Origin of the sequence: Gracilimonas mengyeensis (assembly GCF_900182705.1) — a bacterium.
Lineage (GTDB): Bacteria > Bacteroidota > Rhodothermia > Balneolales > Balneolaceae > Gracilimonas > Gracilimonas mengyeensis.
On record NZ_FXTP01000013.1, the window covers coordinates 1 to 115343 of the forward strand.

The following is a 115343-nucleotide window of genomic DNA, read 5'->3' on the forward strand; positions in this document are numbered from 1 at the left end:
GCTACAGCCGCAACAGCTGGTAGCCAGGGAACCCTGACCTTTACCGGAGCACAAGCTGCTGACTATCGTAACTTTATCGATGCGGTTGACACAGCCATCGGTTCTATGAACGACCGTGTAAACCAGATCGGTATGGCTCAGTCTTCATTGAGTACCCGTGAAGTAACCCTGTCACAATCCATCTCGGCCAACAGTTCTGCTGCCAGCCGTATCATGGATGCTGACTTTGCCAAGGAGCAATCTGAGTCTGTACGACTGCAGATTCTGCAGCAGACTTCAACTTCTGCGCTGGCTCAGGCTAACATGGGACCACAGTCAGTACTTGGTTTCCTCGGATAATTTTCTAAGAAACACCCAAGTTGATCCCAAATCCATGCCTCTGATAAGGAGGTATGGATTTTTTTGTTTGCGAAAATCAGATCCTTGAGATTAAAAAAGCTGAAGTTCTTAAACTGGAATATCGCTTATCATCGTGTATATTTAAGCTCATTTTAAGTTTTCAAAAAAGCTATGAGCTATACCCCCAAATTTATTCTTTTAGGCCTGATCATTTTTACTGCCTTAGGTTGCACTACTCCTGACAAACAAGCTCCTGATAATCAACCCAAAGAAGAATCATATTCCGGGATGCTACAACACACCGTCTATTTCTATCTAAATGAAGACGTAACGGATGAAGAAAAAGCTGCTTTCAAAGAAGGACTCGAAAAGCTGATGTCGATAGAAGAAATCCACCGCTATCATATTGGTGTTCCCGCATCTACTACGGAAAGGGAGGTTACCGATCATTCCTTTGGATACTCAATTTTTGTGTGGTTCAGCAGCATGGAAGATTACGATGTGTATGCCGACCATCCTATCCATCTTGAGTTTATTGATGACTACAGTAACCTCTGGGCTGATGTGAAGGTGTATGATTCAGAGCTGATAGTTGATTCAGAATAGTGTGCATTAAGAAAAAAAATTTAGATAGCCCCTTTATGTTGTTTGAGTAGTCTCTATCATGCTTTCATCTGGAGTATAGGCCGGTGCCCGGTAACTAAAATAGACGATCGTTACAATTAAAAGTCATTATACAGGCTGGTAAGTTAGAGAGAAGCTTTTCGTTGAATAGCTGTTACCTGATCGATAGCATATCCATTTAAAATCAAGGTATAGGTTTCTATAACAGAATTTCCTATACTTGAAAAGTATTTTACTACTCAAATAAATTTCAAGTAAATGGAAAATATTTCGGAATCGCTCAAATTTTTTTTAAACCTGACAATGACGCAGGCACTCATAGCCCGCAGGTTTGATGCAAGGTTAAGCATACACAGCCTTAGCCTTAATGACTTTATGATACTCTTTCATCTTAGTAAAGCGCCCGATGAAAAACTTCGGCGCATAGATCTTGCTGAAAAAGTGGGACTGTCCGCTTCCGCCATCACCAAAAAAATTACCCCGCTTGAGAAGATCGGCATGGTAACCAAAGAAGCAAATGCGCGTGATGCCCGTGTTAGTTTCGTAAAGCTTGCTGAAGGAGGAAATAGGGTACTGCACGAAGCTTTGCAGAGTGCAGAAATGGCTGCAAAGGAACTTTATCCCAAAGAAAAAGAGGAAAAGCTGGTGCAAAGCAACCAGGTGCTGATAGAATTAGGAGGCTCCGTTCAATAGGATGAATTTAAGGTCTCCATGCCGAGAAAGGGGCAGAAGGAGACCTTCGTCTTTTGATAAGAAGGAACTTCATCTAAAGCTATTTTTAACCTTGGGTTAACAGCACGATGCTATCTTCCAAAGCCGCCACAGAATGTGGAACTTCGGCTGGAATATCAATCTCTTCAAACTGCTTCAGGCGTTCATCTTTTTTATTTTGATGATAGATGATTTCCCCTTCCAGCACCAAGAGTTTGGTGGGGTGATGTGCGGTGTGATCTTCCAGCTTCATTTCTTTCTTAAAGCCGAATAAAAGCACTTTAAAATGATCACCGGTGTGAAAGGATTGCGCGATGGGTTTTTCCGAGCTTTTCAGCTGTTCTTTAATACTCTGTACAGTCATAGTATGATAGGTTTATGAGAAAGCTAATGAAGTATCGAAAACCGATAGATTTCCTGTACCTGGCTATAGGTCAGTCATCATGTTTGGCAATCACCCAAACGGCGTGAATAATACCAGGGATAAATCCAAGAATGGTAAGTAAAATATTGAGCCAGAAAGCCCCTTTGATTCCAACAGTCATAAAAACACCGAGGGGCGGCAGGATAATGGCAAGAATAATGCGAAGTATACTCATAGGTAATTGTTTAATTTATAGTATTTAATAAGCGTATTTAGTGGCTAAAATGCTAATCTAAATATGGGGTTAGGAAACGGTGGTTTCGATATCGTTGCCTGTTTTAAGGGTTTGATATACTACGCAAAAGCGTTCGGTAAGCTTGATCAGGGTATCAATTTTATCCTGTGGTTCTTCAGTCTGCAATTCAAAGTTTAGCCGGATGGCTTTAAAACCTACAGGCGCTTCTTTATCCACTGAGAGGGTGCCGCGGAAATCGAGGTCGCCTTCGGCATGGATTTTGGCATCTTCGAGTTTGAAATCGATGGCGGTAGCGACGGCTTTCAGCGTTACGCCGGCACAGGCTGTTAGAGCTTCCAAGAGCATATCCCCGGAACAAACAGAAAGTCCATCGCCGCCGGTAGCAGGATGGAGCCCGGCTTCAACCATCGCTTTGCCGGTTTCTACTTTACAAGTGATGCCTTCCCCCACACTGGAGGTCGCTTTCAGGGTAACTACTGCTTTTTCAGGATCTTCCTTGTATTGCTCTTTAAGTGGTGCTTGAATTTCTTTGAGTTCTTCTGCTTTCATGAGTAAATAAGTAAGTGTAAAACGGGTTTATTAAAATCTTTAAGTGTCGGAATAAAAGACAATGAATATAAAAAAAGACCCGCAGGGTATTTGAAATCCCGGCGGGTCTTTATCTTTGTATAAGATTCTGGTGTAAACTTATTGCTTGTACACTTTTCCGTCCTTCATTACGAAAGAAACGGATTCCAGTGTGGTTACATCTTCCAGTGGGTTTTTGTCGGTAGCAATAAGATCTGCATATTTTCCACTTTCAACTGAGCCAACCTGGTCTTCCATTCCTAAAACGGTAGCAGCAGTAACAGTGGCACTTTTGATAGCTTCCATAACCGGCATTCCTGCTTCGGTCATGTAGCGGAATTCCTTCCCATTCATGCCGTGAGGGAATACGCCTGCATCCGTACCAAAGGCGATGTTGACACCGTATTCGTAAGCCTGCTTAAAGGTATTCTGAATTTTTGGTCCGATTTCCAGGGCTTTGGGAACTACCAGCTCAGGATAGTAGCCATCGATTTTAGCTTTCTCCGCCACCCATTTTCCGGCTGAGATGGTAGGTACATAATAGGTGCCGTGTTCAATCATCAGGTCCATCACTTCCTCGGTCATGTGCGTGCCATGCTCAATAGTAAGTACGCCTGCTTCAACCGCTCTTTTCATTCCTTCTGCGCCGTGAGCATGAGCGGCTACATGCATCCCGTATTCGTTTGCCGTTTGTACGATGGCATCGAGTTCATCTTCAAAAAACTGTGGGGCATCACCTGACTTGGCTACACTTAACACTCCGCCGGTGGCTGTGATTTTGATGTGATCGGCACCATTTTTATAGCGCTGTCGTACGGCTTCCCGGGCTTCTGCCGTTCCATTTAGAACACCTACTTCAGGGCCGGGAGCTCCCATTAGATCATTTTTCCATCCGTTGGTAGGATCAGCGTGGCCGCCCGTTGTTGCTAGTGATTTCCCTACGGTGATAACCCGGGGGCCATCCACAAAGCCTTGGTTAATGGCATTTCGGAGCGAAATATTTACACCGGAACCACCAAGTTCACGGACGGTGGTAAAACCAGCCATTAGCGTTCGTTTGGCATAGGCTGTGGAGCGCAAGGCAAAATCTGCCTCATTAAAAGTGAATGCTTCCATGTATTTTTTGGGATTGGTTTCACTTTCAAGGTGTACATGAAGGTCGATTAGACCAGGGAGAACTGTTTTATCACTTAGATCGATTAGCTGATCGCTTCCTGATGTGTTGATGAACCCATCCTCAATAGCCGTAATTTTATTATCCTCGATAATGATGCTGACATCACTTTGAGCTTCATCAGAAACCCCGTCAATGAGGGTTCCGGCATGGATTACCGTCCGTTGAGCATAGGCATTAAACGCCAGTAGCAGCGTAAAGAAAAAAGAAAGGAGAAGAGCTTTAAATTTCATAGGTAGATATTTTTAATTAAAGAATAGACATGCAAAATGCATCGGGGCTAATATGCATCTTCCAACCAGAGAAATAAAATCTACTTTTGTTATAAAATGTTACTAGTAGCGATCATTTAATCCCTTGCCAGCCAGTATTATAGGAATGATTTTTTTCAAGCGGCGTTCTTTGGTTTCCTGTTTTTTGGCTTCGCGGATGTAGCCGGCGTATTCCCGCTGACGTCCCGGAGTCAAAGCCTTAAACTGCTGGTGTAATTCGGTGTTTTCTTCAAAAGCCTCTGACAGCATTTCCGGAATTTCAGGCTCCCTCTTGGTGTCAATATCGACCTCTTTGCCGTCTTTTTGGTTAGTTATGGCCTGTTCCAAAAAATCTTTTATAAGGGATTTGTCCATCTCCTCTTTAGATTGAAAACGAAGCTGACGCAGTGCTTTTGTCTTACCTTCCTGGGCGTTATGTAAATGATTTCCGGGATCATTCAGTAATGCTCCGTTAAAGAACCAAAGCCCGAAGTAACTCTTAAAAGCTCCGATGCCTACTACATTTTTGTCCTCGAGTGTATAAACCGGTTGCCCCCATTTGATGGTTTCTTCCAAGCCAGAAGCTAAAATTAGTTTACGTAATTCCTCCAGCCCGGCTTGCCATTTTTTGTTTTTGCTGATGAAGTCGTCTACCGTTTTTCCCATAATATTCTATCGTTTATTTAGCAGAAAGGACTTACAATATATAATTCCCCGCTCAAAAAAAGAGATTTAACGGGATAGGCAGTGCAAAAAAAAGAGCCGGAACAAATCCGGCTCTTAAACTAAAATGATATTGAAGAAGAAAGGCTATTTAACCTTCATAGCATCTTCCACCAGTTTATCCTGTTCGGCTTGGTGAATCTTCTTCTGTCCGGCGGCAGGAGAGGCAGACGCTTGTCGGCCGACGTAACTAAATTTTTGGCCTTTTTGTAACAGCTCCATAAAACGAGGGGCTACAAAATTCCAGGCGCCCATATTCTTAGGCTCTTCCTGGCACCAAACGATGTCTTTCACTGATTTGAAATCCTTGAGTTGATCCTGGATCTCATCATCAGCAAAAGGATAGAACTGCTCAAGTCGGGCAATGGCCACGTTCTCTATCTCATTTTCCTGACGGTACTTCAGCAGGTCGTAGTAGACCTTGCCGGAGCAAATGACCAATCGGTCAACCTTTTTGGCGTCCGTGAATTCTTCATCCATAATGAATGGCTGGAATTTGCCGTTTGCCAATTGTTCAGTGTTAGAAGTAGCCATGGGATGACGTAACAAACTCTTTGGAGTCATCAGGATGGCCGGCTTCTTATTTTCCTGCAGGGCCTGGCGGCGCAACATATGATAGTATTGAGCCGGAGTCGTCAGATTCATTACCTGCATGTTATCTTCGGCACAAAGTTGAAGAAAACGCTCCAGACGGGCAGAAGAGTGTTCCGGGCCTTGTCCTTCATAGCCATGCGGCAAGTTCATAACAAGCGCGGTTTTCTGTCCCCATTTTGCTTCACTTGAAGAAACAAATTGGTCGATGATCACCTGGGCTCCGTTAGCAAAGTCACCGAATTGGGCTTCCCAAATAACCAGGGCTTCCAGTTTTGAAGCGCTGTATCCAAATTCGAAACCAAGGGCTGCAAATTCACTTAACAAACTGTTATAGATGTAAAACTTGGCCTGGTCATCAGACAGGTTATTTAGCGGGGTGAATTTCTGGCTGGTTTCGGTACCGTGCAGTACGGCATGGCGGTGGGAGAAAGTCCCACGCTCTACATCCTGTCCGGTCATGCGGATCGTCGTTCCCGTTTTCAGCAGCGAGCCGAAGGCCAGTAACTCCGCAAATCCCCAGTCAATTTTCTTCTCATTGTTATTAACAATTTCAGCGCGCTTGGCCAGCTGCTTCAGCAACTTGGGATTGGCGTCAAAATCTTTGGGTACCGTGTTCAATTTAACGGCAATTTCTTTAAGCTCCTCGGCCGGATAGGTGGTATCCGGATACGCCTTCCATTCATCCTGGGGCGTTTCGGTACGGTCAATCAGGTTGTCAGTCACTTCCAGGTTTGGAGCCTTTTTGGCGTCTTCGAAAGCTTCCTGTAGCAGTTGATCGAATTCATCAAAAATCTGCTGGGTTTCTTCTTTGGTAAGCTCACCGTTTTTCACCAAATGCTCGGTGTAAAGATCTCTAACCGGGGAGTGATCGTTAATCTCTTTATACATACCCGGCTGGGTAAAGGCAGGTTCATCGCCTTCATTATGCCCGTGCTTACGGTAACCGATGAGGTCAATCACCACATCTTTGCCAAAGCGCTGACGGTAATCCATCGCAGTTTGGATGGCATGAACGGCAGCTTCCGGGGTATCTCCATTCACATGGAAGATAGGGGCCAAAATCATTTTAGCCAGATCGGAGGCATACTCAGTCGAACGACCATCCTTAGGCAGGGTAGTAAATCCAATTTGGTTGTTGATGATAATATGAACCGATCCGCCGGTTTTATAACCTTCCAGCTGTGACATGTTCAGGGTTTCTGCAACCACGCCTTGTCCGGCAAAAGCGGCATCACCGTGCATGAGAACGGGTACAATATGCTTGGATGCATCTTCATCTTCGCGATGATCCTGCATGGCACGTGCAGCTCCTTCCACTACCGGATTAACGGCTTCAAGGTGAGAAGGGTTAGGCATCAATTCCAGCTCAATTTCGGAACCGTTAGCGGCTTTATGCACGCCTTTTGCACCAAGGTGATATTTCACATCCCCGGAGCCTTGAATGGAATCAGGATCGATGTTGCCTTCAAACTCTGCAAACACACGGTGGTAAGGCTTGTTCATGATATTTACCAGCATATTCAACCTGCCGCGGTGTGCCATCCCCATAAATACTTTTTCAATTTCGTGGGTACCCGCTTTTTCCAGCATGAAGTGAATCATGGGAATTAAGGTATCAGCACCCTCAAGAGAGAATCGCTTATGACCGATGTACTTCTTGTGGAGAAACTCCTCAAAGGCCATAGCCTGATTCAGCTTGTGCAGAATTTCGCGCTTATCGTCTTTACTTAGCTGGGCATTGTTGCCTGTAGATTCCATTGCTTCACGCAGCCACTGACGTTCTTCCAGATCCAGCAGGTGCATGTATTCCACACCAATGTTTCCACAATAGGTATCACGCAGTAAGCTGATTATCTCGCGGAGCGGAGCACGTTCTTTGCCTCCAAGTCCGCCGCAATAAAATTCGCGGTCCAAATCCCAGAGAGAGAGTCCGTAATACTCGAGATCCAGTTCCGGGTTCTTGCCGGGCTCTTTGCCCAATGGATCCAGATCCGCGAGTACATGTCCTCGCATGCGGTACATGTTGATAAGGCGCCAAACACCCACCACGCGCTGGTCGTGTTCCAGCGTATTGGCTTTGCCTGAGAACGGACCAGTATATTGATCTTCGCCGTAGGGCAGAGGCTCATAAGGGATGTCAAGATCTGAGAAAATCTGATCGTAAAAGTCTTCCTGACCACTGAGCAGGTCATCAATTTTCTTAAGGAACATGCCCGATTCGGCCCCCTGAATGATGCGATGATCATAGGTGGAAGTGATGGTCATCACTTTGCTAACGCCAAGCTGGTTGAGCACTTCTTTACTCATGGCGCGATATTCCGCGGGATAGTCAATGGCACCCGTTGCAATAATCGCTCCCTGACCTTGCATGAGTCGGGGCACGGAAGAAACGGTGCCAATGGTTCCAGGGTTGGTAATACTGATCGTGGTACCCTGGAAGTCTTCAATCTGCAAGTTACCGTTCCGTGCTTTGTCAATTAGTTCGGCATAAGCATGGAGAAACTCCTTAAAGTTCATTTTATCCACACCCTTAATATTCGGCACAACAAGGTTTCTTGAACCGTCCTTACTCTTCAGGTCAACAGCCACACCTAAATTCACCGAATCAGGCTTAACGCGGTAATGATTACCGTCTTTGTGGAGGTAGGAACTGTTGAGGTTGGGGAAATCGCGCATGGCGCAGATAATAGCCCAGGCAATAAAATGCGTAAAGGAGGCTTTGGGCTCGTTACGGCGCAGCAAATGGCGGTTAATAATGGTGCGGTCTTCCACCATCATCTTAACTGGGAGTACACGCAGAGAGGTAGCCGTTGGCACCTCAATACTTTCGTCCATGTTTTCTACAATCTTGGTAGCAACGCCTTTAATTTTTTCCAGGGAAGCATTTTTGGGAGCGGCTTCTTCCTGTTTTTTGGCTTTTGGTTTTTTATCGACCGCTTTTTCTTTGGTGGTTTTTTGATCACCATTTACAGGGGCTTTAAGAACGGGTGTGCCGCCGTCTGGCTGTAATTCTTCGGGTTCGGTCTCATCAACCGGTTTCCCTTCCAATTCATCGAAATAACGTTTCCAATGGGAAGGAACAGAATCCGGTTCGTTTTGATACTGTTCGTAAAGTTCTTCTACTAATGCTGAATTTGGGCCAAATACGGCTTCAAGTGATTTCAATGGTCTGTTAACCTCGTGCGGAATTTAGGCAGCGATTAAAAAAGATTTAAAGTAGTAATGGTTTTTGCTTGGAAATAATTCAAGAGCAACCGACTAAAGGACTAAAGGATGATATTAAGTCACCTGCAAAATTAAGGATTCATTGTTTAAAAAACGATAAAAACTGTAAGTATGTAAGCCCTTCTGATTTTATTTTACAAAGCCTTATACATGAGACTCATGCAGCTCAAAATCCTGCATTGCTTATTTCCTGTTTAATATGTTTTCGGCACATAATGGGTAAGCTTAAAGCCAGAGGCTACATGTTTTCTCAATTAGAAAATATTATTCCGTAAAGTGCGCCATTCACTTGCAAGTATAATACAAAAGCAGGTAATTAGGGCTTGCTAGAAATCTAAAGGGGATTTGGTATGGACAATTCTACAGAATCAGAGAAAGAGAAAAGTACGACTACAAAACATCCGGGCTTTTTTGAAGATATTCTAAGTGGGGTGCTAAATCTTGATCGCGGGCTCCCCGCCACCATTTGGGCTATGATCAAAGCTCCTAAAGCGGTTATTGACGACTATTTCCATGAGAGAGAAAAATTTACCAATCCGTTCCGCTATACTATCATTTTAACCACCGTTGCCACTTTCGTAGCAACTTACTTTATGGATTATTCAGAAATGTACCATAATGCCATGGAGATGGGAGCGGGCGAGGAGATGGATGTTTTGATTACTGATCTTTCAGAGAAAATCCCCTCTTTCGAGTGGCAGTTATTTTTTGACCGGATGATCCTGATTTCGGTAGCCATCACAGAGAAATTCATCCAAATAACCTACCTGTTCATGTATGCGCCCATTTTAGCATTATACTCCTATCTCTTTTTTAAAAAGAAGCATCCCCGATTCCTGCATCACTTTGTAATGGTGGTGTACATGATATCTACCTACTCCCTGGCTACCATCATTTATATGCCTTTTGTTGATGTCGAAAACTTTTTTAATTGGGTCGTGTACCTCTTTGGGATCCCCTTACAAATGGCCTATATCTATTGGGTGATGTATAATTATTTGGATGTCTCAGGTTGGGGGGAACATATTAAGGTAATCTTAACCGGCATATTGGGATATGTCACCTTTTCCATCTTAATGACCCTACTTATGTATGGCGGAGCTTTTATTTGGACACTTTACGGCTGATTAATCCACCGAAGTATTCATAACTAATTCAGAAGGGATCTCCTCTTCAAGTACTCCCAATCCAAAAAGGGCAAAGTCGTATTTAGCGGGATCTTCAGGATCAAGCACTTTCAACTTATTATTCAACTCAAGCACTGCTTTCCAGTCGTTTTGTTTGCGGGAAAGTAATCCCAGCTTTCGGGCTTGCCGGGCTACGTGCACGTCCAATGGAATTTTCAGTTCTGCCGGACTCATAAACTGCATAATGCCCAAATCAACCGGACTATTTTGCCGTATGCACCATCTCAAATACATATAAAGGCGTTTTGCAGAGCTATTTTTTTCAGTATTGGAAACGTGCTTGCGGGTGCGGCGGGGCATCTCAGGATGAAAAGTGAAAAACTGCTGATGAAATACCGCAATCAACTGCCTGTTTTCACGCTTGGCCGTATTGTAGCAGTGTTTCCAAAAACCTTCAAAATGCCCAAATTTCTGGAGGATAGATTGCAGGCTCTTGATCAGCCAGTACATGTCTACCGGTTTAAACGTACGGTGCTTGAACCCCTCTAAACGGCGGGCATCCTTTTCAGAGAATTGCGTAATGAATGCTGCCGGGCGGTAATCCATACGCTTTAGCAAATCTTCTACTTTAGCATTTACTATATCCCGGCGACCCCAGGCCATGGTAGCTGCAAAAAAACCAGCTAATTCCTGATCGTCCTTGCCTTCAAAGGCATGCATAAATTGAATAGGATCGTCGTGGATGTAATCTGATGTCTCCGTTTCTTTCACCAGATTATCCAGAAAAGGCTTTAGCTGCAGTAGTTTCTTCTTTGAAAGTATGCGTAATTTCTTTCTTCGCGGCAATACGGTTTGGTTTTAATTATGATGTATTCACTCACCCAAACAAATTACATCATAATTGGTTCAGTTTTGTTTCATAAGAAGAGTCATAGCCCTAAGGTACCTGTAAGATAACAAGGGAGATCCAGCTATTTTATCAATGTCATTTTTTTGGTGATGACGGTTTGATTGGTCATAAACCGGTAAATGTAGATGCCGCTGGAGACCTGTGAAGCATCCCACTGGAAGGTGTGCTGGCCGGCAGGTATTTCGTCCTGAACCAGGGTAGCTACGCGTCGCCCAAGCATGTCATATATGGAAAGCTCAGCATAAGATTGTACAGGTAACTCAAAAGCTATGTTGGTAGTGGGGTTGAAAGGGTTGGGGTAATTCTGAGACAAATCAAAATTTTGGGGCAGGTTGTTGGCATCGGAACCAGGATCTATGACCAACATAAACCGAGCGTTATTATTCCTTTTAGCTGCTACTTTGGGCTTCCCATCACCATCTGCATTGGGGGCTTTTTTCTGAGCAATTCCATCCAGGTTGAAGCTGTAAGAGAAGGCTGACCCAACATTTATTTCCGAATTTGTCTCACGATCTACCAGGCTGACTTTCCATCCTGAGGGGATATTCTTAAGCTCATCTATTGATAATTCCACTTGTGAGGAAGAAGAGTAGCCTGCTTCAAAAGCTTCCGCGTAAATGGGTATTTCAATGGGCCGCCCAAACTTTCGCGGCAGGTTATTGATGGTAAAATGTTCGCCTTCTTCTGAAACAGAACTTATAGCCAGATAAGTGCCTATATCTGGGGGAGGTAGCAATCGGTAGGCATCCATAACATCTTTATTGATACTTGCTTCATCCGAAAACATAAAATGAGTAGATGCTTCCTTGTCGCCATCTGAAATGCGAAGAGAGATAATGGGTTCAGTGTGGGTTTTAGATTGGGTTTTACCTACAAAGTCGCCCCCAAAGGTCTTGGCACTTTCATCCACTTCAAGGGTAGGGGAGGCACCGTTGGCTTTCACCCAAAAACCCTGGAAAGGAGAAATGAGTCCCTGGCTTGGGAGATTGCCCGTGGTGCCGTTCCAGGTTTTAAAACTGCTGCTTCCCGGATCCCATATATAAATGGTGTTATCCACATTGGTCTTGGTCCAGGAGCCGGAATCATCCCAATCGATACTGGCCGCATATGGGTTGCCTACCAGGTTCCAGCCGGAGTCGGCAGCCGTAGTGTATGTGATGCCAAAATTGGTGGATCCTGAATTTTCTTGTCCGGTAACACCCAGTGTGATCGGAAAATCAAATAAGTTATCATAAAGCGGATCCCCGTCAATATCCCCGAAAAAGAAGACGTAATGCCCGCGTCCATCAGGGACATTCGATGAAGCCGAAGAGGGAGCCCGCCAGCGTTGATTGTCGGTAGCCGGACCGCCATTGCTATTGGTAGCATAGCTTTCATCATAGTACATCACATTGGGCTGCAGAGTATCACCCGGATTAGAGCCGGTGGAATAATACGCACCGCTAAATCCCTGTGTAATCGTATTGTCCAGTAAGTCTCCGTAAGAGGATGAGATGGGGGATGAAAGCAGCCGCCATCCGGTAGAGCCAGTAATTCTGTGCTGCATGGTAAGATTACCGCCGGAAATGCTCTTGGTGTTTGCTATAAGCTCGTCACCGGTTCCCATAGTGAGGGTTCCATCGGTGAGGTAAAGGGTCCCTGTTACTTCGAGATTACTATTATGGGAAACCCCGGATGCGTTGTCAATGCGCAGATTGTTAGCCTGGCCTGGAAGACCGGAACCTGTACTTTGTGAAGAACTGCCGTTGTAGGTATAACTGCCTGAGCTGCTAAAAATACGGGTTGAGGTTTGAATATTACCGGATGAACCCGATGAAGTGATACCCGCAGTAGAGCCAATTTCGATCGTACCGCTGCCCACCTGGAAGGTGCCGCCGCCCGTAATTACATCGGTTCCAAGAGTAAGTGTACCGCCGCTGCCCACAAGCAAGGTGCCAGAATTAACGGTAACGGATTGTTGATCGGTGATGGTGGCTGAAGAATTGACGGTTACGGTATGGCTATTGCCAATAATGATTTCAGCATCATTTTCTGTGGAAGGATTAGAACTGGCGGCTGCCCCGGTATGGCTCACGGTAGACCAGGTACTATTGGAGTTCCAGTTTCCGTTTTGGCGGCTGTAGAACACCGTTTGGGTAACTACGGTAAAGCGTTTTAAATGATTGGTGGAGATTACACCGCCGTCTGTAGATTCTACATTGTTAATCGTTAGCTCATATTCTACTCCTTCTGTAAGGGTAGATACCACCAGCGTCACTTGCTTGTTGTTGGATGGATTCAATGTGGCACTTGAAACAGAGATGCCGTTGTTAATAGAATAATTAGAGACCGTTTCGGAAGTGGTTTCGTCCATAGCCTTGTTATAAGTTACAACCACTTCGGTAAGAGAAGGAGTTGAAATGGAATACACAAACGGCCTGCTACTGACAACCCCTCCGCCATCATCGTCGAGTTCACCTTGTATATCGATGGTATCATTGTCCTGAACAACCACATTTCCGCCATTTTCTACCGTAAGCGAATTTTCAATGATGATGGTATTCTCAGAACTCCCGTCGGTTTCTAATGTAGTATTAGAGCCCACTGTTACATCATAAAATTCAATGTCGTTACCATTGGTGTTAATGGTTTGAGTGCCATTGCCGCTAAAAGTGACATTACTGGTTCCGGCGTCAAAATTAGCACCGCTCTGTACGGTCAGGTTTCCTTGTAAATCAACATCAGAATCCCCAAGGTTTACGTCTCCGCCCCCGGTAAAGCTGGCATCACCACCTACAGAAAATGAGCCGGAAGTAAAAGACATTTCACCGCCGCTTGAAAGGCTGGCATTTCCGGTCACATTTACCGAACCGTCATCAACATACAAGTTCCCGTTATTGGAGAAATTGGCATCTCCGGAAACATTCATTTCTCCAGATTCTACGTATAGGTATCCACCGCTTTGCACATTTACGTCATCAGCAAAATTAGCGGTACCCGTGCCAAGGTAAGCTGTACCATTATTACTGATGCTCGAAAAGGCATTAAAATTCAATGTACCGGAATCAAGGTCCAGCACCCCACCACTGCCCACCTGAACTTCATCGTTAAAGGTAGTAATACCGTCATCGCCGTTGTATATGCCGTTGATGTTGGTTTCCCCATTAATTTCCACGGTCCCATTTTGTACATCAAATCGTTTATTGGAATTTACGGTTAGGTCTCCGTTAAAAGTTGCTGAACCGTTGCCGGCAGAAAAAGCGGGCTGAGTTCCATCGCCGCCGGTCGTACTTACATTGGCATTGGTGGTAAAACTTCCGCTGGTCATTTCGATGTATTGGGAAGCATTGTAACCCATAGAATAACTTGTGCCGGTGTGATTGACTGCTCCTCCATCGATGTGCAGTGATCCTCCCGAGATAAAAGACAGGGAGTTGGTGATAGTGAGGTTGCTCCCGTTGGCGATGGTAAGGGTGGTGACGCCGGAACCTGGCCAGTTGCTTCCAACTTGTACCGACGCTACCGTTGTGGTGTTACTGAGCACCGGTTTATTGGTCATATTGGTGATCTTTACACTTGAAGAAGACCCGGGAATAGTGCCGGCATCCCAGTTAGCGGCGTCGTTCCAGTCAGTACTTACGGTACCGGTCCAGGTGTGGGTCTGAGAAAAGGCAATGCCAGAGCCGATACTGAGTATCACAGCGGCTAAAAACGAGATAACTAAAATTCGGTTGGCTGAAACCATAATTTAGAGAGTCCTTACCCTCTAAAAATAAGGTTTTTAACACCCTTGACGGAGTTAAAACTCTCTAATATAGGAGGTAGAATATTCGGTTCGGAGAAGTAAAAAAACTTTCTTTATTTTGATGAAAAATTAAACACATACTTATGAAAGGAATTATACTTGCAGGCGGTACCGGATCACGGTTATTTCCGCTTACCAAAGTTACCAATAAGCACTTATTGCCGGTAGGTGATAAACCGATGATCTATCACCCCATTGAAAAACTGATAGAAGTGGGTATCAGCGAGATTTTAATTGTAACTGGTACCGAACACATGGGGGCTGTTGTAAACCTGCTGGGTTCTGGAAAGGATTTTGGATGCCGCTTCACTTACAAAGTGCAGGATGAAGCCGGTGGAATTGCCCAGGCACTTGGATTAGCCGAGAATTTTGCAGGCGATGAACCGGTAGTGGTGATACTTGGGGATAACATTTTCGAGACCTCCTTGCAGAAAGCCGTAGATAACTACGATGGAAGCGGCTCTCAGATCCTGATTAAGGAAGTACCTGATCCCAAGCGTTATGGCGTTGCTGAACTGGACGGGGAAAAGGTTATCTCGATTGAAGAGAAACCGGACCAACCCAAATCTAATTATGCAGTTACCGGCATTTATTTCTACGATTCCAAAGTTTTTGAATGCATCAAAACGCTGAAGCCAAGTGGCCGCGGCGAGCTGGAAATTACCGACGTGAATAACTTTTATATCCAAAACGGGGAGATGAAAAGCTCAGTGATGGATGGATGGTGGACCGATGCCGGTACCCCGGAATCCTATCGCACGGCAAATGAGTTGGTGCGGAGCTAACATGAGAATATTGGTTACCGGTGGCAGCGGACAATTAGGCAGTGAATGGGTGCAGTATCTGAACCGGCAGGAAGTGGAGTTTATATCACTATCGTCCTACGATTTTGATCTGACTGATCATGCCGACACCCGTCGCGTTATGGGGAACCTGAAGCCTGATGTACTCATCAATTGTGCAGCTTATACCAAGGTAGACCAAGCGGAAGAGGAACCGGAAAAAGCCTTTGCCATCAATGGAGAAGGGGTCGCTAATCTGGCCGGTTATTGCGCGGAGCATGATATAAAACTGGTGCACTTTTCTACGGATTACGTATTTCCGGGCACAAAAGAAGATGGCGAGAAATTACCAGGTGGTTACCCCGAAGACCATCCCACCAATCCAATAAATGTGTATGGAGAAAGTAAGCTTGCGGGCGAAAAAGCCCTGAAAGAATCCGGTTGCTCCTACCTGTTGTGCCGTGTTTCCTGGCTTTGCGGTAGATATGGAAATAATTTTGTTAAGACTATGCTAAAGTTGGGGCATGAAAGAGATTTGCTTAAAGTGGTGAATGATCAGCACGGTTGTCCCACTTTTACCAAGAATGCAGTGGATCTTTGTTGGAAGCTTATCCTGCAGGAAGAAGAAGGGACTTTTCACCTTTCTTCGAAAGGGAAAATAAGTTGGTATGATTTTGCAAATGAGATATTTAAGCAGGCTGATGTGAAAGTTCATGTAGAACCTGTGGACAGCAGTGAATTTGCCTCCGCAGCTAAGCGTCCTGCATTTTCGCTGTTAAGTACCCAAAAAATTGCTAACATCTCCGGCGCCGAAGTAATCGGCTGGAAAGAAGGATTAAAAAATTTGTTGTCAGAGTTAAATACATGAAGGTAAAAGAAACACGTATTGCAGACGTAAAGCTGATTGAACCCCGGGTTTTTGAAGATGACCGCGGATATTTTTTTGAAGCATATCGTGAATCGGTTTTAGCCGATGCGGGAATTACTGCAGAGTTTGTGCAAGACAATGTCTCTAAATCATACAAAAACACCATTCGAGGCTTGCACTACCAAATCGAGAAACCACAGGCCAAACTGGTGCAGTGTCTGTCGGGCACCATTTTGGATGTAGCGGTTGATATCCGGCAGAATTCGCCATCATTTGGACAGTATGTAGCTTACAAATTATCTGATGAAAACAAGCACCAGTTGTACATTCCCGTTGGATTTGCTCATGGCTTTTCGGTGCTTTCGGATGAGGCGGTAGTTTCCTACAAGTGTTCAGATTATTATCATAAGCCAGGCGAGCGGGGCATCCGTTGGGATGATCCCAAAATACGGGTAAACTGGGACGTGGAACGGCCTTTGCTTTCTGACAAAGACCGTACACAACCCTTATTTTCATCCATCAATAAAGAAGATCTGTTTTAATTATGCGCATTATTGTAACTGGCGGAGCTGGATTTATAGGATCAAACCTGATTTTAAGACTGCACAAGCAGCATCCTGACTGGGAAATTTTTAATCTCGACAAGCTTACCTACGCTTCCGATCAGACCTTTTTGAAACCGCTGAAGGATTCAGGTCGCTATTATTTTAAGAAGGTAGACCTGGTGAACCGAAACGAAGTTCACGACGTGGTGCACTCTTTTAAACCACAAGGGGTATTCCATTTGGCGGCAGAGTCGCACGTAGATAATTCCATACAGGGACCGGAGCCATTTATCCAATCCAATATTGTTGGCACGTTTAACATTTTGGAAGAATGCAGACTGCTTTGGAAGGAAAGTGAAGATTCCTGGGCTAATAATCGTTTTCTTCATGTTTCAACGGATGAGGTGTATGGAGAACTGGAAGATGACGGACTCTTTACCGAACAGACTCCCTACGCTCCAAGCTCTCCCTATTCAGCTTCCAAGGCGGGCAGCGATATGATTGTACGTTCGTACAGCCGTACGTTTGGGATGAATGTGGTAGTTACCAACTGTTCCAATAACTATGGGCCGCATCAGCACGATGAAAAACTGATACCTACGGTGATCAGAAATGCGGTGAAGCACAACGACATTCCTGTGTACGGGAAAGGCGAAAATGTACGCGATTGGTTATTTGTGCACGAGCATAATGATGCGTTGGATGTGGCCTTCCATAAAGGTAAAGCCGGGGAAACCTACAACATCGGCGGAAACAATGAGTGGAAAAACCTGGATCTTGTGCATAAGATTTGTGACATCCTGAATGAAGAAGTAGGCAAAGGTCCAGATGGAGATTACAAGAACCTGATTACCTTTGTTACTGACCGTCCCGGCCACGATTTCCGTTATGCCATTGATGCTTCAAAGATTAAAAATGAACTGGGCTGGGAACCCTCTCAGGATTTCGACGGAATGTTGCGCCAGACAATTTTGTGGTACGTAGATAAATACAACGCGAAATAACGATTGAAAATTGAAGATTGAAAATGGAAAGGTTTAATCTCTTCCATAATTTAGATAGTCTTCAATGGCGGCAAATAGAGTTTGAAAGTCCTGATTTTTAATCTTCAATTTTTAATCTTGAATTAAATCAGACACAATGAGTGACAGACAGTATTGGTTAATGAAATCGGAACCGGATGATTACAGTATTGATGATCTTGAAAAAGATGGTGAGACCGCCTGGACGGGTGTAAGAAATTATGGAGCCAGAAATTTCATGCGCGATGACATGAATGAGGGAGATGGCGTGCTGTTTTATCATTCCAATATCTCCAAACCCGTTATTGTGGGTACTATGGAAGTCTCAAGCGAAGCTTATCCTGATCCGCTGCAATTTGATCCCAACTCCAAATATTTTGACGAAAAAAGCAGCGAAAGCGAACCCCGCTGGCAACTGGTAGATGTTAAGTTTGTTCAGAAATTTGACAATCCGGTGACCCGCGAGGCCATGAAAGAAGAGGCTGCTCTCGACGAGATGGAGCTGTTCCGGCTTGGCCGCTATTCCATCACCCCGGTAAGAGAAAGTGAATGGAAGAAAATCCATGAAATGGCTGAAGCTGAAGCTAAATAACGTGAGTTCGACATAAGAATAACACTAAAAACAGGCCGGTCATCGCGAGGAGCCCATTAATGTTATAAGATATTATGCGTACCGACGAAGCGATCTTTCTATCAACGCTCAGAGGCATTATACGGGAGATTGCCACGGTATTTGCTCCCATACGGTCGCTGAATACCTCGCAATGACCGGTTTTATATCGAACTCAGGTTTTTTAAGATGCTGAGATCATTTCTCGATCTCAGCATTACTTTCTTCAGGAAAGGATTCGGAATTGCGCTCATCTTTTAATTCCTGAAATTCTTTAATCGTGTAACCATAGCCTACCAAAAAAAGAATGGTTGCTACAATGCCTGCAAAAAATATAAACGGATCATTCATGGCGTCCTCCGTAAATCGTTTTGATGTATACGCCAAAACCCAAGAGAGAAGGTACCCATAGGCCTACGAAAAGTCCGGCATCCTTATCCACGCTGAACCATAAATAAATGGACAGTAACATAGAAATAAGAGCAGACGCTAAAATATATATGTCTGATTTTTTCATAATTTAGATTTGTTTTGAATTTATTCATTGAATGAAAAGCCTACTTAAATAATTCCCTTTTAATCAGTAGATAGAGCGGAACTTTCAAATTGAATTGAAAGTTATGGTAATCGACTATTCATCATAAGAGATCTACTTGGGCTGCAATTATTGTTGATGCATTTAACAGTGAATCATTCAGCTTTGCAGCGTGGGTATGCTATAATTTCAAATCAAATCTAACACGCTATGAATGATCTGATACGCATGCTGGGTAATTCAACTTTTGAAAATTACGTGGCTCTAAACTTTGGCTACACCGAGATGGCTTACCAAATGTCATCTCACGTATTAACGCTCGGGTTTGCCGTGATGCTGGCAGGCCTGTTGTATTTTGTACTTACCATCAAGACCGTAAAACCAAAATTTCGCATTTCGTCTGTACTTTCAGTTGTGGTCATGGTTTCAGCCTTTTTGCTGTTATATGTACAACAACAAAACTGGACATCATCACTTGTTTATGATGCTGAGACAGCCCGGTATGTTTTGGCCCCCGGAGCTGATTTGTTTAATAACGGCTACCGGTACTTAAACTGGCTTATTGACGTACCAATGCTGCTATTTCAAATCCTGTTTGTAGTAACGCTGACAAAAAGTAGCTTTAGCTCTATTCGTAACGGATTCTGGTTTTCCGGTGCCGGTATGATTATCACCGGGTACATCGGACAATTTTATGAGGTAACCAATCCTTCTTTATTCTTTATTTGGGGATTCATTTCTACCTTATTTTTTATCCATATTCTGTACCTGATGAGCAAAGTAATTAAGGAAGGAAAAGAAGGTATTCCCGAAACGGCCCAACGCTATCTTGGAAGTATTTGGAAGCTGTTTTTATTCTCATGGTTCCTGTATCCAGGTGCTTATTTGATGCCTTATCTTTTCAGTATGGGCTTAGAACCTGCCCTGTCAGAAACGGCTGTTGTAGCACGACATATTACTTATACGATTGCAGATATCAGTTCAAAAGTGATTTATGGAATCCTGCTTACACTGGTTGCCCAGGAAATGAGTAAAGCGGAGGGATACGATTACGAACACATGGAGAAAGCTCTGTAATATAAAATTAAACAATGACTACGTTTAATTGACGAAAACTTAGACCGGCAGATACAATCTGCCGGTCTTTTTTATGCCCAACAGGAGAGTTTTAACTACCAAATTTGCGGTACATCATTTCAACCACAAAAATATGGGGAAGGGTCAACACGCTTATCAATACGAATAGAAGTGCCAGCAGCAAGTACATATCACCAAATGCTTCTGTGATCACATAGAGTACTGCCAAACCAGCGTAAGATATCAGGCTAAGCAGCATTGTTTTCTGGTAAAACCACTTCATGGAAACTTCATGCTGTTTTTTCTGGAGATAACGAAGCATCGTTTGGGCGTGATTGTATGAATGCCAGACTCCAAAATAAATAGAGAAAGCAAAGATGGGATCTCCCAGAGCAAATAAAACCGGCACTATTATAGCATCGATATGGTAAAGAGTAGAAGGGGTTTTGTTGGGTGTAAAAAGCAGGACGGCAGCATAAGCAAGGGGATAGACAGCAGCTAAAATAAGTGGAATCCAAAAGTAAGGTTTGATGTAGGCAACCAGTGCCATAGAATTATAGCCGGTCAGCACTTCAACAATACGTGATATGTACGCTGGCTCGCTGCCGTACACAATCAGGCCAACGATGGTAATGCCACGGGTAAAGGTTAATAACAGTTTTGAAGATTCATCAAAATCGAAACGTTCGGCATCGGCCCGCCCAAAGTGGTAGATGGTAATCAGCAAAAACAATAGGAAGCCGCCGAGAGGAAACCAGAGCCAGAGGAGTCCATAGGCTGTCATCATTAAAAAGTAATATCCGTAAAAACCAAGACGTTTGGTGCGTTTGGACTGATTTGGAAAAGACTGATAGGTGATAATGTGATCCAGGGCGCCGTGTGGCATTCCGATAACTAAGATGACGATGGCCAAAACTCCATATCGTATACTTTCAATAAAATCAGGAAACAGAAGATTCAGTAACAAGGCAAAAACCCCTGTTAGAACTTGTTGAAGCGTATGACCGGTATGTGTTTTACTCAAAAAGACATTGATGAATGGTCGGATGAAAAAACAAACTTTAACTACAGAAAATCAGTTCCTTAGCTGGTTTTTTTAGTAGTTTTGAGAAGAATTAAATAATCTATGATGCTTAAGAAGTCAGCTTTTGGAACCGGTATTTTTTTGGTGATGGTGTATGCGGGTATTTGTGGTTATTTCTACTCTATCCAGGAATCCATCATTTTCAATCCCCGCGTTTTGGACGAGAATGCAGGGTATGGCTATTCCTTTCAGTTTAAGGAACGATGGTTTGAGCCAGAGGAGGATGTTCGTATTCAAGCCGTGCACGCTTTCACAGATGCCGACACAGCCAAGGGCCTGGTGATGTACCTGCATGGAAACCGTGGTGCCAATCAAACCAATGCCGACAAGTACACGCTGTTTTTGGATAACGGCTATGATATGATTTACCCGGATTACCGCATCTATGGGAAGAGTCGCGGGGAGATGGAAGGCGAAGAAGATTTGGTGGGAGATATCCGCTATGTGTTTAACGAAATGGTGAAAGAATACGGAGAAGATAATATCGTGATTGTGGGGTATTCGCTGGGATCGGGCGTGGCAGCCCAGGTAGCAGAGGCTTATGATCCCAAAATGCTGATTCTATGGACGCCCTTCAAAAGTTTGGTGGATGTAAAAGACAGCGAGTTTTCTTTCTTACCTGATTTTCTGATGAAATATACCTTGCGAACTGATGAAGCTCTGCAACAGATTGATGAGCCCGTACACATCTTTTATGCCGGTGCAGATCAGGTGCTGCCGGTGGAGCGTTCTTTGGCGTTGACGGATTATTTGAAAGAGGGAGATAGCTATACCATTATCGAAGGGCAAAGGCATGGCTGGATTTATCGTCATCCGGAATTGCAGGATGGGTTGCGGGAGCTGTTGGAGTGAGGATCACTGATTTTTCAATCACGGATTTTGGGGATTTCGCTGATTGCACGGATTTTTTTAATCACAGATTTGTTTGATTACGCTGATTACGCTGATTACGTTGATTTTTTGATGGGTGAGTCTCGGATCAGATATCATATACTTATTAAAATGATACTCCGTTAAGTGTAGGTCTTTAACTATTTACAGGATAGGTCATTACCGCAAATAGATTGATGACCTCGGGTATCCGCAGATCAACAATAACTTAAAACGGGAAGAATGAGAGTAGTATTTATCGGGTTACTGGGGTTGCTACATTGCTTTTCTATTGTGAGGGCTCAAGACATACATGTAAATGGGCAGGTGAGGGGGCAGGATGAAATGCCATTGGCGTATGTGAATATTGGCATTGAGCTTCAGAATATAGGAACGGTATCGCAACCGGATGGCCGTTTTGAATTGAGTATACCTGATGAATATCGAACCGACAGCTTACTGTTTTCAGTGATCGGATATCATCCCCGAAAAGTTGCTATTCAATCACTATTGGGAGGAAACCCGAACATTATATTGAGTCCACGCAGTTACGAGATGGAGCATATCAACGTAAAAGCGAAAAGGGCCAAGACCAAGAAAATTGGCAGGAAAAGAAAGGGACTTCTAAAAATTGTGATGTATATGGAGGATGATAATCTGGGCTCGGAATTTGGCCGGTTTTTTGAAAGTGATAAAGAGCACTCCAAACTGGAGAATTTATCCTTTTATATTCATCACAATCCTTTTGACAGTATAAAGTTCAGGGTCAATGTGTATGAAGAAGAGAATGGAGAACCTTCAAAAAATATATTACGGGAAAATATTTTTGTGACCTATGGGGAAGAATCCGGGTGGGTGAATGTGGATGTGAGCAAATACGAAATCTATCCAAAGGGTAACTTTTTTGTTAGCATGGAATGGATAGAGGATAAAAATCATCCCGAGGATCGAAAATTGTTTTTTGCGTCAAGGCTGATTGGAGCTAAAGACACTTGGAGCAGGAAAGTCAGCCAGGGAACGTGGAAGCGTTCTAATAGTGCTGACATGGTGATGAACGCCACTATTTCGTATTGAAATGGTCGTTATTAGCCTGCGAGCTTTTTTATAACCGCAAAGACGCAAGGAGCGCTAAGTTTTTTTGGTGGTTTTATATCATTAAGATTGTAGATTTGCCACTTGCCACTTGCCACTTGCCACTTATACCTATTTTTCCTCAAGCTTATCCAGCGGATCTTCTGCACTGCCAATGATGGCTTCAAGCGCATCGGTTAAGGTGACTAAGCCGATAATGCGGTCGTTTTCCTCTACAAGAGCCAGTTCCTGTTGTTCTGCCTGAAAGCGGTCAATAAGATCACTAACCGCCATTTCTTTTGGAACCAAGAGCCGTGACCAGTCGAAATCATCCAGCTTTTTAGTTCCTTCCAAAAGCTCTTTGGTATTGGCCGTTATTTGCGGGGTGTACAAAATACCAATAAAGTCATCAATGCTTTCTCCCACTAATGGGTAGCGGGTGTGCATGTGTTGATTAATGACCTTCAGGTTTTCCTGAAACGATTTTTCGGTACTCAAGGTCACAATCTTATCCCGGGTGATCATGATATCTTCCACAGGAATTTGATCGATATCCAGAGCATTTAACACTTCTTTCTGTCGCTCATCCTCCAGGTTGCCGCTTCGTAGCAATTCCACCATCTTACTGCGAATATCACCGGAAGAGGATGCATCAGAGTCTTCACCCAGCCAGCTTCGCTCCATATGTATATTGAAGACTCTAAGAGTGGCTTTGGTAATCCAATCACCTAACACAAGCACAGGGTAGATGGCATAGGTCCACCAGTAAAGAGGACTGGCTGTGTATTTGGCTACCGATTTGGCTCGTTCAACTCCCAGGTAGGTAGGCGCCTGTTCTCCCCAAACGGTATGCACAAAATTAATAAGTACCACGGAAAGTGTGATCGATATTACGTGCGTGGAAATACCGCCAATGGTTTCTGTGGTAAATAGTAATTGAATGAGCTCGGTTACGGCCGGTTCGGCTATCACACCTAAAAGTATGCTGGTAGTGGTGATTCCAATCTGGCAGGAAGTGAGATAGATTTCCAGCTTTTTAGTCATTTCCCAGGCACGGTCTAATCCACGACCTTCCCCAAGCTCTTCCCGTTTATATTGCCTGAGTCGTGTAAGAGCAAATTCTGAGGTGACGTAGAAGGCATTCAGGAGAAGGAGAATAACACCGCTAAGTAACCGGATGGTAAGTTCCATTTTTAAGGCTCTATTTGATTTTAGAGATTGATCCAGTTCTATTACTCATGAAAACTTGTTTTAGTTGCCCAGCATTCCGTCATACCATTGGGGCGTAATGAATTAGGTGTATTTTTTGGGCTGATTATTTGGAAAGGATTGATTCATACATGCTAAAGAGGATGTAAATAAAAATCCAAAACCATGACAATAACTGTCACCCATGGCTTTTATATTTGGGGTGAAATTGAAACGCAGATCAAATCTCTATCATGGACATTGTTCTTGTTGTAATCGGAATTGCTATCGGGGCCGTGGCTGGTTATCTGATTGCCCACTTTAAGTCAAAATCAGAAACTTCAAGGCTGCAGGAACGGAATCAGAACCTGGATGAGCAGCTATCCGAAACCGAGCAAAGGCTGGAGCAGGAAGCCCGTGCACATGAACAGCGCTTGGAAAAACTTCAGCATGAAAAAGAAACTGATCTTGCCGAAGAACGAACTCGGGCCAATGAACTGGACAAGCAGCTGGCCGAGCGCAATGCGGAGTACCGTAATCTTCAGGAGCGTCTGAACGAGCAAAAGCAAGAGCTGGCCGAAATGCAGGAGCAGCTTACTACACAGTTTGAAAATCTGGCCAATAAAATTCTGGAGGAAAAATCCGAGAAATTCACCAAAAAGAACAAAGAGCAGATGGACCAGCTGCTGAGTCCGTTGGGTGAAAAGCTGGAGGCCTTCAAGAAGAAAGTAGAGGAAACCTACACCGACGAGAACAAGCAGCGTGCCACCCTGAAGGAACAAATCAAACAGATGGCAGAGCTGAACCAGAAGATGAGTGAAGATGCTAAAAACCTTACCAAAGCGCTGAAGGGGGATTCCAAAACTCAGGGCAACTGGGGTGAGGTGATTCTGCAACGTATACTGGAAAAATCAGGCCTGCGAAAAGATGAAGAATATTATACCGAGCAAAGCGTGACCATGGAAGACGGGCGCCGTATTCGTCCAGATGTGGTGGTGCGCCTGCCGGATGAAAAATATCTGGTGATTGATTCCAAAGTATCTCTGACTGCCTATGAAAAGCTGAACTCTGTTGAAGATGATGCAGAGTATCAACGTTATTTGAAAGAGCATATCAATTCTATTCGTGGACATGTGAAGGGACTAAGCGAGAAAAAATATCAGCACATACATGGCGCTAAAAGCCCTGATTTTGTACTACTTTTCATTCCTATCGAGCCAGCTTTTGGTGTGGCGCTGCAGCACGATGCCAACCTGTACTATGAAGCTTTTGATAAAAATATCGTGATTGTAAGTCCTTCAACACTGTTGGCAACTCTGGCCACTATTGACAGTGTGTGGAAGCAGGAATATCAGAATAAAAATGCCATGGAAATTGCCAAACGCGGAGGCGCGCTGTACGATAAATTTGTGCTTTTCGTGGAAAGCATGAACGATATCGGGCAACGTATCCGGCAAACGCAAGAGAGTTATGATGAGGCCATGGGACGTCTTTCAACAGGGGCTGGTAACCTGGTACGCCAGGCCGAGATGATTCGCAAGCTGGGTGCCAAAGCATCCAAGCAGCTGCCTGATAATATGGTTGAAGATGAGTTACTGGAGGAAGGGGATTAAGGTTTATGGGGGTATTATCGGGCCAACTGGATTAGTTTTATGCAGTAAAAAAACTAATAATTTTTAATGCGGATTATCAGGAAAAACAATAGATTAAAGAAAATTATTTTATCTATTTGTCATGAGAAAAGCATTATCCCTTCTTCTATTCTGTATTTTATTTACGTCCTGCAACACAGACAATTCTCCTACTTTTTATTCTCTCCTAATTGAAGTAACGCCAGAAGGTAGCGGTACTGTAGATTTTGCTGCTGATACACTCATAGAAAAAGGTAAAACTGTCAATCTTAGAGCCATCCCGGAAACAGGATTTGTATTTGCGGGCTGGAATGGAACTATCCAATCCACAGAAAATCCACTTGAAATAACTATTTCTGAAGATATAGAATTGATAGCTGGTTTCGAGAAGAAATCGTATGAATTAAAAACAGAAATAATGGGTGAAGGCACAATTACGGAAACCGTGCTACCTGCAAAAACAGAATATGAACATGGTACAGTAGTCCAGTTATCAGCTATTCCTGCAGAGAAATCACGATTTGTAAGATGGTCTGGTGACGTAGTAAGTGAAGACTCGGTAATAGAGGTGACCGTGGAATCTCCTTTAGAGATTAATGCTGAATTTGAACGGGAATTCTACAAAGTAGAAGTGAATGTTGAAGGCAATGGAAGTCTTGCCGATTGGGATACAACCAATATAAAATGGTTCAGGTCTAATTCGACAATTACACTTCAGCCAGTGCCAGATACTACATGGGTTTTTCGGCGTTGGGAAGGAGATTTTAGTACTCAAGAAGAAGTATTGGAATTCGACATTAATTCCGATATATCTCTGGATCTTATTTTTGAAGAAGGAGAGCTGGATTACTGTTTGCCTAAAAGTTTGGACGCCTATCGGCATAAAGCAGGTGGGGATTCCGTTAAAATTCTTGATTGGGATTTCAACTATGAAGGTAAATTTATTACTTCATTTGATAAGAGAATTGATGTCACTCAAACAGGCCAAGGTCTCAGTACACATCAAAGAGGTGATCTTATTTATAGTGATGATAAACTGATTAGGTTTGTACTACTCTATGTGAGATTTAATAACAGAAATATTTATGAATTTGCATGGGATGGAGATCAGGTTTCAAAGTATAACTATCTGATTCGGTCAAATATAGAACAAGATGATATTAGTACCGCAATGATTTATGAGGAGCCTTGTGGTTTAGCATTACATGAAGGGAATACTACTTGGTCTTCGGGGGATTATGGTATTTTTGCTTATCAATATTATTACACCAATAGCTGTAAAACATTTAATATCAATCAAAGTGACTTTAGTGTAACCTATGAAGATGAGAGTTCTATTTACAAAGATGTTAATGGAATACCTGGTTTTTTAGGGGCTATCTACGAGCATCTTATTGCTGATAATGGGTCTGTTCTTTTACCCAACGCAGATAAATTAAGACTGAAATCAAGAAAAACTTATCCCATCGGAAGGCATGAATTAGGATGGGGGACAGAAGTTTATCAATACTACGATCATATTATAAATGAAGAGTATCCAAGATATTTTTCCAGTCGTACGACCTATGCCAAGTCAGATTTAGTAGAAAATGATTCACATGTAGTAGAGTATTACTGCGGTTACAAATGATTTAATTTTTTAAAGTGTTGGCAGAAAGATCTTTGAATACAATTTAATCAAGGAAGGAAAAATGGTATGCTTCTCACTTGGAACAAAACTTTTATTATAGGCTATTCACTCTTAAACAAGGTACAATTGGCTTATGGAAGAGAATACTACATCCAACGACTGGACTGATGAATTAACACCACCATCCTGGACAGAATACGCCAAGTTGGCGGCTTATATAGTTGCCGGGATTTTTCTCTGTTTTGTATTGATCATTCTTGCACTACGCTGGGTGAATCCTTCTTTTTCGGCTTTTACTTTACAGGAAGATTGGGTCGGGTTAGAACAAGAACGGTATTCGTTGCGTGAAAGCTGGGTACCTGCGGATGAACTTCCGGAGCATTTAAAACTGGCCGTAGTGGCTTCAGAAGATCAACGGTTCTATGAGCATTGGGGTTTAGATTTAGCCGCCATAGAACAGGCACTTGAAGAGAAAGAAAAGGAAGGGCGTGTACGGGGAGCAAGTACCATCACACAGCAAGTAGCTAAGAACTTGTTTTTATGGCCGGCCCAAAGCTATTTCAGAAAGGGGATAGAGGCGGGTATCGCCGTGATGATTGAGCTGTTATGGACCAAAGACCGTATTCTTGAAGTGTACCTGAACATTGCAGAATTTGGTCCGGGCATGTATGGCGTAGCTAAAGCCGGGGCGCATTATTATGGCAAAAAGCCGGCTCAGTTCACCCCGGAGCAGTCAGCCCGAATGGCAACGGTGTTGCCAAACCCCAAGCGGATTGAACCGGAACCTGCTTCCAGCTATGTGATAGAGAGGAGCCGTTGGATCTTGCGGAATATGCAGCAGCTTAGCGGCTATATTTATCTTCCCGAACAAGATTCCCAGCCAGAGAATGAAGCAGATACAGCATTTTCTGATATTGATTCCACTTTTTTTTCTTATCCTGATGAAAGTATACCGGTAAAGACGGACTCACTATCGGTCAATAACTTAACGGATACTCTCATCCAAAATGTTAGTGCTGATACACTGGATGAACAATTAAAATAACGTTAAAGGAACTACATTGCCTTAACTTTTATTGATTCTTACCGATAAATCAGAAAAGCACAAATTATACGCTAAGAAAATTGAATTTGACTGCCAATGACTGAAGTATCTGTTAAAGAACAGCTTAGAATACAGGCGTTACATTCTTATGGGATTTTAGACACAGAGGAAGAAGCTGAGTTTGATAACCTGTTGAAACTCGCTGCGCATATCTGCGATGTACCCGTTGCTAAAATGAATTTTATTGATGAAGACCGGGTATGGAGTAAGGCAAATTTTGGGAATGATGTTAAAGAAACCCCAAAAAATGTGACCTTCTGTGTACACACCATAAAAAACGAAGAACATATGGTGGTAGAAGACACCACCAAAGATAGGCGATTTAAGGATTCACCTTATGTAATAGAAAGCCCAAATATCCGGTTTTATGCAGGGGTCAATATCAAAGGCAATGGACATAATTTGGGTACGATTTGTGTCCTTGATATGGAACCGAAAACCATTTCTGAAGAGCAAATTAATGCCCTTACTACACTGGCCCGTGAAGTTGAGAACCGCCTGGAGCTCCGTAAAAAAAATGAGGACCTGGCAACACTCACTGCTTTCCTTGAAGCATCCGTTGAGCTTATGTTGATCATTGATCCAGATACAGGACGCATTGAAAAAGTAAACAGAAACGGCAGCGGACTATGCAAAGAGCTTTTTCCCGATAATTGTAACTCAACACTCGAGTCATTATATCCGGAATGGGACTTTCTGAAAGAATTGAAAAAATGGAATGAGGAGGGAGCAGAGACCCCTTTTCGTTTTGAATCGTCCATTCTAAATGAAGAAGGAAATCCTATTTATCTGGAAATGAATACAACCAAAAAGTTTGGAAAGTGGTTGATAACCTTCCAGGATATCACATTACGCAAAAAAGCAGACGAAGAGCTTAAAAGGGAGAAAAAACTCAGCGACGCTATCATCAATTCATTGCCAACTGACTTCTATATGTTTGACAAAGACATGAAGTTAGTACGGTGGAATGATAATATGCTTAAGAGCACGCAATATAGCTCTGAAGAAGTACAGCAGTTAAATCCTCTTGATTTCTTTAGAGGTGAGGATATTCAGCGTGTTAAAAAGCATATTGAGAAGACCATGAAGGGAAGTATATCAACCCTGGAGGCAAATCTGGTTAAGAAAGACGGCAGTACTGAACCCTTCCTTTTTAATGCTACTTCTTTCAAGAATGGAGATGAAACCTATTTATTAGGAACGGGGCAGAATATCAATGCCCAAAAATCTTATCAGAAACGCCTTGAAAATGTTGTTCATGAGAAAGAAGTATTGTTGCAGGAAGTACACCATCGGGTGAAAAATAATCTGGCGGTAATTTCCGGATTCCTTCAGCTGGAAGAGTTCATCTCGGATGACGAGAAGATAAAGTCGGTGCTGTTAGCCAATCACATGCGTGTTAAATCCATGGCGCTAATCCACGAGGAGCTCTACACAGCCAAAGATTTCTCCGGTCTTAATTTTCAACATTACTTGGTGAATATGCTTCAGGTTTTAGAAGACCGTATTTCTCCTCAAGGCAAAAAAATAACCCTGGAAACCTATATTGATCCGATTTATTTGAATCTAAACCAGGCGGTGCCTTTGGCATTGATTATTAATGAGCTGGTATCGAATGCCTATACTTTTGCATTTCAAGGGCGCCAAAAAGGAAAGGTGTCGGTTGAGTTAAAATCCCAAGGTGATAACATTTCACTATGTATTAAGGATGACGGAATAGGTTTACCCGACGGTTTCGTGTTTGAAGAAAGTCCAACCTTGGGGGCAACCCTGGTATTAACCTATTCGGAACAGATTAACTCGAAAGTCGATATCACTTCGGAACGGAATAAAGGCACGGAATATGCCATTGCCTTTGAGAATCAGAAAAAGCAAAAAGGATCCAGTTCAAATTTCAACTTCGAAGAACTAATGGCCATTAACGGGGCTGCCTGAGCCATTTAATAGTCAAACATATTCCAGGGCTTTCCTTCAGGTTTTAAAGCCTTAAAAGTCATGAGTTCTTTTTGAGTGGGATGTTCCAGTTCCAGCTTAACGGCTCTGAGTGCGATGTCTCTTCCATCTGGCTTGGATGAATCCCCATATCGGTAATCTCCCCACAAGGGAAAACCTTCGCTGGCAAATTGTACCCGTATTTGATGAGGACGGCCGGTAATCAAGTCCACTTCCACCACACTGTAATTCTTATTTGTTTTAATGGTGATGTACTTCAGCCGTGATTCTTTGGCTTTGCCCCGGGGTGATTTGTAAGCCTTAACGGTATTGGTTCGTTTATCTTTATCGAGAAAATGAACCAGCTCCCCATATACCGGTGTTTTCCCTTCAACCAATGCCCAATATGTTTTATTGATGGTTCGCTTTCTGATTTGATAGGAAAGCCGGGAAGCCGCTTTTGATGTTTTAGCCAGTACCATCACACCACTAACGGGCTGATCCAGCCGGTGGACCAATCCCAGGTACACGTTGCCCGGTTTATTATATTTCTTTTTGATGTACTGCTTGCACAGGTTTAATACATCCGGGTTTCCGGTATGATCCTCCTGAGAAAGCAGACCGGCCGGTTTGTCAATCACCAGCAGGTGGTTGTCTTCAAAAATAATGGGGATGTTAGGTTTAGTGCCGGTAAATGAGGTACTCAAAGAAAATGGTAGTTAAATTGATGTTCGTCATCTAAGGTAAAGGGATTTAAACTTGTTCCCAATGACCTATTGAGTCCCTGAAACAAATGGGTAACCGGAGGTGAGAGAAAAATTTCAGCCTGGAGTTACCCATTTTCACAACCGTTTTAAAGATTATTCTTTCAACAACCTAATCTCAAAAACGCCACCGGCAACGGAGTTCTCATGCGCTAGAAACATAACCGTCATGTTTTCAGCAAGCATTGAATCCGGAATTACATAATCCACATCAAAAAATGGGTCTTCGTGTCCTGTTGAAGTAACAGTTTTTAATAATTCTCCATTTATCAGGATGTCAAAAGTACGGCCACTGTCGCCGCCAGAATAGGTCACCCGCAGGATGGTTCCCTGTAGTTCAGGATTACTTAAGTCATAACTAAACCATCCGGAAGCATGTCTCCAATAGCGGCTGTTATGAATTCCCGATTCTGTGTTCTCTCCCTGAAAATTATGTTCAGTTTCGGGCTGTTGTTCACCGGTAGCAACCATGTCCACGGTTCGTTCTTCTAAAGCAATCATTGCTGCTTCACGTTTTCTAACTTCTTGCTGGCGTTCCTCAAGCTGATCTTCAGTAAGTACCGGCCAATACATCATGTAACGAGCTTCGTGAATAGTGAAGAAAGGCACCAACTTCAATCCTGAAAAAGAGTTGGGATAGATTAAAGAGTCAATATTAAAAGACAATGGTCCCGTTTTTGAAACAGCCTGTGCAATTTCATTGGGCTCATTGGTTAATAGCATCGGAGCTTCATCTATTGGATAAAAATCGTCGCTGGCCACATGAGCCATACGTGCTTCGTCAGCAAATAATCCGCCAAGATCTGTAGTATCTGTAACCGCAGCAAGTACGACAGGTCCGTGCACAAAAGCGCCCCAATTTGAGCCATCTGGTAAATATTCAAGCGAAGTTTGCATAGGAAGAGAAACACTAACTACATCTCCGGCTTCCCATGTTCTGTTGATAGTCATGTAAGAAAAGGAGTTGGTTGAAGTGCTCCATTTTTCTCCATTCACCGTTATTTCAGCGTCTCCCTTAATCCATTCCGGTTTACGAATGGAAAGAGCAAATTCTTTTGGATCATCAACCTGAACCTGTAAACGTGTTGATTCTTCGTAGGGAAATTTTGTGGTTTGAGTGACACGAATGCCTTTCTCCTCCCAGTTCAATTCAGAGGGGATAAACAGGTTTACAAACACGTCATTCTCGCTATGGGCATAAATTAGTTCGCCATATTTTCCGTGATTTTCAATGCCGGAACCCACGCAGCACCAGAAACTGGTATGAGGCTGTGAATAAACCCGGTAATGGCGTGGACGAATAGGGGTGAAGTACACAAATCCGCCATCAGGATGTTGAGAAGAAAGAATGTGATTGTAAAGTGCTCGCTCATAAAAGTTGATGTATTTGGCATTTGGATCATCCGTAAACAACATTTTGCTAAGCTTGAGCATGTTGTAGGTATTGCAGGTTTCCGGGCCTTGATTGGTAGTAATCATCGTTGAAAAATCATCCACGGGATTGAAGTGCTCACTTACACTATTTCCACCAAAGGCTATGGATCGTTCTTCCACAACGTTATTCCAAAAGCTTTTGGCTGCATCTCTCCAGGTATCATCATCAGAAAGTTCTGCCACGCGTTGAAAGCCGACCACTTTAGGGATTTGTGTGTTGGCGTGCTTTCCGGTTAGGTTATCTTCATTAGCAATCAGAGGGTCAAGAATGGCGCGATGAGAATATCGCCTGGCAAGTTCGAGATACTCTTTGTTACCGGTGATGGTATATACATCAGCAAAAACTTCATTTAATCCCCCGTGTTCGCTTTGCAGGATTTCCTGAATCTGCTCATCGGAAAGATTGCCATTTACCTCTACAAACCAATCTGTTAATTCGATAAGCATTTCCTTCGATTGTTCAAGATCTGCGATGAGGTAAGCATCCCGCAAGCCTGCAAACAGTTTATGAATGTTATACAATGGCACCCACCGGCCGTTTAGTGAAAAACTTTGTGCATTAATATTTCCGTTGGCGTACTCCGTCCAAAGTTCCTTACTTCGTGGAATTCCTCCAATATACCCATTGCCATTTGCATCTTGAGCTCTTTGCAATTCATCCAGCGCATACTGCAAGCGGTTTAAGGTTTCTTCATCACCGGTTGAAGCATACATTAAGGCTAATGCAGTCAAATAATGCCCCCCCTATGTGTCCATCTAATCCGGTGTTTTCCCAGTTACCATATTTAGGGGCTTTGGGTTCAAGCCCGGCTTCAATCAGGTAGGGGGCAAGTAAACGGTCGGCCTCCAATTCCAGGATGTATTCCTTATCGGTTTGTTGTGCTTGAGAGAATGGGCTCTCCAGTAACTCCACCGATGTTAAGGGAAATGTTTCTAATTTTTCAGGATCAGCGGGGTCGGATTGTGTACATGCTGAAAACAAAAACAGCACTGCAAAGAGAATATATGATTGCTTGTTGTACATGTGGTTAGGCTTAATGCTATTAAATTTCCTTGAATATACTTTAAATGTATTACATACACTTAAAAATTCTAAAAAGGCTTTTTACTTGCCAATCTAAAGAAACATCCACTAGTGATAAGATAGATTATGGTGAGAAAAAATTACCGGAATCAGTTCAATCAGCCATATAATTCTTTTATCTTAGAGGCATGACGGACGAATCATCCCCTAAAGTATCGGTTGAAGAGAAGGTAGCCAATCTGCCTACTTCGCCTGGCGTGTATATTTATAAAGATGCCAATGACAGCGTGCTCTACGTAGGTAAAGCAAAGCGACTCCGAAACCGGGTACGTTCTTATTTCCAGGAATCACGGCCTGTTGACGGGCGCATCAAAACCATGGTTTCCAAGATAGACGACCTGGAAGTGGTGGTTACAGATTCCGAAGCGGAAGCATTGATCCTTGAGAACAACCTGATTAAGCAGTACGAGCCCCGGTATAACATCATGTACCGGGATGACAAGTCGTATCCCTACATCTGCATCACAAACGAAGACAAGCCCCGTGTTTTCCCAACACGCACCGTTATCAAAGATAAGAGCAAGTACTTTGGTCCTTATGACAATGTAGGTGCGATGAAACGCATGCTGGAAACCATCCGCAAAGCTTTTGGCCTGTGCACCTGTGCCGTATCACAAAAAACCATTGACAAAACACGGGGTGTACCCAAATGGCATTCCTGTTTTGATGATTACCTGGAAAACTGTTCAGGCGATTGGGATACAGAGGTATATCAGGCAACAATAGCCAAAGTAGAACGCATGCTGAATGGCCAGACCGATACCTTGCTCCGGGAGTTAAAAGAAGAGATGCAGATAGCTTCTGATGCATTAGCATTTGAGGAAGCGGCCCGTTTGAGGGACAGTTTACAGGCGGTAGAACACTACAGCCAGAAAATGAAGATGGTGGTCTCCAAGAAAGTAGACCGCGATGTATTTGCGATCCGCAAAGATGAGGAAATTGGCGAAGCCTGCGGCGTGCTTTTCAAGGTTCGGGAAGGCAAGATGATTGGGAAGTTCCACCGTTATCTGAAGAATATTGACGGTTTGGACATGGGTGAGATGCTGCAGTCGTTCGTGGAAGACTACTATACTGGACAGTATACTGCTGCCATTCCTGATGAGGTTTATTTAAGCCATCCGCTGCCGGAAACTGAGCCACTGGAGCAGTATTTGCAGCAGGAAAGAGGCAAGATAGTACCGGTTAAAGTGCCAAAGATTGGAGAGAAGAAGCAGCTTATAAAAATGGCACAAGCCAATGCCAAACTGCATTTGAACGAGCGGGCGCTTGAAAAAGAGAAAGCCGAACGCAGCCGAATTCCCCAGGCCGTAAAAGATTTAAAAGAGCATCTTAAATTGGATCGCTTACCACGACGCATAGAGTGTTTTGATAACTCAAACCTGCAAGGCACTGATCCGGTGGCCTCAATGGTTTGTTTTGTGGATGCCAGGCCAAGAAAAAGTGAATACAAACGGTTCAATATAAAAACCGTAGTGGGGCCGGATGACTTTGCTTCCATGAAAGAAGTTTTGAAACGGCGTTATAAACGGGTGCAGAAGGAAGGCTCACAGATACCCGATTTAATTGTAGTAGATGGAGGTAAAGGACAACTTAGTGCTGCGGTTGAGGCGCTAAAAGAAATTGATTTTTACGGAGAATGTGATATTATTGGGCTGGCTAAAAGGTTGGAAGAAGTTTTTTTGCCGGGATATAGAGATCCGATTATGATCCCCAAAAAATCATCAGCCTTGAAGTTATTACAGAATGCCCGTGATGAGGCCCATCGTTTTGCCATTACCTTTCACCGTAATAAACGGACTAAAAGGACGGTTAAAACGGAGTTGAGGCAGATTGACGGGGTAGGAGAGAAGACGGCGCAAAAATTGCTTAAGCAATTTGGTTCCGTTAAAAAGATTAAAGAAGCCGACTTGCAAAGTCTGCAAAATTCGGTCGGAAAATCTTTAGGAAAAAAAGTGCACAATTATTTTGATTCTTAAGAGTTAACGCACCGGAATGTATTTAAATTGCATTCTCCGGTTCACATTAAAATGTGATAGTTAGCTTGGCTTGGGGATGTTAATATGGCCTCAGGCCGGCAGATGTTGGCTTTAAGAAACGCTGTTAACAGGCAGATGGTTATTTGAAACAAAAAGAAGAGGTTACAGTTTGATCTGTTAACAGCATAACCCATAATATGAGGGTAGAAAAATGGAATTATTTAAAAGACACGTTGAGAAACCAAATTATTCTGAATTGAAGGACAGAGAGCTTGTAAAACTATTCCGCAAAGATGCAGATGAATCTGCCTTTAATGAATTGATGAACCGGCATCAGCAAAAAATTTACTCATACATTTATAGTATGGTGATGAATCCTGAAATAGCCAACGATCTGTTTCAGACTACCTTTACCAAGGTCATCACCAAAATGGATGATACCTACAACGAACAAGGCAAATGGATTGCCTGGGTGATGCGCATTGCTCATAATGCCACCATCGATTATCTAAGAAAACAAAAAAGATATATCGACGTTAGTGGGTGGAGTGACGAAGACTCGAACACCGATTATTTCGATCGGATGGAAGACGAAAGCGTTGTGGATGCGGATGAGATCCTAATTGAGGATGAAACCCGTGCCAGCTTAATGAAACACATCGCTAAACTTCCCGAGGAGCAACGTACTGTAGTTCTGCTAAGGCACTATTATGAAATGCCTTTTAAAGAAATAGCAGAGCTGACAGATGTCTCAATAAATACCGCCCTTGGGCGTATGAGATATGCACTCATTAATCTTAGGAAGTATTTTGAGGAAGAACGAGAACAAGAGCAAAAACATGCACACGGATGAAAACAAAGCTATCCGTTATCTGATGAAGGAAATGGATCCTTCTGAAGTAATGGAGTTCGAAAAAAAAATACGTGAGGATGAAGATTTATTGATAGAAGTGGAAAGCCTGAGAGCAACCCAACGGAAGCTCTCAGGACTCCCCAAAAAGAATCCTCCCAAACACATAACCAAAAAAATTGCCTCTGAAGCCAAACAGCTACAATCTCAAAAAGTAAGAAAATCAAAAACGATAACTCTCTTAGCTAAAAGAGGAGTGGCTGCTGCAGTGCTGTTAGCTGCCTTTTATGGCGGTTTCCAGTATTATGAAGGTACTTCAGGTTCTGCTACATCTCAGGAAGCTGTACCGGCCTCAGCTACTACGGCGGGCAGTGTTACCCCTTGGGTAGACCGAAATGAGGTGCTACGGTTTAATGGAACAGAAACGACTGAAGCATCTGCTGAGATGCAACAGGAGTTGAATCGTAGTTTTGAAAAACTGCAGTTAGTCAATGATCCAGGTTCTGTTAATGGAACTGGTTCGGGTATTCTTCTTACTGGTTCAACCAACTAAGCTAATGTAGGGCAATAGTTTGGCCTTTAAATGTGGAAAACTTCTGCCAAGAATGTGAATAAGTATTTTTGTATAGCAGAACACCTCGCTTTATATTAGAATTTATATCAACCATACATGAAGTATAAAGCAGGTATTTAATGGGAAAAGTAATCTCAATTGCTAATCAGAAAGGTGGAGTCGGTAAAACTACCACGGCTATAAACTTGGCCGCTAGTTTGGCTGCAATTGAACACCCTACTCTGGTAATCGATATCGATCCGCAAAGTAACACAACCAGCGGATTGGGGATTGACTCAAAATCAGTAACGAATTCCGTTTACGAAGTCATGATTGGCAGTGCCAATATTGATGATACTATTCGTAATACGGAACTCGATTTTCTGGATGTTGTGCCTGCCCATATTAATCTGGTGGGTGCAGAAATTGAGATGATCGATCGCGAGGAGCGGGAGCGCATCCTCAGTAAAGCCATAGCTGAAGCCCGAGAAAAATACGATTTTGTAATTATTGATTGTCCGCCTTCACTTGGCTTGCTTACCATCAACGCTTTAACAGCCTCAAATTCTATCGTTATTCCCGTACAGTGCGAATATTTTGCACTTGAAGGGCTTGGCCAGCTGTTGAACACCATCAAGATTGTACGTCAACACTTAAATCCTGACTTGGATATTGAAGGCGTATTGCTAACCATGTATGATACACGCACACGATTATCCAATCAGGTAGCGGATGAGGTAAAACGGTATTTTGACGACCGGGTTTTTAAAACCGTAATTGCCCGAAATATTCGCTTGGCAGAGGCTCCGAGTTTTGGAAAACCGGCGCTGCTCTACGATTCTACAAGTACCGGGGCTAAAAATTACCTGGCGTTATCCAAAGAAATCATCAAGAAGAATAAGAAACTGTTTAAGAACAGTCCCGTTCTAAGCGATTGAATCAAGAAAGAATAGCATATTATGGCAAGTAAGAAAGTTTTAGGCCGTGGATTAGGTGCCTTTTTTCCTGAGTATCAAGAAGAGGGGGGAGGAGAGGCTAAAGAATCTCCTAAAAAAGAAGGAGTTGAAAAGAATTTTGTTGAGCCCGAAGAACGGGTAAATATTGTACTTGACGTCCCCGTTGATCATATTCGCGCCAATCCCCATCAACCCAGAAAAGAATTTGATGAAGATAAGCTGGATGAGCTGGGTGCTTCGATTAAGAAACATGGCTTGATTCAGCCTATTACGGTACGGTACATCGGCGAAAAGCGATTTGAGCTGATAAGCGGTGAACGACGATTAAGAGCTGCTAAGCTGGCTGGAATCCAAGAAATACCAGCGTACATACGCCAAGCTGATGATGAACAAAGCATGGCTTTTGCCTTGATTGAGAACATTCAGCGCGAGCAGTTAAATCCTTTAGAAGTGGCAATGGGTTACAAGCGTTTGCTTGAAGAGTTTGATTATACCCAAGCTGAAGTGGCCGAGCGTGTTGGTAAGAACAGAACGACTGTGACCAATATGCTTCGCTTGCTCAATTTGCCTGATTTTATTCAAAAAGCGGTGAAAAGCAATCAAATTTCTATGGGGCACGCACGGGCTCTCATTACTATTGAGGATGAGGAACTGCAGAAAAAAATCCTGGACAAGGTGATTGCGCAGGGGCTATCGGTTCGACAGATTGAACAGGCTGTTCGCGAATCAACCCAAAAGAAGGAAAGTAAAAGTAAATCAAAGCCCTCAGCCGGAAAGGATCCGAATAATCCATTTTACGAAGACATATCTGCCAGATTACGCCGTACTTTTTCAACGAAAGTGAATGTGCAGCCCAAGAAAAAAGGCGGGGAAATCAGAATTGAATATTACTCTGAGGATGACCTTGAACGCATACTTGGCATATTTGACTCGATTGACTAGCCTGAGTTTACTGTTGATGTTCCTATTGAACATCTCCGTATCTGCTCAGCACAATCTACAACATCAAAGCTTTGTACCTGCTACATTTTCTTCTATTTCTGCTGCTCAGGATTCAATAGAGACCTATCCTGATCCAAAAAAAGTACTTAAACGCTCGCTTTTTATTCCAGGATGGGGGCAGGTGACCAACAAACAGATTTGGAAAGTACCTATTGTATACGGTCTATTAGGTGGTTTAGCTTATTACAGCGTTTACCTTCACAAAAGTTACCATGATTACCGGGCTGCTTATTATAATTCCGTGTATGGAGCGGAGGGAGATTACAAATTTGGGCCCACACCTTCCTTCATCCCTGACAATGCCAGTACCGATTTACTAAGACAAAACCGAAATTTTTATCGTAACCGGCGGGATTTGGTTTATGTATTTATAGGGTTGTCCTATGCTCTAAACGCAATTGATGCCTATGTTTTTGCCCATTTAAGGTCTTTTGATGTATCTGATGATTTATCTTTGAAGGCGACTTTGAAACCCAGTATGTTGGCGGCCAATCAGTATCAACCAATGCCTTCTATTTCATTATCTATAACATTTTAATTTTTTATGATGTCAGACGAGCAAAGAGAATTTAAGCGCGAGACTCCTGCAAATGGTTACGATCGCGATATTTGGAGTATTTTTAAAGTGATGGGTGAATTTGTGGAGGGTTATGATAAGCTCTTTCAAATTGGTCCTTGTATTTCCATTTTTGGTTCAGCCCGAACAAAGCCGGATAATGAATACTACGAATTGGCTGTAGAAACTGCAGACAAAATCACTAAAAAAGGATTTGGTGTGATTACCGGTGGCGGACCGGGAATCATGGAAGCTGCCAATAAAGGCGCAGATATCGGTAAAGGAAAATCGGTAGGTTTAGGCATTAGCTTGCCTTTTGAGCAGGGCACGAATCAATATGTTGACCCGGATTTCACTATCAATTTTAATTACTTTTTTGTGAGAAAAGTAATGTTTGTTAAATATGCCCAAGGTTTTGTGGTATTTCCCGGAGGTTTTGGTACTTTAGATGAGCTATTTGAGAGTTTAACCCTTATTCAAACTCGCAAAATTTCACAAATACCTATTATTTTATTTGGCAGTGAATATTGGAAAGGGCTCAAAGAGTGGATGGAAAACACAATGAAAGAGTGGGGAACCATTTCGGATACCGATACCGATTTGTTTCACATCACAGATTCTACCGATGAAGCGGTGAAAATTATTTGTGATTTTTATAGTAAAGAGAACCCCATGCCAAATTTCTATTTTTAATAGGGAACATGTAGGCTCTCATACAAGTTTAACTAGATACTAATTCGGCAAAAAGTAAGTTATTATTTTAAATTCAGTGCCTTTTTTTATTAAATTCGGCGCTGCAACAATCCAACACAAATAAACCAGAGATATGAAGGCATTCAAAATAAGTACAATTGCGGCTGTTTTAGTGATGATGGCGACCACTGTTTTCGCCCAGACTCAAACAGAGGCAATTAATGCATTTAATAAAGGCTTAGAGGAGGCGCAGGCAAATAATTACGATGAGGCAATCCGTTTGCTGGAAGACGCGTTAGAAATGGCTAACAAGTTAGGACCCGACGGGGCAGACGTGAAAGAGCGCGTTGAAGGCCAGATTCCTACCATTTACTTCCGAAAAGCTGCAAACGAATATAAATCATTTCAACAGAGTAAAAGTCTTGAGGATTTAGAAACTACCATTGCTGCATTCCAGGAAGCTGGTGAAGTGGCCAATGAGTTTAACAGTGACCAGATCGCCGGTCGTGCACGTGGTATTGTACCACAGTTGTATTACCAGGAATCAGTGCTTTATTACAGTCGCGAAGAATTCACACAGGCAGATGAAGCTGTGCAAGAAGCTTTAAACCTGAATTCCAACTATGCCTTGGCTTACTATCAAAAGGCTAAAATCTTTAAAAAAATTAATGACACCGATGGTGATGGTATCATTGATCAAGGATATGACGAAATGTTACGCTGGTATGATCAGGCTATAACTAAAGGCCAGGCTACCAATAATGAGGAAGTTGTGCAGAAATCTCGGGATGCCGCTCACGATGAACTATTGGCAGCAGGTTCACGTGCTTCAGGGAATGATGAGCTTGACTTAGCTTTTGACCTGTTAACTCGTGCAATTGAGTACAATGCCGAATCTTCTGATGCATTCTACCGATTGGCAGAAGCTCACAATAAAGCTGGCAATCCAGAGCAGGCCGTAGAAAATGCCAACCGTGCCTTGGAATTTGAATCCGGTGGCCGTACCGACCGAGCTAAAATCTATTATGAATTAGGTTATGCACATCAGTCGTTGGGGAATAAAGCAGAAGCTTGTGACGCACTTACAAATGCATTGTATGGTTCTTTCAAGTCACCTGCAGAGCATATTATGGAATATGAATTGAAGTGTGATTCTACTGCTCCCTGATGCAGGTTAGAAATTTTTGATTTAAAAGCCACGCCTAAACGGTTGTGGCTTTTTTTATGAGCAAAATTTCCGGCTCTAATGAGCAAAAATTCTCTCTTTTCCCTTTTATCCATAAGTGCCATTCCCTATCTTTACGCCAGTTTCAGAACATTAAATTTCTCACTTAATCGAGGTAACAAATGCCAGCTTCAAAGCTTGACCAGCTCTGTGTAAACACAATCCGAACTCTTTCCATGGATGCGGTACAAAAAGCAAATTCCGGCCACCCCGGCATGCCAATGGGTATGGCTGACGTAGCTTATGTACTTTGGACAAAATTTTTAAAACATAACCCCAAAAATCCAGATTGGTTTGATCGTGACCGATTTATACTGTCTGCAGGGCACGGCTCAATGCTGTTGTATAGCCTTTTGCACCTGACCGGCTACGATGACATGACACTGGAAGAGCTTAAAAACTTCCGTCAGTTGGGAAGTAAAACTGCCGGCCACCCTGAGTACGGAATGGCTAAAGGTATTGAAACTACAACAGGACCATTAGGACAAGGTTTCGGTACAGGCGTTGGTGTTGCTATGGCCGAGCATTTTCTGGCTGCCAATTTCAACGATGGAGCCCAAGATATTGTAGATCACTACACCTACGCTATTGTAAGTGATGGTGACTTGATGGAAGGAATTTCTCATGAGTCTGCTTCATTGGCTGGACATTTGGGTTTGGGCAAATTGATTTATTTCTATGACTCAAACCGTATCTCTATCGAGGGATCAACTGACCTGGCATTTTCAGAGGATATTCCAAAAAGATTTGAGGCATATAACTGGCACGTGGTAGAAATTGATGGCCACAACCATGACGAGATTGTTGCCGCTACAAAAGAAGCCCAGTCTGTAACCGACAAGCCATCCATCATTGTTTGTAAAACACATATTGGTTTCGGAAGTCCTAATAAGCAGGATACAGCTGGATCTCACGGATCCCCATTGGGAGAAGATGAAATTGAACTGACGAAGAAAGAATATGGATGGGATCCCAAGAAGAAGTTCTTCATCCCTGATGAAGCATTAGAAGTATTCCGTGAAGCAGTAGAGAAAGGTGCTGAAGCCGAAGCAGCCTGGAACGAGAAAGTTGAAGCCTACAAAGAGGAAAATCCTGAAAAAGGGCAATCCTTTAAAGCATGGATCAATCGCGAAATTTCCTCTTCTCTGGAACAGACACTGCCGGTTTTTGAAGAAGATGAGAAAGGAATGGCTACCCGTGCCGCATCCGGTAAGGTAATTAATGCCATCAAAGATGTGGTACCGAACTTGTTTGGTGGTTCTGCCGACTTATCACCAAGTACAAAAACCGATATTGACGGTTATGGTTCTTTCGGTGTAGAAAAAGACACAGGCCGTACGATCCACTTTGGCGTTCGTGAGCACGGAATGGGAGCTGCCGTGAACGGAATGGCCCTTCACTCTGGTGTTATTCCATTCGGAGCCACATTCTTTGTATTTACCGATTACATGCGTCCGACTATCCGTATTGCCGCACTGATGAAAATGCCATCTATTTTCGTGTTGACTCACGATAGTATTGGTTTGGGTGAAGACGGACCTACTCACCAGCCCATTGAGCATCTTTCCAGTCTGCGGTCTATGCCAAACATAACTGTGCTGAGACCTGGCGATGCTAACGAAGTATCTTACGCCTGGAAATCAGCTATTGAAAATACCAATGGACCTACTTTGCTGGTATTAACCCGACAAGGTATGCCTACGCTCCCAAGAACGGATGCTAACGCTGCATCACTGGTTCAGAAGGGTGGATATGTATATACTGATTCTGAAAAAGAGACACCTGATGCCATTTTAATTGGAACAGGTTCAGAACTCCACCTTGCCGTGAATGCCAAAGCTCAGCTGAAAGAGAAAGGCGTAGATGCCCGTGTGGTAAGTTTACCAAGCTGGGAACTGTTTGAGAAGCAAGATGCTGCCTACAAAGAGTCTGTATTGCCTAAGGCTGTTACAAACCGTGTTTCTATTGAAGCCGGTTCTACCTTTGGCTGGGAACGCTATGTAGGAACTGAAGGAACAGCCATTGGCGTTGATTCCTTTGGTGAGTCTGGCCCATACGAAGAACTCTACGAGCACTTTGGTATCACAACCGAAGCTATTGTGGAAGCAGCTTCTAAATAAAGAAAAGCTTTGCAGAATAGTGAGATTTCATAATCTCACATGCCAATTATTTAGAATTGAAAGCCCGGATGAAAATCCGGGTTTTTTTATGAGTTAAGATTCTGACTTGCCAGGATGATGAATGCAGGTAAAAGTCACATCATCGAGAGGACTAACGCCTCCAATGAAAGCTTCCAGGGAAGATTGAAGCTTGCCTATGATGGTTTTAGCATGCAGCGAGCCATAGATTTCCATCAGCGACTCGATACGCTCTTCTCCATATTCTTCGCCTCGTTCATTTCGTGCTTCATTCAATCCATCAGTATAAAAAAGCACAGAATCACCGGGCTTAAAGTGGAATTTTTTTACTTCCAGATTTTGTCCCAGCATTTTTGTAGAGGTCATCCCAAGGGCAAATCCGTTTGATTTCAATTTATAGGTAGTATCCCGTTCACGGTTATAGTAGATAGGGATATTATGTCCGGCACGGATATATTCAAAATGGTCTTCGTCATTCGGAAAGAAAGCAACACAACCGGTAACAAAAGTTTTATCTTTACTGTTACTCTTGATATAGTTATTCAGCTGCAGAAATAACTCTTTAGGTGTGGGATGATCTCTTTCTACGATGAGATTCACGAGTGCCTGCAACCGCACCATGTAGAGTGCAGCACTAAGGCCTTTTCCTGAAACATCGGCGATGACGACATAAGTCCCCTTATCGGTCTCAATTACATCAAGATAGTCGCCGCCCACCTCTTTGGCAGTATGGGCAAAAGAATATATTTCAAGGTTCTTTTTATTGAGCGATGTTCCAGGCAACAGACTCAATTGAATTTCGCGGGCCAGATCAATTTCTTTTTGAACATCTGATTTTTCAAGTAATTCAATCAATAACAGCATGAACATGGACAGAAAACCAAAAGGGAGCAAGAGGTTGCCTATAAGAACATATTCCAAAATACCGAAAAAGTTTAGTATGTAATAAGCGACGAAACTGACTGATCCTAAACCAAAAATAAGCCGCCGGGTGGGATTAAGGCGCTGAGCCAGGTTCGAAAACAACCTCATAAACTTAATATGGCCAGGCAGCTGTTGCCCTTGTTGTCGCTCAATATCTTCAACTGCTTCTTTATATACTTCTTTGAGCCGTTCAGTATCAGCGGTGAGTTCTTTAGAGAAACGCTCACGGCTCATACCCGATACATATTCCTGGTAAAATTTCTTGGTGCCGTAACCGGCTTGTGCTTCGTTCTTTAGTCCCAAATTAAACCTGCTCTGCGTTTACATTTCGATCTTTGTTCGTAATAATAACCAAAAAGTTGTGCGACTTCTTAATTTTTAGCTTCTGAAAATATTTCTTTTAGGGAAGATAGAAAAATAGTTGTTGAAGCCAACGGCTGAAGCTAAAGAGGGAAGAGTTGATCTAAGTTAGTGGAAAAGGAATACGTTAAATAAAAATGCCAGCCTGATTGAAGAATCAGGCTGGCATCAAGTATAGATGGTTTAGATTGCGATTACTTCAGGTAAGTTATCTTGATTTTTTTGTTCGTCATGGGCGTTTCTACACTGACCAGGTATACGCCTGTTGCCATTTGCAACGTGCTTTGAGATACATCCCAATTAACCGTGAAAGTATGCATGCCATTAAACTGAGAAGTATTCAATACGGCAATTTTCTGTCCTAATAAATTATAAATCACGATTCTGCTATTGGAGGCATCCCATGGCTCAGAGAGGTTTACCTCGATATTAACATTCGGGTTGAAAGGATTGGGATATGCTTTCAGCTCTTCAATTTCAAAGGAATCGGGGTTCTCATTTTCAACATCTGTGGTTACCGGGCCATCGCCGTTTTGTTCTTCACTAATTAGCGTGGTGTCACCTGGTTCAATAGATAGGAAGGAAGTGTATTGAGACATCAGCCTGTTTTCCATACTGTAGTCTATAATCTGGGCAATATCGTCGTTATTGGGAGAGCTTTGCTCCATACGATTAATTTTTCTGGAGATCCAGAAGCGTTTCAGGCTGCTATCGGTTTCGCTGCTTTCCAGGATCATAATTTCTTCGTTAAAGACGGTGTCCTCTGTAGTACCTGTAAACTGAATGGATAGAGGAAGATCGCCAAAATACATGCCTGTTTGTATAAAGGGGGCACTTACAGGAATTTTTTCTGAGGAGCTGTTCTGGAAATTCCCATAGGTGAACCCTCCGGCAAAGGTGGGATAGATAGTGTAATTGGTGATGTAATTACCAAGATATTGTATACCTGATTCAAGACGGATTTCCACATCAGGACTATCCTTATAATCAAAGAGTTCCCCGCCACTATCACGGGTAAAGATACCATAGAGGTATTCATTACCACGATAGTTACGCCCATTTCTGTAAGTAAAAGGAGCGTTTTGTTTTTGAATATCAATCACTGAAATCTTGGGTAAATCATTGCCAGCATAGTCAATAATAGATTCTGAAAAAGCATTGGCATCCTGAAAATCATGGTAGGTATCAGAACTTGAAATAAGTAGGATGCTTCCGCTGCCTTTTTCTTTAATAAAATCTATACCACTCACTAACAGATCATCTAAATTGCTTACTGATAAGATATTGCGCCCTCTGATCTCTTCAAAAAGGCTGTCAATGGCAGCGTCTGATCCATTGATCCAATTTGGAGAAAGTACCTGATCTGAAACATTAGAGTAAATAAAATTGAAGCGGTCTTTTTCTGAGAAGTTCGCTTTAAGATTAGCTTGAATTAGATTCAATATCTCGTCCTTTGTAGCATTACTATTGGAGGCCGCAAAATCAAAAACAATAGCTACAGTCTTGGATATATTGATGTCTAGAATATCTTCAGGTATGAAAGAAAGGCTGTAATATTGTCCCGTAGAATCCGTGTAATTTGCCAAAAAGGTATCACCTGAGTTTGGATCTGATACATTTAGACTAAGAGAGCTATTTAAAGCTGCTGCTTCAAGGTCTGCACTCCAATACATACGTCCAAGGCTGTCGACGGCGGCATCAAAAGTAAGGTCTTCCTGGCCTGAAACACTCAAATCGGGATTCTGATCCTCAATAAAATATCGTACCTCAGCATCTTCAAGAATATTTTGTGCTAACCGGTGCAATTGTGTTGGCAGAGGAATACTCGTCACAGACCGGTATTTTTCAGTAGGGATAAGGAAGCTTATTTTTAACTTTCTCACCTGATTTCTGGTAAACGGATACACCCGCAGTTCATAAGAAGTAGGGGAATTCTTAAACAAAATAGCCGGATCCTGCTGGCGATTTACAATTCCTTCGTACACCCGATTGGCAGTCCAACGGTCAATGATATGAGCAACCAGGATCTGATCACCAAACCAAAGCCAAAGATCAGAAACGGTAACCTCTTCGCTTAATTCAAAAAAACTAAACATTTCTAATAGCTCAGATTGGCTAAAATAAGAGGGATTGGAAGAGGAGAAGGAGATAAACATTTCCACCTCAGCATAGGTGCCTTTTGGATGTACCTCAAAAACGGTCTCATTTATGTTAATTCCCGTATCTTGCCACAGCCGGTCGGGGTTAGCAATACGAAGTTGCTGATTTTGAGCGAGTGCAAAGGAGGGAAGAAGGGCAAGTAGTAAAAATAATGCTCTCATAACAATTCTATTATAGGGTTAATCTCTTGGCTTACTTACATATATAAGAAAATACATCTAACTATTCATCTATTAGTTAAATGTTTTTGAAGATCTAATGCTGAATTTCAACAATTAAAAAAAGGTATAAGAAATAGCTGGGAATGTATTTTTAGTGCAGGAATCGTTTAAAGCCCGAAAGTAATTTTTTATGCAATTCGGCTTTGGTTTGAGGATCTGTAAAAGCAGCGTCAATTGCATATTGATTACACTGCAGAAAATGTCTTTCCTGCCAGCTAAAGTGTTGTTCAATTTTTTGATATTCTTCCAGCAATGATACGTTAGAAATCGCTCTGCCATCCGTATTTATACTCATGGAATTCCCATTTTGATAAATGTAATGAAGGTTGTGTTGGCTCACTGAGTCAAATATTCCAGTCTGTACATTGCTGGTAGGGCAGACCTCAAGATGGATATCATGCTTTTTGAGATGATCAAGTAATTCCGGGTTTTCAGCACTGCGTACGCCATGACCAATGCGCTGTGGTTTTAATTGAGTGATCACTTCTTCCACGCTTTCAGGCCCCCTGGCTTCTCCGGCATGGGCCGTACAAGGGATACCATGCTCCCGGGCATATTGAAAAGCTTTGACGTGATTTTCAACGGGCTGAGTTTCATCTGCCGCAATGTCAAAACCCACCACTTTGGTTCCCTTAAATTGCTCGGCCAGTTTTACGGTCTGCATGCTTTGTTCTTCACTAAAATGACGCAGCGTACAAAGTATAATGCCCGCCTCAATGCCGGTTTCAGCTATTCCTTTTTTTGTGGCTTTAGCAACAATATCGACTACCTGCTCTGGGGACAATCCTTTCTCCAGATGCTGAAGAGGGGCAAAGCGTAATTCGGCATAAATTACATTATCCGCGTTCAGTTGCTCAAAAAGATCCTGCGTTACCAGTTCCAGCTGTTCTGGTGTTTGCATGATAGCTATGGGGGCATTGGCACATTTAAGATACTCCTCCAAACTTGAGCAGTTGGCCGGGGCGATGAACTCTTTTTCGTACTGCTCTTTGGTGATGCCAGGTTTGAGTTTTTTTACGACATCATAACTCAAAGAGCAATCAAGATGAAGGTGTAATTCTATTTTGGGAAGCTGCTGTATATCCATATAAAATCTATGATTTCGGAGTGTATCAAACCTGGAAAAGGGCTACAGAATCCGCTCTTTTTTTGACATCAAACTTACCGAATAGCAAGGCAGGTAACAAGCTGTATGGTGTTATTGTGTTAAGGTGTGAAAGTGTTATGGAGTAAATCACTATATCACCTAAACACTATATCACTATTTCATCATCATCAATTCCTTATCTTTGCCCTGAATCAAAAAGAATATCATGCTGAATAAATTTTTAAGACATATCGCCCAAACCAGTGATGCCCCCATGGGACTGGAAGTCAGCCATGCAGAAGGGCCATTTATCTATACTACTGACGAGAAACGATTTGTAGATTTTATCTCAGGTATAGCGGTTAGCAGCCTGGGCCATCGTCACCCCAAAGTGGTAGAAGCCATACATGAGCAAGTGGATAAACATTTGCATGTGATGGTCTATGGTGAATTTGTGCAACAGCCTCAGGTTGATTTTGCTGAGTTGTTGACTTCTAACCTGCCGGAACAATTGGAACAGGTCTACTTGGTGAACAGTGGTACCGAAGCTACCGAGGGGGCGCTGAAGCTTGCCAAAAAATATACGGGCCGATCCAAGCTCATTGGTTTCAAAAATAGCTACCACGGAGATACGCATGGCTCTTTAAGTGTGACAGGCCGGGACGTGTATCGCGACCCATATCTGCCATTACTTCCTAATGTTCATTTCCTGGATTTTAACTCAACCCAAAACCTGGATTTTGTCGATGAACAAACGGCTGCAGTCATCATGGAGCCCATACAGGGCGAGGGCGGAATCATCCCTGCAAAAAAAGAATGGCTTAAGAAAATCAGGCAGCGGTGTGATGAAGTTGGAGCGTTGCTCATTTTTGATGAAATACAAAGTGGCTTTGGTCGGACGGGGACTTTATTTGCCCTTCATGGTTACGAGGTAGTTCCTGATATCCTCTGCATGGCGAAGGCAATGGGAGGGGGCATGCCTATTGGAGGTTTTGTTTCTTCAAAAGAAATCTTCCAGAGTTTTAAGTACGATCCGCCGCTTAATCATGTCACTACATTTGGGGGACATCCCGTGTCGGCTGCAGCAGCCTATGCCAATCTCAAAGAATTGCTGTCTGGGAATTATATAGAACGTGCTTTGGAGATTGAAAACAAGGTTAGATCAACATTGCAAGGGAAAGGCATTGTCGAAGTGCGGGGCAAAGGGGCCATGCTTGGACTTGAGCTTGAAAGTTGGGAGCTAACCAAAAACGTTGTGGCAGCTTGCTTCGATGAAGGAATTCTGCTGGGCTGGACCTTGCATTCAAAAACTTTAGTCAGGCTAGCACCCCCATTGATTATTGAAGAAGATTTGTTGGACGAAGTGCTGGAAGCTATTCTGAAAGCGGTCAAAAAGTTTGCATAAAATATGGAACATCGGTCCGATGCTAACTGTTTGACAGATAAAGATTAATCAAAAAATTTTGAGCATGAAAACCATCAATCCCGCTACCGGAAAAACCCTGAATGAGTACGATGAGATGGAGTTTGGGGAAATTGAATCGATAATTGAAAAGGCCAATCAGGCACAGGAAGACTGGCAAAGCAAAACCTTTGATGAGCGCGGCCAATATTTGCGTAAAATAGCGGAGCTTCTGAAAGACCGTAAACATGAATTGGCTGAATTAATGGCCAAAGAAATGGGCAAACCGTTGTCTCAGGGAGTAGGAGAAGCCGAGAAATGTGCCTGGGTATGTGAATATTATGCCGAAAATGCCGAGGCCTTTCTTGAAGACGATGTGCGGGAATCCGATGCATCCAAAAGCTATGTCACGTTCAACCCGCTGGGAGTAGTGCTGGCTATAATGCCTTGGAATTTTCCCTTTTGGCAGCTTTTTCGCTTCGCAGCTCCTGCGCTCATGGCTGGCAATGGCGCGATCCTCAAGCATTCCTCAAATACCACAGGCTCTGCTCTGGAGATTGAAAAAATAATTCATGATGCCGGTGTGCCTGAAGAACTTTTCAGAACTATTGTACGCGATAACTCCGGGATGAAAGAAGTGATACAGCATCCAGGCATTGCGGCTGTAACACTAACCGGTAGTACGCGGGCAGGTAAAATAGTAGCTTCACAGGCTGGTGAATCACTTAAAAAAACCGTTTTAGAACTGGGTGGCAGTGATCCGTATGTGGTATTGGATGATGCTGATATCAAGCAAACGGCTGAGACCTGTGCTACTTCTCGTCTTATCAACAGTGGACAAAGTTGCATAGCGGCGAAGCGATTTATCGTGACAGAAAAAGTATATGACGAATTTACCGAAGCATTTACCGAAATAATGAAGGGAAAGAAGGTTGGCGATCCTTTTGAAGAAGGCACCGATGTAGGGCCCCAAGCCAGGGCTGATCTGCGGGATGAACTTCATGAGCAAGTCCAGAAAAGTGTAAAAATGGGAGCCAAACTAACTTTAGGAGGAGAAAAACCTGAAGGAGAAGGTGCCTATTACCCGGTAACCATTCTCGAAAACGTATCAAGCGGAATGCCTGCTTATGAAGAAGAGTTGTTTGGTCCGGTAGCAGCTATTATTAAAGTGAAGAACGAAGAGGAAGCCATTCGCGTGGCTAACGACACCGACTTTGGCCTTGGTGCTGCAGTATTCTCCGAGGATATCGAAAAAGCCGAAGATATTGCTGCCAATAAATTAGAGGCAGGCTGCTGCTTTGTTAACGAGTTTGTGAAATCAGATCCCCGGCTTCCTTTTGGAGGCATCAAACAATCCGGCTACGGACGAGAACTGAGCCTCTACGGCATCCGTGAATTCGTAAATGCCAAAACAGTATATGTAAAGTGAAGCGGTGATATGGTGATTTAGTGATTTCACTCCCTAGCACAACAACACCGTAACACTAAAACACTTTAACACCCCAAAACCATATCACCCTATCACTATATCATCATAACCCTTATCTTTTGGCTTAATCAACAAACAGAGAAGCTGTGCGCATACGACTCGAACAACTAAATCCCACTATTGGGGATTTATTAGGTAATAAGGAACTAATTTTATCAGCTATTGAGAAGGCGGAGGCAGACGGTATTGAATTGCTGCTGCTTCCCGAGTTAATAACCAGCGGATATCCTCCAATGGATTTGCTGGAACGGGAAATATTCCGTGAGCTGATTTTCGAGATGAATCAAGAGATTGTGGAGGCTACAGGTGACACAGCTGTAGTGTTTGGCACGATCACTCCAAACCACACCGGCATTGGCCGCAAATGCTATAATTCAGCTATAGTGGCACAGCACGGGGAAGTGATAAAACACATACATAAGGCGTTATTGCCTACCTATGATGTATTTGATGATCTCCGCTATTTTGAGCCTGGCAAAGAATTTGATCCTGTAGTCATTAATGGCTTTCCTTTCGGAATTACGGTATGCGAGGATATATGGTTTAACGATAATGATATCCAGTACCATATTTATGATGTAAATCCGGCTGAGGTTCTTAAAGATAAAGGAGCCCGTGCTATTATTAATATCTCAGCTTCCCCATTCAATAAGCAAAAGCCTGTTACCAGAAAGAACATGCTGCAGAATCACGCCGACCAGCTGGGTATCCCGCTTTTTTATGTGAACCAGGTGGGTGCGCAAACCGAGTTGATTTTTGATGGAGATTCTCTGGCCTTTGACGGCCACGGGCACATGAACGTACGCGCCAAACGGTTCGAACCGGATGCGGTGGATCTGGATTTTATCCCCGAAAAAAAAGAAGTCAACCCGATTACAGACGTAGATGCAAACCTGCAAACCCCGCCCATAGAGCAGGTAATATTTGAAGGATTGGTTAGAGGAGTGCGGGATTACCTGCAGAAATCCGGTGCTGCTGAAAAAGTGCTTTTGGGATTAAGTGGAGGGATTGATTCGGCGCTTACCTGTGTGGTAGCAAAAGAAGCATTAGGGGCTGATAACGTAAAAGCAGTAACCATGCCTTCCGAGTTTTCATCCGAAGGAAGTGTGAGTGATTCCGAGAAACTTGCCCGAAATCTTGGAGTGGAGTTGTTGGAAATCCCAATCCGTGATATTTATGAATCTTTCAACAGTGCACTGGCTCCACATTTTGAAGGGACCAATTTTGGCGTTGCAGAAGAAAACCTGCAAAGCCGCTCACGGGGTGTATTACTAATGGCCCTGGCCAATAAATTTGGTTACATGCTACTGAATACCGGCAACAAATCAGAAATGGCGGTAGGGTATTGTACGCTTTATGGTGATATGGCCGGCGGGCTGTCCGTTATTTCCGATGTATATAAAACAGAAGTTTTTGATATTTGCCGCTGGTTGAATGAAGAATATTATGGTGAAGAAATCATTCCCGAAGCCATTATCACCAAACCACCCAGTGCTGAACTGCGTCCCGATCAAAAAGACACGGACTCGCTTCCAGCTTACGAGATCCTCGATCAAATTCTCAAAAATTATATTGAAGACCAGAAATCCAGGGAAGAAATTATCGCTCTGGGTATAGATGAGGCCGTGGTAGATCAGGTACTTCGGTTGGTTGATGTAAATGAGCATAAGCGGTTTCAGGCACCACCTGGGCTAAAAGTTTCTGCTAAAGCCTTTGGCAGCGGTCGCCGTTGGCCTATTGTACAGCAATGGACCGGACAGGAAAAGAAAATTCTTCAGTCCGAAAAGATTTCAAAATCAGGGCGCTAATCACTTAACTTGTACGTTGGCAAGGCTGTGTTTATAAAACTCCCAATTCTTTCCGATAATTAGTACTTTAAACAAATTCTAAAATCATCTTCATTATATGCACCATCTGTTACCGAAAACGGCTATCGTACTATTGCTTTGTTCACTTTTTTGGGTACCGGTACAAGCTCAGGACACCCTTGAAGTAGATGACATGCCCCTTCGTCTTTTAGATTATCAAAATCCTATGCAAGCTTTGACCGAAGAGGATGATAACTCTGAGCAGCCAGCGATGCAGGAGCTCGATAACTTCCAGAAGGATATTATGAGCCGGATGTCGGATATTTACCGCATCCATATTAAAGCAATGGAAGCCCAGGTAAATAATGATCCGCTGGAAGCCGAAACCCAGATAAATGATGCACTTTCCGCAACTCAGGGCCTGTTGGACGATTATCCTGAGATCAGAGGAGATCGCAGATTTACGGAACTGTATCGAACCGTAGTTTCGGAATACCGACAGTTTTATGGTATCAGCGAAACCGGGAATGAGCCACAAGGAGAGATTTTTGCCATTCAGGAAGAGCTTTTTTCCGAAGATGACAGCTGGATGAAAGAAGATTATGATTTCCCGGACGACCTGACGTTCAACAAAACCGATGTACCCCTTATTCAAAACGAGCATGTAAACCGCCATTTGGTGTATTACACTTTACGCCGGCCTGAAGTAATGGAAACCTGGCTGACCCGTGCGGAAAAGTATCAGCCCATGATGCGCCGTATTTTTCGTGAAGAAGGTGCTCCTGAAGAATTAACTTATCTTGCATTTATCGAGAGTGGGTTAAATCCCAATGCCCGAAGCTGGGCCGCAGCCGTTGGCATGTGGCAGTTTATCCGGGCAACCGGTTCTGTATACGGCCTGGAAGTAAACTGGTGGGTAGATGAGCGTCGCGATCCTGAAAAAGCAACCCGCGCGGCGGCACGCCACCTGCGCGACCTGTACAATATTTGGGGCGACTGGCACCTGGCAATGGCCAATTACAACATTAGTCCACGTGGATTAAAACGGGCTATTAACCGTGCCGGAGGGGTAGAAGATTATTGGGCTGCCTACAATTATTTACCTAGAGAAACCCGTGGCTATGTGCCTGGTTTTATTGCTACTACGATGATTGGGATGAATCCCGAGGAATTTGGATTTCAGAAAAGTTACCCCGGCGAGCCGTACAGCTACGAGGTGGTTGAGGTAGATGGATTGATGGAACTGGCTTCTTTAGCCCGGGCTGCTGGTATTACTACCGAAGAATTGAAAGAATACAACCCCGAGCTTTTACGATGGGCTACCCCTCCGGGCGGAAAATATCCGCTAAAGCTTCCGGTGAATACTAAAGAAGAGTTTTTAGCTAATTACGACAATATCCCTAAAGAAGATCGCACGCAAAACATTACTATGCACACAGTGCAAAGCGGTGAATCACTGGGCTTGATAGCAAGAAAGTATGGAACAACCGTTGCCGGTTTGTACGGTTCCAATGAGAATCTTTCCAGTACCATATATCCCGGCCAAAAAATTGTAGTGCCATTACCTCGTGGCAGTGCCAGCAAGATTTCAGCAAATCAACCCACAAATCAGCAGCGCAAAGTTACCACCCGGCGTTCATCGAATAAGGTGAGTCAGCCCGCAAATACGGAAGCCGTTAGCTATGAAGTTAAAACCGGGGATACGGTTGGTCACATAGCCGAATGGTATGATGTGCGTGCCTGGAACATCCGTACATGGAACGGAATCGGTAACACCATCCGCGTGGGACAAAATCTGACGGTGTATGTTCCTGAAAACAGAAGTAGCCATTACCGTAAAATCAACGAAATGAGCTATGCTGAAAAGCAGGAAATTGAAAGAAAACAGCGCCGCGGTGAAAACATATTTATTGCTTCGGCAAGTACCTCTGATGATGGCAGCTACACCACCTATACGGTAAAACGAAATGACACATTGAGCGAAATTGCCGATAACTTTGGAGTTTCACTCAGCCAGATCAGAAGTCTGAATAATATTTCCGGTAATCGCATTTATGTAGGGCAAACCCTCCGGATATCTGCAAACTAGTCACATGAAAAAAGGAAAAAAGAAATTTAAGGTTGGTTTACTATCAGCCATAGTAGTGTTGGCTTCCGCTGGCATTGCAGCTCAGCAAACCGATATCTATTTCCTCATAAAAAAGAACTTCAGCATTTTTAGTGAGGCCTATGAGTTGGTGGCACTGGAATATGTAGACGAAGTGGATCCTGAAATACTGATGCGTACTGGCATTGATGCCATGCTCGAAACACTGGATCCGTATACTGTGATGTTTAACGAATCACAGAATGAGCAGGCAGAGATTATGTCGCGCGGAAACTACGCCGGCATCGGTATAGAAGCTGGTTATCGTGACGGAGAGATTGTAGTAGTTGCACCTACAGAAGGTGGCCCGGCTGAGCAGGCAGGTATCCGGGCCGGTGATGTTATTGTTGCTATCGACGGGGTTTCAACCGAAGGCATGCAGCCTGAAGAAGTAAACACTTTGACTAGTGGGGAAGTAGGATCTGAGATAAATATTACCATAGAACGATTTGGTTTAGACCAAACGCTTGACTTTAGCCTGACCCGCGAGCGAATTGATGTTTCAAATGTTTCTTATTCCGGTTTTATTGGCGAGAATGAAAACACCGGTTACATCCGTTTAACCCAGTTTGGCCAAAATTCAGCCGAAGAGATTAGAAAAGCGCTGGCAGAGATGATGGAAGCCAAAGAGATGCAGGGACTTGTCCTAGACTTACGGGATAATCCCGGCGGTGTATTGCAGGAAGCGGTAAAAATCATTGATAAATTTATTGAACCGGGCATTAAAGTAGTAGATATCCGTGGAAGGGTAGCAGACTACAATCAGACTTTTAACACCCGCGAACCCGTCATGTTTGAAAAACCTGTGGTACTGCTGATGAATGAAGGCAGTGCCAGTGCTTCGGAAGTTGTAGCCGGCGCGTTGCAAGATCTTGATCGTGCATTGATTGTAGGGGAACGCAGTTTCGGAAAAGGGCTGGTTCAGGTGGTAAAACCGCTGCCTTACAATACATCGTTAAAAATCACAATTTCAAGATATTATATCCCAAGCGGACGCAGTATTCAATCCGTTCAATATACCCATCAAGGACGAAATGCCGTGGTGATGAACCAGGCAGATTCGGTGCGTAAAGAGTTTAAGACCCGTAATGGTCGTGCCGTATATGAAGGCCGTGGCATTGATCCTGATATCACTACCAGCCGGGAAAAACCGGATATCCTGGAAATAGCCCTGATGCAACAAGGCATGTATTTTGATTTTGCTACGGAATACGAATCTTCTCATGATCAATTTAATGAGCCAGCACTTCCAAATGAAGTATTTGAGTCGTTTAAAGAATTTCTGGACGAACAAGGTTTTAGCTACACCACAGATTCAGAAAAATATCTTAAAAACCTCTCGGAGCAGCTTGCTGAAGTAGAAGGGGCCGCTTCATCTTTGCAGAGTATTGAAGCAAGTATCAACAAGAAAAAACAAGCTGATTTTGAAGAAGCTGAAGACCAAATACGCAGGCGTTTATACTTGGAGTTGGTCTCACGTTACCAGGGACAGTCAGGCCGGGTAAAAGCCGGTTTAAAATCAGATCCCGATGTATTGAAAGCATTGGAATATATCAGTGAACCGGAAGACTTGAAGAAGCTGTTGTCCGGAAATTAATTATGCCCTCTAAAGCTGATTTACATATTCATACGGTTTGTTCTGATGGCCGGTTAACCCCCCAGCAGGCTGTGGAACAAGCAAAGGAAAAGAAACTGGCGTGTATAGCTATTACCGATCATGATACCTGCAAGGGATTCTATGAAGCCAGAGCTAAGGCAGAGGAACTGGAAATAGAGTTGATTCCCGGGGTTGAAATCACCTCGGCTTTAGGAGATAAAGAAGCACATCTGCTGGCTTATTGTTTTAATGCGGATACAGATTACCTGGAAAGTTTTTTGAGCAGGCAAAAACTGGCTCGCAGAAAACGTATTAAAGGCATCATAGAAACGGTAAATAAAGCCGGAGTAGATGTGGATTATGACGAAGTTTGGGCCGAAGCAAATGGTGCTAACATCGGAAGGCCACATCTGGCAAGGGTACTTACGCAAAAAGGATATGTGGGGAGCCCTAAAGAAGCTTTTATCCGTTACTTAAGTGATAAACAACTGGGAACTATAAAAAACTATTATCCTGATTATCAGGAAGTGATAGAAACGGTGAAAAATGCTGGTGGAGCCTGTGTGGTAGCCCACCCCGGACGGATGTATTCTTCAGAAGAGATGACTAAATTTATTGACGCAGGTATCGATGGCATTGAATGTATCCATCCCAGTCATAACTACCAGATGCAAAAGAAATATACCCAGTTGTGTGAATATCACAACCTGTTAATGACCGGCGGTAGTGACACACATGATGGAATAAATGCCGGATATTCTCATTTTGGGGTGATCACGGTAGCTCTAAAACATGTGGAAAGCATCAAAAGAATGACGAAACAACGAAAAAATATCACAGAAATAAAGAATTAAATGAGTATTGAATTGATAGAAGGCGACACCCAGCCTGGCGATCGCAAAATAGGCATAGTAGTATCCCGCTGGAATTCCATGATTACCGACAAAATGCTGGATGGCGCACTAAAGGCGCTGAAGGGCAATGGCATCAGTGAAGAAAATATTACCGTGGTACGCTGCCCCGGCTCCTATGAAATTCCCTTGACGGTACAAAAGGTATTGGAAAGCAGGGATGTGGACGGCGTAATTGCCATTGGCGTAGTTATCCGTGGGGGAACGCCTCATTTTGAATATGTATGTGACGCAGTAAACCGGGGAATCACAGATTTAATTTTAAAACATAATAAACCGGTGGCCTTTGGAGTTCTTACTACCGACGACGTAAAACAGGCCCTGGAACGTGCCGGAGAAAAAGGAAACAAAGGTGGGGAGGCCGCATTGGCATTACTCGAAATGATTTCTGTTGAACAAAAACTAACCTCCGGCGGGGCCTAATTCACCTTGATAAAGGAACCACAAAGCTCTAATTTTCGAAGCTTAATAATCAGTTCAAAAATCTCTTGAAAGAGCTTACTTTAACCAACAGTTTACAAACCGATAAAGACAAACAGAAGCAGGAGACCCTGAAAGATGCAGGGGAAATTCCACTTCATATTGCCATTATTATGGACGGTAACGGCCGCTGGGCTAAAAGTAAAGGCAGTATCCGTTTACATGGACATAAGGTTGGGGTAGACTCTGTTCGGGATATCACTGAATCCTGTGCCCAGCTAGGTGTAAAATACCTCACACTCTATGCGTTCTCCACAGAAAATTGGGGACGGCCTTCTAAGGAGGTTCGCGGGCTGATGAAATTGTTGGTCTCATCACTAAGAAAGGAAGCAGAAAACCTGAATAAAAACGATATACGGCTGGCTACTATTGGCCAAATGGATCGTTTTCCTAAGGAATGCAAAAAAGAATTGCAGGAGGCCATAGAACTTACAAGGGATAACGAGAGGCTGGAATTATGCCTTGCCCTTAGTTATTCTGGCCGGTGGGACATTACCGAAGCGGTAAAGAAAATAGCCCATCATGTAAAAGACGGCCGGCTGGACCCAGACCTTATTAACGATCAAATGATAAGTGATCATTTGTCAACTGCTTCCGTTCCCGATCCGGATTTAATTATAAGAACCAGCGGTGAATATCGAATAAGTAACTTTTTATTATGGCAGTTAGCCTATTCAGAATTATACATTACCAAGACCTACTGGCCGGATTTCCGCCGGGATGAATTATATGAAGCCATACGGTCGTATCAGCAGAGAGATCGCAGATTTGGAAAACTTAACTCCACGGAAGACGAAAAGTCCTTTTCATCTCGTTTCTTTAACAAAAAATCTTAAGTATCAACAAAACGGCGTGCTCAACCTCTTGAAAAGAATTTTAATAGCTGCAGTTTTAACACTAAGCTGTACTCCATTTTTAGCACAAGCGCAGGAATTTCAAATTACTGATCCTACAGGAACGGCTCCGGCTGAGTATCAGATCGCTGATGTTCAGGTACAGGGCAACGAGCGTACGCGCTCCCAGTTTATTATTAATGCCAGTTCCCTGAATATTGGATCCGATATTATCTATCCCGGTGACGCTATCAGTACGGCAGTTGAGCGTTTATATCGTTCGGGCCTTTTTTCGGATATCAAAATTTATGTGACGGAGCAAACTGCTACCGAAATTTCTTTGCTTATTGAAGTAGAGGAGCAGCCCAGGATATTGGAATACAAGCTCAAAAACATCAAGCGATCGCAACGGCGTGATCTGGAAGATATCATCACCCTAACTCCCGGCACGGTGGTATCTGATGCAGCCGTGGGGCGGGTAAAAAATACCATTAAGCGTTTTTATAAGGAGAAAGGCTACTGGTACACCGAGATTGATACCGAAATCAAAGAGGTGGAAGATGCCAACGACCGCGTTCGCGTTATCTTTAATATTGATGCCGGAGATCGCCTTGAAGTGAAGGACATAGAATTTAATGGAAACGAGGCTTTCAGTAACCGTAAGCTCCGTCGTAAGATCAAACCTCTTAAAGAGGATGCCTGGTGGAAGATATTTGGTAAAAAGGTATTTAAAGAAGAAGATTTTGAGGAAGGAAAAGAAAGTGTGCTCTCTTTCTATCGGGCGAATGGCTACACCGACGTTCGTATTCTTAAAGATTCGGTTTACACCTATGATTATAAGGGGGACAAAGAAGGCATTAAAGTTCTTCTGAATATTGAAGAAGGGCCAAAATACAAAGTTCGAAATATCACCTTTGACGGGAACACCGTTTATGAAGACGCGACGCTAAGAGAAGCTCTGGGTTTTCAGAAAGGTGACGTGTTTAACCAGCAGAAGTTTGAAGAAAACGTCAACATCAATAAAGACAATACCGACCTTAACAGTCTGTACCAGAATGTTGGTTACCTGTTCTTCCAGGCCATCCCCAATATTGAGAAAGTAGCAGAAGACTCACTGGATATCCATTTTGATATTTATGAAGATGAGATAGCCACCATCAAGAATGTTGATTTTACCGGCAACACACGCACCCACGATGATGTGGTTCGCCGTACCCTGCGTACCGTACCCGGCAACAAGTACAGCCGCAGCGCCATTATCCGAACCATCCGCGAACTCGGTACCCTTGGCTTTTTTGATCCCCAGGGCATTGAGCCCGATGTGCGGCCTAACCGTCAGGATAAAACGGTGGACGTAACCTACCGCCTGGATGATACCGAAAGTACCAGTAATTTTGAGCTTTCGGGTGGATACGGTGGTTCCGGAATCGGGGTGATTATTTCTACCCGCGTAAACTTTAATAATTTCTCCTTGCAACGTGCACTTAAAAAAGAAGGCTGGAACCCAATCCCAATGGGTGACGGGCAGCAGCTGTCGCTGGGTGTTCAGGTGACAGGTACAGGGTACCAAAGTTACAGCTTTGGCTTTTCTGAGCCCTGGTTCAGAGGTCGGCCCACTTCGGTTGGTTTCAATGTGTCTTATGACTTTTACAACTCACGGAGATCAAGTTTTAACGTTAATAGCAAGTATTCACTGTTTTCCAGCAATATTTCGATTGGAAGAAGATTAAAATGGCCCGATGATTATTTCAGTCAGCGTACCGTTATTGGTTACCAGCTGTATAATATCGAAGGTAGTTCTGGAGCTTTATCTGCTGGAAATTCTAATCTCTTTACCATTCGGCAGGTTATAGAGCGGAATTCTTTAGATAACTTTATTTCGCCAAATACCGGTTCTAAATTCACATTTTCAGCCGAGGCGGCACCACCTTTACCAGGCTTCTCTGAATTCTATAAATTCCGAGCCGACTATCAACACCACGTTCCGCTGGTTGATCGTTTAGTGATGACCACCCAGGTTCAATATGGTTATATCGGCTACTTTACCAAAGACAAGCGAAGTGAGTTAAACCGCTTCCTGGTAGGAGGTACGCAGTTGCAACAGCGTCAGAGTTTCTTGTACGATAACATCGATCTGCGCGGTTATCCGGGAAGTACCACGGAAAGTATTGGTCACGTAGTAGATGGCAGGAAGATTGGTGGACGCATGTTCAGTAAGTATTCACTGGAACTAAGGTATCCGGCTGTTACCAATGATCAGGTTCAAATTATTCCCTATACTTTTACTGATGCAGGAAATTCATATTTAGACTTCAATACTTTTGATCCTTTCAGCGTTAAAAGATCGGTGGGTGTAGGTGTGCGCTTGTATCTGCCTATTCTGGGACTCATTGATCTGAGTTATGGTTACCGGCTTGATGGCGTAAACGTACCTAACTCTACAAACGATGTACAGCCGGGTCAATGGGAATTCTTGTTTAACATAGGAGCACCGTTCTAATGAGAAACATGAAGAAACTAACGGCTTTTTTGATCCTTTTGGGAGGCTTGACTGCAGTTGCAACTTCGACTTTGCAGGCACAGCAAAAAATCGGGTTTTATGATTCTGAGGAGATTCTTTCAGCAATACCCGAGTACTCCGGTGTGCAACAGCAGCTTACTTTGCTCAGTAGCCAGTGGAAAGAAGAGATCAGAGAACTGGAAACTGAAATAGAAAGCCTGGAAGAAGACTTTGAAGCCAAAGAAGTGCTTTACACTGATGAAATCAGGGAAGAACGTTTGGCGGAGATAAATCGCAAAAAACAACAAAAAGAACAACTGATTGCGCAGAAATTTGGCCCCGATGGAGAGTATTTTACTCGTCAACGTGAATTACTGGAGCCGATACAAAGACAAGTGTTTACGGCCGTAAGAGCCATAGCCCGCCGGCAAGACTTTGACTATATTTTCGACCGATCCGGGGATGTATATATGGTGTATGCCAACGAAGAGTTCAATTTAAATGAAGACATCATGCAGGAACTCGGTATTGATACTGAAGACAACTAATTAAAATCTAACCAATACAAATACGACGACAGCTAAATATAAGATTATGAAGAAACGAACTATTTTTGTCACTTTATTCCTGAGCCTATTTCTTTTGCAGGGAGCCTTTGCCCAGGTTAAAATTGGCTACACCAATCCGGCCAGGGTATTAAGCCAGCTGCCTGAAGTTGAAGAGGTGGATCAACAGATTCAGCAATTAATTGAGGAAAGGGATGCGGAACTGGCAGAAAAAGCCACCAATCTTCAACAGGTATTCTCTGATTATGAGGCCTCTATGAACTCAATGACTGAAGAGGAGCGTGGTGTTCAGGAACAAGAGTTGATGCAGATGAATCAACAATTTGAGGAAGAACGTTCTAACATGATGAATGAAATCCGTCAGAGACGTCAGGAATTAATGGCTCCCATCATAGAGCGCATGAATACTGCGATGGCTGAAGTGGCAGAAGAACAAGGGCTGGATCTGATCCTCAATGAAGGCACTTCCTACGGAGATGCCATCATATTTTACGCTGGCAGCGAGCGCCTGAACGTTACCGAAGACATTATCGAAAAACTTAAATAATCATAGACATAACCAACTACTGAAATGAAGAAATTAAGCTTATTACTATTTTCTGCTTTATTTGCCTTTGCCGCCTTTGATATATCAAATGCGCAAACCACTGCAACAGCAGAAACACAAATTGGATACGTAAATCCCCAGGCTGTTTTAGCTAAAATGCCCGAGATGAGAGCTATTCAGCAACGCCTGCAAAATTTTGCAGAACGTAAGCAGGAGGAGTTACTCCAAAAAGAACAAAACTTTCAAAATGAAGTAGCAGCATACGAACAAAAAGCTGGTGTTATTTCTGAAGAAGCGAATCAGCGTGAGCAACAGCGCCTGCAACAATTGCAACAAGAGCTGCAGACAGCCCAGCAAGAAGCTGAAGCTGCTTTACAGCAACGCAGAGAAGAATTATTAGGTCCTCTGTTTACTCAAATTGGAACAGCTATTGATTCTGTTGCCGAAGAAATGGGCCTTACCTATGTATTGAATACCACTACTTCTAACGGCGATCTGATCATCCTGTATGCCTCTCAGGAATACCAGGAAAAATATGATATCACTGACCGTGTAATGTCAGAATTAGGAATCGAATAGGAAAGATTATTCGAGAATAGATACTGTTTTCGCAAAGCCGCTTTGTCAAAAAGACTCAGCGGCTTTTTTTATGATCTCAGCCGAGGATTTAAACCCAGCATTTAAAATCTATTGCTAAAATCAGGGAGTCATTCAGAACGAAAGTGAAGAACCTAAGCAAGAGAATGATTACCAACCTACCATTGGCAAAAATGCTTGAGCCACTGGAATTATAGTTTAGGAAATTGGTTGAATAAGCTCCGCTACATGCAAGATCCTTATACTGAGTTATTGGGGCTCAGGAAGACCGGGTGAAGGAGAGAATGATACTTTCATTGGAGGGTGGTTTATTTCACGTTTTTCTTACGATTACGGATGTAATCTTCAAAGATATAATCTCCAAGGTTGTCAAGGGATGCAAAATAGGCTTTTCCCTTGTTGGCCTCTGTCATCTCTCTTACAAATTTCTGTAAGTAGGGGTCTTGGGCAATCATGAAGGTGGTGATAGTGATTTGGTCACGACGGCATTTTACTGCTTCGTCCAGTACTTTGTTTACGATTTTACGATCCAGTCCAAAGCTGTTTTTGTAGAGACGCCCGTTCTCAATCATGCATGATGGTTTTCCATCCGTTATCATGAAAATCTGCTTGTTGGCATATTTCTTCCGTTGCAGTATGTGGCGCGCGCGCTCAAGGCCTTGCATGGTATTGGTATGATAAGGGCCCACTTTAAGATAGGGCAGGTCGTCTACCGATATCTCCCACGCTTCATTCCCAAAAGCCACGATGTCGAGTGAATCCTTTGCATAATTATTCATGATAAGTTCAGACAGAGCCATAGCTACTTTTTTGGCAGGGGTGATACGGTCTTCACCATACAGAATCATGGAGTGGCTTAAATCAATCAGCAGTACCGTCGCCACAGATGTGTAGTGATCGGTTTCATACACCTCCAGGTCATCTTCCTGCAGATTGAAAGCATCAATGGAACTGTGGTTGAGCATGTTAAGCATGGTGCCCACGCTGTCTATTTGGCCGATATCGTCGCCCGGATTCCATTTACGGCTTTCGGGTTGTCGTTCCAGCCCGCGACCGCTATGCGGTGTTTTATGAGATCCAACGCCGCCTTTTTCCAGGTTCTTAAAGATTTCTTCCAGTGATCGCTTACGGAGACTCCGTTCCGTTTTTCGGGTCATGCTCAGGTTGGCAGTTTGCTTATCCTGCTCTATGTAACCTCTCTCTTTCAGCTCATCGATAAAATCACCCAGAGAATAGCCATCATCAAACTGGGCGGTGATATCGTACTCATCGTCAAGTTCGGTCAGCCATTTCAGGGCTTGTGAAACATCACCGCTTGAAATAGTTAACAATTGCTGAAATAAATCCCATAGGGTGTCGAACGGGTTTTTACCAGATTGTTTGGCAAATCGCTCGTCCCATTCAAAATATTTGAAATGCATTATACTCCTCTTTAGCTATGTAAATACTTCACAGGTCAAATCAGTTCCATTATCCTCAAAAAAGAATAGCTGCTTTGAATATATTTTACCCCTTCAACTAAAAGAGGATTATGGCGAAAAAGCAAGAAACAGACCGCTTACATTTTGAACGGCAACTTTGGGAAGAACAGTACCAACGGGTGATGGGCTTAGATGAGGTCGGAAGAGGCTGTTTAGCTGGACCAGTAGTTGCTGCCGGAGTGATTTTTGAACCTGGCACCAGCATACCCACATTACGGGACAGCAAAACCATAGAAGAAAAAGAGCGACTGGAGTTGGCAGAACTGATTAAAGAAAAAGCAGCTTACTGGACGGTTCAGGAGGGAAGCATTGAGGAAATTGATGAACTGAACATTTTGTGGGCCTCCATCAAGACCATGCAAAAATGTGTGGAAAAGGCAGATCCACAGCCCGATTATTTACTTGTGGATGGTAACCGTTTTACCAACTCACTGATTCCATATACATGCGTAATAAAAGGGGATGACCGGAGCATGACGATTGCCGCAGCTTCAATATTGGCCAAAGTGTACCGGGATGAATTGATGAGATCATTCCACCAGAAATATCCGCACTATGGCTGGGACACTAATGTGGGATACCCAACAAAGGCACATAAACAGGGGCTGGCAGAACACGGATATACCACTCTCCACCGGCAATCTTTTAAGCTGGGTACGGATAAGAAGTACCAGGAGAATTCGGCCGAATAAAGTTAGTCAGCGTATGGGCTATCTGTAGATACTGAATTCCCGCTTGTAGAAATCCATATTAAGACAGATGGCAAGCATTATGGTATTGGTTAAAAAAGCCGAGCCTCCGTAGCTCACAAAGGGAAGAGGAAGACCAATAACCGGAAGTAAAGCAGAAGCACTTCCTACATTGATAAAAAAGTGCACAAAAAATACGGAAGTGATACTTACGGTAACCAGCTGAGCAAAAGGATGTTTATGACTTCCGGCAATATTCAGCAACCGGAAAAATAGAAACAGGAAGGTAAGAACCAGTATAGAAGCGCCTATAAAACCAAATTCCTCTCCAATCACACAAAAAATAAAATCGGTCCATTGCTCGGGGAGAAATTTAAGCTGAGTCTGCGTTCCTTCCATAAAACCTTTTCCGGTGAGTCCACCCGAACCAATGGCGGTCTTGGCCTGTATCACGTTCCAGCCAGCGCCTGTGGGATCAAAGGAGGGATTGGTGAAGGCCGAAATACGGGCAATCTGATGAGGTTTTAAAATTTGGGTTAAAGCAACTTGCACGCCCGCTATGGTGATGATACCGGTGATAAACGAGGTAACAGTAAGCCACACTCTTTTTTGGATAAAGAAGATTACGGCAGTTAGTATGATGGCAGCTACAACCCCGTAGTACACATTGATCAACCCCAGATAAGCGATGATGGCTGGTGATATCATAAAAATAGAAACACCATAAGGAAGACCAGACCAAAACAGCATCACTGGGATCAGGGTCAGAAATATGAGGGTTGTTCCCAAGTCGTTTTGAAGCAGAACCAGGGAGGCAGGGATCAAAATGATTATTACCGCAACGGTGGCGTACCGAATATTTTCTGCAGTGATATTTCGGCGACTGGTGAGATAGTTTCCAGCGGCTAAAATAGTGGCAATCTTCATCAGCTCACTGGTTTGGAGGTTAAAAGGACCAAACCGAAGCCAGCTGCGGGCACCGTTAATCTCTGCACCAAACAGTAGGGTGATGATCATAAGCAAGATTCCGATCCCATACAGAAGATAAGAGAGATCAAGAAAGGTACGCGGTGACACAAACTGGAAGGCAATTAACACTCCAATGGAAATAACAATAAAGATGCCCTGCTTGTAAAAATTATCCTGAATGTATCCAGGCAGGTACTGAGAGACCGGGCCAAGGGTGGCACTGTAGATGGCTACCAAGCCAAAGGTCATAAGGATTACCCAGGCAAAAACCACCGACCAGCTAAAATCTTGTACTTTACTCATAGTTCCGTTTACTCCGTCTCTTCATCATCGTCGTTACTTTCAGGGCGCGGCTCAAAATTCAGTACATAATCATACACACGCTGCCGCGAAATCTCTCCGGTCAGGTATTTTTCGATAACCAGGGCGGCAATAGGGGCGGCTGATATGGATGCAAATCCCGCGTTCTCTACAAAAGCCGTTACGACTATTTGAGGCTGATCAAGCGGGGCAAAAGCAGTGAACCAGCCGTGATCTCTTCCATGGGGATTCTGGGCGGTTCCGGTCTTGCCTGCAATTTCAATATCCGGATGGTTGGCATAATAGCGACCACTTCCTTCCTGAACTACTCGTCGCATGCCTTTTTTGATGACTTCCAGGTTTTCATTTGTTACCCATTCGATTTTTTCCCGACGGGGATCAATAGTGGTTAACTTGCCATCGGGTGAACGAAAAGCTCGCAATAAGTGTGGCCGAACCCGGTAACCGCCATTGGCAAAAGCACTGGTCATTTGCGCAATTTGAATAGGGGATACGGAAATCATGCCCTGACCTACGCCAAAGTTAATAACATCTCCAAGCCCCCATTTCCGTACACCCCAACGATTATTCATATAAGCACTGTCCGGGATAATTCCGGTAGATGCATTGGGCAGGTCAATCGAAGAGGCCGTGCCCAGTCCAAAATCCTTTACCAGTGCACTCCATTCATTTAACAAACTACGGCTGCCAATCTTATCCATCAACGAAAAGAAATAGGTGTTACTGGAGTAGGCGATGGCTTTTTCCAGGTTATATTCACCCACCGGGGCAAGATCTTTATAAGCCCGGCCACGAACATACGCGCCACTGTTAAATATGGTGGTTTCCGGGGTGATGATGCCCAGCTCCATTCCCACTAAACCCATCAGGGGCTTAAAGGTAGAACCGGGAGGCTGTCGTGCGGAAATGGCACGGTTGTAGAGGGGGGTGGTGGAGTCGGTATTGATATCATACCAATAATCTTGGTCCAGCCGGCCCGCCAGTTTTGATAAGTCAAATTCTGGCGAACTTACCATCGCGAGGATAGCTCCCGTATGTGGGTTCATAGCCACCACGGCGCCCCGCTTGCCATCCATGAGTTTTTCCGCTAAAACCTGTAGCTCTACATCGAGCGTACTGATCAGATCATGTCCTTGTACAGGTTGCCGTCCGGCTTCCCGCTGTTCAAACTGACCCAATGCCTGCCCAAGTGCATTCACCCGCATGTATGAGAGTCCAAGCTCTCCCCGAAGGCTGTCCTCATAAATCATTTCGAGGCCGCTTTTCCCAATTTTATCTCCCAGGCGCAAATCTTGCGATCGTTCATATTCCTGCTGGTTGGCCTCACGCAGATATCCCAATACGTGGGAAGCCTGCATGTCGGTGGGGTAATGGCGCTTACTTTCAATTTGGTGGCCAATCCCCGGCATCTGCCAGATATTTTCCTGAACGGAAGAGAACGTGGGGAAATCAATTTCGGTAAAGAGTTTCGATGACCGGTACCAGGAGTAATTCTGAGCTTGCTCAACCCGGGCACGTACCATTTGCTCTTCTACATCTAACAGGGAAGCCAGAAGGGGAATATTAGTAGTATCAAAAAGGGAAGGGGTGATGGTGATGGAATAGATAGGCTCATTATCAACAATCAACGTACCATTACGGTCGTAGATCAGTCCCCGGGCCGGATCAATATATTCTTGCCGCACGGAGTTTTCCTGTCCCAGTGCTGCATATACATCATACTCTACAATCTGCAAATAGAAAACACGGCCTAAAACAATCAGACATAGAGCTACCACAATAGCCTGTAAAGCTAAAATAGAAGTTCGGACTCTGTTTTGATTAAAAGGCATGGACGTGGTTTGGTTGGTTATTCACCTTTAAAAATAAACAGCATGCTACCGAGTGCTGCGGTATATAAACTGTTACCGACTACAAAAATTATAGGAGCAAAGCCGGTATTATAAGCTTGAATAAACGTTCCTAATCCTAAAAATATAATGTTGTGAATGAGACTTGCTGCACCGATGATTACAAATATTTGCCATAATAACATCCGGCTCTCTTTTTGGCGTGATATAAAATTGAAAATAAGGAAACACATCAGCGTTTTTGAAAACATATTAAGTCCCCAGAAATCAAATAAAGCATCCTGCAACAAACCAAGTATTGCTGCAAACAGGAGCAATTTTATGCGTTCATAACGCATAGCCAGCCAAAGCAGGTAAATAAGCAGGGGATCAGGAGTAGCGCCAAAAAGACTCAAATGCTGAAAGATCAGCACTTCAATCAGTATGAAGCATACACCTACTAAAAAATCCTTTAGAGTCTCAGCGCTCATTCAAAAAATTGGTTGTATTGCTGTTGCAGTTTGATGACGCTTGAATCGGGCTGAAATTTGACAACAAAACCCTGAGCGATATCTGAAAGAGATACGAAAGGTTCCAGAAAAATACGTTGAGTTTCACGACCGGGTTCTGGCTCGGTTCGGGTAACACGACCAATAGGGATGCCTCCCGGGAATTGGTTGCTGTAGCCTGAGGTCTCAACCGTGAATCCGGAATCGACAGGTACTGTTTTAGGAACAAAGTCCATGACCAGCTCTCCATACTGATCACCGCTCCAGCTTACGATACCATTAGCCTGGTTCTCCTGAATGCGGGCACTAACACGAAACAACGAATTGTAGTAAGGCATTACTTGTGAATAGTTGGAACCGGTAAGTACCACTTTACCCACCAAACCGTCGGAGGTTACTAAAGGCATATTCTCTTTGATGGCATCGTTTGTGCCGGCGTCTATCGTCAAGGTATTATTAATTCCGGAGATCTCTTTTCCCACAATGAGTACCGGTTCCATGTCGAAATCGGATTCTTCTCTGAAATCCAACAACCGTCTCAATTCCCGGTTTTCCTGTTCGATAGCGCGCAACCGGCTTAATTCATCCTGTAATAAGATATTCTGCCGATGAAGGTAGGTATTGGTATTCAGCGCCTGTCGGTAAATTCGAATATTGGCAAGAGGTTCTTCCAGAAGGCTTAAAGCGGTTACTGAAACAGTTCTGAGACTGTCAATTCCGCCTTGATGCCGCCCTACCATAATGGCAAACGCCATGATCAGCAGTAGTGCAGTAACAATGTAATCTTTAGCATCGCCTAAATTGGAAGATCTAAATCGCATTCATTATCAGAATCTTAGGAAATTACAGGTCGGTAGTATTCCAGGTTTTCAAGAATGGCACCTGTACCTCGCACAACCGCTGTAAGCGGATCTTCTGCGATATGTACCGGCAGGTCTGTAGTTTCCATGATCAACTTGTCCAGATTCTTCAGCAGAGCACCGCCACCGGTAAGCATAATTCCACGATCCAGAATATCAGCTGAAAGTTCGGGTGGAGTCTGCTCCAGTGATTTAGTAATGGATTCCACAATGGTGTTTACGGATTCTGCAATCGCTTCACGGGCATCTTTTGAGGTGATGTGGCGCGTGCGCGGTACACCATTCACCAGGTCACGGCCTTTGGTAATCATTTCCAGCTCCTCATCGAGGGGAGCTGCAGATCCTATCTCACATTTAATTTTCTCGGCGGTTCGTTCACCAATCAACAGGTTATGGTTTCTTCGGAAGTAATTGATAATATCATCGTTTAGTTCATCACCGCCCAACCGTACTGATTCGGCGTAAACTACACCTGAAAGGGCAATGACAGCAATCTCTGTAGTACCACCGCCAATGTCTACAATCATGCTTCCAACGGGCTCGTGTACATCCAGCCCTATACCGATGGCAGCGGCCATGGGTTCGTCCACCAAATAAACTTCTTTGGCTCCGGCATGTTCAGCACTGTCACGAACAGCGCGTCGTTCAACTTCTGTGATCCCACTGGGTACACAGATTACCATTTGTCGGGTGGTGGAATACCACTTCATTTTAACTTTTTTGATCATCCCGCGAATCATTTGCTCTGCCACTTCAAAATCGGCAATTACGCCATCACGCAAGGGGCGTACCGTTCTTATTTTCTTGTGGGTCTTCTCGTGCATCAGGCGGGCTTCATGACCGGTGGCTACGGGTACATTTTGCTGATTAAGTGCAACGATAGATGGTTCGTTCAAAACAATGCCTTCGCCCCGAGAATAAATGAGGGTGTTGGCCGTCCCCAGGTCCATGGCTATATCGGTATATAAAAAATCAAAAAATCCTTTTTGGGCTTGTTTTTTAGCTTTTTCTGAAGAGTTTGCTCCGCGGGGTTCTGACATTTGCGCTTTTAAGATAGATTGAACTTAATAGGGTAAATAGATGATACGGAAAATACAATATTGAGACTGTATTTGCGAATGGATAGTAGCTGTTTATTAAGAAAATTTTAGGTTTACCAAACTTATTTCTTAACAACGAAATAAATACGGACAAATGGCAAAATAAAATGGGGATTGCGGCAAGCAATCCCCGGTAAAAAATGAAGAAATCAGGCCGGTTTTAGTGACGGAAATGTCGCTTCCCGGTAAAAATCATAGCCATATCATGTTCGTTAGCTTTTTCAATGACTTCTTCATCACGAATACTGCCGCCAGGTTGAATGACAGCTGTGGTGCCTGCTTTAGCGGCAGCTTCAACACCATCTGCAAAAGGGAAGAAAGCATCGGAAGCAATGGCCGAGCCTTTCAATTCCAGCCCTTCTTTATTTGCTTTGGCCACGGCTATTTCAGAAGAATCTACCCGGCTGGTTTGGCCTGAGCCAATCCCGAGTGTACGGCCGTCTTTTGCATATACAATAGCATTCGACTTCACATGCCGTACTACTTTCCATGCAAACAGGAGATCTTTCAGCTCTTGTTCCGTCGGTTCCCGCTTGGATACCACCTTGAATTGATCAGGGTTTGTTTCCCCAAGGTCTGCATCCTGTTGTAATAATCCTCCAAAAATAGAACGGAAAGAAGTTGCCTGACCTTCGGAAATGTTCTTCTTTAGCGTGATGAGTCGTCTATTTTTCTTTTGCTGAAGCAAGGCCAGGGCATCGTCGCTGTAAGAGGGGGCAATAATGATTTCGGTAAAGATCTCGTCGATGGTTTTGGCTGTTTCAACATCCAACTCCTGGTTTACTACGATAATACCGCCAAAAGGAGAAACGCGGTCGGTACTAAATGCCTTTTCATAAGCTTCTTTAAGGTTTGCACCAACACCAACGCCGGTAGGAATAGTGTGCTTAATGATGGCGCAAGCTTGTTCGTTATCTCCAAAATCTGCGATGATATTGAGAGCTGCATCTACATCGAGGTAGTTGTTGTAACTGAGTTGCTTGCCATGAAAGCAGTCGATGTACGCACTTTGGTCACCATACACTGCAGCTTTTTGATGAGGATTCTCGCCATACCGCAATTCCTGTGAAACGGGCAGGGAGATATTAAACTGGGAGGCTGGCTCTTCTTCAATCAGCTCCGTGAAGTAATTTGAAATGGCTGTGTCATAATCGGCCGTATGGGCAAATGCAGCTTTGGCCAAGCTTCTGCGGGTATCAAAGGAAACAGCCATTTTCTCTTCCAGTTCTTCTACGAAAGACTCATATTGAGCCGGATCACTTAAAATAGAAACATGCGCAAAGTTCTTGGCTGCAGCGCGAATCATGGTTGGTCCGCCGATATCAATAAACTCTGTTGCCTCGGCGGGAGTGATTTCAGGATCGGCTACTTTATTTTTAAAGGGATAGAGATTTACGACTACCAGTTCGATAGGCTTTATGTCAAGCTTTTCAATTTCGTCCACATCCGGTTGATGAGACGTGCGGGCTAGAATTCCGCCATGTACTACAGGGTGCAATGTTTTTACGCGTCCGTCCAGACATTCTTCAAAGCCGGTTATTTCAGAAACGTCTTTGACGGGAATGCCTTCCGCTTTGATAACTTTTGCGGTACCTCCGGTAGAGATAATTTCAACACCGGCATTATGCAGTGCATTGGCCAATTCCGGTAAACCAGTTTTATCAGAGACGGATATGAGTGCACGATTGATTTTGAGGGGAGTATCAGGGAGTGAGGTGAGTGGTTTGAGTGACACGTTGGTTAGTCTTTAATTTAGAGGTTTTGAAGATGCTGCTGAATAACAGCGGGGTATAATTTGTGTTCTTCTTTTAAAATTCTATTGGCCAGCTCTTCCGGCGTATCATCTTTTTTTACCGGAACTTTGGCCTGAGCCAATACCGGGCCTTCATCAAATGCTTCGGTGACAATGTGTATAGTACAGCCTGATTCTTCTTCTCCAGCTTCAAGTACTGCCCGGTGTACATGTATTCCATAAAATCCTTTTCCTCCGTACTTAGGCAACAGGGCAGGGTGGATATTCAAAATCCGATTCGGGTAAGCCTGGATCATTTGCTTGGGGATCTTTTTAAGATAACCGGCAAGCACCACGAGATCCGCATTCCATTTTTCGAGTTGTTTTATAAGGTGGGTGGCAAAATCCTGTTCTGAAGAAAAATCAGTAGGAGGTATTATTTTTACGGGGATAGAATGCTTTTTGGCCCGTTCAATTGAGCCAATATCCTTTTTATTGGTGATAAGTCCGCTAATGCGGGCATTCAAATGACCGCTTTCGGCTGCATCAATAATAGCTTGAAAGTTGGTGCCCGATCCGGAGGCAAAAACGACGATGTTCTTTTTCAAAAGAGAGTTGTTTTTAGCGATACCTGATAGGGCGAAGAAGATAACAAATGTTTGGCTGGGATAAAGCGGTTTATTTGATAAATAAAGTAGTTTGTAAAATTGGGCTTTCGTTAACGGATTTATTGGTCCCAGCCCAGGGTTTAAAACCCTGCACTTTAAGTGCAGAACTTTAGTATTTCGAAAGAATCTAAACGCTGATTGCATGGGGTCATTCAGAAGCTACCGCTGAAGAACCTTAGCCAGAAAACATTTGCCAACCTGCCATCAGCAACAGCGCTTGAGCCGAAGGAAATATAGTTCAGGGAATTGGTTAAAGAAGCTGCTCCGCAAAATGCAAGGTCCATCGGGGGGACCCTCTGGATGACTGGGAGGATGGAGAGACCGGGACTTTCAGTCCCTAACCAAACCCCTGAACTTTCAGTGCAGGGTGGTTTATTTATTGGTTTCCAATATAAGATAAGGTCGGGACGTCCCGCTGGGACTTGGCTATTTGGTGTTTGTTTCACCATGGGTTAAAGCCGCGTGGCTATATTCGTACATCCCTACGGGATTATTGGAAGATAAGAATCCTACTAAAAGATGAGTTTGTTTATTGAGGGGAGAGGATGGGAAAATATGCAACGTATAGTCCCGGCAGGGACGGCCGGTTGTAGCCCCGCAGTTTACTCCGGGTTCATGAACGGTTAGATATGTAAATCCAATAGGGATGACCCAGCGCCAACAAACGAAACCTCCACCGATACAATGCTCCTCTAAACAAACCTATCCCGGCGGACTTCCGCTTTGGCTTACATCCCGCCGGAAAACCTGGTAATTATTGAAGCTCCAGCTTAACTGGGTGATGGTAATTTTGATTACGGTTGCAATGGGGATGGCAATGAGCATCCCTAAAATCCCGGCTGTTTCTGCCCCCACTAAAATGATGAATAAAATGGCCACCGGGTGCATATCAGCCGATCTTGAGAAAAGCATAGGCTGAAATATCAGGTTATCCAGCAATTGCACAATCAGTATTGCAAGGATACAAGCAGCCACTAAAGAGAAATTCCCGGTTTCAATTATGGATACGATAATGGATAGAATGTAGCCCAGCACGGGACCGAAGTAGGGGATGGTATTTGCCAAGCCAACTGCGATACCTACCGACATAGAGTTTTCAAGTCCGGCAATACTGAGGGTAGCCCAGGATGAAAGGGCCACGAGAAAACTTTGTAGCAATACGCTCCGGAAATACAAGCTTAATCGCTGCTCGATTTTATCGATTACGGTAAGAGTGGTTTCGAAGTATTTGTTGGGAACCATTTGCAAGAGATCGCGACGAATTTTGCTGCCATCTTTCAAAAAGAAGAAAGCTGCAAAGGGAACTACCAGAACGGCAGAAAAGATGCTGGTAAAGATACTTAGTGCATCACTCACTACCGCTGAAATCTGGTTGATATTAAAAAGTTCATTGAAAGCCAGGGTCACATTTTCTTCCAGGAATCCGTCAGGTATAAATTCAAACCGATTGGTAAGCTGATTCTCAATTCTGATAACAATCTCACGGATATTCTCCAGACTTAGCTGCGCGGTAAGTTCTGCCATCTGTCCGGCAACAATGGGTATCACGCTGGTGGAAATAAAAACCAGGATGAGAATTACGGTGGCCAAGATAAGGGTGATCCCAAAAGTACGGTTAAGCCCTGCTGCTTCAAGTCGGTTTGCAAAAGGATCCAATACATAACTTAGAATCATGGCCAGTACCAGGAAAACCACCAGGTTCGAGTAGTTATACAGAATGAGCAGTGCCACAGAAATGGCTGCTAATCCGATGATAAAACGTACAACACGGTCCAGCGTAATATTCTTCATTCTTCGATGATTCCTAAAAGTTCATCCATGTATTTCATGATGTATTCCGAATCATACCCTTTTCGCATGAAATAGTCGAATAACTTTTTTTTACGCTTTTCCGGTTCGGCACGCTGGTACTTTCGTTTCTTTTTTTGCACCAGTTCAATCATGCTTTCCCGAATGTCATCCTCATCAAAAACCTGTTGTAGTACTTGTTCAGCTACCGGCTTAGATACACCTTTTTTAAACAGTTGCGTTCGAATTTTGTAGGGGCCCCAGTTATTGAATTCAAATTTGTCTGAAGCATATTTCACGGCAAACTTGCGGTCATCGATGTATTCCTTTTGTTCAAACTCATCCAAAAGGGTATCTATAAAATTTCCCTTATATCCCTTTTTGTATGCCTTGTCGCGCAACTCTTTACGGGAATGGTCTCGACGTGATAGTAGACGGAAAAAGTATTCCCTAGCAGCCCATTGCTCTTCGGCTTCAACGATTTCCCAAAACAAAGAAGGCGTTATTTCAACGCCTTTCTTTAAGCTCAGATTAGTAAGGGTAGATTCAGATATTCCAATCAGAAACTGGTTATCCACAAAAAGAGAAAACCTGTGACTATTTTTCTTCTGAACCTGTATGTCAGAAACAGGGGCAGGGAGAAGCTGAACGGCCTCTTCCTGCTTTTCCTCTTTCGACTTTCGTTTAGTCTTCACCTTTCTTGTCTTTTTCTTTGTCCTTTTTCTTGTCGTCGTCTTCCATATCCAGCTCTTCTTCCAGCTCACCGCGTAGCTTGGCCCGTACTTTCTCTTCAATCTTGTTGGTGAGCTCTTCATCCTCTTCGAGGAACTGCATAGCTGCATCTGATCCCTGTCCAATGGGCTCGCCACCGTAACGGAACCAGCTGCCTCGTTTCTCAATGATATCGTACTCTACGGCAAGATCCAGAATCTCAGAAAGCTTGGAGATTCCCTTTCCATACATAATGTTGAACTCGACCACCTTGAAAGGAGGGGCCACCTTGTTCTTGGCGATCTTCACTTTGGTTCGGTTACCAATCACCTCGTCGCCTTTTTTGATGGAACCAATGCGGCGGATGTCAATCCGGACGGAGGAATAAAATTTGAGGGCACGTCCACCGGTAGTGGTTTCAGGATTCCCAAACATCACCCCGATTTTCTCACGAACCTGGTTAATAAAGATACAGGAGGTGCGGCTCTTGTTGATGATACCGGTAATCTTACGCATGGCTTGTGACATCAGACGGGCTTGGAGTCCCATGTGCGAATCTCCCATTTCACCTTCGAGCTCAGCACGTGGTACCAGGGCGGCAACGGAGTCAACCACTACTACATCCAGGGCACCGGAGCGAATCAGCGTTTCGGTGATTTCAAGCGCCTGTTCACCGTTATCAGGCTGTGAAACTAAAAGCTCTTCCACATTGATGCCCAGTGCTTTAGCGTATCTTGGGTCAAAGGCGTGCTCGGCATCGATGAAGGCTGCATAGCCTCCCTGCTTTTGTGCCTGGGCAATCACCTGAAGTGCCAGGGTGGTTTTACCACTGGCCTCAGGACCGTAGATTTCCGTTACCCGTCCCCGGGGAATGCCTTGTACGCCAAGAGCATAATCAACCATGATGGAACCGGTGGATATCACGTCAATATCCTGTACAGCTTCAGCCCCCAGCCGCATGATAGTGCCTTTGCCATGTTGTTTTTCAATTTGCCCGACGGCCATATCAAGGGCTTTTTGTCTGTCTTTTGAGTCTGCCATGAGTGTTCGTATTTTTTGGTTTGTATTCTAAATTTTTTTGGAAAAACCTGACCCACAGTATCTATAATGGACAGGGGCTGTAGATTCAACGCTTCCTCTAAAGAAGCTGTCATGTATTACAGAAAACAATAAATTCTTTCAGGTGAAGTATCTTTTACCCTGATGATGTTCATTAACATGCGCAAATATAAGGGCTGGGAGTGACACATGATGTCACCCTTTTTGGGACACACATAAATATATGTTCGATATATGTAATTGACAAATGCCATTTTTGGTGGTCAATCTATTTACTTCAAAGAGGTGAGTGTTATAAGTAAGAGCGATTGTAATTGAATTCCTTACAAAAAAAGATGTTTTTAACTTTCAATAAATGCCGGTGTAGGTTCCCAGCGTAGGTTAATTTTTGCAAGTCGAGATTAATTCCCAGCCATTGAAGTTGATAAAGTTCGATTGGTCTAAAGCCTGTAAATTTGAATCGAAATATTGTGATTTTTAAACTCTAAAGAGCATCGCAGTCTGAAGATCAGGTAAGTAAAGGTTAAAGTGTTTATTTACTTTATGCCAATAAGTTATCTGCTTTATATAATGGTAAATTTAGATGGGAAAATGACCAATTGTTTAAAATAATTTTCTGCGGCTTATATGATCTAAAATGAAATAGCGATAATTTTATATTTCACAAATAGCTTTCCAATGGATGTAATGTTAAGACGGTCGGTTCCAGCCGATCTGGATTTTTTGGTAGAACTTGAGCGCAAAGCTTTCCCCTCATATCAACAAAGTAGCCGTCGGACGCTGGCGTTAAGCCTTCGAAGTAGCTTCCAGCAGGTGTGGGTAGCAGAGGCAAAAGTTGATGGCGACAGGAAGGCTGTGGGCAGTCTGGTGCTGTATCACTATAAACGAAGCATACGTATTTTCTCCGTGGTCGTAGATCCGGATTATCAGGGCCAAGGTATTGGCATCTTGTTATTAAGAAAGGCTGAGGAAGCAGCCACTGAAAGAGGAGCCGAGCGTATTTCACTGGAAGTTAGCGCAAGCAATGCCAAACTGGTAGAGTGGTACAAAAAGGAAGGATTTGAAGTCCAGGATCAGTTGAAAGATTATTACGACTGGGGCAAGGACGGATATCGAATGGTTAAAAAGCTTCTGACCGTAGATGTACGGGCTCGTAACCGCCTTGCCAATGTGATTGTAGTTGATACCCCTAAGGAGTGGGGGCTGGCTCTTGAGAACGTGGAGGTGATTTCGTCAGAAGATTACACCTCTAATAAAAACTCATATTCAGAAAGGGCGCTCCGGGTGTTTAACTTGTGTAATTCCTATCGATATCAGAGTATGGGCTATTACGTATCTTTACTGGCTTCGGCGAGAGAGCACCGGGCGATTCCAAGCGTGACCACCATTCGGGATTTTAAGGATATTGGAGTGATCCGTCTCATTGCGGATGAGATTGATGAAGTCATCCAAAAAAGCCTTCAAAAAATATCAGGGAATAAGTTTTCGCTGAATATTTACTTTTCAAAAACATTAGATCCTTCTTTTAAATCATTGGGGCATAGTTTGTACCAGATGTTTGAGGCTCCCCTCATTAAGGTGGATTTCGAGAAAAATGGAAAATGGGAGATCAGGAAAATCACCCCTTTAAGTTTGAATAAAGTAGAGTTAAAAGACCGGCAACTGATACAGGAGCTGGCCCGGGAATATTTCAAAACCAAACGTTTTCAGCGCCAAAAACTTAAGAACTACCGCTATTACCTGGCGGTACTGGTAGACCCAAATGAGGAGAATCCACCCTCCGATAAAAAAGGGTTGAAACAATTTGAGGCGGCCGCAGAAAAGCTGGATATCTATACCGAGTATATTACCAAAAATGATCACAACCGCCTGGCAGAATTTGATGCGCTGTTTATCCGAGAGACCACCAATGTAAATAATCACACCTATCAAATAGCCCGTAAAGCCTACGCCGAAGGCTTGGCGGTCATCGACGATCCATGGTCAATCTTGAGATGTTCTAACAAAGTGTACCTGTATGAGCGGCTTAAAACAAATAACATCCCGACCCCTAAAACCCAGGTGTTTTATAAGGGAAATCTGAAATCATATGATCTGTATAACCTTAGTTACCCCATGATCTTAAAACAGCCAGACAGTGCCTTCTCTCTGGGTGTTACAAAAGTGAAAAACAGCCATGAGATGAAGGAATCATTGCAGCGGTTATTTGGGGGATCAGATTTGGTGCTGGGCCAGGAATTCATGCCTTCCGATTATGACTGGCGTATAGGCGTGCTTGATAAAAAACCACTTTTTGCCTGCAAATATTTTATGGCTCCGGGACACTGGCAGATTTATAACTGGCAAGGTTCAAAAGAGATGCAAACCGGTGATGCACTCACACTGCCGATTGAGGAAGTTCCATCTAAAGTAATTCAAATAGCTTGCAAAGCAGCCGGTTTAATGGGGGATGGATTATATGGGGTAGATTTAAAAATGGTAGGTGATAAAGTATATGTGATCGAAGTAAATGATAATCCCAATGTTGATTTTGGTATTGAAGACAAAGTGCTTGGCAGCGAGTTATACCAGCGGATCGTTCAGTCACTGGTTAACCGGATAGAAATGAATCGTAATATTGAGCGTTTTGTGAGTGCAGAGCCGGATTAAAATGTTTTTTAAAAATCGTGAAAATAATAAGGCAAACTACCGCCTGTTGTAGCTATTCAATTTATTTTGTTAATTCCCTGAAGCCCATCAATTAAGCTGAATAAGATGGGGAATAAATAATAACAATATGGGGGGAATAAATATGGAAGCAGTGACAATTAATTGGTTGGCTGTACTGGCGGCAACTTTGGTAGGTTTTGCTGTTGGCTTTGTTTGGTATGGATGGCTTTTCAAAAAAGCATGGATGAATGCAGTTGGAATAACTGAAGAGGAAGTAGCCAAGGGTAATATGGCCAAGATTTCAGGCCTTACGTTTCTGTTTCAGTTTATCATGGCTTATTGTTTGGCTATGTTTTTTGGCAATGAAGTACAGGCAGGTACCGGGGCTTTCTACGGTTTCCTGACTGGTTTCGGCTGGGTAGCAACTGCCTTGGGAGTGAACGCCTTGTATGAACAGAAATCCTGGAAATACATCGGCATAAATGGCGGCTTCTGGATCGTGGTTTTTACTTTGATGGGGCTCATCATCGGCGCCTGGTAGCTTAAGCGTTCAGGTACTCAGAGTAAGATTGGTTAAGTATACAGAGAAGTCAATGGTTGCTTTATAGCGGTATACTAAACGAGAAGGTTGAACCTTCACCGAGGGTGCTTTCAGCCCAAATTTTGCCCTTGTGTAAGGCTACAAACTCTTTACACAAAAGAAGCCCCAGTCCGGTGCCTTTCTCTCCTTTGGTGCCGGTATTTGAGTGTGCATGCTCTATTTGAAATAGCTGATTCAATCGGTTTCCTGAAATACCTATGCCGGTATCCTTTACTGAAATGACTAACGTATTTTCTTGCTCAGATACAGAGATGGTGACGGAGCCACCTTCCGGGGTGAATTTGATGGCGTTTGAAAGCAGGTTCCGCAACACCGTATGCACCATTTGCTGATCTGCTTGTATATACCTGGGAGCTTCCAGCGGAATATTCAGTGTGATGAATTTTTGATCGGCAGATTCCTGGAATAATTGAACCACAGCCTGAATCAGAGTGGTAATTTCAATCTCTTCGGCATCAATGCTAAACCGGCCGGATTGCGCTTTGGCCCAGGTTAACAGGTGAGAAAGCAGATCATTAATACGAAGGGCGGACTCACGAATGGTACCCGCTAGTTCCGGTAAATCTTTAAGTTTTTCTTCCTCAACGTTTTGAACCAATAATTCACTTAAACCTATGATGATGGTAAAGGGATTTCGAAGGTCGTGCCCGATGATAGAGAAGAGTTTATCCTTTGCTGCATTCAGTTCACTAAGTCGTTGCTCGCTCTCCCGTAGCCGGTCCTCTGCAGCTTTCCGCTCAGATATGTCCCGGACGTTTAAGACAATGGCATTGATATTGGGATTGTCCAGTTGGTTGTTACCATAGGCCTCCAGGTACACCCATCCGCCGTTCTTGTGCTTGTGGCGGTACTGAGCTCCCGCATTGATAACACCATCAACTAATTTTTGAAGACCTTGTTTAGCTTGCTCACGATCATCGGGATGTATCATTTCATCGATAACGGAGATACCCATCAGTTCTTCAGGATGATAGCCTAATATGCGCTCTGAAGACTCACTCACATACCATTGGTTGCCCTCTTCATCAAGCAATACCAACAGATCAAATGAGTTTTTGATGAGCAGACCCAGTCGTTCATCCGGGAGCTGTTGTGGGTTTTTTGAAGCCGTAGAATTTTCAAAATGAGAGGACCTTACCATCATTCCTCCTTAGTAGGTTGAGCAATTAACGGTTTTTTCCGTTTTGGCTCTAAATAGAAAAGCTTGGTTAAGAAAGGATGAAGAACAGGCATATTGCAACCTGGTCAGTTTGCATTCGGGCTGTTATTCTTTTTGAGGGAAGAAAGTGCGGGAGCAATTATCCGCGTTCTTCAACCACTTTCTCGTAAGCGGCTTTCACCTTAACACCAGCCAGGGCTTCATTCACGTTGAAAAGGTGATCCCCGATTTTCTCAAGACGGTTCACATAATCAAGAAAAATAAAGCCTTCTTTGTTAGAGTAGGTGTTACTCTCAAGCTGCAGGTAGTGGAAATCCATTAATTTATCACGGTAGCTGTTGATGGTTTTCTCGATTTCCTGAGCTTCATCCAGGTCAATAGTACCGTAATCTTTCTTCAGATTTTCACGAACCAGGCGGATATCTTCGTGAATCAGGTTCATCATCTCTTTGAGGCGAACCATTACCGGTTCCTTAAACTGTGTGCCTTCATTCTGCATTTGCTCAAAGGTTTTCGACATCTGGTAATAAATGTCTCCCACACGTTCCAGGTCATTGATAATGCTGTGCATACCACGGATACGGCGGGTGGCCGTTTCTGACAGGTTAAAGCTGGAAATTTTGGTGAGATATTCGGCCACTTCCAGTTCAATATTATCTGTAATCTCTTCCCGCTTTTTAATCTTCTTTAGGAATTTATCCTGTTTGTTTTGCTTCTTAAACAACAGGGCCTGCATGCTGAAATGCATTTTCTCAATAAGTTTAGCGAACAGCTCAATCTCTTTATGAGCCTGTGACATGGATAGCTCCGGCGAAGACATCATCCCCGAAGAAATATACTGGAGGCGGTGGGTACTGTCTTCTCCTTTCTTTTCGGTTTGGTATTTTTCGATGAGTCGAACCACATGTGGTACAAACCCAATCATCAACAGCACGTTAAGCACATTGAAGGTGGTGTGAAAAAGCGAGAGGGCAAGAGTGGCGTTGGCCCGGCCGAGCTCATCGCTGGTGTTAAAGATAGAGCCGTGCTCCGGCGAAAAATATGACATGGTGGTATCAATACCCCACAAAAAGGGTTGCATCAGCACCAGCATCCATATCACCCCTAAAACGTTAAACACGAAGTGAAATCTTGCAGCACGTTTGGCATACACATTTCCAACAATGGCGGCTATATTGGCGGTAACCGTAGTTCCGATGTTTTCTCCAAGTACCATGGCTGCCGCAATAGGGAAATCAATCCAGCCCTGGAACAACATTACTAAAGTGATAGCAGAAGCAGCCGAGGAAGACTGGGTGAGGAGGGTAAGCAAGGTTCCTATCACTACAAAAATCAATATGGAGAAGAATCCAAATTCCGTGAATTGATCCAGGAACATAAACATCTCGGGATTTTCCTGGATGTTTGGAACCCCGTTTTTGATGAATTCCAGTCCAATAAACAGGATACCAAAACCAATCATCGCCTCGGCCAGGTTGTTGAGCTTTTCCTTGCCCACAAACATGAAGGGGAAAAAGATCCCGATAAACATGATGGCAACGGGCGTAATCTGCATCTTAAAGCCGAAAAGAGAAACCATCCAGGCTGTTACGGTGGTACCGATGTTGGCGCCCATAATAACCCCAGTGGATTCAAGGAAGGTGATCAGCCCCGCATTTACAAAACTCACAACCATCACGGTGGTGGTAGAGGAGGATTGCGTGATGGTTGTGGCGGCAAATCCCGTAAAAATACCACGAAAACGGGTGGTAGTCATGCCTTTCAGGATAGAACGCAAGCGGCTTCCGGCTACCTTTTGAAGTCCGTCACTAAACACCTTCATTCCATAAATGAAAATGCCAAGTGCCCCAATAAGTTGCAGAAAGTCAAAAAAGCTATACGTCATGAGCTGATAATAATGTTGGTTAGTATCTAAAAGCTATGTAAATCCTTTAAAATAAAGCACGCAAATATAATGAGAAGCATGGTTCTAAATGATAAAATGGGGCAGGTTTAATAATTCCTTAACACAATGGTTGGAATAAAGTAATACCGGGATGGTAAACACTAATTCGAAATATTGTTTTTAAGACGAGAGAAGGAGCTTCTCTGACGAAAAATGGTTTTAAACAGATTCTCGACAAATTGATATGCGATGTATGATTTTCCAAGCCGTACCATCAATGTTGCCCAATCTTCAGCGGACTGAAATTTGTGTAGTGTTGAAAGTAAAAAGGTTTTGCATCACTCAATTTCTGCAGTACATTTTTAAAATCAACGCCAAGCCGCTATTTCTCCTTTCCAAAAATTCATTTTATACAAATTGACTGCATTAATTGATTTCACATTTTATATCGCCCTCTCGGGATTTATAGCTCATGAACTTGATGCTGTTCACAAAAAAGAATGGCGACTTTTATTTGTATTGCGAAATATGGAAGAGTATAAAGCTCGTTCTTTGTTTATTATTCTCCATGTACCACTTTTCAGTGTCTTATTCTGGTTAGTTACCCATCCGGATGCGAGCATTAAATTTTGGTCTGTAATCGGACTGGATGTTTTTTTGATCATTCATGCTGGTTTGCATTGGAGACTTTCCTCTCACCCCGATTACGATTTTAATACTTTTAAGTTCACGAATGTATATTTATGGAACTTCAATATTCGCAATACTCAATCTCTGCGTTGTTATATTTACCGCGAATTAAGCGGCCAATGTACGCATGCTATTACCACCGTTTGGCTTTTTAGCTTCTTGTTCCTTATTTATCATTCCAACATATTTGCTGCGTACCTTCTGCGCAATGCCATTATTTCTACTTCTATAACCAACAGTTTCAAATTCAACAATGAAAAATTTAGATACCTCTTTGATGCATCCCCGCGACCAAATCACCTTGATCATCGACAAGATTTATCGGAGTGGTTTAACCACTACTTCAGGGGGTAATGTTTCCATTATTGATGAGAATGGGGACATTTGGGTTACCCCATCTGCCATCGATAAAGGTTCGCTGCGGGCTTCTGATATTGTTCAGGTTAAAAAAGATGGGTCGATTGAAGGGCGTCATAAGCCATCTTCCGAGTATCCTTTTCATAAAGCGATTTATGATTGCCGTCCCGACATTAAAGCTATCATTCATGCCCATCCGCCGGCTTTAGTTTCCTTCAGCACCGTGCGGCAGATCCCGAATACCAATATCATTCCGCAGGCCAAAAAAGTGTGTGGCGGAATAGGCTACGCACCCTACGAATTGCCCGGAAGTGAAGAGCTTGGCAGCAGAATCGCCGATGAATTTATCAAGGGATTTAATGCGGTAATCATGGAAAATCATGGCACGGTAGTGGGAGGGACTGATTTAGGTGCTGCTTTCCAGCGATTTGAAACCCTGGAATTTTGTGGGAGGACTATCATCTATGGGAATACCATCGGCACTCCCAATTATTTAAAGGATGCGGAGATTGAAGAATTTGAACGCCAGATTCCACGATTGCTCCCGGAACTGGATCAGGTGGAACACCCATCGGATGAACGAGCTATCCGGCAGGAAATCAAAAAAATTGTGCACCGGGCTTGCAATCAGGGCTTGATGATCAGTTCGTACGGCACGGTTTCTGTGCGCTGGCGCGAGGATGATTTTTTGATTACGCCCACCGAAGTGTCACGTTGGGATATACAAAATGAGGATATTGTGCAGATTAAAGACGGCAAACGCGAACCCGGCAAAATACCAAGCCGTGCAACTTGGCTGCACCAGGAAATTTATCGCCGCAATCCCGGAATCAACTCCATCATTCATTCCCAAACGCCGTATTTGATGGCCTACGGGGTAAGCCACGAAAAGCTGGATGTACGCACGATTCCCGAAAGCTGGATTTTCCTTCAGGATTTGCCCAATGTGCCCTTTGGTTCGCACTTCACGGGTGAAGAAGAAATCTTAAATACGCTGTCAGAAAATACGCCGGCCGTTATCATTAACAACGATTCCGTGCTGGTTACCGGCGACAAATTACTGGGAACCTTTGACCGGCTTGAAGTGGCTGAATTCAGTGCCAAATCGCTGGTAATGGGAGCTTCATTAGGAAAATTGGTTCCAATTAATGAGGAACAGGTAAAAGCACTACGGGAGAAATTTTTGGCGTAGTTTTTTGATGGATTTTTTTGCATTGATCGTTCCAAAGTCTATGTAAGCGCATTTTGTATTTCAACTTGTTCTGCCTTTGTGGCTAAAAATGGGGCCGATAAGGTTTGAGCTCGTTCCGAACCTCCGGTTCAAAACAATTAAACTCTTACCCATGCCGGAAATCAACAACGAAGCTCATCACCCCGATAAATTGTATTGACCGGATATTCGATAGATCGAATGACCGGTATGCGATGAGCGATTGAATGATACTGTGGATTAGGAAATCTGATCAATATCATGTTAACAGCCATACCCCAACCATTGCTATACTTATGAAAATTCCTTGGCGTTGGTTACATTATTGTTGTCAACAAATCTGCATGCCATGATTACAAAAGAGAAAGTAAAAAAAGAAATAGATCAGCTCTCTGAAACAGAACTGGAAAAGGTATACTTGTATTTATCTTCTCTTAATAAGACTAAAAAAACAAAATTAAATATCCGGTCTTTAAAACTAAAGGGGAAGCTGGATAATCAAAATTTGAGATCTGTAGCCCATGAGTAGGGGACTTATTGATACCAATATCTTTGTATATGGGATTGATGAGGACTCAAAATACTTCGATCAAGCAAAGAAGATCTTAGATCAGACAGATAAACAGCTGGTAACTACCTCAAAGAACTTGATCGAATTTTTAGCAGTAGTTACAAAATCCTCAGGCTATAATCTAAATGCTGAATTGGCTTTGGAGATTATTGAGGAGATCATCCAAAGTGTAGAGGTTATCTATCCTACACCGGAATCAATGGCAATTTTGTTAGACTTGGTTCATCGCTATTCCCCATCCGGTCTTAAAATCCATGACTTTGAGATAATTAGCATTAGCTTGGCACACAGCATCTATGAAGTAGCCACTTTTAACACAAAGGATTTCAAATCGATACAGGAAATTTCTCTTTCTGAGATATAGCGGCTGATACAAAAACGTTTCAACATGTTTTGCCTTTTGTAATTGAATTATCCATTAAGTGTTGCCACCAGGACACCAAGTCACGAAGAATCACAAAGAAAAAGCACGGAGTCTTCGTGAACCTTTGTGCCCTGGTGCCTTTGTGGCTAAAAATGGAGCAGATAAGGTTGTCCCTGTCCTCATTACACACCTTCGTTCTCGTTACCAAGCTCTGCTTGGTAATGCATTCCGGGAAGCTCCAGCTTCCTGTTGTAAATAAGCTGTACAAGTACCATTTGTGTCGGAGATTAGCGACGGGACTTTCCGTATCGATAAATGGTATATTAGATAGATCGAGATACCGATGAGCGATTTAGGGTTTCGTAATGAGCGCCCATATGTGATCCAAAATTTAACGGAATGAAATATTTGGTTTAATAATCACTTTTAAATAATCCTTATTGAGGGTGACGGTTTTTGACAGAGATAGTATTTATTTTGGAACGTTATTAGTTCAACAGTCACTAATTATAAACAGGAAATATTGGATTTTTTTGATAACAAGAAAAATACGGTCATAGTAAATACCACTATCCATAAGAAGGCTAAATTAAGTAAGAAGGAGTTTTTATCACGGGTTCGAAACTTTGAAGGGTTAAGAACTCGTACCGATTATATCTCATTATTTATAAGTGCAGAAGGAGAGAACCATCATTACTTGACAGATTTATGGCGATTAATTAATGAAGGTGATTTTAGATTAGGAAATTTTTCTAATTATGTACTTTTCATAGTATCACTTGAAAATAATTTCTTTAATTGGTTCAAAAATGCTGAGATAGAATTAATTAGAAAGCAGATCTGTAACTGGATTAGTGCCACTTGCCTTAATAATCCAGACTCAAAAGATGATATACTTAATTCTCTATATGAACCTTACGCCAAAGAAGTACAATACATAATTGAAAACTTTTACTCTCCAGATTTCCGAGAGAAATATTCTTATAAGAGGTTTGATCCAAAGGAGAAATCCCCTTTCGAACAACGAAATTTAATTTTAGAGAGAAATTCTGAGTACAAGTCCGCTGCAATAAGTTATTTTAATAGTCCGCCACCTAAAGAGTTACCAAATCCATTTGAAAAAAACTTTTCTATTACTTCTTATCGGTATTTAGAATCTATTTTTCCTAAAATACCAGTTCGTGCAGCTTATATCAGAGATGATGACTGGATTGCGATTGTTGAAAGGGACATGGAAATAATGAAAGAGTATTATGGTTTTGAAACAGGTAAGAGTCAATTTAGCTTAAAAGATTTAAAAAGAATGTTAAGCGATGGCGAAACTGATAATATGATGAGATCTGAGTCTGAAAGAGCGCCTCTTAAAATTTGGAGAGATATGTTTCAGAATGATGAGAATAATCATAGTAATATTTTTGATCCAATAGGAGATGATCTCGAAGGAGGCTTTGTTTATTTACTAAAAGAAAAAGATACTAGCTTTTATAAAATAGGATATACTAATGTTGAATCTGGAGTTCCTTCAAGAAGATCTGGAAATCAAACGGGTAATCCTCGCTCTTTAATCCTCAAAGGATATTTTCCTGTCAGTAGTAAGAAAACGGAGTCTAAACTTCATGAGTATTACAGTTCTGCGAGAAAAAAAGGTGAATGGTTTGAACTAACTAAACAAGAAGCAGGAAATATTCTAGATCAGGAATGGCGTATTGATAATCACTTTTTTTAATATTGTGGCTCTCCTAGTTACGAACCACAGTCCCGTAAACCTCCGATTCAAAACAATAGATAAATCAATAAAGCGGTAACAAGCCCTCTTCAACCTCTCAATAATCCGATAGCCGTATCTGAAGTAACCAACGTAGCTCATCCCACCCAAAAAACAGTATCTACCAGACCTGCGATTGATCGATTTGCGATATGCGACTTGTGATTTTTTATCTGGCTTACCCCTAAATCTACAGAACTGTGATTAGTATTTGATTCCTTCCCCTAAATACCGCATAATAAGCCGGAATAAAAATTAGGAGGTTACAACTATATGTCGGAACGGGACTTAAAAGGTTATTGGAAACGGAATCTAAAATATCTGGGGATTTTGCTCTCCATCTGGTTTGTGGTTTCATATGTCTTCGGGATTTTACTGGTCCCGGTGCTGAATGAAATCACCATGGGCGGGTTCAAACTCGGGTTTTGGTTTGCCCAACAGGGTTCCATTTATACATTCGTCATTCTCATCTTTGTGTACGTGTACCTGATGAACAAGCTGGACCGCGAATTTAACGTACAGGAGGACTGATCCATGGATGTACAAGTATGGACGTATATTTTAGTAGGCATAACCTTTGCCATTTACATCGGCATCGCCATTTGGTCGAAGGCCGGCAATACCAGTGATTTTTATGTAGCGGGCTCGCATGTGAGTCCGCTTACCAACGGGATGGCCACAGCGGCGGATTGGATGTCGGCGGCTTCCTTTCTCTCCATGGCCGGACTCATTTCCTTTATGGGATACGACGGCGCGGTGTACCTGATGGGGTGGACCGGCGGCTATGTGCTACTGGCACTTTTGCTGGCACCGTATCTTCGCAAATTTGGCAAATTCACCATTCCCGATTTCATCGGCGATCGCTACTACTCCAACTTTGCGCGTACCATCGGTGTGGTTTGTGCGGTGATCGTTTCCTTCACCTACGTGGCCGGACAAATGCGCGGGGTGGGGCTGGTCTTTTCCAAGTTCCTGGAGGTAAATATTGATATCGGCGTACTGATTGGGATGGCCATTGTTTTCTTTTATGCCGTATTAGGCGGGATGAAAGGCATCACCTACACGCAGGTGGCGCAATACTGTGTGCTGATATTTGCTTTCATGGTGCCGGCTTTCTTCATCTCCTTTCAGCTTACAGGGAATCCGATTCCACAACTCGGCTTTGGTTCCACGCTGGCAGACGGCTCCGGTCAATACCTGCTTGAGAAACTGGATCAACTGCACACTGAGCTTGGTTTTGCGGCTTACACCAGCGGCACCAAAAGCATGCAGGATGTCTTCTTCATCACGGCTGCACTGATGATTGGTACGGCCGGACTCCCGCACGTGATTGTGCGTTTTTTCACGGTGCCCAAAGTAAAAGACGCCCGTATTTCAGTCGGCTATGCCCTGATTTTTATCGCGATTCTTTACACCACCGCACCGGCTATTGCGGCCTTTGCCAAGTACAATATGATGGAAACGGTAAGCGAGGAAGAATACACCGAAATGCCCGAGTGGTTTGGCACCTGGGAAGAAACGGGCTTGCTTACCTGGGTAGATAAAGATGATAATGGCATCATCACCTATGCTCCGGGCGCGGCTATTGAAGGCTTGCCGGACATACAGCGAAATGAAGCCGGAGAAATTATCCGGGGTCCATTTGGGGAGGTGCAAGTCAACAACGCGCCTGCCGAAGGTCCCAATGAACTCTATGTGGATCGCGATATTATGGTGCTGGCCAATCCCGAAATTGCAAATCTGCCCGCTTGGGTTGCAGGCCTGGTAGCCGCCGGTGGACTTGCAGCCGCCCTTTCTACGGCCGCCGGTTTGTTATTGGTGATTTCCACGGCGGTTTCCCACGATCTTATCAAAAAACAGATCAAAACCGATATCAGCGATAAAGCCGAACTGATGTGGGCTCGTGTAGCCGCAGCCGGTGCCGTGTTGGTAGCCGGATATTTCGGTATCAATCCGCCGGGCTTTGTGGCGGAAGTGGTGGCTATTGCCTTTGGATTGGCGGCCGCTTCGTTTTTCCCGGCCATCATCCTTGGAATTTTCTATAAGAAGATGAACCGGGAGGGTGCCATCGCCGGAATGATTGCCGGACTGTTGTTTACCCTTGCCTATGTCATCTTCTTCAAGATTGCCTATCCGGAGTTCAACTCACCGGAATACTGGTGGTTTGGCATTTCACCGGAAGGCATCGGTACGCTGGGTATGATCCTGAACCTGCTGGTTTCCTTTGCTGTTGGGATGATCTATCCCGAACCGCCCGAGGATGTGCAGGAGATGGTGGAAAGCATTCGTTATCCGCAGTAGAAAACAGCCCATCGGTCCGACGGCTTTCAGCCCGTCCGACCGATGGGTAGAATTCGAGCACGGAAGCCTTAGCTAACGATCGGACGACTCTTTTGCAGGATTACGGGCACGGGTAGGAAAGCCATTCGTCAGATCGTGTTCGGGATGGTTTTATCGCATCTTGGGTAGATGGCTCTAAGCCCGTCTGTACAAAAGAGTGACTTATCTAATCAAACCCAATACAGGAGTAATATTAGAGGGAATACGCCGGTTACTGTTATGAAATAAGAGGCATGTCATGCTCTTGGTGTATTGAATTATCATTCATAATCCAAAAAATAAATCACGCGCAGGTTTATATTTTATAATATTTTGAACGTTATATTTAGTAGTATTTTTTTCTAATAAAATGATTATTGAATAAATAATTCAAGTTAAATTTTACAATTTATAGTTCATTTTATAGATTTAGGGCGAGGTACAAAAGGGGGGTAAATATCACAATATTATACCGGGGATTTATTCTTCCTTTCTATTTGACTGTAGACATCTCATTATAATATTTATCAATCGGGGAAAAGAAAATGATAGAGACGCATCCATTATTGACTGAAAAAGAAATATCCAGGATTAAGTCCATTGTGGACAACTTCGAAAATGATTGGGTAGAACGTTCGGATGGTTTCTATACTCTCGGCGCATCATCCTATCTGGACGCAGCCACAGAATCTTATGAGAAGTACCAGCAAAAAGCTGACGCTATCAACACAAAACTAAGAGAGCAGCTGGGGTTTTTATATAAAAAAGTGGAGAAAGATTTAGAGGATCATATGGGGCAGAAGGTAACCGTTACAAAAAAATTTGCCGTCCCGGGATTTCACATCTGGCTGGAAAATGGCCTTCCCAGGATACCGGGTCCCACTTATCATTTTGATGTACAGCACTTATCTATTCCCTGGAATGGGAAAGAAACCACCATCGAAGAAACCAACAGGGATGAAATGTTTACCTTTACGCTGCCCATTGAATTGCCTAAAGCCGGCGGCGGATTGGATATTTGGGACATTGATCATTCTGAAATAGCGAATCAGGAAGTCGAAGACTTAATCCCTAGGCGCAAACGATATTTTTGCACCTATAAGTTGGGGAAGATGGTCATTCATTCGGGATTAAAACTACACCGGGTTGCGGTAACCTCGCCTATTTATGAGGGAGACCGCAGGATAACACTTCAGGGGCATGGCCGCCTTATAGACGGCCAGTGGGTGCTATACTGGTAATAAAAAACAAAGGGATTTTTCGAAAAGCAGCATCTAATCATCGGTACAATCAAAAATAAAAAACTACGAGAACTATGAATTACACAAAAAGAGAACTCAAAGATAAAAACGTTAAGGAATTACGCGATATAGCCAAAAAACTGGATCATGATGCCGTAACGGGGTACAGCGACATGAAAAAATCTGAACTCGTTGAGGCCATATTGAAGGCTCAGAAATCAGCAGCAGGAGATTTAGATATTAAACGACTCGAAGGCGTAATCCGGGAAGTAGTCCGGGCTGAACTGGACAGATATCTGGAAGACCGTTTGCGGGAGTTTATCCCAAAGTTTGTTAAGGAGAAGACTCCGGATAAGCTCTTTCAGCCTGAAGGCAAGAACTTCCCTGAAAAGAATGTGAAGGAGGAACGGGAAGGTAAAACCAAAGGGGAAAAAGAAGGTAAAGGCGAGAAAGAAAAAGCCGAGAAGGAAGGCAAGGCAGAAAAGGAGAAGGCCGAGAAAGAGGGCAAGAGTGAAAAAGAAAAAGCCGAAAAAGAGGGTAAAAGCGAAAAAGAGAAATCAGAGAAAGAAGGTAAGGGAGAGAAAGAGAAATCGGAGCATGAAGGTGGATTTCAGCCGGGCAATTTCTTTGATCCCAGCGATCTGAATAATAAAATTGGACGGGTACAGGCATCCCTTTCTGAGCAACAGGTGACCTTGCAGCGGCTTGAGCATTTTATAAAACAAAGTTTACGTCCCGATCTGAATAAAGGCGCCCTGAGAAATGAACCTGATTATGACGATAACGATGACGTGGATAAAGTGAGTGAAGGCCGGTAAGGTGTATGATATCATCAAGCGAAAAAGAGCTGCTCATTCTTGCCGAAGATTCAGATCCAAGTGCAGAGTGGGCGGTTCATTATCTAAAAAAACTCGATTTTTGCAGGGTTCGGTTGGTTACCCATGGCCAGCTGGCCTCTGCAAAAAATTGGGTTCACCGGGTGAATAAAAACTCTGCTACTTTCAATGGGGTGCTTTCTAACGGAACTCCTTTATTCAGAGATCAGACCACAGGAGGCATAAATCGTCTAAAACAAATTCCATTTAAATTGGAGCACCCTGTGGATGACCAGGATTATGACTATGCCGTCCATGAAATGACCACTTTTTTTGTCAGTGCTTTGGAAGCTATGCCAGGGGCGTGGATCAATGCGGCAGGTCCACGCAGCATTGCGGGAAACTGGCGGTCTAAACAGGAGTGGCATATCCTGGCAGCAAGAGCGGGATTAAAGACTTACCGTTTATCTCTGGATGATTTATATCCACCGGAGAAAGAGAGTTCATTGATTGTGTATCAAGGGAAGACTTATGGAGGAGAGTATCCCCCTGAAGTTAAAGAACAGTGCATTCGTCTTGCAAACCTGACAGGCCATACTATGTTGGGCATAAGCCTTGAGCCCACTATCGAGGGATGGTTTTTTAATGGTGCCGCGCCTATTCCGGATTTGGAAACAGGGGGAGTGCCCCTGCTTGCGGATATTGCAAAAAACGTGTTATAAACTGCCTAAACTATGATTGTATTATTTGGGATTCCTTCACAGCCTTCACTGACCTATATTATTAGTGCATTTGAGAAAGAGAAAGTCACTCCGGTAGTTATAAATCAGAGAGAACTGCCTTATGCACGTCTGGAAGCTTCCGTATACGATGGGGTATTTTCAGGGGTACTCAAAACTCAAAGCCAGACAGTATCTTTAGATACAGCAAGATCGGTTTATTCCAGGTTTATGGATTACCGTTATTTGCCGGCGGTGGAAAATAAATCCAATGATCATCCTCTGGCGGTGCACACCCAGCAAATTCATTCACAACTTTCTGTTTGGCTGGCTACTACCCAGGCACTGGTAGTGAACCCGGCTGATGGCATATCCACAAATTATTCAAAGCCTTATCAGTTACAGAAGATTCAGGAAGCCGGTTTTTCTATTCCGGATACTCTGGTGACTTCCGATCCCGAAGAGGTGCAGCGGTTTAAAGAAGGACAGGGAGAGGTCATTTTTAAGTCAATCAGCAGCATACGGTCTATTGTAAAGAAGCTGAAAGCAGAAGATATGGAGCGGTTGAAGCACATCCTGTGGTGTCCGGTACAGTTTCAGCAGTATATTCCCGGGGATAATATCCGCGTGCATGTGGTGGGAAATCAGTGTTTTGCTACCAGAATCACCACATCAGCTACGGTGGACTATCGCTATTCATCCAGTAATGATGATCCTGTTTTCTCTCCCATGAAACTGCCGGATGAAGTGGAAGAAAAGTGTGTAAAATTAACCAAAGCACTTGGATTAGTTATTTCGGGCATTGATTTCAAACACCATCCGGATGGTGCGTACTATTGCCTGGAAGTAAATCCAACACCGGCATTTTCCTATTACGAGTCCCGCACCGATCAACCCATAAGCACAGCCATTGCTCAATTGTTGATGGAAGTTTGAGGAGACATTTTTAAATTAGGTGAGTTCGAAATAATAATAGTTGTAGATCAGATAAATAAGAACTTAAAAAGTCATCCCTGCGAAGGCAGGGATCTAATAGTTGTAAGTCAGTCATCGCTTAGTTCAGAAAAAAGCTATTTGATTTGAGGTTTCCGCGACAATTTTTTCGGGATATGACTGATGGGAATTATCAGCAAAACCACTTCTTATATTGAACTCAGGTTCAATTATTGTCGCCAGAAAGCAGGCGAGAAAATAATAAGTACGGTAAAGATCTCAAGGCGACCGACCATCATCAGTAAAATGAGCACCCATTTACCCAAAATCGGCAAACCGGCGAAATTGTCGGTCGGACCAAAATCACCCCAACCGGGACCAATATTACCAATAGCGGCAATGCTGGCGCCAATGGAGGAGAGGATATCATAGCCAAAAAGACTGATGATGAAAGCCCCGGTGGCAAAGATGAAAATATACAGGATAAAGAAGCTTAGTACCGTGCGCTGTATGTTCTGGCTGATGGCCTGGTCGCCAATGCGTACAGGGAGAATGGCTTTGGGATGAACAATTTGCTTGATCTCCCGGACCGTGTTGCGAATCAGTATCATCCAGCGAATCATTTTGATACCGCCTCCGGTAGAACCCGCACAACCTCCGGTGAAAAACAGCAGGAATAAGAAAAAGGCTCCAATGGAATTCCATAACTCATAGTCATTCGTTCCAAAGCCCGTACTGGTGACGATAGAGACTACCTGGAAAGCGCCGTAACGAAGCGCATCAAGAATGGAGTAGTTGTTGATTATCCAAAGCGAAGATGATACAACTACAATCCCAATAAAGATTACCAGCGAGTAGAAACGGAGTTCACGGTTGGCAAAAAACAGCCTACGATCTCCCCGGAATAACCGAAAGTGCAGCGCAAAGTTAACCCCCGCCAAAAACATAAAAACGGTTATCACCCAATCAATATAAGCCGAGTCAAAGGCTTCCACGCTGGCGTTTTTGGTGGAAAAACCGCCGGTAGCCATCGTGGCAAAGGCATGGTTAATGGCTTCAAACCAATCCATGGAGGGATGCACCCACAGTAAAAGAAACTCAATGAAAGTGAACGCCACATACACGCCCCAGAGTAACTTGGCCGTTTCCTGTACGCGTGGAGTAAGTTTGTCGGCGGTAGGACCGGGAGACTCGGCCTGGAATAGCTGCATACCACCAATGCCCAAAAGCGGCAAAATAGCTAGCGAAAGTACGATGATTCCCATTCCGCCCAGCCAGTGGGCCAATGAGCGCCAGAAAAGGAAACTTTTGGGAATATCTTCGATCTTGGGGTTTTCCCAACCGGTGCTGGTGGTTCCACCCAATACAGTGGATCCGGTGGTGGTGAGGCCGCTCATGGTTTCAAAAACGGCATCGGTGAAAGAGGGAAGTACACCGGAGATAATAAAAGGCAAAGCACCCACCAAGGAAAGAGACAGCCAGGTAAGGCTTACAATCAGAAAACCTTCGCGAATACGAATTTCCTGTTGGGGTTTGAACATGTACCACATCAACCCGCCAAAACCGAAGGCGATGCCGGCTGATATCACAAAAGAGTGCCAGGTATCGGAACCGTACACCAGGTCAATGATGGCAGGGGTAAGCAGGGCAAAGCCCATAAAGAAAATGAAAGCACCCAGAACGCCCAATACCACGGTAAAATGGATATTGGCTCTGGGAGTCGGATTGCTTGAGACTAATGCCATTATTGGAAGAGCTTGGTTACTTTATCAATAGCAGTAGGAAGGCAAAAGATGATAACCCGGTCGTTATCGTCTACCTGGCTGGCACCGGTAACAATCTCAACCGAACCGTTACACAGAATACCACCGATAACGCATCCATCCGGTAGTCTTAGTTTTTTAATAGGTTTTTTGGTGATTTTAGAGCCGGGCGTGGCTTGCAGTTCAATCACTTCTGCTTTTATGCCGCGCAACTCAGTAACAGAGATAACTTTTCCACGACGTACATAGCGGTGGATTTCATTGGAGGCTGCTACTTTTTTATTGATGACTGCATCCAGGCCAATGGTTTGTGCCAGCGGGATGAAATCAGGTTTTGAAACCAGCGCCACCGTTTTCTTCACCTCCAGATGCTTGGCCATCAGGCAGGAGATAATATTGGATTCTTCATCATCAGTAACTGCGATAAAGGCATCCATCTCGTTGATGCCTTCGGTAACCAACAGGTCGGGATCGGTGGGATTGCCGTTCAGCACCATCACTTCTTTAAGCTCGATGGCTAATTCTTCAGCCAACTCGTAATCCGGTTCAATAAGCTTTATAGACCAGTTCTTGGTTTGATCAGCACAAAGTAGCCGGGCAATCATGGCCCCCATGTCGGAGCCGCCCGCAATCATTACACTGTGGAGTTCCGTTTCTTTTTTACCGGTGGTTTTAATCACCTGGGGAATATGCTCGGTCTTGGCCAGTATAAACACCTGGTCATATTTCTGCAGTTTAATAGAACCGTTGGGGATGATGGTTCGTCCGCGCCGGCCAATTGCTACTACCCGAAACACAATATCAGGGAACCTATCGGCATATTCGTTTAATGAAACACCATTCAGGGGCGAGTTGGCTTCCAGACGGATGCCAATGAGCTGCATTTTCTTATCAGCTAGGTTGATAACATCGCTGGCGGAAGAACGTCGTAAGAGATGGGCAATTTCCTGGGCGGCACTTAATTCCGGGTGAATCATAACATCAATGCCCAGGTCGGAAGGAGACAAAGGAGCTTCTTCTCCTGAAAATTCTTCACTGCGAACGCGGGCTATAACCATTTTAGCTCCCAGGCGTTTGCCAATCATGCCCGACATCATATTCACTTCATCCACACTGGTAACGCAAATCAGAATATCTGCATCGCTGACTCCGGTATCAACCAGATCTTTAACAGAGGTAGCATTTCCTTCTTTGGTAAGCACGTCCAATGATTCGGTTACGCGGGATAAAGGTCCGCGTTCCCGATCCAGAACGGTAACATCATGTTTTTCAGCAGAGAGCACACTTGCCAGGTCGTAACCTATTTCTCCGGCCCCAATAATAACTATCTTCAAAAGAAGTCTTCGCTTAAGTTAGAAAACGTTCAATGTTACCATGATTTTGACTGAAATAAAAGGAGATAAACCCTATTGATCTTCTTTCGGATCAATCAGTTTCTAAAAGAATGAGGATAAATCGATATATTTGGCCTCATGCAATTACCGAAGCACTGGAAACGACTTTTTATTGAACTGTTAGTTCAGTTTAAGCAACTAAAAAAACGATTCAGAAACTGGTTTCAGGACGTAGAAGTTGAACTCTACGACCTGAATAAAGTAGCTGAGCCATATGTTCACTATTTCAATTTCCTGTTGGTGATTATGGCTATGGCCAGTATCATCGCTTCCGAAGGCTTTCAGTTGCCCGAACCTTACCTGAGTTGGAACTGGTACCTGGAGTTTGGCATTCTTTCAGGCTTCATACTTACCTATGTATTACGGCTCTTCCTTACCTCAAAACGCTGGTCGCTTATCCGCAGCCGTAAATTCGAGTCATTACTGGTGGTGCTTTTAGTACTATTCGGTTTCCTGATGTTGGTTGATCAGCATGATGTGGCGATATATCTGGAGGATTTGTTTGGGCTTTCGCGTTTTATGCCGGTATTGGTACTCCTCACCAAAATCTACCTGATCATACTGATTGTGATAAAAACAATCAGGGCGGCACCTATTATTATTTCCCTTAAAAAGAAACCCACACAGCTGGTGGCCTACAGTTTTGTGTCGGTGATTATATTTGGAGCTTTGTTACTGATGACCCCCAGTTCCACGGTAGATGGTCAGGGATTGAACTGGATTGACGCCTTATTTACCTCAACCAGTGCCGTTTGTGTAACCGGTCTGATTGTCGTGGATACGGCCACACATCTTACTTTTTTTGGACAAATGATTGTATTGATTCTCATTTAGATAGGGGGATTGGGCATTTTGACCATCGCCACACTCTTTGCTTTATATGTGAGTTCAGGATTGGGCGTCGGACAGATGAGCATGCTTAAAGAAACTATCGGGGAAACACGAACCAGTGAAACCTTTCGCACGATCAAGAAAATTGTGGGGATTACCTTGACGGTAGAAGCCATTGGCGTGTTGGGCTATTATTTAAGCTGGGGACATATGTTTGATGATAACGGCACCCGGCTTTTTTATTCGGTTTTTCATGCCGTATCCGCTTTTTGTAATGCGGGTTTCTCGGTTTTTAGTAACAGTCTGGCCGATGAGGCAAACGTGCTGAACTACGGTGTCAACATCACCACCATGTTTTTAATTGTGATTGGCGGACTTGGCTTTACCACTTTCTGGGAGCTCATAAAAGGGAATCCAGAGCGCAAGATTCGTACCTGGCAATTTTCGCTACACACCCGCATTGTGCTCATTGCCACTGTGGTACTAATCGTGGGAGGGACCGTCGCCTTTCTGGCCTTGGAATGGGATGGCGTACTGGCCGGTTATGCTACTTCTGATAAAGTGCTCATTTCCATGTTCCAAAGCATCACCACGCGTACGGCAGGTTTTAACACAGTGGATATCGGCTCACTGGGCGTAAGCACGGTTTTGGTATTTTTAGGGTTGATGGTGATCGGAGCTTCGCCGGCTTCTACTGCAGGAGGGATGAAAACGACGACCGTGTCGGTGATGCTGATTGCCGTTTGGAGTACCATCACCGGAAAAAATAAAGTAGAATTTGCCAAGCGAACTATTGCAAAAGACACCGTATTGACAGCCATGTCCGTATTTGTGTTGGTAGCGGCCTGCTTGTTTATATTTACTTTTGCATTAACGCTTACGGAGAACTTGCCTTTCATGGATTTACTGTTTGAAGAGTTTTCAGCCTTTGCAACGGTGGGACTGTCAAGAGGCATCACCCCGGCACTTACGGATGCCGGTAAAGGCATTATCATTCTTTCGATGTTCATTGGCAGGGTGGGCATAGTAACCCTGGCCCTCGCTTTTGCCAAAAGCCGTAAATCCACGAAGTATACCTATCCAACAGAAAGTGTAATTGTAGCATAAGAGGAATAAATATGGCAACTAACAATCAACAGTTTTGCGTCATCGGGCTTGGGGAGTTTGGCTTTTCCCTGGCTAAATCATTAGCAGAAAATGGCGCCTATGTACTGGCTATTGACAATGATTACGACCGGATTGAAGAAATAAAGAAGTACGTAGCCCAGGCCGTACAATTTGATGCCACCGATCCGGCTTTGTTGAAAGAGCACGGCGTTTGTGATGTAGATGTGGTGATTGTAGCTATTGGCGAAAGCTTTGAGCCGGTGGTGCTTATCACCATGGAGTTATTGAAACAAAAAGTAGGGCGGGTGATTTCCCGGGCATCCAGTGACACCCAGGAGACGATCCTGAACAAAATTGGTATCAGCGAGGTCATTCACCCCGAAAAAGATGAAGGCATTCGCATGGCTACTGCTTTATTGAGCACCTCTATCACCGATTTCTTCCAGCTAAGTGATGATGTTGGGATTTTCGAAATTGATGCTCCAAAAGGCATGGTAGGCTATTCCCTGAAAGAGTTGAAAATAAGGGAGCGCTACAATATGAGCCTGATTACCATCAAAAGAAAAAGACAAAAAGAAGAAAGTAATGGCATATACCGGGATGAAGAGGACAGCTATTTCGAAGTAATGGGCGTACTGGATCCCCATACAATGATCCGTAAAACCGACCGGTTGATCATAATGGGCAGTCAGGCATCGTTAGAAAAATTAATGGATACAAATTAAAGGAAAATAACTTCCTGCGGCGATTTTTTGTTATCTATACCCTGTTAGCAATGCTACTTTGTTAATGATAGCTTAATACTGGGTTAACGGTTTGTTTAGCTTAAAAGGGCATTCTTTGAGCAACTTTTAGAATTGGAAATTTATGCTGATAGGCAAAGATTTTAACGACCGCGCCAAAGAATTACTTTCCGTTTTGGCGGAAGTAAGCGAGGGGGATATAGAACGAAAGGTATCGGTGGAGGATTTAGTGAATGCAGCTGGTTTTGACCGTACCGAGATTAAAAATTTGCTGGGTTACCTGGAAAATAAAGAATACATCCGAGTGGCTACTATCGGCGGGCCTTATCTCTATGGGCACATTCATATTACTGAACGGGGCGTGTATAAGTCTAAAACTTGATTTCTGCATCATAGAAATAGAATAACTGTAGAAATATGTTTAGCTGTAATTTCTGTAGAGGTTAGGTAATTCAGTTAGTAAAACCCTGAAAGGGTTTAATACGAATAGCCCAGGGTAAAACCGCTTAAGCGTGAGCAACCTTGGGTAGCGTGTCAGCAATAAAGAACCCGAGGCTTGTAGGATGTTAAGTTATGAATGTTTGTCGAGGGGCTGGCAAACATGTGGCCTTTGGTGGGATTGGGTGCCAAAGCTTCGTTCACCGCCATCAACCTGTTAAGCTTTGGGGGCGAAGCTTGTTCTTCCTATATCCGAAACCCCGGGTTGCGCCTGTTTGCTCCCCGCAAGCGGGGCCCCTGAACAAGCTTACCCGGGGCTATTGATGTTGGACCCTTTCAGGGTCTTCATAATGACTAAAAGTCTGCAAATTATCTAACATTCATAATTCCGCGGAGGGATGACCTTAAGAATTAATATCTACACGATTTATCTATTCCTGTCTCATGCTCACGTTATTTACTTGATAATTGAACCTACGCTATGCAAAAAGGAGGTCGTATTATCACAACCTGTGCTTGTACTGTAGAACGCCTATCCCAATTTTGAAACAGTAATTCAGCGTAAAAATACCTACCTTTGCCACCGCAAAATGTCAGCATAATAAAACGTTTATATCATGATTATTGGAATTCCTAAAGAGATTAAAACCCACGAAAACCGGGTGGCGATTCAGCCGGGTGGTGTGGTTCAGTTAACGCGCAACGGTCACGATGTTTTTATTCAAAAATCAGCCGGTGTGGGAAGTGGTTTCAGCGACAAAGACTACGAGCAAGCAGGTGCTACCATATTAGACGATGTGGAAGATCTTTGGCAGCGCGCCGAAATGATAATGAAGGTGAAAGAACCCATCGCGGAAGAATATCCCCGTATGCGAGAAGGTCAGATTATCTTCACCTATTTCCACTTTGCCGCCGACGAAGCGCTTACCAAGGCTGTGATGGAATCAGGTTGTATCGCTATCGCTTACGAAACAGTGGAGAAAGCAGATCGTTCTTTACCGCTTCTTATCCCGATGAGTGAAGTGGCCGGACGTATGGCTGCCCAGGAAGGGGCCGTATACCTTGAAAAACCCAAAGGGGGATTAGGTAAATTAATAGGCGGAATCCCCGGTGTGCAACCTGCCAATGTGCTGGTTTTAGGCGGAGGAGTAGTTGGTGTGAACGCCGCTAAAGTAGCCGCTGGCATGGGCGCCCGAACTACCATCATGGATATTAATATGCCTCGTCTCCGGTACCTGGATGATGTGATGGAGAAAAATGTGACCACCATGTTTTCATCGGAAGCCAATATCCGCAAGCTGCTTCCGGATGTTGATTTGATCATTGGCGCTGTGTTGAAACCGGGAGCCAAAGCCCCGCATCTCATTACCCGCGATATGTTGAAGGACATGAAGCCCGGTACGGTACTGGTTGATGTGGCTATTGATCAGGGCGGATGTTTTGAAACCTCCAAACCAACCACTCATAAAGATCCGGTGTACCTGGTGGATGATGTGCTGCACTATTGTGTGGCCAACATGCCCGGAGCAGTTCCATTTACTTCTACCTTGGGACTCACGAATGTGACCTTGCCTTATGCGGTTGACATTGCCAATATGGGCTGGAAAAAAGCCATTCAGAAAGATCCGGAATTGTTGAAAGGTCTGAACATTGCCAATGGCACTATTGTATACGAAGATGTAGCTAAGGCTTTTGATTTAGACTGGAAGCCGGTGGATGAAGTGATCAATTAAATTGATACTTTATTACGATACATTTTAAAAGTGAAGTCCTTTTCGGGCTTCACTTTTTTTATGCGATTCGATGTCTGATAACCTCTGGTATTCAGACAAATATGTCGAAGACCGTCATTCAGAGAGATAGCGAAGAACCTAGGCCAGAACATGCTTGTGCTGTGGTCAAGGTTGTAAAATGATGAGTCAATATATCAAAGATGAATCGCGGATTGTATGGATTTTGGGATTTCACGGATACTCTAATGACTGACTCCATAGGAGTTAAACATGGGTAGCCCCGGGTAAGCCTGTTGGGAGGCTGATTTGAGGAAAGGCGTTTGCCAGGCGCAACCTGGGGTAAATAAACAACCAGCGAACAATTTTTGCCCAGTTATTTCCAAGGAGGATGATGGTGAATCAAAAATTGGGCAATATAGAAGGTAGTTTTTTTGTTGGAACCATTTAAGCCGACGATGTGGGCTGATGATATCAGAGCTTTAACGCCTTCCTTGTTCATTTTGGCTTGACCCAAAACGAACCAAAAAATCAAGCGGGCGAGTTTTGTCCGGCGTTCGTAATGACTTGCTGTATAATTCCAATGGTCCTTCACTGTCAAGGGTAGTGCAAAATTTCGAGCCGGTATGGAATTATACCCCTGCGGGACGCGGCATCATCACTCACTCTATCCGGCCAAAATTCTAAGGCTGTAAAGACACTGTATTAAAATAAATCCGTGGCCTGAGGGAATCTTGCTCAGCTTCCGAACTATAAAAAGAAGCGTTTATGGCACCCAGGGGTTTGATTAAGATTCCTTTGGTAATGCCCGAAAGTAGCCGTTGCATTACAGGGCGGGAAAGAGAAACATGGGTTTTACCTCCTTGACGGTAAGTGACTTCCGTATCAAAAATCATCTGTTCGTTGAAGACGGCTTCATAGGGTTGACCTTCGGTAAGCTCTTCGTAGGTTACCGTATCATCTGTCCAGTTTTCCTTTCCTCCCAGGATTTCAATAATGCGTACTTTTCCGAATTCCATTCCCAGTTCTTCCCCATAAACCGCTTCGTAATTTCCGCCGTCAATTACCGAATACGTAGATAATTCCAGCATACCGGCGCTTTCTGCTTTTAAAGGATTTATGTCATCAAAATCCCAACGCAAAATTGCCCACTGGTCATCATCTACCGTCAAAACGGGTACTTTATACCTTGATTCCACTTGCCAGTTGCTAAAGTTGACTTCCGGAAAGGTGGTATTCACTACTGCATCCTGTGATACCATCAACTTATGGGAAAAGCTCTCCAGTGGTGGAATAGGTGGATGGTACACCAAAGGCTCGCCTTTGTCCGGTTCGGCTTCATTCACATTCACAATTGCTGCTTTATAATAATCCAGTTCTACTTTGTAAGTGCCATAACCCCAATCGGTTACGCCCAGTTGTACATTCAGGTCATCGCCAGGCATAGCATCTAAATCTTCCGTGGTCATACTTATCACATGCCAGCCGGTGGCATCCTGAATATCGTATTCCCGGAGCTGTTTGTGATAATCGGTGGTGCGCTGGGTATTGATCATAAAATTGAGCCGCCGGGGAGCATGGCTCACTTTCACTCGGGCTTCTACTCGTAGTTCGTACTCAGGTTGCTGCAGTTTCTCCATATCCAGATACGAGGCCACATTTCGTTTAATGATAGCCCACCAGACGTTGTGACGGTCATCGCTTGCATCTACCATAATCAAGGCTGAGCTCTCACCCGGGGTGAAAGTGACGGTAGCCTCACCGTCGCCGGTGTAGTAATCCCAACCGTCTACATCCCCATCTTCAAAATGATCAACAAATTGTGCCTGTAAAGCCTGAGAAAGTGTTAGTATAAACAGCGGGAGCAGAAATAGAATTAAGCGCATAGAGTCATGTATTTAATCAATAAGTGTGATTTTAGCGGCCCAATCCCGGGATGATTTTTCTTCACCTCCGGGAAATTCCGGCAAACCCAGCTGACCATTATCATCAGCAATTAAGATAGCATCGTCATCAGAAAGCCATTCGCCAGTCATTGTATCAAACCATTTAAAGTGATATTTCTCGCCGGGCGTAAATTCTTGCAATGAGGGCAAAACCGAAGCATTTTCAAAATACAGGAAAGCCAGAGTCTTATCCGGGGTACGCATCATGTATGCCCAGCCATCGAGGCCGTCTGCCGGTGCATCCGGTGCTTTGTTTGGGGTGATGGCATCGCGGGCCAGTTCCAGCTGCTGGTAGGCATCGCCTTCCGAAAGCATGAACGTTTCCAGGTGGCGCATGTACATGGCCGATTCATATTTAAAAGCATCCCAGATATGCGGACGCGCTCCCTCCGGTTCGCCGGTCGTGGTGATATCATAGGCTGCCGTACCGTGTACATGGCCCGACAAGCCTCCTGAAAGAACCGAACCATACATTTGGGCACGGGCAAAGTAATTATCCCGATCGGAATTGGCCGGGGGACGCTCTCCGCCGGGTTTGTTGATCTCATGATCCCAGCCGGTGTAATACGGCTCAAAATTGATGGCCGGATATTGAGGTTCCAGCTCGAAAATGGTTTTCAGCGAATGGTTAACCCGATGATCACGGGGTTTATTTCCCACACTGTGCATGGTAAGCCAGGGCACTTTCTCGCCATGACCAAAAGCTCCATAAGTGGTGCTATCAATAAGTACGGTAACCGGCTGGTCGAATGGCATAGAACCATAAGTTTCCAGATGGTAAGTGAGAGCTTCGTTAAACTGCTCTGCGGTGAGGCTGAAATCATCTGGAATCCAGTCAAGATGTATAGTACTAAAGAGAAAGTTATAAGCCCCATAGCGGGAAATCAGGTATTGCACATAGCGGGCAAAGCTTTCATTGAAGTCGAAGTAGGCATCCCAGGAAGGTCCCACATCCCGGCGCACGGTTTCCAGCAGGGGCACCATGCCTTGCTCGGAAAGGTAGGTCATTTTCTTGTCAAGGCTTTGAAAGTATTCCGGGGTGATGCGATTGAAATCCGATACATTTTCATGCTCCTCCGACATTTTGAAAGGAAGATGTCCGTACTCATCGCGCATATTCTTTGCGGTGAGGGTTCCCCAGTAGCTGTCGCCCCCTGAGGCATCTACTCCGGGGCCGTCGGCTACATCATAGCCAAATTTCTCCCATGCATTGCGCAGATAGATACCATTGGAGTCGGCATAGGTACTGGGATTTACATCCGATTCCCAGTTAGGAAAAGCCGCAATCATACTCACTGAATTGAAGCCCTGTTTCTTACGGTATTGAACGGCATCTTCAAAACCCATTCCGGGCCCTGGTTCATAATCGGAGGGCGGCTCAGCATTGCGAAAAGGCAGCCGCCAGGTGGCACCGGCCAGCCAGGTATCACCTACCATAAAGAACGGAGTGCCATCGGCGTATTGCAGGGCATGTCCGTTGGGTGTGGAACGTATAAATCCACGTCGCACGGGGTTGGCTTGTATCTCGGTTTCCGACCAAGCCTCGGCCTGAAACTGCCCGGAATGATTATTCAATCCTTCGTCTTCGGGTTGATTCGAACCGCTGGTCCACCGCCATTTTCCCGGATTAGTAGCAACTACCCGGTATTTGAAAGTATTCTCTCCATCCCAAAAACCATACACGCGTTTAAAGAATTCGGGGCCTTCCAAATCTACCCAGGTTGTCACTTCGGTGTAAGGATTCTCATAATTGCCAGTTGCTTGCAGGGTGATTTCATGTACTTGCCAGGTTTTTAGTTCAGGAACGGGCTGTGCGAAAGCGCTCATCAACCCGAACAAAAAGAAGAACAGGATAAGAGAAGTAGAGGACAGGCGTGATTTCATGAGTGGCTTTTTAAATGCGTTGGTTGGTCTGCATCAATCTATAAAAATTGACAAAAAAATGGAGCGTTGATTCATAATGAAGGCTAACTATGGGTAAAAGAAAAAGGCACGAGTGGAAGCCCGTGCCTTAAAATATCCTGTATAGAAAGATACTTTAGTTGGTCTGTGGATAAGCGCCAATGTAGCCTTCCGAATCATTACGATTGATGACTTCCTGGATGTAGGAAGGGATGTCTCCGGCAGCAGACGCACCTTTAAATCCATCCAGAAGTTCAAAATTCTTCAGGTCGATGCTTTTAAAAAGAGGACCTTCGTAGTCGGTGAAGCTGAAGCTGTTTTCCGCAAAATCACTTATGGCCCGGTTAACAGCAGCAGTATTGGAAAATTCAGATACACACTGGCCGTTTATATTTTGGGCCATCCATGTAATCGGGCCTTCATTGTCATTTAGCTTAACGTATGCATTGTGGTCCAGCTCTGTTAAAGAGGGCGTCCCGAAGTCCTCGCACATATCGGGAAGTTGCCAGATTTGTAGCAGTGGACGTTCGAAATCTTCATCGGCCACCAGCAGGTTATTGCTGAAGGCATGGTTCACGCGCTCTTTTACGCCGGGACCCGTACGAATGTGCCAGCCAAAGTGATCGGCATTTTCACCACGTCGGTCGCGTGCAATTACGGCCATGCTGTTTACAAACGTGTTGTTGTAAATTTTGGCATCCGATGAATTGAGGATAAGCATCCCGTGATCGTTATTCACAAATACGTTGCCAGCTACCCGAACGCCCAGCGAAATCTCAAAGAAAAAGGCATTGCGGCTGGGCCATACACTGCGGCCTGAAAATGCTTCGTCGGTATGACCTACGCCTTCCAGCCAGTTATTGGTAAATACGCCGTCTACGTTACCCACATCGTACCAAATGCCATTCGAGTTGGGATGATCGATCACGAGATTGTCGTTTACAACCACGCGGTGCGACTGGTTGAAAATCTTAACAGCCGCCGGATAGTAGCCAGTGATGTTTTCAATATTGTTGCGGGTGAAAATATTCTTTTCAAGCAGTACATCATCTGATGCTAAAACATACAAACCTTCGGTACTGGTATCGCTGATTTTGCTGTGGCGCAGGGAAAATCCATCACCCAGTACAAAAACGCCCACGCGTCCGCCATAAGAGATAGAACAATGTTCTAATGTAGTTCCTACGACATCATTGCCATGGTCGTCTTCATCCGAATCGCCTTCGGGGAAGTAGCCTTCCACATCAATTACATGAAAAGCATATTGAGTGAAATCGATGCCCCGGATGGTAGGTCCCTGACCGTCTGCTTGCTTGCCGTGTACTTCTCGTGGTGTAATGATCAACGCTTGGTCAAAAGCCGTAATCTCCACTTCTTTGTCAGTAGGATCGGTGGAGATGTACACCGTTTCATTTTCGTAATCGATATAAAAATTATCCTCGTTCAGTTCATTCAGCCAGCCGGCGGATTGCAAGAACCGTCCGTCCACAAAAACCATGTCGTTATTGAATTTATGAAGCGGGGTTTGACGGCCGGCGCGTTCGGTTCTCCACCACGTATCGGGGCGGGAGGGAAAGAGGTCGGACCAATCGGTTTTCCACAAGCCGGGTTGGTCGCCATAACCGGGGCTTACCGTCTCCCAGTCATCAGCTACATATGTTCCTTTAAACACCGGTTTTTCATCCTGGTAGGGCTGCATGACTATTTTTTGATTGAGCTCAAGGTCGCCGGTCCGGTAGGTTCCGCCACGTAACACGATGGCATCTCCGGTAACCACTTTGCTGATAGCAGACTCGATAGTAGTGGGAGAATCCAGGGAAGCTCCTGCGGCATCGGCATTTCCATTGGGAGCCACATAATAGATGGTGCCGGAAACTTCCGGGAGTTCATAGTTTTGTTGGATGGGACCATAGGGACCACCGGATGGCTGAGCGGCCAGCAAGCCCATCAACAGAAAATTTAACAAGATGGCATGAAGAGTACTTGTATTCATAGAAAGATAGTGCGATTTATATGATTGATTGTGGGTGATATTAAAGGTTTCAGAAGTGAAAAACCAAAGCGGAATCTTCAGATAGACTGCTTTATTCTACGTCCAGGTATTTTTTGATGACGAGATACTTCAACTCGGTATCGCCCACATTACGGATACCATGCATGCTGTTGGGCGGACAGTAGAAACTGGCGTAAGGACCAGCGGTAGTGGTTTCGCCATCCAGATAAAATTCGGCGGTTCCTTCCAGTACAAAAAAGAATTCATCTTCCTGATGAGAATGTGGTTCATGGGTGGCTTTGTGGGGTTCCACCACGCTCATTTTTAAGGTACGGCCATCCAGAAATTTCTTATCCACAAACCAAAACTGATAACCCACCTCGGTAGAATCAATTCCATCCATATTAAACTTGCTGACTGTGTTTTCGATGGTGAATTCTTTAGGGGTGTTATCACTGGCAGATTGGGCTAAAAGAGGAAGGGCAAGTAAAGAGAAAAGAAGACTTAGGATATATTTCATTTGTACTCCAACTAATTAATGGTTGGATCTAAAATATAACAAAGGGGAGAAAAGGCCTAAGAATATAAGAAGGTGTACGCTATGTAAGATATGTTGGTGCTGGCTTAAGACTCAAATGTTAACTTGGAATACAAACCATGTACCTCATTGAAAAGAGCCACAAAAACACTAAGTCGTAAAGTAACACTAAGCCTGATCATTTCGTGTGCCTTCGTGTGTTTGTGACTTCGTGGCACCTAACAGTTGAGATAATTGTAGCGAATAAAAAGCCCGATAAGAAACTTTGAGTTCATCTTAATTCTGCCAATGTTATTTAAAAGAACCGGCAATAAAACAGCCAATGCCCATCGCAAAAAGCAGGATAGAAAGGGAAATTTCTACTATAAAACTACTTATGGGAAGAATAGTGATGCCGGCCAGGTTTTGGAAAAGCAGTATCCCACCAAAAGAGATAAAGGTGGAACCAGCGATAGACCAATTTTTCTTGTTGGAATGATCAGTTTCAGAAGTCTCTGTATGAGTACTCATGTCGTTTAGAGTTTTCTAAAATTGGAATGATTATTCGAAAGGAATAAAGATAAAATTAGGACCTTTCAGGTGGTCTCGGAAATTCGGCTATACCGCGTTTTGATGGTTACCGTATGCCATCCGCTGGCCGTATACAATTCTTTTTGCATAGTGACTTCAATCGTTAGTCGGTTGTTAGTAAGGGTAATAGATTCAGGAAAGGGATGTTTTTCCTGATCTTCAGATGCAGATTTGGGATTTAAAATGAACGCATCCTGGGCTTGATTTACTTCAAACTGCAAGGTCACTACATTCATAATATAATTGATGTAGAAATCAGCCGATTTGGGCGAAGCTTCAACGGGAAAAACCTGCACCGAATAAGGCATGGCCAATACATGGCGGTAATCCGTTTCCGTTAGTGATTCTTCTTTTTTGAGGATGCGAACCGATAAGGTATAATTTTGAGAATTGGTGAGCTCATCCAGCATATTTGTTGATGAAACGCCATCGAAATTGGCATCAACAGGGCGTTCACTTTGAGAGCTAACAGGTTGCCAAATACCCTTTAGTTCACTGTAGATCTGTTCAAAATCACCTGAATCCTGTTGTGAGTTCTGGACATCACATCCACCCGATACCATTGCCCCGAAAACGAGCAAAAGCAGAATATTTTTATAAGTTTTCATATGTCATATGTATATGTTAAAAAACACGTTTACCGGTTATCAATATTCCCCCGCCTACCGCAAGCGTCGCGCTTGTGGTTTGTTGGGATAAGACAACTCAGATAGAATATGCAAAATGGTACAAGCGAGATCCCGAACAATTCGGGACACCAGTCGGTTAGTAAAACGTTATAAGGATTTCCTTTTACATGTGTTCTTTTAAGCGGGAATCATGTTAGAATATTCTCAATTGACGCTTAATGTTAATTCATAATCTGTAGATACCCAAATAAAAGCCATACTACCGCTTATTGTACCAAACAAAAAACCCGGTTACCGGAAGGCTGGCACAGACTAAACTCGCCAAAAAAGCAAGAATTTTGCCCGGTAAGCCCCAAACCATTCCGGTATGAATGTCATAGTAAAGGTGGTCAAGCTGATCGGCCAGGGTGGCCTGCGAAAAGCGTTCCACATCCAGTAATTCCAGGGTGTACTGGTCGTAATAGTATTCATCATGATGGTAGAACTTGCCCTGGTATTTAAAGGCTACCACTTCAATGGCGTCATCTGCTTCACTCACGCGGGGACTCATATAAATACGCTTTGGTTCCGGGTAATCTTGCAGCGTTTTGTAAAAGGCTCTGTCAATAGCAGGAATACTGTCAGAGGCGGCCAGATTTGCATTATCGGGGTTTGAATGGGGATGTGAATGTTCCTGTTTGGTTTCTCCGCCTGAAGCGAGATAGTAGAGTCCGTTATCAAACCATTGGAAGCTCCAAACGAGCCCGGTACAGGCAATGATGAAGGCCAGGACAGTAACATAAAAACCCGGCACGTTGTGGAGGTCGTAATTAAAGCGTTTAAATTTGGCTGACCATCGAATCTTGAAACTCCTTTCCCGGCCACGTGCATTCCACTTGCGGGGCCACCAAAGGATCAGGCCGGTAAAAAGCAGTATCACAAAAATGAGCGTCCCGATTCCAACCACCGGCTTGCCGATCGACTCGGGTAACCACAGGTAGCGATGGCCCTGAATGATGAACTGAAAGAAATCGAAATCCCCATGGATAACGGATTCTTTTTTATGCAGGAATTCTCCGGTATAGGGATTCATAAAAGCAACCGCAAAATCTCGTACTCCATTTTCGGTGTAATAAAAGCCAACGGCAGCGGCTCCGGTTTCATCTTCATAGGTTAGCCCGGAGGGTGTTTTACCCGGCAAGTATGTTTTTGCAGTATCAACCAACACGCTTGGTGGTACAAAAGCCTGATCCTGTGGCTCTACAAACCGCCACGGCTCCATGGCATTCATAATTTCAGCCTGGAACACGTAGATACATCCCGTGATACTTACAATAAAAACAATGATTCCGGACGCCAGTCCTAACCATAAATGCAACCAGCGAACAATCGATTTCCACTTTTTCATGTTGTGTAGCTAACAGATAGTTAAAGTAAAATCCGGTATCCCCGGAAAAGAGGGAAACCGGAATACAAATTAATTGCGAGTGTAGGTGAGGGAATTTTTAAAGCTGGAAGAAACCTGCGGTAAAGTTGGCTTCTACCACGGCGCCTTGTTCGGCTGTGTAATTGTTTGGGTTGATGCGGTACACAAAAGACTCTTCGTCTTCAGGTACAACCATATAGATATGTTCTCCATCATAAAGGCTGGTGGCTGCCAGTTTTCGGCCGGTTCCTGAATGCTCGGGTACATCATCAATATAATTGATGGTTTTTGCGGAAAGATCGATGATTGCAGGCTGCAGCGGACCGTCAGCCCAGGCGCTTTGCTCGGAACGGTCTAACGTATTCATTTCTACGAATACTTTGTTGTCTTCGAGATACACCATGTGGGCAGTCGTTTTTCCACCGGTTACCTCGTTAAATTCGAAAATATAATCGTTGCTGAATTCCGTTTCGCCACTGTTGATGCGCAGGATAGCCGGGTCTTTAGTAAACTGGCTGTACCCGTTGGCCGGGTTAGAGTGGGAGAGAGCATACACGTTACCATTTTCATCTTTGATAAGTCCGGACATCGTCCCGAAGCCGCCAATGGGGCCGGTTCGGTCATCTTTTATCACCTTAACAAACTCGAGTGAGGGATATTCAAACACAGCAACACGGGCCGTATCTGTTAAATTTGTGGCAAAAGAATTAGGGTTGCTGGCGTAGTAGCTTATAAACAGGTGATTACCGGTTTGTACCATCCCGGAATAGGCCACGGTAGAATCGGAGAGGTTAGAGGTGGTGGTGTAGGTGCTGCTTTCTGCCGTCAGAGATTCAGGGTTAATGCGATGCAATGCAACCACATCCGAAGAGGAGGACATTTCTACGGCTACAATGTTACCGTCTTCAGCTTCGGTGATGTCCTGTAAGCTGTTATCAAAGGATGAGTTCCCGCCGGTTTCAACCAGTTCACCATCGTCATTTCTGCTTATAGCTACAATGTCAGTGAGTTCAAAACCACCGGTGGCGTACACCGTGCTGCCGATTTGATTGTAGGTATAGTATCCCAGCTGCTCGATGCCCCGGCTTACTGCCGACAGGTTGCCGCTCATTACATCGTCAAAGCCCACGGTGTAATAGGCGAAGTTGCCATCCGCACCCTGGTAAGCCAACGAAAGTACGTAGTTTTCTTCGCCGGTTTGATCGTCACCCGAGGCGTCATTTGGACTTGAGCAGGACGAGAGTACTACCGAAAAGGTAGCGAATAGGGTTAATAATAGCAGGGACTTAAATGCTGAATAGATTTTCATGATTCGGTTATTTGAGTAGTGAGGTTATTTAAATATTATATCTGAGTTTAATGCTGAACGAGCGTCCGGGCTTTTGCAGGTAGTACTGGTCGTACAGTTTGGAATTGAACAGATTGCGGCATTCTGCGGAGAGGTTGTAGGTTCCTCCATCAAAGGAATAGCCCAGCTCAATATCGTGCGATACCTGACGCGGAATGATGTATCTGCTATTGCCGGCCCCAAGCTCTGTCCAGGTGAGAGAGTATCTCTCCACAAAATTCACAAAATAGTTGAGGTTCAAATCAGAGCGGTTTGCCAGAAAATCACTGAAAGTTAAACCAGCATTCATATTGCCAAACAGGTAAGGTCGGTTTGGCAGGCGGTATCCATAGTGATAATTGGTTTGCCAGCCGGTTCCCGTAAACGAATCGTTATACACTCTTTTAGCCTGGTCGGTGATATCCTGGTAAGTGAAATTACCACCGAGCTTGAACATATCTTTCCACTGGTATTGAAGACTTGCTTCCACGCCCATCACCCGGGTTTTGCTCAAATTCTCGTACCGGGTTTGCGGGCTTGATACAGTTACTACGGTATAAATGAGATCTTCGGCTTCGCGGTAGATCAAGCTTGCCCCCAACGCCAGCATATGCTGATTGTTGAAGTTCAAACGATATTCGCTGCCCAGGTTGAGGTTGTGGCTTTTCTCGGGACCCAGATCGGGATTGGCTTGTACAAACAGTCCATCCCCAAAAATTTCTTCAGGAATAGGCATCCGGGCCGTTCTTTCGTATGATAGTTTTAGCTGTAGCTGAGGCACCAGGAAATAGGTTGAAGCCAGTCCGTAGCCAAAATTATGTTGTGAATTTTCAACAGCTTCGGTCCGGCGGGTTTCCAGGCCAAAATCTACTTCTTTGGATGTTTCAGCGCGGATGTGAAACCATTTACCAAACACAGTGGTGCTCCATTTGTTGGATATATCAAACTTGTAGGCCAACCCCAGCACCTGCTTGGTCTGTGATTTGGGGAATCTGTTGTCGACATTATTTGGATTTTCCTTATCGTGGGCCTTCCGGTGGAAGTAATTGAAGGAATAATTCAGCGCCAGGGAACTGCGGGTGTTTAGGGCATAGCCGGCATTTAACTGCGTATCAAACTGTTCTTCATCCAGGGTCGTGTTCGTCCGGTAAAATTCACCATCCGTGGATACGCTGCCGTCCGCCGTTCTTACGGTGGTTTTCTCTCCAAGCCAGTTGTAGCGTACGCCGCTGAGGGTATCAACGACTTGCGAGGTATTCAGGTTTAAGGCGCTGTACAGGCTGACATCAAGCCCTTCGGTAAACAGGTTCTTTTTGCTGTAACGCAGGGTAGGGGTTATGGATGAATTCTCGCGCATCACCCCCCCGTACACCGTGTTCATGGTAGCGCCGTGTTGAACTTGTTTATCGTTGGCAGTTAGAGAGAACCCCAACAACAGGTTATCGGCATAGGGCTTATTTACCAAGCCGGTTTCCAGCTTTACGGCACCTGAGCGGTAGCGATCGTGGAAGCGGGGTACCCAGGCGGTATCTACCACGGTGTTATTTTCCACAATGCGGGCCCAAACGTCATAATCGTTATCAGAGTAGTTGAGGAACAGGTTTCCTCTAAGCGTAAAGCCCGATTCAGGATTCGTATAAGCGCCATTTAAGGAAGCGCGGTGGGTGTTAAACGAACCGACAGAATAGGAAATATCGGCATAATTGTGCAGGCGGTTGGTTACGATGTTTACCGCGCCCCCCAATGCATCAGTGCCCAGCCAAACCGGAACCACCCCTTTGTACACGTCAATGCGCTCCACCATATTTACCGGAAGGTCCCCCAGCTGCATGGAGCCCGAATTGGCGATGGGAATGCCGTCTAAAAAGAATTTCACCTGATCTCCGGAAAAGCCGTTTAGCGAGAATTTATAATCGGAGCCCAAGCCGCCTTCTTGTTGAATGCGAACTCCGGGCACGCGGTTTAAAACGGATTTGGCATCGCTGGTGCTGTTGGCCAGGTTTTGTGCAGAAACCGAGGAAACCTGGTAGGCCTGTTCAATCACCCGTCGGGTAGCCGATTTAGCATTTACATAGATATCATCAATCAGGTAACTTTCCGGCTCTAATGTTATGTTGAATGCTTTTGGTGTTTCGGCTGATATTTTAATTTCCCTGAGATACGTTTTAAAACCAAGGGCGCTTACTTTGAGCTGGTAGGAGCCGGGGAGGATGCCGGAAATCCTGAAGTTCCCTTCAATATCGGTTATGGCTCCTTTGTCGGTATCTGTCAGCGTTACATGTACTCCGGGCAAGGTTTCTCCGGTGGGAGAGCCAACTTGTCCTTCTATAGAAACTCTCTCATTACTTTGAGCAGAAATTTGTTGGGTGAAGAACAAAAAAAATAGGGGCAGTAAAAAAGCCAATGACCATTGGCTGGGGCGTAACGTTAAGTTCAATGCTCTACTTCTACAGAACTTTATATACTATTTAAAATTAATCTAAATAAGGATACGGATAATCTGATTGTTGAGCAACCTTCAATCAGGGTTATTTTAATGAAGAGCAGATTAAAGAAATTTAGAAATGTACAATGG

The 115343-nt window shown here is 43.9% G+C and carries 96 protein-coding genes and 1 pseudogene; 57 read left to right on the forward strand and 40 right to left on the reverse strand.

Annotation, left to right across the window (positions count from 1 at the left end; genetic code table 11):
- From FN815_RS14175 to FN815_RS14185, 3 genes are all read left to right on the forward strand, one after another.
- On the forward strand, positions 1-339 hold a 339-nt coding region (locus FN815_RS14175; RefSeq protein WP_281286804.1), incomplete at its 5' end, for a flagellin.
- Positions 340-510: 171 nt separating this feature from the next.
- Positions 511-945 carry a Dabb family protein gene (locus FN815_RS14180; RefSeq protein ID WP_142455309.1) on the forward strand — a complete coding sequence of 145 codons (435 nt, stop codon included), beginning with the start codon at positions 511-513 and terminating at the stop codon, positions 943-945.
- Positions 946-1221: 276 nt separating this feature from the next.
- Positions 1222-1656 (forward strand): MarR family winged helix-turn-helix transcriptional regulator, encoded by a 435-nt coding sequence (locus FN815_RS14185; RefSeq protein WP_142455310.1) that lies wholly within the window; start codon positions 1222-1224, stop codon positions 1654-1656.
- 85 nt (positions 1657-1741) lie between these two features.
- Here FN815_RS14185 and FN815_RS14190 read toward each other — a convergent pair whose 3' ends face one another.
- The 6 genes from FN815_RS14190 to FN815_RS14215 form a co-directional block, all read right to left on the reverse strand.
- The gene (locus FN815_RS14190) at positions 1742-2038 is read right to left on the reverse strand and encodes a cupin domain-containing protein (RefSeq protein WP_142455311.1); all 297 of its coding nucleotides are present in this window, start codon (positions 2036-2038) and stop codon (positions 1742-1744) included.
- Positions 2039-2108: 70 nt separating this feature from the next.
- Positions 2109-2273 (reverse strand): YqaE/Pmp3 family membrane protein, encoded by a 165-nt coding sequence (locus FN815_RS14195; protein ID WP_142455312.1) that lies wholly within the window; start codon positions 2271-2273, stop codon positions 2109-2111.
- Positions 2274-2342: 69 nt separating this feature from the next.
- Entirely contained in the window at positions 2343-2843 is a 501-nt protein-coding gene (locus tag FN815_RS14200) for an OsmC family protein (protein WP_142455313.1), read from the reverse strand.
- A 138-nt stretch (positions 2844-2981) separates the two neighbouring features.
- Positions 2982-4268: an amidohydrolase family protein gene (locus FN815_RS14205; protein ID WP_142455314.1), complete on the reverse strand. Its 1287-nt coding sequence runs from the start codon at positions 4266-4268 to the stop codon at positions 2982-2984.
- 102 nt (positions 4269-4370) lie between these two features.
- The gene (locus FN815_RS14210) at positions 4371-4952 is read right to left on the reverse strand and encodes a YdeI/OmpD-associated family protein (protein WP_185957311.1); all 582 of its coding nucleotides are present in this window, start codon (positions 4950-4952) and stop codon (positions 4371-4373) included.
- Between the two features lie 144 nt (positions 4953-5096).
- Complete coding sequence (locus FN815_RS14215; RefSeq protein WP_142455316.1) at positions 5097-8768, reverse strand: multifunctional oxoglutarate decarboxylase/oxoglutarate dehydrogenase thiamine pyrophosphate-binding subunit/dihydrolipoyllysine-residue succinyltransferase subunit; 3672 nt, start codon at positions 8766-8768, stop codon at positions 5097-5099.
- A gap of 410 nt (positions 8769-9178) precedes the next feature.
- Here FN815_RS14215 and FN815_RS14220 point away from each other — a divergent pair, with 410 nt between their 5' ends.
- The gene (locus tag FN815_RS14220; RefSeq protein ID WP_142455317.1) at positions 9179-9955 is read left to right on the forward strand and encodes a DUF3667 domain-containing protein; all 777 of its coding nucleotides are present in this window, start codon (positions 9179-9181) and stop codon (positions 9953-9955) included.
- On the opposite strand, the gene FN815_RS14225 is transcribed toward FN815_RS14220, so the two are convergent.
- Positions 9956-10801: a TIGR02757 family protein gene (locus FN815_RS14225; protein WP_142455318.1), complete on the reverse strand. Its 846-nt coding sequence runs from the start codon at positions 10799-10801 to the stop codon at positions 9956-9958.
- A 125-nt stretch (positions 10802-10926) separates the two neighbouring features.
- Entirely contained in the window at positions 10927-14589 is a 3663-nt protein-coding gene (locus FN815_RS14230) for a T9SS type A sorting domain-containing protein (RefSeq protein ID WP_142455319.1), read from the reverse strand.
- A gap of 143 nt (positions 14590-14732) precedes the next feature.
- Between FN815_RS14230 and FN815_RS14235 the strand changes: the two genes are divergently transcribed.
- The 5 genes from FN815_RS14235 (at position 14733) to FN815_RS14255 (ending at position 18458) form a co-directional block, all read left to right on the forward strand.
- Positions 14733-15434, forward strand: coding sequence for a sugar phosphate nucleotidyltransferase (locus tag FN815_RS14235; RefSeq protein ID WP_142455320.1), 702 nt, complete (start codon positions 14733-14735; stop codon positions 15432-15434).
- Position 15435: 1 nt separating this feature from the next.
- Positions 15436-16299: a dTDP-4-dehydrorhamnose reductase gene (gene rfbD / locus FN815_RS14240; RefSeq protein ID WP_142455321.1), complete on the forward strand. Its 864-nt coding sequence runs from the start codon at positions 15436-15438 to the stop codon at positions 16297-16299.
- Entirely contained in the window at positions 16296-16841 is a 546-nt protein-coding gene (gene rfbC / locus FN815_RS14245; RefSeq protein WP_142455322.1) for a dTDP-4-dehydrorhamnose 3,5-epimerase, read from the forward strand. Before rfbD ends, rfbC begins: the two co-directional genes overlap by 4 nt.
- A 2-nt stretch (positions 16842-16843) precedes the next feature.
- The gene (rfbB, locus tag FN815_RS14250; protein ID WP_142455323.1) at positions 16844-17848 is read left to right on the forward strand and encodes a dTDP-glucose 4,6-dehydratase; all 1005 of its coding nucleotides are present in this window, start codon (positions 16844-16846) and stop codon (positions 17846-17848) included.
- A 136-nt stretch (positions 17849-17984) separates the two neighbouring features.
- Positions 17985-18458: an EVE domain-containing protein gene (locus tag FN815_RS14255; RefSeq protein WP_246075304.1), complete on the forward strand. Its 474-nt coding sequence runs from the start codon at positions 17985-17987 to the stop codon at positions 18456-18458.
- Between the two features lie 216 nt (positions 18459-18674).
- On the opposite strand, the gene FN815_RS18955 is transcribed toward FN815_RS14255, so the two are convergent.
- Entirely contained in the window at positions 18675-18827 is a 153-nt protein-coding gene (locus FN815_RS18955; protein ID WP_185957312.1) for a hypothetical protein, read from the reverse strand.
- 394 nt (positions 18828-19221) lie between these two features.
- Here FN815_RS18955 and FN815_RS14260 point away from each other — a divergent pair, with 394 nt between their 5' ends.
- The gene (locus FN815_RS14260; protein ID WP_142455324.1) at positions 19222-20088 is read left to right on the forward strand and encodes a bacteriorhodopsin; all 867 of its coding nucleotides are present in this window, start codon (positions 19222-19224) and stop codon (positions 20086-20088) included.
- Between the two features lie 91 nt (positions 20089-20179).
- On the opposite strand, the gene FN815_RS14265 is transcribed toward FN815_RS14260, so the two are convergent.
- Positions 20180-21112 (reverse strand): Brp/Blh family beta-carotene 15,15'-dioxygenase, encoded by a 933-nt coding sequence (locus FN815_RS14265; RefSeq protein WP_142455325.1) that lies wholly within the window; start codon positions 21110-21112, stop codon positions 20180-20182.
- 105 nt (positions 21113-21217) lie between these two features.
- On the opposite strand from FN815_RS14265, the gene FN815_RS14270 reads away from it, so the two are divergent.
- Together FN815_RS14270 and FN815_RS14275 are read left to right on the forward strand one after the other, a co-directional pair.
- Positions 21218-22024, forward strand: coding sequence for an alpha/beta hydrolase (locus FN815_RS14270; RefSeq protein WP_221930324.1), 807 nt, complete (start codon positions 21218-21220; stop codon positions 22022-22024).
- A gap of 261 nt (positions 22025-22285) precedes the next feature.
- Positions 22286-23116: a carboxypeptidase-like regulatory domain-containing protein gene (locus FN815_RS14275; protein ID WP_142455327.1), complete on the forward strand. Its 831-nt coding sequence runs from the start codon at positions 22286-22288 to the stop codon at positions 23114-23116.
- Between the two features lie 129 nt (positions 23117-23245).
- Here FN815_RS14275 and FN815_RS14280 read toward each other — a convergent pair whose 3' ends face one another.
- The gene (locus tag FN815_RS14280) at positions 23246-24304 is read right to left on the reverse strand and encodes a CNNM domain-containing protein (RefSeq protein WP_142455328.1); all 1059 of its coding nucleotides are present in this window, start codon (positions 24302-24304) and stop codon (positions 23246-23248) included.
- A 251-nt stretch (positions 24305-24555) separates the two neighbouring features.
- Here FN815_RS14280 and FN815_RS14285 point away from each other — a divergent pair, with 251 nt between their 5' ends.
- From FN815_RS14285 to FN815_RS14300, 4 genes are all read left to right on the forward strand, one after another.
- On the forward strand, positions 24556-25914 hold the full coding sequence (locus FN815_RS14285; protein ID WP_142455329.1) for a DNA recombination protein RmuC: 1359 nt from the start codon (positions 24556-24558) through the stop codon (positions 25912-25914).
- Positions 25915-26035: 121 nt separating this feature from the next.
- Positions 26036-27562, forward strand: a complete 1527-nt coding sequence (locus tag FN815_RS14290; RefSeq protein WP_142455330.1) for an InlB B-repeat-containing protein — start codon at positions 26036-26038, stop codon at positions 27560-27562.
- Positions 27563-27695: 133 nt separating this feature from the next.
- Positions 27696-28607, forward strand: coding sequence for a monofunctional biosynthetic peptidoglycan transglycosylase (gene mtgA, locus FN815_RS14295; RefSeq protein WP_142455331.1), 912 nt, complete (start codon positions 27696-27698; stop codon positions 28605-28607).
- Between the two features lie 96 nt (positions 28608-28703).
- Positions 28704-30602 carry a histidine kinase dimerization/phosphoacceptor domain -containing protein gene (locus FN815_RS14300; protein WP_142455332.1) on the forward strand — a complete coding sequence of 633 codons (1899 nt, stop codon included), beginning with the start codon at positions 28704-28706 and terminating at the stop codon, positions 30600-30602.
- Between the two features lie 5 nt (positions 30603-30607).
- On the opposite strand, the gene FN815_RS14305 is transcribed toward FN815_RS14300, so the two are convergent.
- On the reverse strand, positions 30608-31306 hold the full coding sequence (locus tag FN815_RS14305; protein ID WP_142455333.1) for an RluA family pseudouridine synthase: 699 nt from the start codon (positions 31304-31306) through the stop codon (positions 30608-30610).
- Between the two features lie 153 nt (positions 31307-31459).
- Positions 31460-33821 (reverse strand): annotated as a pseudogene (locus FN815_RS14310) (beta-L-arabinofuranosidase domain-containing protein).
- 188 nt (positions 33822-34009) lie between these two features.
- Between FN815_RS14310 and uvrC the strand changes: the two are divergent.
- The 9 genes from uvrC to tkt all read left to right on the forward strand — a co-directional run bounded on the left by uvrC (position 34010) and on the right by tkt (position 43812).
- Positions 34010-35857 carry an excinuclease ABC subunit UvrC gene (uvrC, locus tag FN815_RS14315; protein ID WP_142455334.1) on the forward strand — a complete coding sequence of 616 codons (1848 nt, stop codon included), beginning with the start codon at positions 34010-34012 and terminating at the stop codon, positions 35855-35857.
- A gap of 211 nt (positions 35858-36068) precedes the next feature.
- Positions 36069-36710, forward strand: coding sequence for an RNA polymerase sigma factor (locus FN815_RS14320; protein ID WP_142455335.1), 642 nt, complete (start codon positions 36069-36071; stop codon positions 36708-36710).
- On the forward strand, positions 36697-37260 hold the full coding sequence (locus FN815_RS14325) for a hypothetical protein (protein WP_142455336.1): 564 nt from the start codon (positions 36697-36699) through the stop codon (positions 37258-37260). The genes FN815_RS14320 and FN815_RS14325 overlap by 14 nt, the downstream gene beginning before the upstream one ends.
- Before the next feature lie 140 nt (positions 37261-37400).
- Positions 37401-38198, forward strand: coding sequence for a ParA family protein (locus tag FN815_RS14330; RefSeq protein WP_142455337.1), 798 nt, complete (start codon positions 37401-37403; stop codon positions 38196-38198).
- 21 nt (positions 38199-38219) lie between these two features.
- Positions 38220-39158, forward strand: a complete 939-nt coding sequence (locus tag FN815_RS14335) for a ParB/RepB/Spo0J family partition protein (protein WP_142455338.1) — start codon at positions 38220-38222, stop codon at positions 39156-39158.
- A gap of 16 nt (positions 39159-39174) precedes the next feature.
- On the forward strand, positions 39175-39756 hold the full coding sequence (locus FN815_RS14340) for a DUF5683 domain-containing protein (protein WP_221930327.1): 582 nt from the start codon (positions 39175-39177) through the stop codon (positions 39754-39756).
- Positions 39757-39765: 9 nt separating this feature from the next.
- Positions 39766-40467 (forward strand): TIGR00730 family Rossman fold protein, encoded by a 702-nt coding sequence (locus FN815_RS14345; RefSeq protein WP_142455339.1) that lies wholly within the window; start codon positions 39766-39768, stop codon positions 40465-40467.
- A gap of 133 nt (positions 40468-40600) precedes the next feature.
- Positions 40601-41635 carry a tetratricopeptide repeat protein gene (locus FN815_RS14350; protein ID WP_142455340.1) on the forward strand — a complete coding sequence of 345 codons (1035 nt, stop codon included), beginning with the start codon at positions 40601-40603 and terminating at the stop codon, positions 41633-41635.
- A 179-nt stretch (positions 41636-41814) separates the two neighbouring features.
- Positions 41815-43812, forward strand: coding sequence for a transketolase (tkt, locus tag FN815_RS14355; protein WP_142455341.1), 1998 nt, complete (start codon positions 41815-41817; stop codon positions 43810-43812).
- Between the two features lie 93 nt (positions 43813-43905).
- Here tkt and FN815_RS14360 read toward each other — a convergent pair whose 3' ends face one another.
- From FN815_RS14360 to add, 3 genes are all read right to left on the reverse strand, one after another.
- Positions 43906-45057 carry a PP2C family protein-serine/threonine phosphatase gene (locus tag FN815_RS14360; protein WP_142455342.1) on the reverse strand — a complete coding sequence of 384 codons (1152 nt, stop codon included), beginning with the start codon at positions 45055-45057 and terminating at the stop codon, positions 43906-43908.
- A gap of 251 nt (positions 45058-45308) precedes the next feature.
- Positions 45309-47435 carry a T9SS type A sorting domain-containing protein gene (locus FN815_RS14365; RefSeq protein ID WP_142455343.1) on the reverse strand — a complete coding sequence of 709 codons (2127 nt, stop codon included), beginning with the start codon at positions 47433-47435 and terminating at the stop codon, positions 45309-45311.
- 151 nt (positions 47436-47586) lie between these two features.
- Entirely contained in the window at positions 47587-48582 is a 996-nt protein-coding gene (gene add, locus FN815_RS14370; protein WP_142455344.1) for an adenosine deaminase, read from the reverse strand.
- 226 nt (positions 48583-48808) lie between these two features.
- On the opposite strand from add, the gene FN815_RS14375 reads away from it, so the two are divergent.
- The 12 genes from FN815_RS14375 to FN815_RS14430 all read left to right on the forward strand — a co-directional run bounded on the left by FN815_RS14375 (position 48809) and on the right by FN815_RS14430 (position 63440).
- Positions 48809-49987, forward strand: coding sequence for an aspartate aminotransferase family protein (locus FN815_RS14375; protein ID WP_142455345.1), 1179 nt, complete (start codon positions 48809-48811; stop codon positions 49985-49987).
- A gap of 64 nt (positions 49988-50051) precedes the next feature.
- Positions 50052-51413 carry an NAD-dependent succinate-semialdehyde dehydrogenase gene (locus FN815_RS14380; RefSeq protein WP_142455346.1) on the forward strand — a complete coding sequence of 454 codons (1362 nt, stop codon included), beginning with the start codon at positions 50052-50054 and terminating at the stop codon, positions 51411-51413.
- A gap of 146 nt (positions 51414-51559) precedes the next feature.
- Positions 51560-53281, forward strand: a complete 1722-nt coding sequence (locus FN815_RS14385) for an NAD+ synthase (protein ID WP_142455347.1) — start codon at positions 51560-51562, stop codon at positions 53279-53281.
- 97 nt (positions 53282-53378) lie between these two features.
- Positions 53379-55370, forward strand: coding sequence for a LysM peptidoglycan-binding domain-containing protein (locus tag FN815_RS14390; RefSeq protein ID WP_142455348.1), 1992 nt, complete (start codon positions 53379-53381; stop codon positions 55368-55370).
- A gap of 4 nt (positions 55371-55374) precedes the next feature.
- A complete protein-coding gene (locus FN815_RS14395) occupies positions 55375-57024 on the forward strand; it encodes a S41 family peptidase (RefSeq protein ID WP_142455349.1) in 1650 nt (549 codons plus the stop codon).
- Positions 57025-57026: 2 nt separating this feature from the next.
- On the forward strand, positions 57027-57878 hold the full coding sequence (locus FN815_RS14400) for a PHP domain-containing protein (protein WP_142455350.1): 852 nt from the start codon (positions 57027-57029) through the stop codon (positions 57876-57878).
- 6 nt (positions 57879-57884) lie between these two features.
- Complete coding sequence (gene ribH, locus FN815_RS14405; RefSeq protein ID WP_342780492.1) at positions 57885-58358, forward strand: 6,7-dimethyl-8-ribityllumazine synthase; 474 nt, start codon at positions 57885-57887, stop codon at positions 58356-58358.
- 65 nt (positions 58359-58423) lie between these two features.
- Positions 58424-59251 (forward strand): undecaprenyl pyrophosphate synthase, encoded by an 828-nt coding sequence (locus FN815_RS14410; RefSeq protein ID WP_142455352.1) that lies wholly within the window; start codon positions 58424-58426, stop codon positions 59249-59251.
- A gap of 28 nt (positions 59252-59279) precedes the next feature.
- Positions 59280-61748 carry an outer membrane protein assembly factor BamA gene (gene bamA, locus FN815_RS14415; RefSeq protein WP_246075306.1) on the forward strand — a complete coding sequence of 823 codons (2469 nt, stop codon included), beginning with the start codon at positions 59280-59282 and terminating at the stop codon, positions 61746-61748.
- An 8-nt stretch (positions 61749-61756) separates the two neighbouring features.
- Positions 61757-62296 carry an OmpH/Skp family outer membrane protein gene (locus FN815_RS14420; protein WP_142455354.1) on the forward strand — a complete coding sequence of 180 codons (540 nt, stop codon included), beginning with the start codon at positions 61757-61759 and terminating at the stop codon, positions 62294-62296.
- A gap of 46 nt (positions 62297-62342) precedes the next feature.
- Positions 62343-62861 (forward strand): OmpH/Skp family outer membrane protein, encoded by a 519-nt coding sequence (locus tag FN815_RS14425; RefSeq protein WP_142455355.1) that lies wholly within the window; start codon positions 62343-62345, stop codon positions 62859-62861.
- A gap of 24 nt (positions 62862-62885) precedes the next feature.
- Complete coding sequence (locus tag FN815_RS14430; RefSeq protein WP_142455356.1) at positions 62886-63440, forward strand: OmpH/Skp family outer membrane protein; 555 nt, start codon at positions 62886-62888, stop codon at positions 63438-63440.
- Positions 63441-63766: 326 nt separating this feature from the next.
- On the opposite strand, the gene FN815_RS19170 is transcribed toward FN815_RS14430, so the two are convergent.
- Positions 63767-64879, reverse strand: coding sequence for a vWA domain-containing protein (locus tag FN815_RS19170; protein WP_246075308.1), 1113 nt, complete (start codon positions 64877-64879; stop codon positions 63767-63769).
- Positions 64880-64989: 110 nt separating this feature from the next.
- On the opposite strand from FN815_RS19170, the gene FN815_RS14440 reads away from it, so the two are divergent.
- On the forward strand, positions 64990-65631 hold the full coding sequence (locus FN815_RS14440) for a ribonuclease HII (protein WP_142455357.1): 642 nt from the start codon (positions 64990-64992) through the stop codon (positions 65629-65631).
- Positions 65632-65649: 18 nt separating this feature from the next.
- Here FN815_RS14440 and rodA read toward each other — a convergent pair whose 3' ends face one another.
- The 10 genes from rodA to recA all read right to left on the reverse strand — a co-directional run bounded on the left by rodA (position 65650) and on the right by recA (position 77156).
- The gene (rodA, locus tag FN815_RS14445) at positions 65650-66900 is read right to left on the reverse strand and encodes a rod shape-determining protein RodA (RefSeq protein ID WP_142455358.1); all 1251 of its coding nucleotides are present in this window, start codon (positions 66898-66900) and stop codon (positions 65650-65652) included.
- An 8-nt stretch (positions 66901-66908) separates the two neighbouring features.
- Positions 66909-68750 carry a penicillin-binding protein 2 gene (mrdA, locus tag FN815_RS14450; RefSeq protein WP_142455359.1) on the reverse strand — a complete coding sequence of 614 codons (1842 nt, stop codon included), beginning with the start codon at positions 68748-68750 and terminating at the stop codon, positions 66909-66911.
- Between the two features lie 17 nt (positions 68751-68767).
- The gene (gene mreD, locus FN815_RS14455) at positions 68768-69238 is read right to left on the reverse strand and encodes a rod shape-determining protein MreD (protein ID WP_142455360.1); all 471 of its coding nucleotides are present in this window, start codon (positions 69236-69238) and stop codon (positions 68768-68770) included.
- Entirely contained in the window at positions 69235-70077 is an 843-nt protein-coding gene (gene mreC / locus FN815_RS14460; protein ID WP_246075310.1) for a rod shape-determining protein MreC, read from the reverse strand. Before mreC ends, mreD begins: the two co-directional genes overlap by 4 nt.
- Positions 70078-70091: 14 nt before the next feature.
- On the reverse strand, positions 70092-71156 hold the full coding sequence (locus FN815_RS14465; RefSeq protein ID WP_142455361.1) for a rod shape-determining protein: 1065 nt from the start codon (positions 71154-71156) through the stop codon (positions 70092-70094).
- A gap of 220 nt (positions 71157-71376) precedes the next feature.
- Positions 71377-72951 (reverse strand): bifunctional phosphoribosylaminoimidazolecarboxamide formyltransferase/IMP cyclohydrolase, encoded by a 1575-nt coding sequence (gene purH / locus FN815_RS14470; RefSeq protein ID WP_142455362.1) that lies wholly within the window; start codon positions 72949-72951, stop codon positions 71377-71379.
- 17 nt (positions 72952-72968) lie between these two features.
- Positions 72969-73556, reverse strand: coding sequence for a phosphoribosylglycinamide formyltransferase (purN, locus tag FN815_RS14475; protein ID WP_246075312.1), 588 nt, complete (start codon positions 73554-73556; stop codon positions 72969-72971).
- A 762-nt stretch (positions 73557-74318) separates the two neighbouring features.
- On the reverse strand, positions 74319-75407 hold the full coding sequence (locus FN815_RS14480) for an AI-2E family transporter (protein ID WP_142455364.1): 1089 nt from the start codon (positions 75405-75407) through the stop codon (positions 74319-74321).
- Entirely contained in the window at positions 75404-76099 is a 696-nt protein-coding gene (locus tag FN815_RS14485; RefSeq protein WP_185957313.1) for a regulatory protein RecX, read from the reverse strand. The genes FN815_RS14480 and FN815_RS14485 overlap by 4 nt, the downstream gene beginning before the upstream one ends.
- A complete protein-coding gene (gene recA, locus FN815_RS14490; RefSeq protein ID WP_142455366.1) occupies positions 76089-77156 on the reverse strand; it encodes a recombinase RecA in 1068 nt (355 codons plus the stop codon). Before recA ends, FN815_RS14485 begins: the two co-directional genes overlap by 11 nt.
- A 696-nt stretch (positions 77157-77852) precedes the next feature.
- Here recA and FN815_RS14495 point away from each other — a divergent pair.
- Positions 77853-79823 carry a GNAT family N-acetyltransferase gene (locus FN815_RS14495; protein ID WP_142455367.1) on the forward strand — a complete coding sequence of 657 codons (1971 nt, stop codon included), beginning with the start codon at positions 77853-77855 and terminating at the stop codon, positions 79821-79823.
- Positions 79824-79950: 127 nt separating this feature from the next.
- Entirely contained in the window at positions 79951-80364 is a 414-nt protein-coding gene (locus FN815_RS14500) for a DUF1761 domain-containing protein (RefSeq protein WP_246075313.1), read from the forward strand.
- Positions 80365-80425: 61 nt separating this feature from the next.
- On the opposite strand, the gene FN815_RS14505 is transcribed toward FN815_RS14500, so the two are convergent.
- Both FN815_RS14505 and FN815_RS14510 read right to left on the reverse strand, forming a co-directional pair.
- Positions 80426-81568 (reverse strand): PAS domain-containing sensor histidine kinase, encoded by a 1143-nt coding sequence (locus FN815_RS14505; protein ID WP_142455368.1) that lies wholly within the window; start codon positions 81566-81568, stop codon positions 80426-80428.
- Between the two features lie 154 nt (positions 81569-81722).
- A complete protein-coding gene (locus FN815_RS14510; protein ID WP_142455369.1) occupies positions 81723-83468 on the reverse strand; it encodes a Na/Pi cotransporter family protein in 1746 nt (581 codons plus the stop codon).
- Positions 83469-83885: 417 nt separating this feature from the next.
- On the opposite strand from FN815_RS14510, the gene FN815_RS19360 reads away from it, so the two are divergent.
- The 11 genes from FN815_RS19360 to FN815_RS14560 all read left to right on the forward strand — a co-directional run bounded on the left by FN815_RS19360 (position 83886) and on the right by FN815_RS14560 (position 94455).
- Positions 83886-84512, forward strand: a complete 627-nt coding sequence (locus FN815_RS19360; RefSeq protein WP_425461079.1) for a DUF6713 family protein — start codon at positions 83886-83888, stop codon at positions 84510-84512.
- Positions 84412-85707, forward strand: a complete 1296-nt coding sequence (locus FN815_RS14515) for a class II aldolase/adducin family protein (protein WP_142455370.1) — start codon at positions 84412-84414, stop codon at positions 85705-85707. The genes FN815_RS19360 and FN815_RS14515 overlap by 101 nt, the downstream gene beginning before the upstream one ends.
- A 367-nt stretch (positions 85708-86074) precedes the next feature.
- Positions 86075-86254 carry a hypothetical protein gene (locus FN815_RS14520; protein ID WP_142455371.1) on the forward strand — a complete coding sequence of 60 codons (180 nt, stop codon included), beginning with the start codon at positions 86075-86077 and terminating at the stop codon, positions 86252-86254.
- Entirely contained in the window at positions 86247-86660 is a 414-nt protein-coding gene (locus FN815_RS14525) for a type II toxin-antitoxin system VapC family toxin (protein WP_142455372.1), read from the forward strand. Before FN815_RS14520 ends, FN815_RS14525 begins: the two co-directional genes overlap by 8 nt.
- A gap of 523 nt (positions 86661-87183) precedes the next feature.
- Positions 87184-88386, forward strand: a complete 1203-nt coding sequence (locus FN815_RS14530) for a GIY-YIG nuclease family protein (RefSeq protein WP_142455373.1) — start codon at positions 87184-87186, stop codon at positions 88384-88386.
- A gap of 312 nt (positions 88387-88698) precedes the next feature.
- A complete protein-coding gene (locus tag FN815_RS14535) occupies positions 88699-88956 on the forward strand; it encodes a DUF4212 domain-containing protein (RefSeq protein WP_142455374.1) in 258 nt (85 codons plus the stop codon).
- A gap of 3 nt (positions 88957-88959) precedes the next feature.
- Positions 88960-90726, forward strand: coding sequence for a sodium:solute symporter family protein (locus tag FN815_RS14540; protein ID WP_142455375.1), 1767 nt, complete (start codon positions 88960-88962; stop codon positions 90724-90726).
- 563 nt (positions 90727-91289) lie between these two features.
- Positions 91290-91985 carry a hypothetical protein gene (locus tag FN815_RS14545; protein WP_142455376.1) on the forward strand — a complete coding sequence of 232 codons (696 nt, stop codon included), beginning with the start codon at positions 91290-91292 and terminating at the stop codon, positions 91983-91985.
- Between the two features lie 74 nt (positions 91986-92059).
- Complete coding sequence (locus FN815_RS14550) at positions 92060-92803, forward strand: Rho termination factor N-terminal domain-containing protein (protein ID WP_142455377.1); 744 nt, start codon at positions 92060-92062, stop codon at positions 92801-92803.
- Positions 92804-92808: 5 nt separating this feature from the next.
- Positions 92809-93522: a hypothetical protein gene (locus FN815_RS14555; protein WP_142455378.1), complete on the forward strand. Its 714-nt coding sequence runs from the start codon at positions 92809-92811 to the stop codon at positions 93520-93522.
- A 12-nt stretch (positions 93523-93534) separates the two neighbouring features.
- On the forward strand, positions 93535-94455 hold the full coding sequence (locus tag FN815_RS14560) for an ATP-grasp domain-containing protein (RefSeq protein ID WP_142455379.1): 921 nt from the start codon (positions 93535-93537) through the stop codon (positions 94453-94455).
- Between the two features lie 227 nt (positions 94456-94682).
- Here FN815_RS14560 and FN815_RS14565 read toward each other — a convergent pair whose 3' ends face one another.
- On the reverse strand, positions 94683-96197 hold the full coding sequence (locus tag FN815_RS14565; RefSeq protein ID WP_142455380.1) for a TrkH family potassium uptake protein: 1515 nt from the start codon (positions 96195-96197) through the stop codon (positions 94683-94685).
- Complete coding sequence (trkA, locus tag FN815_RS14570) at positions 96197-97549, reverse strand: Trk system potassium transporter TrkA (RefSeq protein WP_142455381.1); 1353 nt, start codon at positions 97547-97549, stop codon at positions 96197-96199. The genes FN815_RS14565 and trkA overlap by 1 nt, the downstream gene beginning before the upstream one ends.
- 138 nt (positions 97550-97687) lie before the next feature.
- Between trkA and FN815_RS14575 the strand changes: the two genes are divergently transcribed.
- The 6 genes from FN815_RS14575 (at position 97688) to ald (ending at position 102461) form a co-directional block, all read left to right on the forward strand.
- Positions 97688-98443: a hypothetical protein gene (locus tag FN815_RS14575; protein WP_142455382.1), complete on the forward strand. Its 756-nt coding sequence runs from the start codon at positions 97688-97690 to the stop codon at positions 98441-98443.
- 9 nt (positions 98444-98452) lie between these two features.
- Positions 98453-99547 (forward strand): TrkH family potassium uptake protein, encoded by a 1095-nt coding sequence (locus FN815_RS14580; RefSeq protein ID WP_281286807.1) that lies wholly within the window; start codon positions 98453-98455, stop codon positions 99545-99547.
- 11 nt (positions 99548-99558) lie between these two features.
- Positions 99559-100272 (forward strand): potassium channel family protein, encoded by a 714-nt coding sequence (locus FN815_RS14585; protein ID WP_142455384.1) that lies wholly within the window; start codon positions 99559-99561, stop codon positions 100270-100272.
- A 142-nt stretch (positions 100273-100414) separates the two neighbouring features.
- Positions 100415-100672, forward strand: a complete 258-nt coding sequence (locus FN815_RS14590) for a hypothetical protein (RefSeq protein ID WP_142455385.1) — start codon at positions 100415-100417, stop codon at positions 100670-100672.
- Between the two features lie 219 nt (positions 100673-100891).
- Positions 100892-101029: a hypothetical protein gene (locus tag FN815_RS18960; RefSeq protein WP_185957315.1), complete on the forward strand. Its 138-nt coding sequence runs from the start codon at positions 100892-100894 to the stop codon at positions 101027-101029.
- A gap of 316 nt (positions 101030-101345) precedes the next feature.
- Positions 101346-102461 (forward strand): alanine dehydrogenase, encoded by a 1116-nt coding sequence (ald, locus tag FN815_RS14595; RefSeq protein WP_142455386.1) that lies wholly within the window; start codon positions 101346-101348, stop codon positions 102459-102461.
- A 680-nt stretch (positions 102462-103141) separates the two neighbouring features.
- Here ald and FN815_RS14600 read toward each other — a convergent pair.
- From FN815_RS14600 to FN815_RS14640, 9 genes are all read right to left on the reverse strand, one after another.
- The gene (locus FN815_RS14600) at positions 103142-104344 is read right to left on the reverse strand and encodes a hypothetical protein (protein WP_142455387.1); all 1203 of its coding nucleotides are present in this window, start codon (positions 104342-104344) and stop codon (positions 103142-103144) included.
- A gap of 12 nt (positions 104345-104356) precedes the next feature.
- Complete coding sequence (locus tag FN815_RS14605) at positions 104357-106288, reverse strand: DUF5060 domain-containing protein (RefSeq protein WP_142455388.1); 1932 nt, start codon at positions 106286-106288, stop codon at positions 104357-104359.
- Positions 106289-106442: 154 nt separating this feature from the next.
- Positions 106443-108299, reverse strand: a complete 1857-nt coding sequence (locus FN815_RS14610; protein ID WP_221930329.1) for a right-handed parallel beta-helix repeat-containing protein — start codon at positions 108297-108299, stop codon at positions 106443-106445.
- A 91-nt stretch (positions 108300-108390) separates the two neighbouring features.
- Positions 108391-108819, reverse strand: coding sequence for a cupin domain-containing protein (locus tag FN815_RS14615; protein WP_142455389.1), 429 nt, complete (start codon positions 108817-108819; stop codon positions 108391-108393).
- Between the two features lie 309 nt (positions 108820-109128).
- Positions 109129-109347 (reverse strand): hypothetical protein, encoded by a 219-nt coding sequence (locus FN815_RS14620; RefSeq protein WP_142455390.1) that lies wholly within the window; start codon positions 109345-109347, stop codon positions 109129-109131.
- 65 nt (positions 109348-109412) lie between these two features.
- The gene (locus FN815_RS14625; protein ID WP_142455391.1) at positions 109413-110015 is read right to left on the reverse strand and encodes a hypothetical protein; all 603 of its coding nucleotides are present in this window, start codon (positions 110013-110015) and stop codon (positions 109413-109415) included.
- A gap of 280 nt (positions 110016-110295) precedes the next feature.
- A complete protein-coding gene (locus FN815_RS14630; protein ID WP_142455392.1) occupies positions 110296-111423 on the reverse strand; it encodes a PepSY-associated TM helix domain-containing protein in 1128 nt (375 codons plus the stop codon).
- 97 nt (positions 111424-111520) lie between these two features.
- On the reverse strand, positions 111521-112750 hold the full coding sequence (locus tag FN815_RS14635) for a DUF4374 domain-containing protein (protein ID WP_142455393.1): 1230 nt from the start codon (positions 112748-112750) through the stop codon (positions 111521-111523).
- A 28-nt stretch (positions 112751-112778) separates the two neighbouring features.
- Positions 112779-115205, reverse strand: a complete 2427-nt coding sequence (locus FN815_RS14640) for a TonB-dependent receptor (RefSeq protein WP_221930330.1) — start codon at positions 115203-115205, stop codon at positions 112779-112781.
- Between the last annotated feature and the right edge of the window lie 138 nt (positions 115206-115343).

Coding starts and splice junctions, on each gene's coding strand:
- FN815_RS14180 (WP_142455309.1), top strand. CDS start 511: ATGAGCTATACCCCCAAATTTATTCTTTTAGGCCTGATCATTTTTACT.
- FN815_RS14185 (WP_142455310.1), top strand. CDS start 1,222: ATGGAAAATATTTCGGAATCGCTCAAATTTTTTTTAAACCTGACAATG.
- FN815_RS14190 (WP_142455311.1), bottom strand. CDS start 2,038: ATGACTGTACAGAGTATTAAAGAACAGCTGAAAAGCTCGGAAAAACCC.
- FN815_RS14195 (WP_142455312.1), bottom strand. CDS start 2,273: ATGAGTATACTTCGCATTATTCTTGCCATTATCCTGCCGCCCCTCGGT.
- FN815_RS14200 (WP_142455313.1), bottom strand. CDS start 2,843: ATGAAAGCAGAAGAACTCAAAGAAATTCAAGCACCACTTAAAGAGCAA.
- FN815_RS14205 (WP_142455314.1), bottom strand. CDS start 4,268: ATGAAATTTAAAGCTCTTCTCCTTTCTTTTTTCTTTACGCTGCTACTG.
- FN815_RS14210 (WP_185957311.1), bottom strand. CDS start 4,952: ATGGGAAAAACGGTAGACGACTTCATCAGCAAAAACAAAAAATGGCAA.
- FN815_RS14220 (WP_142455317.1), top strand. CDS start 9,179: ATGGACAATTCTACAGAATCAGAGAAAGAGAAAAGTACGACTACAAAA.
- FN815_RS14230 (WP_142455319.1), bottom strand. CDS start 14,589: ATGGTTTCAGCCAACCGAATTTTAGTTATCTCGTTTTTAGCCGCTGTG.
- FN815_RS14235 (WP_142455320.1), top strand. CDS start 14,733: ATGAAAGGAATTATACTTGCAGGCGGTACCGGATCACGGTTATTTCCG.
- rfbD (WP_142455321.1), top strand. CDS start 15,436: ATGAGAATATTGGTTACCGGTGGCAGCGGACAATTAGGCAGTGAATGG.
- rfbC (WP_142455322.1), top strand. CDS start 16,296: ATGAAGGTAAAAGAAACACGTATTGCAGACGTAAAGCTGATTGAACCC.
- rfbB (WP_142455323.1), top strand. CDS start 16,844: ATGCGCATTATTGTAACTGGCGGAGCTGGATTTATAGGATCAAACCTG.
- FN815_RS14255 (WP_246075304.1), top strand. CDS start 17,985: ATGAGTGACAGACAGTATTGGTTAATGAAATCGGAACCGGATGATTAC.
- FN815_RS18955 (WP_185957312.1), bottom strand. CDS start 18,827: ATGAATGATCCGTTTATATTTTTTGCAGGCATTGTAGCAACCATTCTT.
- FN815_RS14260 (WP_142455324.1), top strand. CDS start 19,222: ATGAATGATCTGATACGCATGCTGGGTAATTCAACTTTTGAAAATTAC.
- FN815_RS14270 (WP_221930324.1), top strand. CDS start 21,218: ATGCTTAAGAAGTCAGCTTTTGGAACCGGTATTTTTTTGGTGATGGTG.
- FN815_RS14275 (WP_142455327.1), top strand. CDS start 22,286: ATGAGAGTAGTATTTATCGGGTTACTGGGGTTGCTACATTGCTTTTCT.
- FN815_RS14280 (WP_142455328.1), bottom strand. CDS start 24,304: ATGGAACTTACCATCCGGTTACTTAGCGGTGTTATTCTCCTTCTCCTG.
- FN815_RS14285 (WP_142455329.1), top strand. CDS start 24,556: ATGGACATTGTTCTTGTTGTAATCGGAATTGCTATCGGGGCCGTGGCT.
- FN815_RS14290 (WP_142455330.1), top strand. CDS start 26,036: ATGAGAAAAGCATTATCCCTTCTTCTATTCTGTATTTTATTTACGTCC.
- mtgA (WP_142455331.1), top strand. CDS start 27,696: ATGGAAGAGAATACTACATCCAACGACTGGACTGATGAATTAACACCA.
- FN815_RS14300 (WP_142455332.1), top strand. CDS start 28,704: ATGACTGAAGTATCTGTTAAAGAACAGCTTAGAATACAGGCGTTACAT.
- uvrC (WP_142455334.1), top strand. CDS start 34,010: ATGACGGACGAATCATCCCCTAAAGTATCGGTTGAAGAGAAGGTAGCC.
- FN815_RS14320 (WP_142455335.1), top strand. CDS start 36,069: ATGGAATTATTTAAAAGACACGTTGAGAAACCAAATTATTCTGAATTG.
- FN815_RS14325 (WP_142455336.1), top strand. CDS start 36,697: ATGCACACGGATGAAAACAAAGCTATCCGTTATCTGATGAAGGAAATG.
- FN815_RS14330 (WP_142455337.1), top strand. CDS start 37,401: ATGGGAAAAGTAATCTCAATTGCTAATCAGAAAGGTGGAGTCGGTAAA.
- FN815_RS14335 (WP_142455338.1), top strand. CDS start 38,220: ATGGCAAGTAAGAAAGTTTTAGGCCGTGGATTAGGTGCCTTTTTTCCT.
- FN815_RS14340 (WP_221930327.1), top strand. CDS start 39,175: ATGTTCCTATTGAACATCTCCGTATCTGCTCAGCACAATCTACAACAT.
- FN815_RS14345 (WP_142455339.1), top strand. CDS start 39,766: ATGTCAGACGAGCAAAGAGAATTTAAGCGCGAGACTCCTGCAAATGGT.
- FN815_RS14350 (WP_142455340.1), top strand. CDS start 40,601: ATGAAGGCATTCAAAATAAGTACAATTGCGGCTGTTTTAGTGATGATG.
- tkt (WP_142455341.1), top strand. CDS start 41,815: ATGCCAGCTTCAAAGCTTGACCAGCTCTGTGTAAACACAATCCGAACT.
- FN815_RS14365 (WP_142455343.1), bottom strand. CDS start 47,435: ATGAGAGCATTATTTTTACTACTTGCCCTTCTTCCCTCCTTTGCACTC.
- add (WP_142455344.1), bottom strand. CDS start 48,582: ATGGATATACAGCAGCTTCCCAAAATAGAATTACACCTTCATCTTGAT.
- FN815_RS14375 (WP_142455345.1), top strand. CDS start 48,809: ATGCTGAATAAATTTTTAAGACATATCGCCCAAACCAGTGATGCCCCC.
- FN815_RS14380 (WP_142455346.1), top strand. CDS start 50,052: ATGAAAACCATCAATCCCGCTACCGGAAAAACCCTGAATGAGTACGAT.
- FN815_RS14390 (WP_142455348.1), top strand. CDS start 53,379: ATGCACCATCTGTTACCGAAAACGGCTATCGTACTATTGCTTTGTTCA.
- FN815_RS14395 (WP_142455349.1), top strand. CDS start 55,375: ATGAAAAAAGGAAAAAAGAAATTTAAGGTTGGTTTACTATCAGCCATA.
- FN815_RS14400 (WP_142455350.1), top strand. CDS start 57,027: ATGCCCTCTAAAGCTGATTTACATATTCATACGGTTTGTTCTGATGGC.
- FN815_RS14420 (WP_142455354.1), top strand. CDS start 61,757: ATGAAGAAACTAACGGCTTTTTTGATCCTTTTGGGAGGCTTGACTGCA.
- FN815_RS14425 (WP_142455355.1), top strand. CDS start 62,343: ATGAAGAAACGAACTATTTTTGTCACTTTATTCCTGAGCCTATTTCTT.
- FN815_RS14430 (WP_142455356.1), top strand. CDS start 62,886: ATGAAGAAATTAAGCTTATTACTATTTTCTGCTTTATTTGCCTTTGCC.
- FN815_RS19170 (WP_246075308.1), bottom strand. CDS start 64,879: ATGCATTTCAAATATTTTGAATGGGACGAGCGATTTGCCAAACAATCT.
- FN815_RS14440 (WP_142455357.1), top strand. CDS start 64,990: ATGGCGAAAAAGCAAGAAACAGACCGCTTACATTTTGAACGGCAACTT.
- rodA (WP_142455358.1), bottom strand. CDS start 66,900: ATGAGTAAAGTACAAGATTTTAGCTGGTCGGTGGTTTTTGCCTGGGTA.
- mrdA (WP_142455359.1), bottom strand. CDS start 68,750: ATGCCTTTTAATCAAAACAGAGTCCGAACTTCTATTTTAGCTTTACAG.
- mreD (WP_142455360.1), bottom strand. CDS start 69,238: ATGAGCGCTGAGACTCTAAAGGATTTTTTAGTAGGTGTATGCTTCATA.
- mreC (WP_246075310.1), bottom strand. CDS start 70,077: ATGCGATTTAGATCTTCCAATTTAGGCGATGCTAAAGATTACATTGTT.
- FN815_RS14465 (WP_142455361.1), bottom strand. CDS start 71,156: ATGTCAGAACCCCGCGGAGCAAACTCTTCAGAAAAAGCTAAAAAACAA.
- FN815_RS14480 (WP_142455364.1), bottom strand. CDS start 75,407: ATGAAGAATATTACGCTGGACCGTGTTGTACGTTTTATCATCGGATTA.
- recA (WP_142455366.1), bottom strand. CDS start 77,156: ATGGCAGACTCAAAAGACAGACAAAAAGCCCTTGATATGGCCGTCGGG.
- FN815_RS14495 (WP_142455367.1), top strand. CDS start 77,853: ATGGATGTAATGTTAAGACGGTCGGTTCCAGCCGATCTGGATTTTTTG.
- FN815_RS14500 (WP_246075313.1), top strand. CDS start 79,951: ATGGGGGGAATAAATATGGAAGCAGTGACAATTAATTGGTTGGCTGTA.
- FN815_RS14505 (WP_142455368.1), bottom strand. CDS start 81,568: ATGATGGTAAGGTCCTCTCATTTTGAAAATTCTACGGCTTCAAAAAAC.
- FN815_RS14510 (WP_142455369.1), bottom strand. CDS start 83,468: ATGACGTATAGCTTTTTTGACTTTCTGCAACTTATTGGGGCACTTGGC.
- FN815_RS14515 (WP_142455370.1), top strand. CDS start 84,412: ATGAAAAATTTAGATACCTCTTTGATGCATCCCCGCGACCAAATCACC.
- FN815_RS14520 (WP_142455371.1), top strand. CDS start 86,075: ATGATTACAAAAGAGAAAGTAAAAAAAGAAATAGATCAGCTCTCTGAA.
- FN815_RS14525 (WP_142455372.1), top strand. CDS start 86,247: ATGAGTAGGGGACTTATTGATACCAATATCTTTGTATATGGGATTGAT.
- FN815_RS14535 (WP_142455374.1), top strand. CDS start 88,699: ATGTCGGAACGGGACTTAAAAGGTTATTGGAAACGGAATCTAAAATAT.
- FN815_RS14540 (WP_142455375.1), top strand. CDS start 88,960: ATGGATGTACAAGTATGGACGTATATTTTAGTAGGCATAACCTTTGCC.
- FN815_RS14545 (WP_142455376.1), top strand. CDS start 91,290: ATGATAGAGACGCATCCATTATTGACTGAAAAAGAAATATCCAGGATT.
- FN815_RS14550 (WP_142455377.1), top strand. CDS start 92,060: ATGAATTACACAAAAAGAGAACTCAAAGATAAAAACGTTAAGGAATTA.
- FN815_RS14555 (WP_142455378.1), top strand. CDS start 92,809: ATGATATCATCAAGCGAAAAAGAGCTGCTCATTCTTGCCGAAGATTCA.
- FN815_RS14560 (WP_142455379.1), top strand. CDS start 93,535: ATGATTGTATTATTTGGGATTCCTTCACAGCCTTCACTGACCTATATT.
- FN815_RS14565 (WP_142455380.1), bottom strand. CDS start 96,197: ATGGCATTAGTCTCAAGCAATCCGACTCCCAGAGCCAATATCCATTTT.
- FN815_RS14575 (WP_142455382.1), top strand. CDS start 97,688: ATGCAATTACCGAAGCACTGGAAACGACTTTTTATTGAACTGTTAGTT.
- FN815_RS14585 (WP_142455384.1), top strand. CDS start 99,559: ATGGCAACTAACAATCAACAGTTTTGCGTCATCGGGCTTGGGGAGTTT.
- FN815_RS14590 (WP_142455385.1), top strand. CDS start 100,415: ATGCTGATAGGCAAAGATTTTAACGACCGCGCCAAAGAATTACTTTCC.
- FN815_RS18960 (WP_185957315.1), top strand. CDS start 100,892: ATGTGGCCTTTGGTGGGATTGGGTGCCAAAGCTTCGTTCACCGCCATC.
- ald (WP_142455386.1), top strand. CDS start 101,346: ATGATTATTGGAATTCCTAAAGAGATTAAAACCCACGAAAACCGGGTG.
- FN815_RS14600 (WP_142455387.1), bottom strand. CDS start 104,344: ATGCGCTTAATTCTATTTCTGCTCCCGCTGTTTATACTAACACTTTCT.
- FN815_RS14605 (WP_142455388.1), bottom strand. CDS start 106,288: ATGAAATCACGCCTGTCCTCTACTTCTCTTATCCTGTTCTTCTTTTTG.
- FN815_RS14610 (WP_221930329.1), bottom strand. CDS start 108,299: ATGAATACAAGTACTCTTCATGCCATCTTGTTAAATTTTCTGTTGATG.
- FN815_RS14615 (WP_142455389.1), bottom strand. CDS start 108,819: ATGAAATATATCCTAAGTCTTCTTTTCTCTTTACTTGCCCTTCCTCTT.
- FN815_RS14620 (WP_142455390.1), bottom strand. CDS start 109,347: ATGAGTACTCATACAGAGACTTCTGAAACTGATCATTCCAACAAGAAA.
- FN815_RS14625 (WP_142455391.1), bottom strand. CDS start 110,015: ATGAAAACTTATAAAAATATTCTGCTTTTGCTCGTTTTCGGGGCAATG.
- FN815_RS14630 (WP_142455392.1), bottom strand. CDS start 111,423: ATGAAAAAGTGGAAATCGATTGTTCGCTGGTTGCATTTATGGTTAGGA.
- FN815_RS14635 (WP_142455393.1), bottom strand. CDS start 112,750: ATGAAAATCTATTCAGCATTTAAGTCCCTGCTATTATTAACCCTATTC.